General features: G+C 59.1%; 101 protein-coding genes, 3 tRNA genes, 2 pseudogenes and 3 riboswitches (1 of these 109 running past the window's edge). Of the genes and pseudogenes, 66 read left to right on the top strand and 40 right to left on the bottom strand.

The features are described 5' to 3' along the window. Positions 1-104, top strand: a riboswitch (cobalamin riboswitch); it begins 91 nt to the left of the window's first position. Positions 105-257: 153 nt separating this feature from the next. The 8 genes from B5F94_RS04680 to B5F94_RS04645 all read left to right on the top strand — a co-directional run bounded on the left by B5F94_RS04680 (position 258) and on the right by B5F94_RS04645 (position 7682). Continuing rightward, the gene (locus B5F94_RS04680; protein ID WP_087328233.1) at positions 258-911 is read left to right on the top strand and encodes a hypothetical protein; all 654 of its coding nucleotides are present in this window, start codon (positions 258-260) and stop codon (positions 909-911) included. A gap of 211 nt (positions 912-1122) precedes the next feature. Beyond that, a complete protein-coding gene (gene polA, locus B5F94_RS04675) occupies positions 1123-3783 on the top strand; it encodes a DNA polymerase I (protein ID WP_087328231.1) in 2661 nt (886 codons plus the stop codon). 11 nt (positions 3784-3794) lie between these two features. Continuing rightward, the gene (locus tag B5F94_RS04670; RefSeq protein ID WP_087328229.1) at positions 3795-4409 is read left to right on the top strand and encodes a GNAT family N-acetyltransferase; all 615 of its coding nucleotides are present in this window, start codon (positions 3795-3797) and stop codon (positions 4407-4409) included. Further along, positions 4394-4627: a DUF6199 family natural product biosynthesis protein gene (locus tag B5F94_RS04665; protein ID WP_087187422.1), complete on the top strand. Its 234-nt coding sequence runs from the start codon at positions 4394-4396 to the stop codon at positions 4625-4627. The genes B5F94_RS04670 and B5F94_RS04665 overlap by 16 nt, the downstream gene beginning before the upstream one ends. Positions 4628-4639: 12 nt before the next feature. Then, the gene (gene rimI, locus B5F94_RS04660) at positions 4640-5092 is read left to right on the top strand and encodes a ribosomal protein S18-alanine N-acetyltransferase (protein WP_087328225.1); all 453 of its coding nucleotides are present in this window, start codon (positions 4640-4642) and stop codon (positions 5090-5092) included. After that, complete coding sequence (locus B5F94_RS04655) at positions 5085-5678, top strand: GNAT family N-acetyltransferase (RefSeq protein WP_087328222.1); 594 nt, start codon at positions 5085-5087, stop codon at positions 5676-5678. Before rimI ends, B5F94_RS04655 begins: the two co-directional genes overlap by 8 nt. 3 nt (positions 5679-5681) lie before the next feature. Beyond that, a complete protein-coding gene (gene tsaD, locus B5F94_RS04650; RefSeq protein ID WP_087328220.1) occupies positions 5682-6692 on the top strand; it encodes a tRNA (adenosine(37)-N6)-threonylcarbamoyltransferase complex transferase subunit TsaD in 1011 nt (336 codons plus the stop codon). A gap of 240 nt (positions 6693-6932) precedes the next feature. Further along, positions 6933-7682 carry a PAQR family membrane homeostasis protein TrhA gene (locus B5F94_RS04645; RefSeq protein ID WP_087328217.1) on the top strand — a complete coding sequence of 250 codons (750 nt, stop codon included), beginning with the start codon at positions 6933-6935 and terminating at the stop codon, positions 7680-7682. A gap of 39 nt (positions 7683-7721) precedes the next feature. Here the strand turns inward: B5F94_RS04645 and B5F94_RS04640 are convergent, their stop codons facing one another. The 7 genes from B5F94_RS04640 to spoVAD form a co-directional block, all read right to left on the bottom strand. Then, a complete protein-coding gene (locus B5F94_RS04640; protein ID WP_087328213.1) occupies positions 7722-9179 on the bottom strand; it encodes a glutamate synthase subunit beta in 1458 nt (485 codons plus the stop codon). A gap of 2 nt (positions 9180-9181) precedes the next feature. Further along, entirely contained in the window at positions 9182-13720 is a 4539-nt protein-coding gene (gene gltB / locus B5F94_RS04635; RefSeq protein ID WP_087328209.1) for a glutamate synthase large subunit, read from the bottom strand. 114 nt (positions 13721-13834) lie between these two features. Further along, on the bottom strand, positions 13835-14371 hold the full coding sequence (locus tag B5F94_RS04630; protein ID WP_087328206.1) for an ANTAR domain-containing response regulator: 537 nt from the start codon (positions 14369-14371) through the stop codon (positions 13835-13837). Between the two features lie 41 nt (positions 14372-14412). After that, the gene (glnA, locus tag B5F94_RS04625) at positions 14413-15744 is read right to left on the bottom strand and encodes a type I glutamate--ammonia ligase (protein WP_087328204.1); all 1332 of its coding nucleotides are present in this window, start codon (positions 15742-15744) and stop codon (positions 14413-14415) included. A gap of 237 nt (positions 15745-15981) precedes the next feature. Then, positions 15982-17592: a CTP synthase gene (locus B5F94_RS04620; RefSeq protein WP_087328200.1), complete on the bottom strand. Its 1611-nt coding sequence runs from the start codon at positions 17590-17592 to the stop codon at positions 15982-15984. A gap of 116 nt (positions 17593-17708) precedes the next feature. Continuing rightward, positions 17709-18077 carry a stage V sporulation protein AE gene (spoVAE, locus tag B5F94_RS04615; protein ID WP_087187410.1) on the bottom strand — a complete coding sequence of 123 codons (369 nt, stop codon included), beginning with the start codon at positions 18075-18077 and terminating at the stop codon, positions 17709-17711. A gap of 9 nt (positions 18078-18086) precedes the next feature. Beyond that, positions 18087-19100: a stage V sporulation protein AD gene (gene spoVAD, locus B5F94_RS04610; RefSeq protein WP_087328196.1), complete on the bottom strand. Its 1014-nt coding sequence runs from the start codon at positions 19098-19100 to the stop codon at positions 18087-18089. Between the two features lie 192 nt (positions 19101-19292). Here spoVAD and B5F94_RS04605 point away from each other — a divergent pair, with 192 nt between their 5' ends. The 12 genes from B5F94_RS04605 to B5F94_RS04550 all read left to right on the top strand — a co-directional run bounded on the left by B5F94_RS04605 (position 19293) and on the right by B5F94_RS04550 (position 34512). After that, positions 19293-19910 carry a hypothetical protein gene (locus B5F94_RS04605; protein WP_087266333.1) on the top strand — a complete coding sequence of 206 codons (618 nt, stop codon included), beginning with the start codon at positions 19293-19295 and terminating at the stop codon, positions 19908-19910. Positions 19911-19913: 3 nt separating this feature from the next. Continuing rightward, entirely contained in the window at positions 19914-20666 is a 753-nt protein-coding gene (locus B5F94_RS04600) for an acyl-[acyl-carrier-protein] thioesterase (RefSeq protein WP_087328193.1), read from the top strand. A 39-nt stretch (positions 20667-20705) separates the two neighbouring features. Continuing rightward, positions 20706-22181, top strand: a complete 1476-nt coding sequence (gene guaB / locus B5F94_RS04595) for an IMP dehydrogenase (protein ID WP_087187407.1) — start codon at positions 20706-20708, stop codon at positions 22179-22181. 3 nt (positions 22182-22184) lie between these two features. Further along, positions 22185-22442, top strand: coding sequence for a hypothetical protein (locus B5F94_RS04590; protein ID WP_087328190.1), 258 nt, complete (start codon positions 22185-22187; stop codon positions 22440-22442). Positions 22443-22556: 114 nt separating this feature from the next. Further along, on the top strand, positions 22557-25874 hold the full coding sequence (locus B5F94_RS04585; protein ID WP_087328187.1) for a PD-(D/E)XK nuclease family protein: 3318 nt from the start codon (positions 22557-22559) through the stop codon (positions 25872-25874). A gap of 124 nt (positions 25875-25998) precedes the next feature. Next, positions 25999-27414 (top strand): alanine/glycine:cation symporter family protein, encoded by a 1416-nt coding sequence (locus B5F94_RS04580; protein ID WP_343212786.1) that lies wholly within the window; start codon positions 25999-26001, stop codon positions 27412-27414. A 44-nt stretch (positions 27415-27458) separates the two neighbouring features. Further along, positions 27459-31016: a helicase-exonuclease AddAB subunit AddA gene (addA, locus tag B5F94_RS04575; RefSeq protein WP_087328180.1), complete on the top strand. Its 3558-nt coding sequence runs from the start codon at positions 27459-27461 to the stop codon at positions 31014-31016. Positions 31017-31144: 128 nt separating this feature from the next. Then, the gene (rpmE, locus tag B5F94_RS04570; protein WP_087328273.1) at positions 31145-31348 is read left to right on the top strand and encodes a 50S ribosomal protein L31; all 204 of its coding nucleotides are present in this window, start codon (positions 31145-31147) and stop codon (positions 31346-31348) included. Between the two features lie 160 nt (positions 31349-31508). Beyond that, complete coding sequence (locus B5F94_RS04565) at positions 31509-32012, top strand: flavin reductase family protein (protein WP_087328176.1); 504 nt, start codon at positions 31509-31511, stop codon at positions 32010-32012. 34 nt (positions 32013-32046) lie between these two features. Continuing rightward, on the top strand, positions 32047-33339 hold the full coding sequence (hflX, locus tag B5F94_RS04560; protein WP_087328173.1) for a GTPase HflX: 1293 nt from the start codon (positions 32047-32049) through the stop codon (positions 33337-33339). Between the two features lie 13 nt (positions 33340-33352). Then, positions 33353-33886 carry a GNAT family N-acetyltransferase gene (locus tag B5F94_RS04555; RefSeq protein WP_087328170.1) on the top strand — a complete coding sequence of 178 codons (534 nt, stop codon included), beginning with the start codon at positions 33353-33355 and terminating at the stop codon, positions 33884-33886. After that, a complete protein-coding gene (locus B5F94_RS04550) occupies positions 33883-34512 on the top strand; it encodes a YigZ family protein (protein WP_087328168.1) in 630 nt (209 codons plus the stop codon). The genes B5F94_RS04555 and B5F94_RS04550 overlap by 4 nt, the downstream gene beginning before the upstream one ends. Positions 34513-34552: 40 nt before the next feature. On the opposite strand, the gene B5F94_RS04545 is transcribed toward B5F94_RS04550, so the two are convergent. The 10 genes from B5F94_RS04545 to B5F94_RS04500 form a co-directional block, all read right to left on the bottom strand. Further along, on the bottom strand, positions 34553-35608 hold the full coding sequence (locus B5F94_RS04545) for a sulfate/molybdate ABC transporter ATP-binding protein (protein WP_087328166.1): 1056 nt from the start codon (positions 35606-35608) through the stop codon (positions 34553-34555). After that, the gene (gene modB / locus B5F94_RS04540; RefSeq protein WP_087328271.1) at positions 35608-36306 is read right to left on the bottom strand and encodes a molybdate ABC transporter permease subunit; all 699 of its coding nucleotides are present in this window, start codon (positions 36304-36306) and stop codon (positions 35608-35610) included. Before modB ends, B5F94_RS04545 begins: the two co-directional genes overlap by 1 nt. 55 nt (positions 36307-36361) lie before the next feature. Next, positions 36362-37228, bottom strand: coding sequence for a molybdate ABC transporter substrate-binding protein (gene modA, locus B5F94_RS04535; protein WP_087328163.1), 867 nt, complete (start codon positions 37226-37228; stop codon positions 36362-36364). After that, positions 37221-37339, bottom strand: a riboswitch (molybdenum cofactor riboswitch). It overlaps the preceding gene by 8 nt. 3 nt (positions 37340-37342) lie before the next feature. After that, the gene (locus B5F94_RS04530) at positions 37343-37828 is read right to left on the bottom strand and encodes a MogA/MoaB family molybdenum cofactor biosynthesis protein (protein WP_087266307.1); all 486 of its coding nucleotides are present in this window, start codon (positions 37826-37828) and stop codon (positions 37343-37345) included. A 2-nt stretch (positions 37829-37830) separates the two neighbouring features. Further along, entirely contained in the window at positions 37831-38268 is a 438-nt protein-coding gene (locus B5F94_RS04525; protein WP_087328161.1) for an MOSC domain-containing protein, read from the bottom strand. Between the two features lie 4 nt (positions 38269-38272). Next, positions 38273-39247 (bottom strand): GTP 3',8-cyclase MoaA, encoded by a 975-nt coding sequence (gene moaA, locus B5F94_RS04520; protein WP_087328158.1) that lies wholly within the window; start codon positions 39245-39247, stop codon positions 38273-38275. Beyond that, positions 39240-39749 (bottom strand): molybdopterin-guanine dinucleotide biosynthesis protein B, encoded by a 510-nt coding sequence (mobB, locus tag B5F94_RS04515; RefSeq protein WP_087328155.1) that lies wholly within the window; start codon positions 39747-39749, stop codon positions 39240-39242. The genes moaA and mobB overlap by 8 nt, the downstream gene beginning before the upstream one ends. Next, positions 39736-40215 (bottom strand): cyclic pyranopterin monophosphate synthase MoaC, encoded by a 480-nt coding sequence (gene moaC, locus B5F94_RS04510; RefSeq protein ID WP_087328153.1) that lies wholly within the window; start codon positions 40213-40215, stop codon positions 39736-39738. The genes mobB and moaC overlap by 14 nt, the downstream gene beginning before the upstream one ends. A 32-nt stretch (positions 40216-40247) precedes the next feature. Next, positions 40248-41444, bottom strand: a complete 1197-nt coding sequence (glp, locus tag B5F94_RS04505; protein ID WP_087328150.1) for a molybdopterin molybdotransferase MoeA — start codon at positions 41442-41444, stop codon at positions 40248-40250. Positions 41445-41446: 2 nt separating this feature from the next. Continuing rightward, complete coding sequence (locus B5F94_RS04500) at positions 41447-42472, bottom strand: molybdopterin-binding protein (RefSeq protein ID WP_087328146.1); 1026 nt, start codon at positions 42470-42472, stop codon at positions 41447-41449. Between the two features lie 71 nt (positions 42473-42543). Further along, positions 42544-42660: riboswitch (molybdenum cofactor riboswitch) on the bottom strand. A gap of 86 nt (positions 42661-42746) precedes the next feature. Here B5F94_RS04500 and gluQRS point away from each other — a divergent pair. Beyond that, a complete protein-coding gene (gene gluQRS / locus B5F94_RS04495; RefSeq protein WP_087328143.1) occupies positions 42747-43691 on the top strand; it encodes a tRNA glutamyl-Q(34) synthetase GluQRS in 945 nt (314 codons plus the stop codon). Positions 43692-43732: 41 nt separating this feature from the next. On the opposite strand, the gene B5F94_RS04490 is transcribed toward gluQRS, so the two are convergent. Next, positions 43733-44827 carry a DUF3048 domain-containing protein gene (locus B5F94_RS04490; RefSeq protein ID WP_087328138.1) on the bottom strand — a complete coding sequence of 365 codons (1095 nt, stop codon included), beginning with the start codon at positions 44825-44827 and terminating at the stop codon, positions 43733-43735. Between the two features lie 190 nt (positions 44828-45017). Here B5F94_RS04490 and B5F94_RS04485 point away from each other — a divergent pair, with 190 nt between their 5' ends. The 5 genes from B5F94_RS04485 to B5F94_RS04465 all read left to right on the top strand — a co-directional run bounded on the left by B5F94_RS04485 (position 45018) and on the right by B5F94_RS04465 (position 47914). Then, positions 45018-45551: a DUF4364 family protein gene (locus tag B5F94_RS04485; RefSeq protein WP_087187386.1), complete on the top strand. Its 534-nt coding sequence runs from the start codon at positions 45018-45020 to the stop codon at positions 45549-45551. 86 nt (positions 45552-45637) lie between these two features. Further along, positions 45638-45723 (top strand) — tRNA-Leu (locus B5F94_RS04480). Positions 45724-45726: 3 nt separating this feature from the next. Continuing rightward, a tRNA-Leu gene (locus tag B5F94_RS04475) sits at positions 45727-45814 on the top strand. Positions 45815-46055: 241 nt separating this feature from the next. Then, positions 46056-47189 (top strand): DUF4317 domain-containing protein, encoded by a 1134-nt coding sequence (locus tag B5F94_RS04470; protein WP_087328135.1) that lies wholly within the window; start codon positions 46056-46058, stop codon positions 47187-47189. A gap of 74 nt (positions 47190-47263) precedes the next feature. After that, complete coding sequence (locus B5F94_RS04465) at positions 47264-47914, top strand: YesL family protein (RefSeq protein ID WP_242965583.1); 651 nt, start codon at positions 47264-47266, stop codon at positions 47912-47914. Between the two features lie 71 nt (positions 47915-47985). Here B5F94_RS04465 and B5F94_RS04460 read toward each other — a convergent pair whose 3' ends face one another. Then, complete coding sequence (locus B5F94_RS04460) at positions 47986-48177, bottom strand: FCD domain-containing protein (protein ID WP_158100254.1); 192 nt, start codon at positions 48175-48177, stop codon at positions 47986-47988. Between the two features lie 26 nt (positions 48178-48203). Between B5F94_RS04460 and B5F94_RS04455 the strand changes: the two are divergent. The 5 genes and pseudogenes from B5F94_RS04455 to galT all read left to right on the top strand — a co-directional run. After that, positions 48204-48659: pseudogene (locus B5F94_RS04455) on the top strand (ATP-binding cassette domain-containing protein); the annotation flags it as partial. A 131-nt stretch (positions 48660-48790) separates the two neighbouring features. After that, positions 48791-50446: pseudogene (locus B5F94_RS04450) on the top strand (galactoside ABC transporter permease). 189 nt (positions 50447-50635) lie between these two features. Next, entirely contained in the window at positions 50636-51922 is a 1287-nt protein-coding gene (locus B5F94_RS17020) for a galactokinase (protein WP_087328129.1), read from the top strand. A 40-nt stretch (positions 51923-51962) separates the two neighbouring features. Then, positions 51963-52955: a UDP-glucose 4-epimerase GalE gene (galE, locus tag B5F94_RS04440; RefSeq protein ID WP_087328126.1), complete on the top strand. Its 993-nt coding sequence runs from the start codon at positions 51963-51965 to the stop codon at positions 52953-52955. A gap of 2 nt (positions 52956-52957) precedes the next feature. Continuing rightward, complete coding sequence (galT, locus tag B5F94_RS04435; protein WP_087328123.1) at positions 52958-54448, top strand: UDP-glucose--hexose-1-phosphate uridylyltransferase; 1491 nt, start codon at positions 52958-52960, stop codon at positions 54446-54448. 140 nt (positions 54449-54588) lie between these two features. On the opposite strand, the gene B5F94_RS04430 is transcribed toward galT, so the two are convergent. From B5F94_RS04430 to B5F94_RS04425, 3 genes are all read right to left on the bottom strand, one after another. Further along, complete coding sequence (locus tag B5F94_RS04430) at positions 54589-55380, bottom strand: TraX family protein (RefSeq protein WP_087328121.1); 792 nt, start codon at positions 55378-55380, stop codon at positions 54589-54591. Beyond that, the gene (locus B5F94_RS16150) at positions 55377-55622 is read right to left on the bottom strand and encodes a hypothetical protein (protein ID WP_143383243.1); all 246 of its coding nucleotides are present in this window, start codon (positions 55620-55622) and stop codon (positions 55377-55379) included. The genes B5F94_RS04430 and B5F94_RS16150 overlap by 4 nt, the downstream gene beginning before the upstream one ends. Beyond that, positions 55595-55680, bottom strand: a tRNA-Leu gene (locus tag B5F94_RS04425). The genes B5F94_RS16150 and B5F94_RS04425 overlap by 28 nt, the downstream gene beginning before the upstream one ends. A gap of 151 nt (positions 55681-55831) precedes the next feature. Between B5F94_RS04425 and B5F94_RS04420 the strand changes: the two genes are divergently transcribed. From B5F94_RS04420 to cysS, 13 genes are all read left to right on the top strand, one after another. After that, entirely contained in the window at positions 55832-57223 is a 1392-nt protein-coding gene (locus tag B5F94_RS04420; protein ID WP_087328118.1) for a hypothetical protein, read from the top strand. A 29-nt stretch (positions 57224-57252) separates the two neighbouring features. Continuing rightward, the gene (locus tag B5F94_RS04415; RefSeq protein WP_087187359.1) at positions 57253-57939 is read left to right on the top strand and encodes a response regulator transcription factor; all 687 of its coding nucleotides are present in this window, start codon (positions 57253-57255) and stop codon (positions 57937-57939) included. 64 nt (positions 57940-58003) lie between these two features. Next, positions 58004-59422, top strand: a complete 1419-nt coding sequence (locus B5F94_RS04410; protein ID WP_242959421.1) for a sensor histidine kinase — start codon at positions 58004-58006, stop codon at positions 59420-59422. A gap of 122 nt (positions 59423-59544) precedes the next feature. Continuing rightward, the gene (locus tag B5F94_RS04405; RefSeq protein WP_087266268.1) at positions 59545-60525 is read left to right on the top strand and encodes a DUF1385 domain-containing protein; all 981 of its coding nucleotides are present in this window, start codon (positions 59545-59547) and stop codon (positions 60523-60525) included. A 56-nt stretch (positions 60526-60581) separates the two neighbouring features. Continuing rightward, the gene (prmC, locus tag B5F94_RS04400; RefSeq protein ID WP_087187357.1) at positions 60582-61445 is read left to right on the top strand and encodes a peptide chain release factor N(5)-glutamine methyltransferase; all 864 of its coding nucleotides are present in this window, start codon (positions 60582-60584) and stop codon (positions 61443-61445) included. A 41-nt stretch (positions 61446-61486) separates the two neighbouring features. After that, on the top strand, positions 61487-62599 hold the full coding sequence (recA, locus tag B5F94_RS04395) for a recombinase RecA (RefSeq protein WP_087187356.1): 1113 nt from the start codon (positions 61487-61489) through the stop codon (positions 62597-62599). Beyond that, positions 62586-63236, top strand: coding sequence for a regulatory protein RecX (locus B5F94_RS04390; RefSeq protein ID WP_087328117.1), 651 nt, complete (start codon positions 62586-62588; stop codon positions 63234-63236). The genes recA and B5F94_RS04390 overlap by 14 nt, the downstream gene beginning before the upstream one ends. Then, a complete protein-coding gene (locus B5F94_RS04385; RefSeq protein ID WP_087328114.1) occupies positions 63236-63811 on the top strand; it encodes a nitroreductase family protein in 576 nt (191 codons plus the stop codon). The genes B5F94_RS04390 and B5F94_RS04385 overlap by 1 nt, the downstream gene beginning before the upstream one ends. A gap of 12 nt (positions 63812-63823) precedes the next feature. Then, positions 63824-65143 carry a 30S ribosomal protein S12 methylthiotransferase RimO gene (gene rimO / locus B5F94_RS04380; protein WP_087328112.1) on the top strand — a complete coding sequence of 440 codons (1320 nt, stop codon included), beginning with the start codon at positions 63824-63826 and terminating at the stop codon, positions 65141-65143. 6 nt (positions 65144-65149) lie between these two features. Beyond that, positions 65150-65677, top strand: a complete 528-nt coding sequence (gene pgsA, locus B5F94_RS04375; protein ID WP_087266262.1) for a CDP-diacylglycerol--glycerol-3-phosphate 3-phosphatidyltransferase — start codon at positions 65150-65152, stop codon at positions 65675-65677. Continuing rightward, a complete protein-coding gene (locus B5F94_RS04370; protein WP_087187351.1) occupies positions 65677-66312 on the top strand; it encodes a DapH/DapD/GlmU-related protein in 636 nt (211 codons plus the stop codon). Before pgsA ends, B5F94_RS04370 begins: the two co-directional genes overlap by 1 nt. A gap of 242 nt (positions 66313-66554) precedes the next feature. Continuing rightward, positions 66555-67241, top strand: coding sequence for a serine O-acetyltransferase EpsC (gene epsC, locus B5F94_RS04365; protein ID WP_191433340.1), 687 nt, complete (start codon positions 66555-66557; stop codon positions 67239-67241). A gap of 13 nt (positions 67242-67254) precedes the next feature. After that, complete coding sequence (cysS, locus tag B5F94_RS04360; RefSeq protein WP_087328110.1) at positions 67255-68667, top strand: cysteine--tRNA ligase; 1413 nt, start codon at positions 67255-67257, stop codon at positions 68665-68667. Between the two features lie 40 nt (positions 68668-68707). Here the strand turns inward: cysS and bcp are convergent, their stop codons facing one another. From bcp to B5F94_RS04315, 9 genes are all read right to left on the bottom strand, one after another. Continuing rightward, positions 68708-69166: a thioredoxin-dependent thiol peroxidase gene (gene bcp, locus B5F94_RS04355; RefSeq protein WP_087187151.1), complete on the bottom strand. Its 459-nt coding sequence runs from the start codon at positions 69164-69166 to the stop codon at positions 68708-68710. 1 nt (position 69167) lies between these two features. Further along, positions 69168-69917, bottom strand: a complete 750-nt coding sequence (yaaA, locus tag B5F94_RS04350; RefSeq protein WP_087187150.1) for a peroxide stress protein YaaA — start codon at positions 69915-69917, stop codon at positions 69168-69170. Between the two features lie 14 nt (positions 69918-69931). Further along, on the bottom strand, positions 69932-71098 hold the full coding sequence (locus tag B5F94_RS04345) for a pyridoxal phosphate-dependent aminotransferase (protein ID WP_087328107.1): 1167 nt from the start codon (positions 71096-71098) through the stop codon (positions 69932-69934). A gap of 24 nt (positions 71099-71122) precedes the next feature. Continuing rightward, a complete protein-coding gene (locus B5F94_RS04340; protein WP_087187148.1) occupies positions 71123-71554 on the bottom strand; it encodes an ACT domain-containing protein in 432 nt (143 codons plus the stop codon). 15 nt (positions 71555-71569) lie between these two features. Further along, positions 71570-72871, bottom strand: coding sequence for a phenylacetate--CoA ligase family protein (locus tag B5F94_RS04335; RefSeq protein ID WP_087328105.1), 1302 nt, complete (start codon positions 72869-72871; stop codon positions 71570-71572). A gap of 19 nt (positions 72872-72890) precedes the next feature. Further along, on the bottom strand, positions 72891-73463 hold the full coding sequence (locus B5F94_RS04330) for an indolepyruvate oxidoreductase subunit beta (protein ID WP_087328100.1): 573 nt from the start codon (positions 73461-73463) through the stop codon (positions 72891-72893). Positions 73464-73465: 2 nt separating this feature from the next. After that, positions 73466-75208 carry an indolepyruvate ferredoxin oxidoreductase subunit alpha gene (gene iorA / locus B5F94_RS04325; RefSeq protein WP_087328097.1) on the bottom strand — a complete coding sequence of 581 codons (1743 nt, stop codon included), beginning with the start codon at positions 75206-75208 and terminating at the stop codon, positions 73466-73468. 153 nt (positions 75209-75361) lie between these two features. Further along, positions 75362-76939: a sodium:solute symporter family protein gene (locus B5F94_RS04320; protein WP_087328263.1), complete on the bottom strand. Its 1578-nt coding sequence runs from the start codon at positions 76937-76939 to the stop codon at positions 75362-75364. Between the two features lie 42 nt (positions 76940-76981). Then, the gene (locus tag B5F94_RS04315; RefSeq protein ID WP_087328094.1) at positions 76982-78619 is read right to left on the bottom strand and encodes a class I adenylate-forming enzyme family protein; all 1638 of its coding nucleotides are present in this window, start codon (positions 78617-78619) and stop codon (positions 76982-76984) included. 225 nt (positions 78620-78844) lie between these two features. On the opposite strand from B5F94_RS04315, the gene B5F94_RS04310 reads away from it, so the two are divergent. The 6 genes from B5F94_RS04310 (at position 78845) to B5F94_RS04285 (ending at position 88295) form a co-directional block, all read left to right on the top strand. Beyond that, positions 78845-79297, top strand: a complete 453-nt coding sequence (locus B5F94_RS04310; protein WP_158094642.1) for a zinc ribbon domain-containing protein — start codon at positions 78845-78847, stop codon at positions 79295-79297. A 38-nt stretch (positions 79298-79335) separates the two neighbouring features. Then, positions 79336-79896, top strand: coding sequence for a TetR/AcrR family transcriptional regulator (locus B5F94_RS04305; RefSeq protein ID WP_087328091.1), 561 nt, complete (start codon positions 79336-79338; stop codon positions 79894-79896). A 503-nt stretch (positions 79897-80399) separates the two neighbouring features. Continuing rightward, positions 80400-83978, top strand: a complete 3579-nt coding sequence (locus B5F94_RS04300; protein ID WP_087328088.1) for a helicase-related protein — start codon at positions 80400-80402, stop codon at positions 83976-83978. 3 nt (positions 83979-83981) lie between these two features. After that, positions 83982-87452, top strand: a complete 3471-nt coding sequence (locus tag B5F94_RS04295) for a sacsin N-terminal ATP-binding-like domain-containing protein (RefSeq protein WP_087328085.1) — start codon at positions 83982-83984, stop codon at positions 87450-87452. 62 nt (positions 87453-87514) lie between these two features. Continuing rightward, positions 87515-87835, top strand: a complete 321-nt coding sequence (locus B5F94_RS04290; RefSeq protein ID WP_087328083.1) for a DUF6809 family protein — start codon at positions 87515-87517, stop codon at positions 87833-87835. 151 nt (positions 87836-87986) lie between these two features. After that, entirely contained in the window at positions 87987-88295 is a 309-nt protein-coding gene (locus B5F94_RS04285) for a DUF6550 family protein (protein WP_087328080.1), read from the top strand. Between the two features lie 45 nt (positions 88296-88340). On the opposite strand, the gene B5F94_RS04280 is transcribed toward B5F94_RS04285, so the two are convergent. Together B5F94_RS04280 and B5F94_RS04275 are read right to left on the bottom strand one after the other, a co-directional pair. Next, positions 88341-89306, bottom strand: a complete 966-nt coding sequence (locus B5F94_RS04280; RefSeq protein WP_087328076.1) for a sigma-70 family RNA polymerase sigma factor — start codon at positions 89304-89306, stop codon at positions 88341-88343. Next, entirely contained in the window at positions 89303-90427 is a 1125-nt protein-coding gene (locus B5F94_RS04275) for a DUF6076 domain-containing protein (protein ID WP_087328074.1), read from the bottom strand. Before B5F94_RS04275 ends, B5F94_RS04280 begins: the two co-directional genes overlap by 4 nt. Before the next feature lie 149 nt (positions 90428-90576). On the opposite strand from B5F94_RS04275, the gene B5F94_RS04270 reads away from it, so the two are divergent. From B5F94_RS04270 to B5F94_RS04250, 6 genes are all read left to right on the top strand, one after another. Next, positions 90577-91647: an AAA family ATPase gene (locus B5F94_RS04270; protein WP_087328071.1), complete on the top strand. Its 1071-nt coding sequence runs from the start codon at positions 90577-90579 to the stop codon at positions 91645-91647. A gap of 310 nt (positions 91648-91957) precedes the next feature. Further along, complete coding sequence (locus B5F94_RS04265) at positions 91958-92269, top strand: plasmid mobilization protein (protein ID WP_087328068.1); 312 nt, start codon at positions 91958-91960, stop codon at positions 92267-92269. A 3-nt stretch (positions 92270-92272) separates the two neighbouring features. Beyond that, positions 92273-93619, top strand: coding sequence for a relaxase/mobilization nuclease domain-containing protein (locus B5F94_RS04260; protein ID WP_087328066.1), 1347 nt, complete (start codon positions 92273-92275; stop codon positions 93617-93619). A 49-nt stretch (positions 93620-93668) separates the two neighbouring features. Beyond that, on the top strand, positions 93669-93947 hold the full coding sequence (locus B5F94_RS04255) for a hypothetical protein (protein ID WP_087328063.1): 279 nt from the start codon (positions 93669-93671) through the stop codon (positions 93945-93947). A 70-nt stretch (positions 93948-94017) separates the two neighbouring features. Then, positions 94018-94428: a recombinase family protein gene (locus B5F94_RS16860; protein ID WP_242965581.1), complete on the top strand. Its 411-nt coding sequence runs from the start codon at positions 94018-94020 to the stop codon at positions 94426-94428. Continuing rightward, the gene (locus B5F94_RS04250; protein ID WP_242965579.1) at positions 94350-95699 is read left to right on the top strand and encodes a recombinase family protein; all 1350 of its coding nucleotides are present in this window, start codon (positions 94350-94352) and stop codon (positions 95697-95699) included. The genes B5F94_RS16860 and B5F94_RS04250 overlap by 79 nt, the downstream gene beginning before the upstream one ends. A 127-nt stretch (positions 95700-95826) precedes the next feature. Here the strand turns inward: B5F94_RS04250 and B5F94_RS04245 are convergent, their stop codons facing one another. After that, on the bottom strand, positions 95827-96510 hold the full coding sequence (locus B5F94_RS04245) for a zinc ribbon domain-containing protein (protein ID WP_087328060.1): 684 nt from the start codon (positions 96508-96510) through the stop codon (positions 95827-95829). A gap of 226 nt (positions 96511-96736) precedes the next feature. Between B5F94_RS04245 and B5F94_RS04240 the strand changes: the two genes are divergently transcribed. Further along, positions 96737-97564, top strand: coding sequence for a TrmH family RNA methyltransferase (locus tag B5F94_RS04240; protein ID WP_087328057.1), 828 nt, complete (start codon positions 96737-96739; stop codon positions 97562-97564). Positions 97565-97603: 39 nt separating this feature from the next. Here B5F94_RS04240 and B5F94_RS04235 read toward each other — a convergent pair whose 3' ends face one another. From B5F94_RS04235 to B5F94_RS04210, 6 genes are all read right to left on the bottom strand, one after another. Next, a complete protein-coding gene (locus tag B5F94_RS04235; RefSeq protein WP_087328054.1) occupies positions 97604-99001 on the bottom strand; it encodes an MATE family efflux transporter in 1398 nt (465 codons plus the stop codon). A gap of 71 nt (positions 99002-99072) precedes the next feature. Further along, positions 99073-99312 carry a hypothetical protein gene (locus tag B5F94_RS04230; protein ID WP_087187138.1) on the bottom strand — a complete coding sequence of 80 codons (240 nt, stop codon included), beginning with the start codon at positions 99310-99312 and terminating at the stop codon, positions 99073-99075. A 157-nt stretch (positions 99313-99469) separates the two neighbouring features. Beyond that, positions 99470-101611: an ATP-dependent helicase gene (locus tag B5F94_RS04225; RefSeq protein ID WP_087328050.1), complete on the bottom strand. Its 2142-nt coding sequence runs from the start codon at positions 101609-101611 to the stop codon at positions 99470-99472. A 91-nt stretch (positions 101612-101702) separates the two neighbouring features. After that, a complete protein-coding gene (locus tag B5F94_RS04220) occupies positions 101703-102086 on the bottom strand; it encodes a metal-dependent transcriptional regulator (RefSeq protein ID WP_087328046.1) in 384 nt (127 codons plus the stop codon). Between the two features lie 68 nt (positions 102087-102154). Beyond that, a complete protein-coding gene (locus tag B5F94_RS04215; RefSeq protein ID WP_164496872.1) occupies positions 102155-104533 on the bottom strand; it encodes a phosphoketolase family protein in 2379 nt (792 codons plus the stop codon). Between the two features lie 156 nt (positions 104534-104689). After that, a complete protein-coding gene (locus B5F94_RS04210) occupies positions 104690-105385 on the bottom strand; it encodes a hypothetical protein (protein ID WP_087328040.1) in 696 nt (231 codons plus the stop codon). A 139-nt stretch (positions 105386-105524) separates the two neighbouring features. Here B5F94_RS04210 and B5F94_RS04205 point away from each other — a divergent pair, with 139 nt between their 5' ends. The 9 genes from B5F94_RS04205 (at position 105525) to B5F94_RS04165 (ending at position 114941) form a co-directional block, all read left to right on the top strand. Beyond that, on the top strand, positions 105525-106388 hold the full coding sequence (locus tag B5F94_RS04205) for a class I SAM-dependent methyltransferase (protein ID WP_087328037.1): 864 nt from the start codon (positions 105525-105527) through the stop codon (positions 106386-106388). 12 nt (positions 106389-106400) lie between these two features. Then, complete coding sequence (locus tag B5F94_RS04200) at positions 106401-107261, top strand: energy-coupling factor transporter ATPase (protein ID WP_087328034.1); 861 nt, start codon at positions 106401-106403, stop codon at positions 107259-107261. Positions 107262-107297: 36 nt separating this feature from the next. Continuing rightward, on the top strand, positions 107298-108161 hold the full coding sequence (locus tag B5F94_RS04195; protein ID WP_087187130.1) for an energy-coupling factor transporter ATPase: 864 nt from the start codon (positions 107298-107300) through the stop codon (positions 108159-108161). After that, positions 108162-108974, top strand: a complete 813-nt coding sequence (locus tag B5F94_RS04190) for an energy-coupling factor transporter transmembrane component T family protein (protein WP_087187129.1) — start codon at positions 108162-108164, stop codon at positions 108972-108974. It begins immediately after the preceding gene. 44 nt (positions 108975-109018) lie between these two features. Then, a complete protein-coding gene (gene truA / locus B5F94_RS04185; protein ID WP_087328031.1) occupies positions 109019-109768 on the top strand; it encodes a tRNA pseudouridine(38-40) synthase TruA in 750 nt (249 codons plus the stop codon). Continuing rightward, positions 109768-110997: a DUF5711 family protein gene (locus B5F94_RS04180; protein ID WP_087328028.1), complete on the top strand. Its 1230-nt coding sequence runs from the start codon at positions 109768-109770 to the stop codon at positions 110995-110997. Before truA ends, B5F94_RS04180 begins: the two co-directional genes overlap by 1 nt. Before the next feature lie 15 nt (positions 110998-111012). After that, positions 111013-111720: a CvpA family protein gene (locus tag B5F94_RS04175; RefSeq protein ID WP_087266215.1), complete on the top strand. Its 708-nt coding sequence runs from the start codon at positions 111013-111015 to the stop codon at positions 111718-111720. A gap of 44 nt (positions 111721-111764) precedes the next feature. Further along, complete coding sequence (locus B5F94_RS04170; RefSeq protein WP_087266213.1) at positions 111765-112304, top strand: CDP-alcohol phosphatidyltransferase family protein; 540 nt, start codon at positions 111765-111767, stop codon at positions 112302-112304. A 90-nt stretch (positions 112305-112394) separates the two neighbouring features. Beyond that, positions 112395-114941, top strand: coding sequence for an ATP-dependent Clp protease ATP-binding subunit (locus B5F94_RS04165; RefSeq protein WP_087328025.1), 2547 nt, complete (start codon positions 112395-112397; stop codon positions 114939-114941). Positions 114942-115064: the final 123 nt, after the last annotated feature.

Raw genomic sequence — 115064 nt, 5'->3', positions numbered from 1 at the left:
TAAGGATGACGAGCGCTCATAAGGTCACTGTCCGGGTACGGATGGGAAGACGGGCGTAAGGTTGAATCCAAGCCAGGAGACCAGCCAGCCGCGACGGTAACGCGCATATTCGGCGGGGAAATGGCGCGTGACAGCACAGGCGTTTGAGCTGATGAAAAAAGAGTTTCCCGTCCGGGAAACTCTTTTCTTTTGCTATGGCCTGGGCCATAGATGTCCCCGCCGGAATCCATTTGCAGCGGCAGGGAGGTAGTAAAGCTATGGAACGGACCGGAAAGAACAGATTGTCCCAGCGGGAATTGAATGGATATCGTCAGTGGCTGGCGGAACTGGAGGAGGAAATGGCCGATACGCCCGGATTATCTCAGCAGCTGGATGGAGATCTTACCCTCTATTTTTCCCCGGAATGTCCCATTGGCAGACAGGTGTATACCAGCTTTTCCGACGAAGAACTATTGGAGTCACTGGTGGAGACCATGGAGGGGCGCAATGGTTCGCCCCGTCCGGAGCGGTTGCTGTGCGTCTACCGCTGGTATCTGGAAAAGCGCTTTGGTTCCCTCCATCATGCCTGTTGGCGGGCACGGGGCCGGAGCCGCCAGCAGGCGGCAGAGCGCATGTGGCCGGCGGACTGGCCCGAGCGGGTGGACACCCTGCCCTTCCTGAAGCGGTGCGCGTCCCGGGGTATATGCTTGGATGAGGATGCCCGACAAACACTGGGGGAGTACTGCGCGGCGGTCCGACGGACAGGTCAGCCTCCCTGCCGGGAGGAGCTGCCCGGGGAGCTGGATGTATTGTTCAGACAAGTGGGCTGCACCTGGCAGACCGGACTGGAACTGCTGGGCATTCCTGCGCTGAGCAAGTCTGTGCGCCGACATATGCGGCGCTATTGGGCGCGGAATGTTAGCCATGCCTGAAGCCGGAGGGGAAGGACCTTCCTGATACCGCCGTCTCAGAAGGATCTATATCCTGCTGGCTTCTGCCGAGGGGTATTTGACCTCGGCGCGCATAGCGGTCACCATTGTGAGGTGATCCGGCGGGCGTTTCTCTTGTACGGGGCGGAGAAAGCTGGTATACTATATCCTGAGATTTTATGTCCGGGAGTACCGGACAGCAGGAGGTCCTTTCATGAAGCTCATGGTCATTGACGGCAATTCCATCATCAACCGTGCCTTTTACGGCATCAAGCTGCTCACCACCAAGGACGGCACCCCCACCAACGCCGTCTATGGCTTCGTGAACATCCTGCTCAAGCTGATAGACGAGGAACAGCCCGACGCCCTGTGTGTCACCTTTGACCGGAAGGCCCCAACCTTCCGCCATCTGGCCTATGAGGGCTACAAAGCCCAGCGGAAGGGAATGCCGGAGGAACTGGCGGCTCAGCTGCCCATCCTGAAGCAGGTACTGGAGGCCATGAACATCCCTCGCTATGAGATGGATGGCTGGGAGGCCGACGACCTCATCGGTACCATCTCGGTGAAGGATACCGCTGCCGGGTGGAATACCGTCATCGTCACCGGCGACAAGGACTCCCTCCAGCTGGTCACCGATACCACCCGGGTGAAGCTGGTGTCCACCCGTATGGGCCAGACCACCACCAAGGAGATGACCCCCGAGGCCTTCCGGGAGGCCTACGGCTTTGATCCCATCCACATGGTGGACCTGAAGGCACTGATGGGGGATACCAGCGATAACATCCCCGGTGTCAAGGGGATCGGTGAAAAGACCGCCATGGACCTGATCCAGCGCTACCACAGCGTGGAAGCCATTTATCAGGATCTGGACAGCGTAGAGGCCAAGCCTGCCGTGCTTAAGAAACTGACCGAAGGGGCAGACCAGGCTAAAATGTCCTACGACCTGGCCCTCATCCACTGCGATGCCCCCATCGACTTCACCCCCGAGGCCAACCTGCGGAAGGAACCCAATGCCGCCGTCCTGTACGAGCTTTTCCTCAAGCTGGAGTTTAATAAGCTGATCGACAAGCTGGGCCTCAGCGCCCCCCAGGGGGAGGTGCAGCAGGAGGAACAGTTTACCGGCACCTGCACCAGTGAAGATGTCACCGATTTGAACCGGGCAGAGGAGCTGTTGTCCATCTGGCGGCAGAAGGACAGCGTGGATGTGCTGGCCCTGCCCTCTCTGGACGTGGTTGTGGTGGAGCACTGGGAGGGTGAGCAGGATAGCCACGCCGCCATTCTCCGGGCTGACCAGATGGAGGGATATAACGACGTTCTCAAGGCCCTCTTTGCCCCCGATATCAAGAAGAATACCCACGACGTCAAGACCCTGCTGTCCCGGCTGCTGGACGAGGGCATCGAGGGAGGCGGCTTTGTCTTTGATACGGCTCTGGCGGCCTATCTGCTGGCTCCCACCGACGGCAGCTACGAGCTGGAGACTTTGGGTATGCGGTGGTTCAACCATGAGTATGCCAAGGCCAAGGACACCTACCTGGCCAAGGATGCCTTTACCCCTCTGGCCGATCAGGCAACGGTGCTGGGTGCCTTGTTCTCCCACTGCGCCCTTATCGGCGCGTTGAAGGAGGCTATGGCCCCCCGGCTCACGGAGCTGGGTATGGATAAGCTGTACTATGAGGTGGAGCTCCCCCTGTGCCCGGTGCTGGCGGAGATGGAACACGCCGGGGTGCTGGTGGATCGGAACGCCCTCACCGCCTTCGGCCAGATGTTGGATGAGCGGATTCAGGCCGATGAGGCCCTGATCTACGAACTGGCGGGGGAGCAGTTCAACATCAATTCCACTCAGCAGTTCGGCAAGATCCTCTTTGACAAGCTGGGCCTGCCCCCGGTGAAAAAGACCAAGACGGGCTACTCCACCAATGCCGAGGTGCTGGAAAAGCTGCGGGACAAGCACCCCATTGTGGAGGCGGTGCTGGACTACCGTCAGCTGGCCAAACTGAAGTCCACCTATGTGGACGGGCTCACCAAGGTGATCGCCGCCGATGGGCGCATTCACACCTCCTTCCAGAACACCGTCACTGCCACCGGGCGTCTCAGTTCCACCGAGCCCAACCTGCAAAACATCCCCGTCCGCACCGAACTGGGGGCGGAACTGCGGAAGATGTTTGTGGCTCCGGCTGGGAAGATGCTGGTGGATGCCGACTACTCCCAGATCGAGCTGCGGCTGCTGGCCCACATCGCAGGAGACGAACATATGATATCCGCCTTCCGCTCCGGGGAGGACATCCACACCGTTACCGCCTCTCAGGTGTTCGGAGTGGCTCCTGAAGATGTGACCCACGAGATGCGCCGCCGGGCCAAGGCGGTGAACTTCGGTATCGTCTACGGCATCTCCGACTTCTCCCTGTCCCAGGACATCGGGGTCACCCGGGCGGAGGCCAAGGAGTATATGGAGAAGTACTTTGAGAAGTACTCCGGCGTCCACGCCTATATGACCCAGGTGGTGGAGCAGGCCAAGGCAGACGGCTATGTGTCTACCCTCATGGGCCGCCGCCGTTGGCTGCCCGAGCTGAAATCCTCCAACTTCAATATGCGCTCCTTCGGGGAGCGGGTGGCCCTGAATATGCCCATCCAGGGTACCGCCGCCGATATCATCAAGCTGGCCATGATCCGGGTGCGTGACAAGCTGCGGGTCGAGGGGTTGGAGGCAAAACTGATTCTTCAAGTCCACGATGAACTGATCGTTGAGTGCCCCGAGGGGGAGACCGAGCGGGTCAAGACCCTGCTGGAGACCGAGATGGAGCAGGTGGTACAGCTGGCTCTGCCTCTTATTGCCGAGGCCCACGCCGGCAGGAGCTGGGCGGAGGCCAAAGGCTGAAAGGAGCAGTTATGGAATTGCGTCCTGTGACCGGAGGCGCACTGCGAGACTGGTATGACCAGGAACTGACCCAGGCCTTTCCACCCAATGAGTGTAAGCCTTTGGCGGACATCAAGGCCCTGGTGGACCAGGGACGCTATGAGGTGTGGGGCCTCTTTGACGGTGACACCCTGCTGGGCTACGCCACCCTTTGGATGGAACCCGCCGACAAAAGCTGCATTCTGCTGGACTATCTGGGGGTGACCGCCGCCCGGCGGAATGGAGGCCTGGGCGGTCAGATTGTCCGGATGCTGGTGGAGCAGCTGGCGGGGAAGTCTCTGCTGCTCATTGAGGCGGAGCGGCCAGTGGAAGGGGACGATCTGGCGGAGAATGCGCTACGACAGCGGCGGCTTCGGTTTTATGAGCGGTGCGGTTTTGTGCCTGCCTACGATATGGCCACCTGTGGGATGAGGTTTACCACCTTTCTGCCGGAACTGCCCGCGGATCTGGCCCCGGTGATGGCCCTGCACAGGGCTATTTACGGCCCTGACCGCACCGATGTGAAGGTGCCTCTGGGGCCGGATGAGTTGCCGCCCGGCCCACCGGCGTGGATGGAGAAAGGAGAGACGGAATGGAGCGTTTGCTGATGTGCCTGGCTGCGTTGGCCTGCATTGCCCTGGGTATTTTTATGCTGGCCAAGCCGGAACTCTGCTGGAAGCTGGAACATTTTCTGGATACCATAGGCGGAGAGCCATCTGACTGGTATCTCACGGTGACACGACTGGCGGGCGTGCTGTTTCTCCTGCTGGGTGTTGGAATCCTGCTGTTTCTGCTGGTTGAACTGATCTGCAGTTTGGCGTTTTAAGGAGCGGATACTGTGAATTATAAACTGGTCCCTATGGACAAGTCCCACCTGAGCCAGGTGGCGGCCATCGAGCGGGAGTGCTTTTCCCACCCCTGGTCGGAGGCCCTGCTGGAGCAGGAGTTGTATAACGATATGATCTCCCTGGTGGTGGCCGAGGGGGAGGACGGCACCGTGCTGGGCTACGGAGAGGTGCGGGCCGTGCTGGACGAGGGTACCCTGGAGAAGATCGCGGTGGCTCCGGCTTACCGCCGCCAGGGGGTGGCAGAGGCCATCCTGGGTGCTTACATCCGGTTTGGGCAGGCCCACCTGGCCTTCCTCACTCTGGAGGTGCGGGAGAGCAACGTCCCCGCCATTGCCCTGTATGAAAAGCTGGGCTTTCAGACGGTGGGTCGCCGGAAGAACTACTACCGGGAGGAGCATGAGGACGCCCTGCTGATGACGGTGGAGTTTGGAGACCATGCCTGAGCTGCGGCTGCTCACCGACAGCCAGCTGCGGCAGGTTTACCGGATCCATGTGAAGCGGGATTTTCCCCGCAGCGAGCGGCGGCCTTTTACCTCCATCCGTAGCCTGCGCCGGGCTGGACGCTATGATACCTGGGGTGTCTTTGAGGGGGATGCGCTGCTGGCCTATGCCTTTTTATGGCGGACGGCGGAGGGTAACTGTGCCCTGCTGGATTATCTGGCTGTGTGTCCTGAGGGACGGGGCCAGGGATTGGGCACCCAGGCACTGGAACTGCTGAAAGCCCGGTATGGACCGGCGTGTACCCTGCTGGCAGAGGCGGAGGCGCCGGAGCCGGGGATTTCTCCAGAGGAGGACCGGGTGCGCCGCCGCCGATTGGCCTTTTACCAGCGGGCGGGGTTCCGGCTGATGACTTATCAGGCGGATATTTTCCACGTGCGCTATGCCATGCTGGTGTGGTCAGAGTCCTGTGTACTGGACGAAGAGACTCTTCAGAATACCCACCGGGGGCTGTATCAGAGTCAGATGCCCCCTGTTCTGTTTCGCCGGATGATCCATATTCCGGCGGCTCACTGCGGAAAGAAGGAATGAACCATGAATATTCTTGCCATTGAATCCTCCTGCGACGAGACTGCCGTGGCAGTGGTGCGGGACGGCCGCACCGTCCTGTCTGACGCCATCGCCTCCCAGGCGGATATGCACGCCATTTACGGCGGCGTGGTGCCTGAGATTGCCTCCCGCAAGCACATCGAGGCCATCGCCGGGCTGGCCGATCAGGCCCTCCAGCAGGCGGGGATCACCCGGAGCGACATCGACGCTGTGGCGGTGACCTACGCCCCCGGCCTCATCGGCGCCCTGCTGGTGGGCGTGAACTTTGCCAAGTCGGTGGCCTACGGCCTCAATGTGCCCATCATCCCGGTCCATCATGTCCGGGGCCATATCGCCGCCAACTACATCGCCCACCCCGACCTGGAGCCCCCCTTTGTGTGTCTCTGTGTCTCCGGCGGCAACACCATGATCGTGGACGTAAAGGGCTACACTGATATGGAGATCCTGGGTGCTACCCGGGACGACGCGGCGGGGGAGTGCTTTGACAAGGTGGCCCGGGTGCTGGGCATCGGGTATCCCGGCGGGGCCCCTATGGACAAGCTGGCCCAGGGCGGCGATGATACCCGCTACGAGCTGCCCCGGGCCCATGTGGCGGACGCCCCTCTGGATATGTCCTTTTCTGGGCTTAAGACAGCGGTGCTCAATCTGGCCCACAACACCGCGCAGAAGGGGGAAGAACTGGACATGAAGGGCCTGGCGGCCTCCTTTGTCGCCGCCGTCAGCGATACCCTGGTACCCCGTACCATGGAGGCGGCCAAGCGCTGCGGCTATGGCAAAATTGCTGTGGCGGGCGGCGTGGCGGCCAATTCCCGTATCCGGGCCGATCTGGAGACAGCCTGCCGTCAGTCCGGCGATCAGCTGTTCCTGCCTCCTCTGTCTCTGTGCGGGGACAACGGGGCCATGATTGGCTGCCAGGGCTACTATGAATATCTGGCGGGAAAGCGGGGCGGCATGGACTTGAACGCCTACGCCACCCGGGACATTAAAAAAGGTTAATTGGATTTGAATCAAAAGCGGCGGTTTTTTGTAAAAACCGCCGCTTTTTGCTGTCTTTTCTGAAAAGAGGATAGGATGGGGGAGAAAAGGGTATGCTACAGACATCATGTACAGAAACTGTAATATAATTTTAAAAATTATATTACCATTTGCTGTTGACAATATTATAAGATTAGAACTATACTATAAGAGAAGAAAAAATATCTCCTATCAGCTTTGACAGAATGGCAGGTGTATGGTATGAATCAGGAGAATATTTTAAGAGGCAACCCTTCTGCCCTCTATTATCATCCCAAGGCTCGTCCGGTCCGGAAGGTGAAACAAGCGCGGGACCCCTATGACGGTCTGCGGCCCTGGTCGGCCATTACCCACGGCATGGGCGCGGCGCTGGCCGCCGTGGGCACGGTGCTGTTGGTGGCCCGCTGCCTGCTGGAGGAGCTGAGCGTGTGGCATCTGGTCTCCTTCCTGATTTATGGGATCAGCATGGTGGGCCTGTATACCGCCAGCACCCTGTACCACTGCATCAATACCAGCGTGGCCGGTCGTATCGCCCTGCGGAAGTATGACCACGCCTCTATCTATTTTCTCATCGCCGGCAGCTACACCCCTGTGTGTCTGGTAGCCCTGCGGGAGATGGGCGGTTGGGGCTGGAGCCTCTTCGGCGTGATCTGGGGGCTGGCTCTGGCGGGACTGGTGCTCACCTTGGTATGGCTCTCCGCCCCCCGCTGGCTCACCTCCGGCATCTATATCGCCATGGGCTGGCTGGCCATCATTGCTTTGGTGCCCCTGATGCAGGTGCTGCCTGGGGCGGGAATGTTTTGGGTGCTGGGCGGCGGTGTGCTCTATACCATCGGCGGTGTACTCTACGCCGTCAAGTGGCCTGGCCGCAATAACCCCAAGTTCGGCTGCCATGAGATCTTCCATGTGTTTATACTGGCGGGCTCCCTGTTCCACTTCATGCTGATGTATCAGGTAATCGCCGCGCTGTAAATCAAGCAAAAGCCCCCCGGCTTGGCCGGGGGGCTTTCTTTATAGATTGGTGTATCCCATCAAATACTGATCTACGTCCCGGGCGGCCTCACGGCCCTCCCGGATGGCCCACACTACCAGAGACTGGCCCCGGCGCATATCGCCAGCGGCAAAGACGCCGGGTACGGTGGTGGCGTAACCGCCTTCCGCCGTTTTGACACAGGAGCGGGGAGTGCGTTCCAGTCCGAAAAGCTCGGGTACATAGTCCTGGGGTCCCAGGAACCCGGCGGCAATGAGGAGCAGGTCGCAGTCCAGCACCGCTTCGGTGTCGGCGATGGGCTGGTGGTCGGGACCCAGCTTGACGGTTTTCACCGCCTTCAGCTTGCCGTGCTCGTCACCCATCAATTCGGCCACAGTAGTCTCATAGACCCGGGGATCGTGGCCAAAGAGGGCGATGGCCTCCTCCTGTCCGTAATCGGTCTTGCACACCCTTGGCCACTCCGGCCAGGGGTTATTTTCTGCCCGTTGATCGGGGGCCTTGGGCATCATCTCCAGCTGGGTCACGCTGGCGCAGCCGTGGCGGATGCAGGTGCCAACGCAGTCGTTGCCGGTGTCGCCGCCACCTACGATGACAACGTGCTTGCCCTTGGCGGAGGGGTAGGTGCCCTCGGCCAGGTCGTGGGTCAGCAGGGAACGGGTGGTCTCCTTTAAAAAGTCCACCGCGAACCACACCCCGTCCAGCTCCCGGCCGGGAACGGCCAGATCCCGGGGCTGGGCAGCGCCGCAGCACAGCACAACTGCGTCAAAGTCCCGCCGCAGCTGCTCCGGGCTGAGGTCCTTGCCCACATCCACGCCGGTACGGAACGTGATTCCCTCAACGGCCATCTTGTCCAGCCGCCGCTGGACCACCGGCTTTTCCAGCTTCATGTTGGGAATGCCATACATCAAAAGGCCTCCGGGCCGGTCCTCCCGCTCAAAGACGGTAACGCTGTGGCCCCGATGGTTGAGCTGGTCGGCACAGGCCAGACCGGCAGGGCCAGAACCAACCACCGCGACCTTTTTGCCGGTGCGGGCTTTGGGAGGACGGGGGGACATGAGGCCCCGGTCCCAGGCGTCCTCGATGATACCCAACTCATTGTCCTTTACGGTAACCGGGTCTCCATGGAGACCGCAGGTGCAGGCTGCCTCGCACAGGGCGGGGCACACCCGACCGGTAAACTCAGGGAAGTTATTGGTCTTTAAAAGCCGCTCCAGTGCATGGGTAAAGTTGCCGGTGTACACCAGGTCGTTCCACTCGGGGATCAGGTTGTGGAGGGGACAGCCGGACACCATGCCGTTCAGTACCGCCCCCGACTGACAGAAGGGTACGCCGCACTCCATGCACCGGGCGCCCTGCCGCCGCCGGTCGTCCCGGCCCAGCCGGGGGTGAAACTCGTTGTAGTGCTTGATGCGCTCCAGAGGGGTCTCAGAGGGATTCCCCCTGCGCTGATATTCCATAAATCCTGTGGGTTTTCCCATGGTTATTCCCCCTTCTGGTGGGTATTGACATAGAAGGCCTCTACCTGGGCCTCCTCCCGGCTCATGCCCTTCTCCTCATACTGGGCGATGGTGCGCAGCATCCGGTCGTAGTCGTGGGGCAGGATCTTCTTGAACAGAGGCAGATAATCCTCAAAGTGAGTCAAAATACAGCTTGCCTTGGCCGAGCCGGTGGCGTCGGCGTGGGCCTGGATCAGTTCCCGCAGTTCGGCGGCGTCGTGCTTCTCCGTGACCGGCTCCATGGATACCAGAGCCTTGTTGAGCCGCAGGTACAGGTCCCGGTGCTCATCCAGCACATAGGCCACGCCGCCGCTCATACCGGCGGCAAAGTTCTTGCCGGTGGGGCCCAGGACCACCACCCGGCCGCCGGTCATATACTCGCAGCCGTGGTCGCCCACGCCCTCCACCACGGCGGTGGCGCCCGAGTTGCGGACACAGAAACGCTCGCCCGCCACGCCGTTCAGGTAGGCCTGGCCGCTGGTGGCGCCGTAGAGGGCTACGTTGCCTACCAGGATGTTTTTCGCGGGATCAAAGGTGCTGTCCTTGGGGGGATAGACCACCAGACGGCCGCCGGAGAGGCCCTTGCCCAGGTAGTCGTTGGCGTCGCCCTCCAGCTCCAGAGTCAGGCCCTTGGGCAGGAAAGCGCCGAAGGACTGGCCGCCGCCGCCGGTGCACTTGACCGTAAAGGTGCCGCCGGGCAGGCTGTCGCCGTGGAGACGGGTAATGTCGGAGCCCAGAATGGTGCCCACCGCCCGGTCGGTGGAGGAGACCGCCACCTCCAGGCGCTTGGGAGCGCCCTGGGCCAGTGCGCTGCCCAGCTTGCGCTCCAGCACCTTCAGGTCCACAGTATCCTCCAGATGGAAGTCGTAGACGTCGGCGGGATCGAAGTGGGTCTTTTCCGCGCCTACATAGGGGTTGTCCAGAATGGCGGACAGGTCCACCGTGGCGGCCCGGTCATTGACTGCCGGGGTGCGGACGGCCAGAAGGTCGGTGCGGCCCACCAGCTCCTCCACGGTGTGCACACCCAGCTTGGCCATATGCTCCCGCAGTTCCTGGGCGATGAAGCGCATAAAGTTGACCACATATTCCGGCTTGCCGGCAAAGCGCTTACGAAGCTCAGGGTTTTGGGTGGCAACGCCTACAGGGCAGGTGTCCAGATTGCACACCCGCATCATGACGCAGCCCATGGTCACCAGGGGAGCGGTGGCAAAGCCGAACTCCTCGGCGCCCAGCATACAGGCAATGGCCACATCCCGGCCACTCATCAGCTTGCCGTCGGTTTCCACCACCACCCGGGACCGCAGGCCGTTCTGGATCAGAGTCTGATGGGTTTCCGCCAGGCCCAGCTCCCAGGGCAGACCGGCGTTGTGAATGGAGGTGCGGGGGGCGGCGCCGGTGCCGCCGTCATAGCCGGACACCAGTACCACCTGAGCGCCGGCCTTGGCCACGCCGGCGGCGATGGTGCCCACGCCTGCCTCGCTGACCAGCTTCACCGAGATGCGGGCCTGACGGTTGGCGCACTTCAGGTCGTAGATCAGCTGGGCCAGGTCCTCAATGGAGTAGATGTCGTGGTGGGGCGGGGGAGAAATCAGGGTGACGCCGGGGGTGGAGTGACGGCACCGGGCAATCCAGGGATATACCTTACCTGCAGGCAGATGGCCGCCCTCACCGGGCTTGGCGCCCTGCGCCATCTTGATCTGGATCTCCTTGGCGGACACCAGATATTCACTGGTGACGCCGAATCGCCCGGAAGCCACCTGCTTGATGGCGGAGTTGCGGGCGGGATCTTTCAGACGGTCGGGTTCCTCGCCGCCCTCACCGGAATTGGATTTGCCGCCCAGCAGATTCATGGCCTGGGCCAGACACTCATGGGCCTCCCGGGAGATGGAGCCGTAGCTCATGGCGCCGGTCTTGAAGCGCTTGACAATGGAGTCCACACTCTCCACCTGGTCCAGGGGCAGGGGAGTGTCGGCGTACTTCATGTCCAGCAGGCCGCGGAGGGTGTGGGGACTGGTTTCGTCGTCCACCTGGGCGGTGTATTGCTTGAACAGATCGTAGTCCCCCCGGCGGGTGGCCTGCTGGAGCAGGTGGATGGTCTGGGGATTGTACATATGGTCCTCACCGCCGGACCGGGCCTTGTGGGCGCCCAGAGAGTCCAGGGTAGGATCGGCCCCCAGCCCCAGCGGGTCATAGGCCTTGGAGTGGTTGCGGTCCACCATGGCGGCGATCTCGGTCAGGCCGATGCCGCCCACCCGGGAGACGGTATTGGTGAAGTATTTGTCAATGACCGTCTTGTTGATGCCGATGGCCTCAAAGATCTGGGCGGATTGATAGGACTGGAGGGTGGAAATGCCCATCTTGGAGGCGATCTTTACGATGCCGTGGAGAATGGCGGCGTTGTAGTCGGCCACGGCGGTGTGGTAGTCCTTGTCCAGCAGACCCTCCTCGATGAGCTCCACGATGGTTTCCTCAGCCAGGTAGGGGTTGATGGCACGGGCGCCGTAACCCAGCAGGGTGGCGAAGTGGTGGACATCCCGGGGCTCGGCGGATTCCAGCAGGATGGAGACGGCGGTGCGCTTCTTGGTGCGGATCAGGTGCTGCTCCATGGCGGATACTGCCAGCAGGGAGGGGATGGCCACATGGTTCTCATCCACACCCCGGTCGGAGAGAATAATGATGTTGGCGCCCTTTCGCCAGGCGCGGTCCACTGCCAGCGCCAGATGGTCCAGGGCCCGGTCCAAGGGGGTGTTCTTATAGTAGAGAATGGACACCGTTTCCACCTGGAAGCCAGGCTGGTTCATGGCCTTGATTTTCATCATATCGGTGGAGGTGAGGATGGGGTTGTGGATCTGAAGTACCCGGCAGTTATCCGCCGTTTCAGAGAGCAGATTGCCGTCGTCGCCCACATAGACAGTGGTGTCGGTGACGATCTCCTCACGAATGGCGTCGATAGGCGGGTTGGTCACCTGGGCAAAGAGCTGCTTGAAGTAGCTGAACAGGGGCTGATCCTTGTGGTCCAGCACCGCCAGAGGAATGTCGGTGCCCATGGCGGCAGTAGGCTCGGCACCGGTGCGGGCCATGGGGAGGATGGTGTTGCGCACATCCTCATAGGTGTAGCCAAAGGCCTTCTGGAGGCGGTGAAGCCCTTCTCTGGTGTGGCGCTCTACTCGGCGGTTGGGAATGGGCAGATCCTTTAAATGAAGCAGGTTGCGGTCTAGCCACTCGCCGTAGGGCTGCCGGGCGGCATAGGATTCCTTCAGCTCGTCGTCGCCGATGATGCGGCCCTGGGTGGTGTCCACCAGCAGCATCCGCCCGGGCTGGAGCCGGGATTTCTCCACGATCTGCTCCGCCGGGATATCCAGTACGCCCACCTCGGAGGAGAGGATGAGCCGCCCGTCCCGGGTGACATAATACCGGGAAGGCCGCAGGCCGTTGCGGTCCAGCACCGCCCCTACCACGTCGCCGTCGGAGAAGAGGATGGAGGCCGGGCCGTCCCAGGGCTCCATCAGGGTGGCGTAATATTGGTACAGATCCCGCTTGGACCGGGAGATGGCCTTGTCCTCCATCCAGGGCTCCGGGATACAGGCCATAACGGCCAGAGGCAGGTCCATGCCCGCCATCATGAGGAATTCCAGGGTGTTGTCCAGCATGGCGGAGTCGGAGCCGTTTACATTGACTACCGGCAGCACCTTGTCCATCTGATCGTCCAGCAGGGGAGAGGACATAGTCTCCTCCCGGGCCAGCATCCGGTCCACGTTGCCGCGAATGGTGTTGATTTCACCGTTGTGGGCCATGAGCCGGTTGGGGTGGGCCCGCTCCCAGGAGGGATTGGTGTTGGTGGAGAATCGGGAGTGAACCAGGGCAATGGCGGACTGGTAGTCCTTGCTCTGCAGGTCGGGATAGAACTTCCGCAGCTGGTCCACCAGGAACATTCCTTTATAAACAATGGTGCGGCTGGACAGAGAGGGCACATAGGTGTTGTCGTTGGACTGCTCAAACACCCGGCGGGCGATATAGAGCTTCCGGTCGAAAGGCAGGCCCTGTTCAGTGTCTGTCGGGCGGGCCACAAAGGCCTGCTGGATGACAGGCATCTTGTCCCGGGCCTTTTGCCCCAGGATCTCGGGGCACACCGGTACGTCCCGCCAGCCCAGGAAGGTGAGGCCTTCCTTCTCGGCGATGACCTCGAACATCTTTCTGGCCTGTCCCCGCTTCAGGGTATCCTGGGGGAAGAAAAACATACCAACGCCGTAATCCCGGGGTCCGGGCAGCTGGATGCCTGCCGCCTGGGTAGCCTTGGAGAAAAAGCGGTGGGAGATCTGGACCAAAATACCCACGCCGTCGCCGGTCTTGCCTTCGGCGTCCTTGCCAGCACGGTGTTCCAGCTTCTCCACAATTTTCAGTGCGTCGTCCACTGTCTGGTGGCTGGGTTTGCCCTGGATGTCCACCACGGCCCCGATACCGCAGCTGTCGTGTTCAAAGGCGGGATGATAGAGTCCCCGGGGCGGATAGCCTTCTGTTTTCATGGTTCATTCCCCTTTCCGGGTGAGTTTGGGCAGTGGGACGGTAGTAAAAAACGGCGGCAGTACGTCCCCGACTGCCGCCGTGAGACTGCATTGTCTCGTCCTGTTTAGTTTGCCCTATTCTGCGCTGTCCAGTACCATTTGGGCGGTCTGGAGCAATTTTGTACCGTTGTCCATACTGGACTTCTGTAAAAAGCGGTGGGCCTGCTCCTCTGTCATGCCGTTGCGGTCCATCAGCAGGGCTTTGGCCTGCTGAATGACTTCCAGCTCCTCCGGGGAGCGGCGGGGCCGCAGGGCCCGCTCCAGCCGCCGCCCCATCTGGAGAAGCATCCGCACCGATGCGGTCAGGTCCCCTTTGGATACCGGGGCGGGCAGCTGGAAGAGATCGTCGTTCTGCAGCAGGTCCAGCAGGTTCTGGGAGGCCAGAACCAGGACGGCACAGGAGGAGGGCAGATCGCCTGCCAGAGCCTCCACGCTCTGATCAGCCAGCTTGAAGCCGCAGATCACTGCGGTGACGTGGAGCTTATTTGCCGTGCGGCGGACCTGGTCGGCAGTCTTGCAGAGAATACAGGAGGCCGTGCCTGAGGTCTCCAGGATCTCCTTGATGCGGCTTGCGCTTTTGGTATTTTCAAAGGCAACGATCACCTGTTCCATGGATCATCACTCCCAACTGTGAGGAGGGTGTTGCTGAGAAATCAATAGTTGATGATGTACTTCTCCCGCTCCCAGGAGGATACACGGGTGCGGTACTCATCCCATTCGGCTTCCTTGCCGGCCAGATAGTTGCTGGTAATGTGCTCGCCCAGAGTGTCCATAATGAGGGAGTCGGCCTTCATAGCCTGGATGGCCTCCTCCAGGGAGCTGGGCAGGGAGTCGATGCCGTGGGCCTCGCGGGTGGCCTGATCCATCACAAAGATGTTCTCGGTGACCTCCGCCGGGGGAACCATGCCCTTCTCGATGCCGTCCAGACCGGCGGCCAGGCAGACGGCCAGTTCCAGGTAGGGGTTGCAGGCCGGGTCGGGGGAGCGGAGCTCCACACGAGTGGACTGGCCGCGGGAGGCGGGGATGCGGATGAGGGCGGAGCGGTTGGAGGCGGACCAGGCCAGGTAGCAGGGGGCCTCATAGCCGGGCACCAGACGCTTGTAGGAGTTGACCAGAGGGTTGGTTACGGCGGCCATGCCCTTCACATGGGCCAGCAGACCGGCGATGAAGGAGTAGGCTTCCTTGGACAGGCCCCGCTCGTCACTGGGATCGTAGAATGCGTTCTTGCCGCCCCGGAACAGGGACATATTGGTGTGCATTCCCGAGCCGTTGATGCCGAAGATGGGCTTTGGCATAAAGGTGGCGTGAAGGCCGTTCTTCTGGGCCAGGGTCTTGACCGCCAGCTTGAAGGTCATGATGTTGTCGGCAGCGTGAAGGGCTTCCTCGTACTTGAAGTCGATCTCGTGCTGACCTGCGGCCACTTCGTGGTGGCTGGCCTCGATCTCGAAGCCCATCTGCTCCAGGGCCATACAGATCTCCCGGCGGGTGCCCTCGCCGTGGTCCAGGGGGCCCAGATCGAAGTAGCCCGCCTCGTCGTTGGTCTTGGTGGTAGGACGGCCCTCGTCGTCGGTCTGGAATAGGAAGAACTCGGCCTCGGGGCCTACGTTGAAGGCATCGTAGCCCATGTCCTTCGCCCGCTGGAGGACCCGCTTCAGGGTGCCTCGGGGGTCGCCCACAAAGGGGGTGCCGTCGGGGTTGTGGACGTCGCAGATCAGACGGGCCACCTTGCCGTGGCTGGGCCGCCAGGGGAAAACCACGAAGGAGTTCAGATCAGGATAGAGATACTGGTCAGACTCGTCGATACGGACAAAACCCTCGATGGAGGAACCGTCGAACATGATTTGATTGTTGACCGCCTTCTCAATCTGGGAGGCGGTGATGGCCACATTCTTCAGCTGACCAAAGATGTCGGTGAACTGGAGGCGGATAAACTCAATATCCTCCTCATGGACGATGCGGATGATATCTTCCTTGGTGTACGACATTGCAGGTATCTCCTTTCCTTCTTTCATATTGAAAGAAAAAGAAGAAGGCGCTCCCACCCTGGCCGGGTTGGAACGCCTTCGTTCTCAACTGATGGTGTAAGTATAGTGTGGACAGCTGTTTTTGTCAATAGGAAATTAACGGAATAGACGAATTTAGGAAAGATAACTGTAAAACAAATGCTTTTGTGAGCTAAATTTTATGCAACTAGTGACATAAGGACTTGCACAAATGGGGCGTTAAGCTTGCCGATGGCGATGAGCGGCAGCGGCCACAAAGCCGTGGAACAGGGGATGAGGACGATTGGGGCGGCTCTTAAACTCCGGATGGTACTGCACGCCCACATAGAAGGGGCTGTGGGGCAGTTCCACCGCCTCTACCAGCCGGCCGTCGGGGGAAAGACCGCTGAGTATCAGCCCGGCCTCAGTGAGGATCTCCCGGAACTGGTTATTGAATTCATAGCGGTGGCGGTGCCGTTCCTGGGTCAGGGGTGCGCCGTAGCAGCGGGCCAGCATGGTACCGGGCTGGACGGCGCAGGGATAGGCCCCAAGCCGCAGGGTGCCGCCCTTGTCAATCTCGTCGCTCTGGCCGGGCATAAAGTCAATGACCTTGTGGGGGCACTTAGGTTCAAACTCACCGGAGTGGGCGTCTGTCAGCCCGGCCACATGGCGGGCAAACTCGATGACCGCCACCTGCATCCCCAGACAGATACCCAGATAGGGGACCTGGTGTTCCCGGGCGTACCGGGCGGCCAGGATCATGCCCTCGATGCCCCGGGAGCCAAAGCCGCCGGGCACCAGAATGCCGTCCAGATCCTTCAGTACCTGGGTGTAATTTTCTTCGGTAACGGTCTCCGAGTCGATCCAGCGAATGTGGATCCTGGCTCCCAGGGGATATCCGGCGTGGCGGAGAGCCTCGGCTACTGACAGATAGGCATCGTGGAGCTGTACGTATTTGCCCACCAGACCAATGGTGACAGTGGAGCGCAGACCTTTGATCTGTTCCACCAGGGCGGTCCACTCGGCCAGGTCGGGTGCGGGGGCCTCCAGTCCCAGCTCCCGACACACCACAGAGGAAAAACCAGCGGCCTCCAGCATCAGCGGAGCCTCATAGAGGGTGGGGAGGGTAACATTTTCAATAACGCAGTCCGGCTTCACATTGCAGAACCCGGCAATCTTTTCAAAAATACTGCGGTCGGTAATCGGCTCGTCGCACCGCAGCACGATGAGGTCGGGAGAGATACCCATGCCCTGCAATTCTTTGACCGAGTGCTGGGTGGGCTTGGACTTGTGCTCACCGGAGGCCTTCAGATAGGGAACCAGGGTTACATGAATGTAGAGGGCGTTGCCCTGTCCCACCTCTCGGCCTACCTGACGGATGGCCTCCAAAAAGGGCTGGCTCTCCATATCGCCGGTGGTGCCGCCGATCTCAGTGATCACCACATCCGCGTTTGTTTTCCGGCCTACAGCGTAGATAAAGCGCTTGATTTCGTCGGTGATGTGGGGGATGACCTGCACCGTCTTGCCCAGATACTCTCCCCGGCGCTCTTTGGCGATGACGTTGGAGTATACCCGGCCGGTGGTCAGGTTGGAGAACTGATTCAGATCCTCGTCAATAAAGCGCTCATAGTGGCCCAGATCCAGGTCGGTCTCCGCCCCATCCTCGGTTACAAAGACCTCGCCGTGCTGATAGGGGCTCATGGTGCCCGGGTCCACGTTGATGTACGGGTCCAGTTTCTGAGCGGCCACCTTCAGGCCCCGGGCTTTCAGCAGCCGGCCCAAGGAAGCGGCCGTAATGCCCTTGCCTAAACCAGAAACCACGCCGCCGGTCACAAAAATATACTTTGTCATCCAATCCCCTCCTGACAATAAAAAAGCGAGGGCGTCCATCAAAGGAGGCAGTACGGCCTCATTTCATGGAACGCCCTCGTTCACGGCGGATACTTTACCACCACAGGGACGGTTTGTCAAGATTTTGGGCGGGATTTGAAGAGCAGCGCCCCCAGCAGGCCGAAAAGCACCGCCGCGGTGATCCCGCCTGCCGCGGCAGTAATGCCGCCGGTCAGAATGCCCAGTGCGCCTTTTTCTGCCACTGCCTCCGCCACACCCTTGGACAGCAGATAGCCGAAGCCGGTGAGGGGCACGGTGGCTCCTGCTCCGCCCCACTCTACCAGCCAGGGGTAGATCCCAAGTCCGCCCAGAATTACCCCGGCCACCACATAGGAGACCAGGATGCGGGCGGGGGTGAGGGAGGTCTTGTCAATGAGAATCTGCCCGATGAGGCAGAGGGTCCCGCCGCAGAGAAAGACCCGGGCATAGGTCCAGAAAATCTCCATGGATATACCTCACTTTCTGATGTCCAGCGCCACCGCATGGCAGATGGCGGGGATGCTCTCCCCCTGCTGGGAGGAGGTGGGAGAGAGGAGAGCGCCGGTGCCGCAGAACAGGATACGTTTCCAGCGGCCTCCTGCCATACCGTTAAGGAGCATCCCTGCCAGCACCACTGCCGAGCAGCCGCAGCCGGAGCCGCCGCAGTGGACGTCCTGCCCCTCCAGATCGTAGATCAGGGTGCCGCAGTCGTTGAAATTTTTCAGCTCCATGCCGTCCCGGTGGAACCAGTCGGCCACAATGTCACGGCCCAGCTGACCCAAATCGCCGGTGACAATCAGATCGTAGTCGGAGGGCTTGCGGCCCGTGTCCTGAAAATGGGCTGAGAGCGTGGAATAGGCGGCGGGCGCCATAGCGGCGCCCATATTGGCCGCGTCCTTGATGCCCTTGTCCACCACTTTGCCGGTGGTGACGTGGGTGATATAGGGCCCCGGCCCCTGGTCGGCCAGAATGACGCAGCCAGAACCGGTCACCGTCCACTGGGCGGTGGGGGTGCGCTGGCCTCCATATTCCAGGGGGGAGCGGTACTGCCGCTCGGCGGAGCAGAAGTGGGAGGAGGTCATGGCCGCGATCTTTGTGCCGTATCCCCCGTCCAGCAGCATGGAGGCCAGGGACAGACTCTCCGCCATGGTGGAGCAGGCCCCGTACAGCCCAAAGAAGGGCACGTCCTGTCCCCGGACGGCAAAGCCGGAGCCGATACACTGGTTGAGCAGATCTCCCGCCAGCAGGTAGTCCAGACCGGACACACTGAGGCCGGCCTTGCTGAGGGCGGCGGCCAGAGCCAGCTTCTGCATGGCGCTCTCCGCCTTTTCCCAGCTCCGTTCTCCAAAGGAATCGTCCTGGCTGATGTGATCGAAGGTGGCGGCCAGAGGACCCTCCCCTTCTTTCTTGCCCACCACGGCTGCGCTGCCGATGACCGAAGGCGGGTCCTGCAGGGCCACGGTCTGCCGGCCCAGTTTTTTGTTTGCCATATCCTCACCTCTGTTTGCTTGGGCGGCTGTCCGCCTGACAAATACTATTTTGAACGAAAAGTACGCAAAATATGACTCTGGATTTTGTAAGCGGACTGGCTGGTCAATCCGTCCTGTTTGCGTTATAATGTAACATATATATTGCCGGGTCACCGGCACAACCGGCCTTACGGGCCGAACGGGAGGTCCGCTATGGAAGAACAATCCAAACGTACCCTGGCCTATCTGTGCCCTTCCTGCCACCAGAGTGTAGCGGTGGAGCGTACGGTGTTTCAACTGGCGGCGTCCGCCAATGAACTGCCCTGTCCCTGCGGCAAGTCCGCCCTTCGGGTGGAGATGATGGGGGATCGGGTGAGATTGACGGTGCCCTGCCTGTCCTGCGGCCGGGACCACACCGTGACCTGCTCCACCCAGGCGTTCCTGCACCAGAAGGTGCTGGCCTTTTCCTGTGCCCAGTCCGGCCTGGACTGCTGCTATGTGGGTGAAGAAGGGCCGGTATTTGCTGCCCTCCAGCGGCTGGAGGCCGCCGCCGACAAGCTGGAGCGAGCGGAAGGGGAGGAGAAAGGCGCCTTTTTGGACGAGCTGGTGATGCACGAGGTGCTCTCCGAGCTGAAGGAGATTGCCCAGCGGGACGGTATTTCCTGCACCTGCGGGTCCCACCGCTGGAAGCTTCAGGTCAACTACAGCTCCATCGATCTCTTTTGCGCCGACTGCGGAGCTGCCATGCGTATCCCGGCGGCTACCGACAATGACATTGACGACATCTGCTGCAAGACAAAGCTGGTCATCCGTGGTAAAAAGGAGGGGTGAGCGGTGTATTTTGAGAGCGGCTACCCCATTGATTCCCGGGATGTAGACCCCTGGAACCACTGTAAGCCCTCCGGCCTGATGGGCATTTTGCAGGAGGCGGCGGTGGCCGCGGCCTGCGAGCTCCATGCCTCCCGGCCGGAGATGATGGAAAAGTACAATCTGTTTTGGATGTTGGCCCGGATGTGGTACCGACTGGACCGGCCACTGAAGTGGAATGAGACCCTCAGCATCCGCACCTGGCACCGGGGCGGCAGCGGCGCCTCCAGCTACCGGGATTTTGACCTGTTTGTGGACGGTAAGCCGGTAGGTGAAGCGGTGTCCGTATGGGTGCTGGCCGACGCGGATACCCACCGCCTGGCCCGTATGAGCAAGATAGAGGAGTTCCAGGGTACCGACGGGGGCGAGTTGTGTAAGGACAAGAGCCTCTCCCGGTTCAAATTGCCCCAGGAGATGGCGGCGGCGGATCATCGGGCTATGCACTACAGCGATACCGATATCAACGGTCATGTGAACAATGTTCGCTATGCCGACTTCATCTGCGATGCCATCCGAATGGATCAGCTGGGGCAGGATTTTTACGTCTCTGCCCTCCAGGTGGACTATCTGGCGGAGTGTATGGCGGGTGAGACCATCACTCTCTTTACCGGAGAGCAGGATGGTCTGCGCTATGTCCGGGGCGCTGATGCGGCTGGAAAAAGCCGTTTTGAAGGTGCGGTTACCCTGACGCCACTTGACAGAGCGTCTGCAATCAAGTAGAATAGGTAAAATTTTATAAAAAGAAAAAGGAGATGCACTATGGTCAACACTGACGAGCACCAGAAGTTTCTGAAGCAGGGCCTTACCTTTGACGACGTGCTGCTCATCCCCGCGGAGAGCGACGTTCTGCCTGCGGACATCGACCTGCACACCAGACTCACCCGCAAAATCAAACTGAATGTGCCCCTGATGAGCGCTGCCATGGACACGGTGACCGAGTACCGCATGGCCATCGCCATTGCCCGTGAAGGCGGCATCGGCATCATCCACAAGAATATGTCCATCGGCGCTCAGGCTGAGCAGGTGGACATGGTCAAGCGCAGTGAGAACGGCGTTATCACCAACCCCTTCTGGCTGGCTCCCGGCCATACGCTGGCCGAGGCCGACGCCCTGATGGCCAAGTACCGGATCTCCGGCGTGCCCATCTGTAAGGACGGCAAGCTCATCGGTATCATCACCAACCGGGACATGAAGTTTGAGACCGACATGAGCCAGCTGGTGGACAACGTCATGACCAAGGACAACCTGGTCACCGCCAAGGAGGGCGTCACCCTGGAGGAGGCCAAGGAAATCCTCCGCAAGCACAAGATTGAGAAGCTGCCCATCGTGGACGACGAGTACCGCCTGAAGGGCCTCATCACCATCAAGGACATTGAGAAGGCCACCGTGTATCCCAACTCCGCCCGCGACGACAAGGGCCGCCTGCTGGTGGGCGCCGCCATCGGCGTCACCTCCGACGTGCTGGATCGTGTGCGCGCTCTGGTGGATGCCGGCGCCGACGTGCTGTGCCTGGACTCCGCCCACGGCCACTCCCACAATATTCTGGACTGTGTCCGCCGCATCAAAGCCGTCTACCCCGACGTGCAGCTGATTGCCGGCAATGTGGCTACCGCCGAGGGTACCCGCGCCCTCATTGAGGCGGGTGCCGACTGCGTGAAGATCGGTATTGGCCCCGGCTCCATCTGTACCACCCGCGTGGTGGCCGGTATCGGCGTGCCCCAGATCACCGCTGTCTATGATGCCGCCCGTGTGGCTGCTGAGTACGACATTCCCATCATCGCTGACGGCGGCGTGAAGTACTCCGGCGATATCGCCAAGGCTCTGGCCGCCGGCGCCAACGTGGTCATGCTGGGCTCTCTGCTGGCCGGCTGTGAGGAGTCCCCCGGGGACACCGAGGTCTATCAGGGCCGTCAGTTCAAGGTCTACCGCGGCATGGGCTCTCTGGGCGCCATGGCCTGCGGCTCCAAGGACCGTTACTTCCAGCAGAACAACAAGAAGCTGGTGCCCGAAGGCGTGGAAGGCCGCGTACCCTACAAGGGACTGACCGGCGACACCATCTACCAGCTCACCGGCGGCCTGCGGGCCGGTATGGGCTACACCGGCTGCCACAACATTGAGGAGCTGCACACCAAGGCTCAGTTCATGCAGATCACCGCTGCCGGTCTGAAGGAGTCCCATCCCCACGATATCTATATCACCAAGGAAGCTCCCAACTATACCGTCAATCCCCAGTAAGGTATGGAGCGTATCACCGAAAAGGATTCTTCCGGTCGCTGGAGCATCCCGTCGGAGCAGAACGAAGCTGCCGCTGCCCGTCTGGCCGCCTTTGAAAATGCCTATGAGCGCCTGATCGCCCGCCAGGGTGAGATCGCTGCCAAAATGGAGGCGTTGAAGGCCCAGGGGAAGCAAAAGACGGCTCAGTTCCGGGAGCTGTTTGGGGAAAAGCTCATGAATCAGAATACCCTGGCGCTGTGGGAGACTTACGGCGTTCGGTAAAGTACCAAAAAGGGGACTGCCGCCTTTGCGGCAGTCCCCTTTTGTGCGCGGTGCATTGTGTGGGAGCGGTAAATATGCTATAATCTCACCACTGACCAAAAAGGAGGGAGTACCATGCTCAAGCTGCTGTTGGGCCGGGCGGGCACCGGCAAGACCTACGCCATGCTTACCGCTATGGGGGCGGCTACCCGGCCACAGGTTCTCATCGTGCCCGAGCAGCACTCCCACGACATGGAACGGCAGCTGTGTGCCATTGGCGGAAACGCGGTCTCTCTCCACGCTGAGGTGCTCTCCTTCACACGGCTTGCTAACCGGGTGTTCTCTGCCCACGGCGGTCTGGCGGCGCCCACTCTGGATCAGGGAGGCCGGCTGCTGCTGCTGTATACCGCACTCAAGTCGGTGGCCGATCAGCTCAAAGTGTACCAGCGACCCTCCCGCAAGCCCGCCTTTCTCAGCAGTCTGCTGGCCACGGTGGACGAATTGAAAAGCTGCTGCATCAGCCCCGAACAGCTGTGGGAGGCAGGCAGCGACACCGGAGGCGGGGAGGGGGACAAGCTCACCGACCTCTCCCTCATCTTTGGTGCCTATGAGGCCTTGACTGCCCAACGGTGGGCCGATCCCCGGGACAAACTGACCCGGCTGGCTGAGCAGCTGACCCGGACCAAGTGGGCGGCGGGCAAGGACTTCTATGTGGATGCTTTCACCGACTTCACCCCCCAGGAGCGGCAGGTGCTTTCCGCGCTGCTGGATAAGGGCGCCTCGGTGACGGTGGCCCTGACCTGCGATCAGCTGGAGGAGGACGAGGGGGGTACCGGTATCTTTTCCCCCGCCCGGCGTACTGCCCGGCAGCTGCTGCGGCTGGCCAAGGACCGAGGCGTGCCTGCTCAGGTGGAGGTGCTGACGGGGGACCGGACCGGCCGGACAGCTGCCCTGGCCCACTTGGAAGGCAATCTGTTTGCTCCCCGACCTGTCCCTCTGGAGGAAGGCGGGGAGGAGGTGACCCTTTTCACCGCCAACACCCCCTACTCCGAGGTGGAGTGGACGGCGGCGGAGATCCTGCGCCTGGTGCGGGAGGAGGGCTATCGCTTCCGGGACATCGCCGTGTGTGCCCGCAGCATGGAGGGGTATGGACCCACCATTGAAACGGTGTTTGCCCGCTACGGGGTACCGGTATTTCTCAGCCGCATGAGTGACATCCTGGAAAAGCCCATCCTAACCTTCATTACTGCGGCACTGGATACCGTATCCGGGGGCTACCGGTACGATGATCTCTTCCGATGCCTCAAAACCGGCCTCACTGATTTGAGTCAGGAGGATGTAGATCTGTTGGAAAACTATGCCCTGACCTGGGGTCTGGAGGGAAGTGCCTGGACCGGCAAAAAGGACTGGACCAACCACCCCAAGGGCTATGGGCGCAAATTCACCGAGGAGGATACCGCCCTGCTGGCCCGGCTCAACGGCCTGCGGCGGCAGGTGACCGCCCCTCTGGAGGAGCTGCGGAAGCAGCCGGACAAGACAGGAAAGGGCCAGGCCATGGCTCTCTACCGCCTGCTGGAGGCTATGGGGGTACCCGAGCGTCTGGCACAGCGGACCCAGGAACTGCAAGAGCGGGATCAGGCCGCCCTGGCGGAGGAGTACGCCCAGCTGTGGGACATTTTGTGCGGCGGTCTGGAACAGTGCGCCCAGATCCTGGGGGATACCCCCATGGAGCTGGAGGAGTTCTCCAGACTGTTCTCTCTGGTACTCTCTCAGTACGACGTGGGTTCCATCCCTGTGTCCCTGGACCGGGTGAACGCTGGCGAAATGCCCCGGCTGGCTCACAAGGGGTACCGTGCGGTGTTCCTGCTGGGGGCGGACGACGGGGCTATCCCGGCGGTGTCCCCCTCTCCCGGCCTGCTCAGCGACGATGACCGCAGCCTGCTGGCCTCCTATGGCCTGGAGCCTGCTCCACGGACAGGGGACAAGCTGTACCGGGAGATGACCATCGTCTATGAGACCTGCGCCCTGCCTCGGGAACGGTTTTATGTCAGCTGGTCTGCCGCAAGGGCCCAGGGAGAAGAGCACCGCCCTGCCTTCCTGGTGTCAAGGCTGAAAGCCCTGCTGCCCCATCTGCGCCGGGTGGAAGAGGGAAGGCTGGACGGTTCCTTCCGCCTGGCGGCCCCACGGCCTGCGCTGGAGCTGGCTGGACGGTTCCCCCAGGCGGCGGCAGCCCTCACGGCTCTGCCGGAGTATGCCCCCCTGGTGGAGCGGATGACCTCTGCTGCCTGCCGGGAACGGGGGCGGCTGTCAAGACCGGCGGTGGATGTACTCTACGGGCGGCGGGTGCCCATGTCGGCCTCCCGAATGGACAAGTACAAGGCCTGCCACTTCTCCTACTTCATGCAGTATGGACTGAAGGCGGAGCCCCGGCGGGCCGCCGGATTCCAGGCCCCTGAGTACGGCACCTTTATCCACTTTGTGCTGGAACACGTCCTCAAAGCCTGCCAGGAGCGAGGGGGCGTGAAGGAAGTGTCGCCCGAGGAACTGCGTGCCATTACCGATCAGGTGGTGGAGCAATATGTGCAGGAAGAGCTGGGGGGACTGGAGGGGGAGAGCCCCCGGTTCCAGTATCTGTTCCGCCGCCTTCGCAAGTCGGTGTACGCCGTGGTGGACAACGTGGCCCAGGAGCTGCGGGCCTCTCAGTTCCAGCCCATCTCTTTTGAATTGGGCTTCAGCAGCGGCAAAGATTTGCCTCCGGTGGAGCTGAATGTGGACGGGATCACCGTCAGTATCTCCGGCTTTGTGGACCGGGTGGACGGCTGGGTTCACGACGGACGGCTATACCTGCGAATTGTAGACTACAAGACGGGACGCAAGTCATTTGACTTGACAGATATTTGGCATGGAATGGGCCTTCAGATGCTGCTCTATCTTTTCACGCTGGAGCGTGAGGGAAAAGACCTTTACAATCAAGATGTGACAGGGGCTGGCGTCCTTTACCTGCCCGCCAGAGACGCAGTGGTGGCGGGCAGCCGGGCCATGAGCGATGAGGCACGGCAAAAGAAGGTGGACACGGAGCTGCGCCGCAAGGGCGTGGTGCTGGACGACCCCGCCGTGGTGGCCGCTATGGAGGACCCGGAGGAGGGGCCCATCCGTTTCCTGCCCATCCGGGTAAACAAGAGCGGCCAGATCACCGGCGAGGCCCTGGTGTCCGCCCAACGGTTGGGCAAGCTGGCCCGGCACACCGACCATATCCTGCGGGAGATCGGCCAGGAGCTGGCAGCAGGCAACATCAACGCCGACCCCTTTTGGCGAGGACCGGAGCACAATGCCTGCCAGTGGTGCGACTACGCTGCTGCCTGCCATTTTGAGGAGGGCAGGGGGAACGATAAAAAGCGGTGGCTGCCAACCGTCAAGAGCGAGGAGTTCTGGGCGGCTGTGGAGCAAGAGTAAAAGCGCCTCCTGTTTGGGGCAGGCTATAGAAGGCCTGACGTTTAAATCCAACCGAGCAAGCACAAAATCTCCTTAAGAGATAAGAGAAAGGAACTAAAACTCTATGGCGTTTTTTGGAAGCTTTTTGAGCAACACAAGCAACTTCCTCTACACCTATATTTTGATTGCCCTGCTTATCTTCGCGGGGCTCTACTTCACCATCCGTACCAAGGGCGTCCAGTTTCGCCTGTTCCCTGAGGCCATCCGTGTGCTGGGAGAGAAGAAAAAGGACGGCAAGGATATCTCGTCCTTCCAGGCCTTGATGATCTCCACCGCCTCCCGGGTGGGTACCGGCAACATCGCCGGTGTGGCCAACGCCATCATCGCCGCCACCCTCATCGGCGGCTACGGCGCGGTGTTCTGGATGTGGCTGCTGGCCCTCATCGGTGCGGCCTCCGCCTTTATTGAGAGCACCCTGGCCCAGTGCTACAAGGAGAAGCACGGGGAGAACTGGGTAGGCGGCCCAGCCTACTATATCCAGAAAGCCCTGGGCAGCCGCTTCTTCGGTGTGGTGTTTGCCGTGCTGCTCATCGCCTGCTTTGCTTACGGTTTCAACGCCCTCCAGGCCTATAACGCCGGTTCTGCCCTCCAGTATTATCTGCCCGACTACTCCAACAGCATCTGGCCCATGGTGGTGGGCGCGGTGCTGGCCATTCTCACCGGTGTGTGTATCTTTGGCGGCGTGCGCCGCATCAGTGCCATCACCTCCGGCATCGTGCCTGTGATGGCCGCCATCTATATCGCTTTGGGCCTCTTTATCACCATTAAGAACATCGGCCAGGTGCCCCACATGATCTCCCTGATCTTCTCCCAGGCCTTCGATCCCAAGGCCATGTTTGCCGGGATCGGAGCCTCCTGCATCATGCAGGGCATCAAGCGGGGCCTCTACTCCAACGAGGCCGGTATGGGCTCCGCCCCTAACGCCGCTGCTGCCGCCGATGTGTCCCATCCGGTGAAGCAGGGCCTGGTGCAGATGCTGTCCGTGTTCATCGACACCATTGTGATCTGCTCCACCACCGCCTTTATGCTGCTCCTGTCCGGGGTGCCCATTGACGCCTACAGCGAGGGCATGAACTTTGTCCAGGCGGCGGTCCACGCCCAGGTGAGTTCCTTTGGACCCTTCTTCATCACCGTTTCCATTTTCCTCTTTGCTTTCAGTTCCCTGGTGGGTAACTACTACTACACCGAGTCCAACTTTAAATTCATTCGTGACTCCAAGACCGGCCTGATTATCTTCCGGCTGACCTGCGTGGCGGCCATCTTCATCGGCGCCCAGATGAATTTCTCTATGGTGTGGGATCTGGCCGATGTGCTCATGGGTCTGATGGCACTGGTGAATCTGGTGGCCATTCTGCTGCTGGGCGGCAAGGCCCTGAAGGTGCTGAAAGATTATGTGAACCAGAAGAAGGCGGGCAAAAACCCGGTGTACCGCTACGAGGAGGTGGGCATCGGCGATCCCGAGATCTGGAACGAGGCCCATGCCCGCAAGTGGGAGAACTGATATTCCGTAGATAAAACCCAATCCCATAGGAAGGGGGAAACCAGATGGCCTTTTCTCTGACAGAAGAACAACAGGCGGCGGTAGATAACCGGGGAGGTGGCCTTCTGGTCTCCGCCGCGGCAGGCTCCGGTAAGACCCGGGTGCTGGTAGAGCGTCTGCTGGCCCGGGTGGAGGAGGGGGCCGACGTAGACCGCTTCCTGGTCATCACCTACACCAAGGCTGCCGCTGCCGAGCTGCGGAGCCGTATTGTGGAGGAGTTGTCCGACCGGCTGGCTCTGCGGCCCACCGACGGCCACCTGCGCCGCCAAGCCACACTGGTGTACAAGGCCGGCATCTCCACCATCCACGCCTTCTGTGCCCAACTGCTGCGGGAGTGCGGCCATCTGCTGGATCTGGACCCGGATTTCCGGCTGTGCGACGAGGGGGAGGCGGGCATCTTGATGCTCCGCGCCCTCAACGATGTGCTGGACAGGCGTTATGAGTCCATGGAGGCGGACTTTGCCCAGCTGGTGGACACCATGTCTGCCGGACGGGACGACGCCCGGCTGGTCCAGATCGTGCTGGATATCCGGGGCAGGGTCCAGGCCCACCCCAATCCCGCCGCCTGGCTGGAAGAACAGGAGCGCACCTTTGCTCTGGAGGGAATCTCCGATCCGGTGCAGACACCCTGGGGGAAGTTGCTGCTGGCTGATGCCGCCGGGCAGGCCGCCTATTGGCGGCAGCGGATGGAGGAGGCCCGGGATCTGTGTGAGCGGGACGCGAATCTGCTGGCCAATTACGGGGACAGTGTGGCCCAAACCGCCCAGGCCTTACAGCAGTTTGAGGAGGCGGCGAGCCAGGGGTGGGATGCTGCCCGTGCTCTGCTGCCTATTCCCTTCCCCACAGTGGGACGGAAGAAGATGGTGGATGACCCCGCCGCCGTGGAGCGGGTGAAGGTCATCCGCACCGCCTGCAAAAAGCGGCTGGAGAAGCTGGAGGACTGGTTTGCCGACAGCGGGGACGACCTGTTAGCCGACCTGCGGACGGTGTACCCCGCCATGCGGGGGCTGTTCGCCCTGGTGCGGGACTTTGAGGAGGCCTATGCCGCCGAGAAGGCCCGGCGTGGGCTGGTGGACTTCTCCGATCTGGAGCATATGGCGGTACGCCTGCTGGTAGGGGAGGACGGCCAGCCCACCGAGCTGGCCCGTCAGTGGAGCACCCGGTACGATGAGATCATGGTGGACGAGTACCAGGACACCAACGAGGTACAGAACGCCATTTTCTCCGCTCTGTCCAAAGATGGGACTAATCTGTTTATGGTGGGCGACGTGAAGCAGTCCATCTACCGCTTCCGTCTGGCCGACCCCACCATCTTCCTGGGCAAGTACCGCTCTTTCAAGCCCTACACCGAGGCAGGGGAGGGGGAAGAGCGGCGGGTCATCCTGTCCCGCAACTTCCGTTCCCGGCCCGAGGTGCTGGAGGGATGCAACGACCTGTTCCGGGCCGTCATGTCGGTGCCCTTTGGTGAGATGGAGTACTCCGACGACCAGGCCCTCTACCCCGGTGCCCCTTTCCAACCGGACTCCACCTACTGCGTGGAGCTGGACGCCCTGGACGGGGATATCGATGGAGAAGAGGGCGCGGAGAAGGTGAGCCGGGATCTGCTGGAGGCCCGATTTGCTGCCCGCCGGATCCGGGACCTGCTGGACCAAAACTTCCCTGTCTCTGACGGGGAGGGGGGCACCCGACCGGTGCGTCCCTCCGACATCGTGATTTTGCTCCGCTCTCCCAATACGGTCCTGCGCCACTATGCCCGGGCTCTGGGGGAGCGGGATATCCTGTGGGAGGCCGAGGGAGGTGGAGACTTCTTCGGCTCCACCGAGATCTCGGTGGCCCTGTCTCTGCTCCAGATCGTGGACAATCCCCGGCAGGATGTGCCCCTCATCTCGGTACTGCGCTCCCCGGTGTACGGCTTCTCGGCCGACCGGTTGGCCCAGATTCGGGCGGCCAGCCCGGATACCGACTTTTACGCGGCCTTGGCCGCTGACGACGGGGAGGACAGTAAGGCCTTCCTGGCCGAGCTGGACGACCTGCGGTTTGGGTCAGGGGACATGAGCAGTCACCAGCTGCTGTGGCACATCTATGACCGCACCAATTTGCTGGGCATCTTCGGCGCCATGGAGGAGGGAGAGACCCGGCAGGGCAACCTGCTGGCCCTGGCCGAGCTGGCCCGGCAGTTCGAGGGGGCGGGCCACAAGGGCCTGTTCCGGTTCCTCACCTACCTGACCCGGCTGCGGGAGAATGGAAACACCCTGACGCCCCCTACCCCAGGCCGCACCGGCGGCGGGGTGCGGATTATGAGCATCCACAAATCCAAGGGCCTGGAGTTCCCGGTGGTGCTGCTGTGCGGTCTGGCCCGGCGGCTCAACCGGGAGGATATGAGCCGCCCCATCCTGTTCCACCCCAAGCTGGGTGTGGGCCCCAAGGGCCTGGACGTGGAGCGGGGCATTGAATACCCCACTTTGGCCCGGATGGCGGTTGCCCGCCAGCTGGAGCGGGAGATGATGGCGGAGGAGCTGCGGCTTCTCTATGTGGCTATGACCCGTGCCAAAGAGAAGCTGATCCTGTCGGTGGCCCTCACCGGCGGGGGGAAGGATCTGGAGAAGCTGGCAGGGGACGCAGGTGATCCGGTGGACCCCCAGGTACTGCTGGCCTGCCAGAGTGTGGGCCAGTGGGTGCTGCTCCATGCTCTGTGCCGCCCTGAGGCGGGAGCCCTCCGCCGGGCGGCGGGACAGGACGTGGCGGTCTTGGATACCTCCTTTGGTCCGGCGTGGGACATTCGGTTTGTAGATGGAACGCCCTTGGCGCAGATGCCGCCTCACCGCTGGACAGCTCCGCAGCGGGAGCAGGAAGAGGAAGAAGGTGGGGAAGATCTGACCGACCTGCTGCGTTGGACCTATCCTCATGGGGCGGAGGTGGCCATTCCCTCCAAGCTTACCGCTACCCAGCTGAAGGGCCGGGCTTTGGACGAGGAAGCGGCGGAGGAAGCCCCGCGGCCTGCCAGATCCCTCAGCTTTGGACGGCCCCGGTTTGCCGCCGAGGAGATGGGCCTTACCGCCGCCCAGCGGGGCACCGCCCTTCATCAGGTGCTCCAGTACATTGATTTTGAGAAGGCTGAAACAGTAGAAGGGGTGCAGGCTGAGATCGCCCGGCTGGTGGAGGGGCAGTACATCACCCCCCAGCAGGGGGAAGTGGTGGACCCTGCTCCCATCGCCGCCTTCTTCCAATCGGAGCTGGGGCAGCAGCTGCTCTCGTCTGTCTCCCTGCGGCGGGAGTTCAAGTTCTCCATCCTGGAGCCTGCCAGCCGCTACTATCCCCATGCGGGGGAGGGGGAGCAGGTGCTTTTCCAGGGCGTGGTGGACTGCTACTATGAGACTCTGGAGGGCATCACGGTGGTGGACTTCAAGACCGACCGGGTGACCAAGCGCACTGTGGCGGAACGTGCAGAGCACTACCGCCCCCAGCTGGAGGCATACAGCCGGGCTCTGGCGGAAATCACTGGAAAACAGGTGATCCGCCGGGTGCTGTGGTTCTTTGCGTTGAACCAGAGTGTGGATCTGTAGCAATTTGAAAATTTCTGAAAAAAACTGTTGCAATCCACCAGGCTTTGTGCTATTATATTCTAGCGTTTATAAGGCGTGGAGGTTTGCTGCGCCGCTTCATCCGGAACGAGAAAGAGGTGAACACAACAATGAAGGAAGGCATCCATCCCAACTACGAGCAGACCACCATCAAGTGTGCCTGTGGTAATGTGATCGAGACCGGCTCTACCAAGAAGGACATCCGCGTGGAAGTTTGCTCCAAGTGTCACCCCTTCTTTACTGGCAAGCAGAAGATGGTGGATACTGGCGGACGTGTCAGCCGCTTCAACAAGAAGTTCGGCCTGGACAAGTAAGTTCGTATGTGAGGGCCCGTACCGGTTTCGGTACGGGCCTTTTTTCTATTGGTGCTGCACCTGTTGGCACCGGCGAATACCCGTCCCCGGCAAGAACAGCATCTTTCTTTTTTTCGAAAAGACACATATAATAGAGCAGAGACAACAGGAGGTGCGCGCCATGTTTGAAAAAATCGACCCCAAGGCGTTGAATCAAAACGTCTTTTCCCTGATCGGGGATCAGTGGATGCTCATTACCGCCGGCACCAAGGAAGCGTGCAACACCATGACCGCCAGCTGGGGCGGCCTGGGCGTGCTGTGGGGCAAGCCGGTGGCTACCGTATACATCCGGCCCCAGCGGTACACCCTGGAATTTGTGGAGCGGGAAGACACCTTCACCCTGTGCTTCTTTGGGGAAGCATACCGGAAGGCTCTGGCTCTGTGCGGCTCCAAGAGCGGCCGGGATGTGGATAAGGTGAAGGAGTGCGGCTTCACGGTTGCCACGGAAGAGGGCGCCCCTTACTTTGAGGAGGCCGACCTGGTGCTGGTGTGCAAGAAGGCCTACTGGCAGGATATGGACCCCACCCACTTCCTGGACGGGGAAATTGATAGCAAGTGGTATCCCGAAAAGGATTATCACCGCATCTTCATCGGCGAGATCCTGGAGGTCTTGCGGAAAGTATAATGTAGGGGCGCGTCCTGCGCCCATCGGAGGACACATGACAGAAAACCAAGAGAAAAAAGCCATCAACCGGGCAGTGCTGGTGGGCCTCAACGCCCACTGCCTGTCCCGGGAGGAAAATGCCGACGACTCCTCCATGGAGGAACTGGCCGACCTGCTGGAGACGGCGGGCGGCGTGTGTGTGGGCACCGTGTTTCAGAACAAGGACACCCCCGATCCCCGTACCTTCATCGGCGAGGGCAAGGTGGCGGAGGTGAAGGAGCTGGTGGACGCCATGGGGGCCGACATGGTCATCGTGGACAACCCCCTGTCCCCCTCCCAGCAGCGTGCCCTGTCCGAGGACCTGAAGGTCCAGGTGCTGGACCGTGCGGCCCTCATCCTGGACATCTTCGCCCAGCGGGCCCGCACCAAGGAGGGCCGACTCCAGGTGGAGCTGGCCCAGTATCAGTATCTGCTGCCCCGTCTGCTGGGTATGTGGACCCACCTGGAGCGGCAGGAGGGCGCCATCGGCACCCGCGGCCCCGGCGAGACCCAGCTGGAGACCGACCGGCGGCACATCCGCAGAAAGATCCAGAAGCTGCGGGAGGAGCTGGACCAGGTGCGGCGGGTGCGCTCCACCCAGCGCTCCCGCCGGGAGAAGAACGAGGTGCCGGTGGTGGCCATTGTGGGCTACACCAACGCGGGCAAGTCTACTTTGCTCAACAAGCTGACCGGCTCGGATATCCCCGCCAACAACCGGCTGTTCGACACCCTGGACACTACCACCCGCACTCTGGAGATTTCCGATACCTGTACGGTGCTTCTCAGCGACACAGTAGGCTTCATCCGCAAGCTGCCCCACCATCTGGTGGAGGCCTTCAAGGCCACCCTGGAGGAGCTGTCCTACGCCGATCTGCTGCTTCACGTCATCGACACCTCCAACCCGGAGTGGCGGGAGCAGGCCGAGGTGGTGGAGAAACTGATCTGTGAGCTGGGCGCCGAGCAGACTCCCCGTATCGACGTATTCAACAAGATCGACCGCTGCCCCAGCGAGATTTTGCCCCACGGGGAGGACATCGTGTCCATCTCTGCCAAAACCGGCCAGGGACTGGACGAGCTGCTCAGCAAGATCGGCGACCGGCTGGACACCGGCGCCCACCGGGTGGTGCTCCACATCCCCTATGACAAGGGCGGTATTGTGGATCTGCTTCACCGGGAGGCCAAGGTGGAGCGGGTGGACTACGGCGAGACCATCGAGGTAGAGGCCGTGTGCACACCCATTCAGCTGGGCCGTCTTAAGGATTATATCGTGTCCGGCTGGACGCCCCCCAAGGAGTTTTGGGAGGATTAAGGAGGGCAACACCATGAGACCACTGGAGACCGAGCGCCTGATTCTGCGTCCCTTTACCGAGGAGGACGCGGCCAATTTGTATGCCTATGCCAGCCACCCGGAGGTAGGGCCTTGGGCGGGGTGGAAGCCCCACGCCGACGAGGCGGAGAGCTTACGGGTAATCCGGGAGATCTTCCTGCCCTCTGACACTCTGGCGGTGATCCGGAAGTCCGATGGGCGGCTTATCGGCTCCGCCGGGTTTGTGGGCAAGCATCGCACTGAGCTGGGCACCCCCAGCGAAGAGGTGGGCTACTCTCTGGCCCGGGACTGCTGGGGCCAGGGGCTGATCCCTGAGGCGGTGGAGGCCATCCTCCGCCACTCCTTTGTGGACCTGGGCTATGCCGCCATCTGGGCCGCTTACTACGATGGCAACCGCAAATCCAAGCGGGTGATGCAGAAGTGCGGCATGACCTACCGCCTCAGCCGGGTGGAGCCGGTGGAGCAGCTGAATGAGACCCGGCTGGCTCACTATTTTGCCATTACCAGAAGGGAGTGGGAGGCCAGATGACCGAATACTACATTCCCACTGCCCCCTCAGAGACCGAATTTGTGGAGAAGCGCTCCCGGTTCATCGGCCATGTCTGGCCGGTGGAGAGCGAGGAGGAGGCCCGGGGTTACATCGAGGCCATGAAGAAGAAGTACTACGACGCTCGCCACAACTGCTGGTGCTACCGCATCAAGGAAGGCGGCGTGGAGCGGTACTCCGACGACGGAGAGCCCCAGGGCACCGCCGGACAGCCCATGCTCAACGTGTTTCAGCGGGAAGAGGTCACCAACGTGTGCTGCGTGGTGACCCGTTACTTCGGCGGGGTGCTGCTGGGGGCGGGCGGCCTGGTGCGGGCCTACACCCAGAGTGCCAAGGACGCTCTGGATGCCGCCGGGATCTCGGTGGTGCGCCGGTGGGTAGAGACGGCGGTGACCTGCCCCTACTCCTTCTTCGAGCGGGTGCGCCAGGAGGCGGAGGCCCAGAGCGGCGTATTGGGTGAGAGTGAGTACGCCGCCGACGTTACCGTCCATGTGCTGCTGCCCGAGGAGAACACCGAGGCTTTCGCCGCCCGGCTCACCGAGATGACTGCAGGAGGTGTGGCTCCCATGACTTTGGGAGAAGCCTTCCGGGCAGTACCCATCAAATAAAAGCAAAAGCGTCCCCACGGCAACGCCGTGGGGACGCTTTTTATTTGCTGGTCAGCAGCAGCAGGTCTTTGGAGGGCAGTTCCAGCCACAGAGGGTCGCGCCGGGCCAGAGCGGCCCAGCGCTCCTTCTCCAGTTCGATGCGCAGCCGGGAGAAGCCCTGGCTGCCGCCGGGAGTGGTCAGCATGACCACCGTGGAGAACACGTTTTCCACCACCCGCTCCACCCGGCAGGGGAGTGCGTTGGGGCCGGGGCCCTCCACCGGCCTGATGTAGTGGGCCCGGACGCCGATGTGGGTCAGTCCCTCCGGCAGCGGTTGGCCTGGGTTCAGAGTTACGCCCCAGTCCAGAGCCTCTACTTTGCCGTCCGCTGTGGCCTTGGCACGGGACACATTCTTGCAGCCGGACAGCAGACAGGCCGACAGGGTGCGGGGAGCCTCAAAGAGTTCATGTACCGGCATCATGGCCTGGGAGCGGCCATTGTCCAGTACACACACCTGCTGGCACAGCCGCTGTACCTCGTCCCGGTTGTGGGTGACGAAAAATACCGGCCCGGAGAAGGCGGCGAGAATGTCGGCCAGCTCCAGTTCCACCTGCCATTTCAGATAGCTGTCCAGGGCGGAGAAGGGCTCGTCCAACAGCAGTACCTCTGGTTGACTGGCCAGGATACGGGCCAGGGCCACCCGCTGCTGCTGGCCGCCGGACAGCTGACGGGGGTATTTGTGCTCCTGCCCCTCCAGGGAGAAGGAGGAGATCAGACGGTTTACCGTCTCTTTTCTGGAGGATTTGTCCTGTACCCCCACGGCAATGTTCTGTGCCACCGTCATGTTGGGGAAGAGGGCATAGTTTTGAAAGAGATAGCCTACCCGCCGCTTCTGGGGGGGCAGGTCGATGTGTTGCTCCGAGTCAAAGAGTACCTTGTCATCCAGCACAATGCGGCCCCGGTCGGGTTTTTTGATGCCAGCGATGCACTTGAGGGTGAGGCTCTTGCCGCAGCCGGAGGCTCCCAGCAGGCCGGTGACCTGGCCGCTTTCCGTTTCAAAGGAGCAGTCCAGCTGGAATTTACCGAAGTCTTTGTGAATGTTAACCTGTAACCGCATCACTCCACCTCCCCGGAGACAGGAGCGGCCCGGCGGCGGGGCCTGCGGTCCTTTTTCTCCAACATATTGACACACAGCAGCACCACGGCGGAGATGGCCAGGTTGATGAGCACCCACTGCATGGCTCCGGCGTCGTCGCCAGTGCGCCACAGCTGGTACACCGTGGTGGAGATGGTAGCCGTCTTACCGGGGGTGTACCCGGCAATCATGGCGGTGGCGCCGTATTCGCCCAGAGCACGGGCGAAGGACAGCACGGTGCCTGCGATGATGCCCTGCTTGCAGTAGGGCATCATGACCCGCCAGAAAATCCAGGTATTGGACTTGCCCAGGGTGCGGGCGGCGTGGGCCAGAGTCACGTCGAAGGACTCGAAGGCTCCCCGGGCAGTGCGGTACATCAGAGGAAAGGCCACCACTGCCGAGGCGAAGATGGCCGAGTACCATACCATGGTCAGCCGCAGGTCAAAGACCTCCAGGAACCACAGGCCGATGGTCCGCTTGGGGCCCAGCAGCCGCAGCAGGAAATAGCCCACCACGGTGGGGGGGAGGACCAGAGGGAGGGTGAGGACCACGTCCAGCACACCCTTCACCAGCCGGGGCAGCTTGGCCACATAGTAGGCCGCCAGAATGCCCAGGAAGAAGATAAGCACCGTGGAAATGGCGGCAATGCGCAGGGAATTCAAAAGGGGATAGAGATCCAGAACCAATCACCTGCCTGATCAAATAGGCCTGCCGCTGTGCGGCAGGCCCCTATTTTTACTGGATGACGGTAAAGCCCACACCCTCCAGCACGGCGATGGCGCCGGCATTGGTGTGCAGATAGTCCAGGAAAGCCTGGGCAGCGGCCTGGCTGGCCTCGCTGCCGCCGCATTTCGTGACGGCGGCGGGGTAGATGACCTGATCGCACATCTCGGCGGTGGCCTGATCCACTACGTTGAGCTCATAGGTAAAGGCGTCGGTGGCGTAGATGATGCCGCAGTCAACAGCGCCCTCCTTTACCTGATTGGCCACCTCGGATACGTTGGAGGCGTAGGTCACCTTGCCGGCGTCCTCCAGGGCGGCGATGTCGATGCCCAGGGTGTCCAGAATCTGGAGGGAGTAGGCCCCCACGGGCACGTCGTCGTTGCCCAGGCAGAGCAGGGACAGCTTGTCGGTGGCCAGATCGGAGAAGGACTGGATGTCCTTGGGGTTGTCGTCGGGTACCGCCAGCACCACCTTATTCTCCACAAAGTTGATGCGGGTGTCGGACTGCACGAAGTCCAGCCCCTCATTGGTGCCGGTGGTATCGGTGCTGTCCAGCTGGTTCATCTGCTTCTGAGCGGCGGAGATAAACAGGTCGCACACAGCGCCCTCTTCGATCTGGGTCTTGAGGGTGCCGGAGGAGTCAAAGGTGAAGGTGAGCTTCACGTTGGGAGCCACCTCTTTGTACAGGTCGGCGATCTGAGTGAGTGTGGCCTCCATGGAGGCGGCGGCGAACACCACCACTTCCACCTCTTCGGACTGAGCGGGGGTGGGAGTCTCGCTGTTCTGAGCGGGGCTCTGGGCGGCACCGGAATTGCCGCCGCAGGCGGCTAACGCCAGGATCAATGATAGGGACAGGACCAGGGATACGATTTTTTTCATACTGCATTCTCCTTTACAAAATGGTAGGCGATCCCGTTTCCAGGAGCGCCCCGGCCCGCCGCCATGACATCAAAGGTTTTAGGCGTTACGGGCTCGAAGAATTCAGGACTTATCTTAACGGGCGCAGTTACCCGTAGTCCCCCTTAAAATCTCCAGGCCGTGGGCCAGAGAGGGAAGAATGAACTCCAGGCACTCCCGCACCGCCTTGGGACTGCCGGGCAGGTTGACCATGAGGGTCTGTTTGCGGATGCCCGCCGCCGCCCTGCTCAGCATGGCCCGGGGGGTGATCTGGAGGGACTGCCACCGCATGGCCTCGGCAATGCCGGGGGCGGGGCGCTCGGTGACCGCTAGGGTGGCTTCCGGGGTGAGATCAGTGGGGGAGAAGCCGGTGCCGCCGGTGGTGAGGACCAGGTCGGCCAGATCGTTGTCGCACAACCGCTTTAGCTCGCCGCCCAGCGGCTCCAGCCCGTCGGGCAGCAGGGCGGTGTGGACCACCTCATAACCTGCCGCCTCCACCATTTCCCGGATCACGGGACCGCTCTTGTCCTCCCGCTGTCCGGCATAGCCGGAGTCGCTGAGGGTGATGATGGCTACCCGCATATTCAGCCCTCCTCCACGATGGTAAGGTCATCCCCCACCGAGATGGTGCCCCCATGGAGCACCTTGGTAAACACGCCCTCCCGGGGCATAATGCAGTCGCCCATGACCTTGTAGATCTCACAGTGGGCGTGGCACTGCTTGCCCACCTGGGTCAGCTCCAACACCACGTCGTTGCACTTGAATTTGGTACCGATGGGCAGGGCCTTGAAGTCGTAGCCCTCCACCACCAGGTTTTCCCCAAAAGCGCCGTCATCCACCACGGCGCCTCTGGCCCGGAAGGCCTCCACCTGCTCATGAGAGAGCAGGGACACCTGACGGTGCCACTTGCCGGCGTGGGCGTCTCCCTGGATGCCCCAGTCCTCCACGAACTGGGCGGAGCCCACATTCTTCTTCTGGGTGCCCTTCTGTTCACTGACACAGACAGCGATCACTTTGCCCATGGTATTATCCTCCAATTTGATTCATGTTGCGGCCCTCGTCGGCCGCCTCCCGCTGTCCGCCGAAGTGGTGGCTGGCGGGTTTGTGGTTGATAGCGTCTGCCATGGCAGTTTGCAGGGCCGTATCGTCGGCGCCAGCGTCCAGCAGAGCCTTCAGATCCACCCCGTGGTCGTATTGCAGACAGGTCTTGAGAAAACCGGTGGCAGTGAGCCGCACCCGGTTGCAGCTTTGACAGAACTGATGGGACACCGCACTAATAAAGCCCACCTTGCCCTGAAAGCCGGGAAAGGTCACATTCCGGCTGGGCCCGCCCAGAGCATCGGAGGGGCAAGGAAGGGCGAGGCCGAAGGCGGTCTCCAGCTGCCGTAGCACCTCCTCCTCGGTGCGGCGAGTGAGGGTGTCTCCCAGGCCAATGGGCATCAGCTCGATGAAGCGGACGGTCAGGTCCCGGTCCTTTGCCAGGGCAGCCAGAGGCACCAGTTGGGCGTCATTGCCGCCGGAGGGGACACAGTTGACCTTGACGGTGAGGTTCGGTGCAGCCAGAGCGGCTTCCAGCCCCTCCAGGGCCCGGGGCAGCTCGTCTCGCCGGGTGAGGGAGGCGAACTGGGCCCGATCCAGGGTGTCCAGGCTGAGGTTCACCCCATCCAAGCCGGCCTTCAAAAGTTCGGGTAGTTGGTCGGCCAGCAGTATTCCGTTGGTGGTGAGGCTGACGGTACGGATGCCGTCGATGGCCTTTAACTCCTGCACCAGATTGGCCAGACCCTTGCGTACCAGGGGCTCGCCGCCGGTGAGGCGCACCTTTTCCACCCCCAGAGAGGCGGACAGACGCACTAGGCGGATGATCTGCTCATAGGTAAGGATGGCGCTGTGGTCCACCCACTCCACACCCTCCTCGGGCATACAGTAGCGGCAGCGCAGATTGCACCGGTCGGTGACCGACACCCGTAGATAGCGGATGTTTCGTCCAAATTGGTCAAGCATGGCCGCCATCCTCCTTTACCAGACGGAGCAGAAAGCGAACCGCCTCATGGGGCTGGTCCAGGGGCAGCACCGGTACGTCGGGTACCTCCAGAGGCAGATCGGTGACCAGAGCCAGCAGGGTGGCCGGGTCGGACACCGGTTCCTCCGAGTTGCCCTTCCGTACCACCTCCAGCTTGGGCCAGCCGGTGTGCTTGAAGCCCTCCAGCAGGATCAGATCCGCTTCAGGGAATTGCGTGATGAGGAAGTCCTCTGTTACAGGCTGCTTCTTCACGATCTTAAACTTTTCCCCGTCAAAGATGGCGGTGCCTGCCGCACCAGCGGCCATAAAGCGGCCGGTATCGGTACCGGGCGGGTCTGCGTCAAAAGAGTGGCCATCGTGCTTGACCACTGCCACGGTGAGGCCCGACTCCTCCAGCAGGGGGAGCATGGCTTCTATGAGGGTGGTTTTGCCGGAGTTTTTCACTCCGGATACCGCCACCACCAGGGGCTTAGCCACGGTCATACACCCCCGACTTGCCGCCTTCCTTGTGGACCAGATGGATGTCGCCCAATTCCATCCCCTTGTCCAGGGCCTTACACATATCGTAGATGGTAAGCAGGGCTACAGAGACGCCGGTGAGGGCCTCCATTTCCACGCCGGTTTTGCCGGAGAGCTTGACGGTGCAGGTGGCCCGCACGGCGCAGGCCTCTTCCAGAATTTCGAAATCCACCGACAGGTGGCTGAGCAGCAGGGGATGGCACAGAGGGATCAGCTCCCAGGTGCGCTTGGCGGCCATAATGCCCGCTACCCGGGCCACACCCAGCACGTCGCCTTTGGCGGCGGTGCGTCCGGTGATAGCCGCCAGAATGGGCGGGGTGACTTTGATGGTGCCCTCGGCCACCGCTGTGCGATAGGTGGGCTCCTTGCCGGTCACATCCACCATAATGGCGTTGCCGGCCTCGTCAAAATGATTGAAAGCAGGTTCCATAATAACCTCCTTATAGAATCGATATCAGGTGCTCACAGCAGCCACACCTGGATGGCCTGTCCAGCCTCCACCGGTGGAGTGCCTGCCGGCAGCTCCACCAAACAGTTGCACCCCACCAGGGAGGCCAGCTGGCCGGAGGAGTGACCCACCGGCAGGGTTACCTGACCCTCCTCATATCTGCCCCGGAGAAAACGACGCCGGGGACTGGGCTTGTCATAGGGGGTGGTCAGGACGGCCTGCTGCCGCCGGGGGAGCAGGTGGGGCTCTCCTGCCAGCGCGGCCAGCAGGGGCTGAGCCAACAGTTCAAAGGTGGTGAAAGCGGCAAAGGGATTGCCCGACAGAGACAGGATCGGCTTGCCCTTATACCGGGAGAACATAGCCGGGGTGCCCGGCTTCAGGTCCACCTTCCAAAATACCCGCTCCGCCCCCAGCAGGGGGAGGGCTTGGTGAAAGATATCCTTGTCACCCACTGACACGCCGCCGGTGCTGATGAGCAGGTCGCAGTCCGCCAGCATTCCTTCCATAGCTTTCGCCACAGCGGCGGGGGAGTCGGCGGCATGGCGGCAAAGAGAAGGTATGCCAAGCTCCGTCAGCCGGGCGGTGAGAAGAGCCCCGTTGGAGCCGTAGATCTTCCCGGGAGGGAGGGGCTGCCCGGCCTCCACCACTTCGTCCCCGGTGGTGAGCAGCCCCACTTTGGGCCTGCGTCGCACGGCTACCTCTGTGATACCGGCGCTGGCCAGTACGCCAAGGGCGGCGGCATCCAGCCGGGTGCCTGCCGGGAGCAGCAGGCTGCCTGTCCGGTAGTCCTCACCCTGATAGACATAATTTTTATAAGGGGGGAGGGAGGCGTAGATTCTTACCGGGTTACCCAGATCAGTGTCCTCCTGGCGGAGTACGCAGTCACAGCCTTGGGGCAGCATGGCTCCCGTCATGATGCGGATGGCCTGTCCGGGCAGAAGAGGGGATTTTGCTTCATCTCCCGCATACAGGGTATCTACCACCGGCAGACAGATGGGGTGGTCCCGGTCCGCCCCGGCGATGTCAGCAGAGCGGAGAGCATAGCCGTCCAGAGGGGAGCGGTCAAAAGGTGGCTGGTCAACAGGGGCAGTTACGTCAGATGCCAGGGTACGGCCCAGAGCCTGAAGGGCGGGCAGTGTCTCCGATCCCAGCGGGGACAGCCCCCCGGTCATCAGCTCAACTGCCTGTTCCAGCGAAATGCCGGTGACCATGGTCAGCACCCCTTGCCGAAGGGGCAGATGGGGTAGTGGCACTCGGGACAGCCCAGACACAGCCCGCCGTGGCCCAGGGCTTTCAGATCGGCCCGGCTGACCCGTACCCCGGCGGCGATGCGGGGGAGTACCAGGTCAAACACGGTGGCCTTGGCGTACATGACGCAGCCGGGCAGGCCCATAATAGGGGTGCCGTCGGCAAAGTAGCCCAGCAGGAACATGGCGCCGGGCAGCACTGGGGCGCCGTAGGACACGATGTCCGCGCCGGTGTCCTTGATGGCCTTGGGGGTCTTGTCGTCCGGGTCCACGCTCATGCCGCCGGTGCACAGGATCAGGTCCACTCCCTTGGCCTTGTAGTCCAGGGCGGCGGCGGTGATGGCGGCCATGTCGTCGCCGGGGAGGCAGTGCTGGGTGACTTCAATGCCGTAGGCGGCCAGCTTGTCGATGATGACGGGGGTAAAGGTATCCTCAATGAGGCCCTTGGCCACCTCGCTGCCGGTGGTGATGAGGCCGCAGGTTTTCAGCTTCCAGGGCGTGAGGGAGAGGATGGGACCGGTGCCGGCTCGCTCCTCCACCTGCCGTAGCTTGTCCTCGGCGATGACCAGAGGGATAATGCGGGTGCCCGCCAGCTTGTCCCCCTTGTGAACGGCGGTGTTGGTGTGGCGGGTGGCGATCATGATCTCGTCCTCACCGTCGAGGGCGTTGAGCCGCTCTACATCCACCTGAAACAGGCCGTCGATGTCGGCGATGAGCTCGATCTTGCCCTCCTTCACGTCGGTGCCGTGCATATGCTCATTCTGGCACAGGGCCTGAAGGCGGAGGGCGGCCTCGTCCTCATGGAGCATCCCGGGCTGGCGCTCCCACACATAGAGGTGCTCCTTGCCCATGCTCAGCAGCACCGGGATATCCTCCTCGGTGACCACATGGCCCTTGCGGAACCGGGCGTCCTTGGTAACGCCACGAATGATCTGAGTCAGGTCGTGGCAGAGCACATGGCCCACCGCGTCGCGGGTATCGATCAGTTTCATCATCTGTTCCTCCTAGTAAACAAAAAGAGGTACCGTCCGATCCGGTACCTCTGGACAGAAGGGTACAATACCCCCCTGTGAAAGAGACTCCTTTTCAAAGACGGAAGGCCGTGCCGTTTCCAGAACGACCCTGGCGGTACGCCATAGGCCGGGCCCTTAGGCGGTTCCGCTCGGAGCACACTCAATTTTCATCAGCATACCACATTTTTTGTTAGATTGCAATGGCCAAGGTGGCGCGGGTGTGGTACACTACAGAAAGAAAGGGGAGAGGAGCATGAGAGAGCTGCGGGGACGGTTTGCCCCCAGTCCCAGCGGGCGGATGCACCTGGGCAATCTGTTTTCCGGGCTGCTGGCCTGGTTATCGGTGCGCTCCGCCGGGGGGACTATGGTGCTGCGGATGGAGGACCTGGATCCGGATCGGTGCCGGGCGGAATACGCCGATCAGCTGGCCGACGATCTGCGCTGGCTGGGTCTGGACTGGGACGAGGGTTATCAGACCGGAGGACCTCATGGACCCTATACCCAAAGTGACCGTACAGAATTGTATGCGGACGCCTTCCGAGATCTGGAGAAAAGAGGGCTGATCTACCCCTGCTTCTGCACTCGGGCGGAGCGGCTGGCTGCCTCAGCGCCCCACAGGAGCGACGGACAGGTGATCTATGGTGGCAAGTGTAGACGCTTGACAGAGAAAGAGCGGGCGGAATTGGGTGAAAAACGTTGTCCCGCCTGGCGTTTGATGGTGCCTGACAGGAATATTAGCTTTACAGATAAACTGCAAGGAGCCTATACCGAAAACCTGCTCAAAGACTGCGGAGACTTCATTGTGCGCCGGTCTGACGGGGTGTATGCCTACCAGCTGGCGGTGGTATACGACGACGGGGCCATGGAGATCAATCAGGTGGTGCGGGGGCGGGATCTGCTGGATTCCACCCCCCGGCAGATCTATCTCTACGAGCTGTTGGGACTGACCCCGCCGGAGTTCTGCCACGTGCCTCTGCTGCTGGCCCCCGACGGCAGACGGCTGTCCAAACGGGAGCGGGACCTGGATATGGGGGCCCTGCGGCAGCGGTTCACCCCGGAGGGGCTGACCGGCCTGCTGGCCTTCTGGGCCGGGCAGCTGGACAAGCCGGAGCCGGTGCGTCCGGCGGAGCTGGCCAAGGACTTTGACTGGGCGAAAGTCCCGGCGGAGGATATTGTGGTCCATCCCGACCAACTGTAAAAAGGACGCCGCGGCATATTGCCGCGGCGTCCTTTCTATCTTTAGGAGAAACTCACGTTGCAGTCGGTGGGGACCACGCACACATAGGTGTTGCCCACGCCGAAGGTGATGGGGTTGCCGTCGGCATCCTCATAATAGAACTGGCCGCTGGGGGCCTGCTTGCTCCAGGTCAGCTCGGTGATTTTGCCGCCGCAGGCAAAATAGCCCTTGCCGCCGCTGGACAGGTCCACGGTGATGTGGCCCAGATAGTCGCCGGTGTTGCGGCAGGCGGTCTTGATAATGACTACGTTGGTGACCTCTACCTGCTGCTGGGTGTTGCCGTCTATGTAGGCCGCGCCGTACTCCTCTACACCGTACTTACCGGTGTTCTCATTGTAGACAAAACGGCCGGTCTTGTAGCTGGAGACGGGAACGGTGATCTGGGTGGCGTCCACGCCGTCGGCGGGAGTACCGTCCTCAGCGAAGTTCATCTCATAGACGTAGCCGTCCTTATGGTCCAGACGGATGTTGTAGGTGGGCAGCCGGCCCATGATGGACTGGCCGGTGGTGACCACCGTGTGCTCCAGGCTGTAGCTTTGCTTGCGCACCGGGTCACGCCACATCAGGTTGCTGTTTTCGGTGTTGCCCAGATAGGGGCCTCGTACCGCGTCCAAGGCGGTGACGCCCCAGGTCTTGATTTTGCTGTAGGCGTCCTCGCTGCCGCCGGCATGGAGGAACACGGCGTCGTGGCCCAGGGCAACCTCCAGATAGTAGGGACGGGCGGAGCGGATAGAGCCGATGGTGCCCACTCCGTCCAGGGACTGATAGACGCCAACCATTCGGGTGATGCCGCCCTCGGCGGGAATCTCATAGATGATATCAGCCTGAGACTGGCCCAGCTGGGGGAGGGCCTGCTTCAGGTTGTTGAGCATGATGGCCACCGGCCGGCGGTTGACCCACTCTTCGCCCATGGGCAGGCCGGTGAGTGGGTTGAGGGGACCGTCATAAGGGGTCTCGGTGGGTGTGGGCGTAACACTTTCCACCACGGGGGCGGAGGAAGTGGGCGGCGCGGGGGAGTCCTCCGGTTCCGGAGACCCACCGCAGGCGGAGAGCAGCAGGGGCAGCGTAAGCAGCAGGGGCAGCAGTTTTTTTCCCATGACGGTATCCTCCGTTTTCTTGCCGGGCGCCCGCCGTGGGGGCCGGGGCTCCGCAGTGTGGTACCTTTATCATACTCTGTGGGACAGGTTCCCGTCAAGGTGGCCGCAGCCGGGAAATTGCACTTGTGATTTTACTCGGGCTTGGGTATAATGATTAGTAAGCGGCAAGCGCTTCGGAAAGGAGAACTCCATGGCACGTCACGGTTTTATCCACGACAAACTGGATATCAAGTTCCTGATCCTCTACATTATGGCACGGGTGGCATCTCCCATCGATTTTCACGCCCTTACTGACCTGACCATGTGCGATGATGGGGTGGACTACTTCGAGTTTGCCGAGGCGGTCTCCGAACTGGTGGAAACCGGGCACCTGACCCTGGAGAACGACCTGTACGCCATCACCGACAAGGGACGTTCCAACGGCGCCGCCTGTGAGAGCAGCCTGCCCTACACCGTCAAGCAGAAGTGCGGTGTCAATCTGGCCCGGATCAACGGCATCCTCCGGCGCAATGCACAGGTGCGCGCCCATGTGGAGGACCGGCCGGAGGGGGGCAGCACGGTGAAGATGGAGTTGGACGATGACAAGGGAAATCTGTTCACGCTGGAGCTGTTCTGCGGTACCCGGGAGCAGGCCCAGCGGATGGCCAAGGGCTTCAAGGAGGAGCCGGAGCGGGTGTACAACGATGTGATCACTGCCCTGCTGGAGTGGGAGAAAAATCGATAATTTCCCGGGAAAGAAAAAATAAGTGTTGACAAAGCCTGGTCGGGGCGCTATAATAACCGAGCAGTCTTTTGACGGGGCTGTGTTTTGCGGATGTGCTGGAACTGGTAGACTGGCTAGCTTGAGGTGCTAGTGGCCCACGGCCGTACGGGTTCGAGTCCCGTCATCCGCACCATATGCGCGAGTGGTGGAATTGGCAGACTCGCTAGATTCAGGTTCTAGTGTGCATTACGCACGTGCGGGTTCAAGTCCCGCCTCGCGCACCAAAAAAGAAGGACATCCGTAAAGGATGTCCTTCTTTTTTGGATACCTCAAGAAATCAAAATGCTCGGGGCAAGTGAATTGCCCCTGCGCCGAGTTTTTGGGCTGACAGCCCAAAACGCTCGTACGGCGCAAAAGCGCCGACGGCCCAAAGGGCCGGTTTTAAATACTGCAAGAAATGAAAGACATTGATACGGCCCGATGCAAGATGGGCCGCCATTATCCCGGAAATGGAGGACCAGGACCATGAATGAAAAGGAAGTAGGGGAGCTGCGCCGCCGGTTCAAGGCGGACAAGAGTGCCATCACCCATGTGCGGGGCTGCTACGTCAACGAAAAGAAGGAGATCGTCTCTCAGTTTAACCAGTCCCTGGCGCTGATGAGCGAGGAGGAGAGCGAAAAGCTGCTGGCCATTCTGCGCCGCACCCTTTCCGGCGGCATTGACCGCAACCTGATCGACATCAGCTTTGCCACCAAGCAGGTGGCGGAGGGGGAGGAGCACAAGCTGCTCATGGCCCTGCGGGATTCTGGTCTGGGGGATGAGGAAGCTGTCCAGGCCTTTTTCCAGAAGGCCATCGACAGCCTGGATCTGGAAGGCAGCTATCTGATCCTGCTGGCTCATGACCGGTACGACGTACCCTACCGGGCCAAGGACGGCGAGACCCAGAAGGACGCCTCCGAGGAGGTCTATTCCTACATTCTGTGCAGCATCTGCCCGGTGAAGCAGACCAAGCCCGCCCTCAGTTTCCAGGCCCGGGAGAGCCGCTTCTATAACCGCCAGGCTGACTGGCTGGTGTCCCCGCCGGAGGTGGGTTTCCTGTTTCCCGCCTTTGACGATCGTACCACCAACCTTTATGACGCGTTGTACTACAATCGAGACGTGGGGGAGAACCACGAGAATTTTGCCCAGGCGGTATTTGCCTCTCCCATCCCCATGCCCGCCCAGGCTCAGAAGGAGACCTTCCAGTCCATTCTGGGGGAGACTTTGGGGGAGGAGTGCAGCTACGACGTGGTCCAGGCGGTCCATGACCAGCTGCGGGAGCTGGTAGAGGAGCACAAGGAGAATAAGGAAGAGGAGCCTCTGATGGTGTCTAAGGGGGCGGTGAAGTGTGTGCTGCTGTCCTGCGGCGTGTCCGAGAGTCATGTAAACGCCTTTGACAGCCGCTACGACGACAGCTTTGGAGCGGAGACCCGGCTCAGTCCCCGGAACCTGGTGGATGCCAAGCAGGTCCAGGTCTCCATGCCCGACGTAACCATCAAGGTGTCCCCGGAGTACAGCGCCCTGGTGGAGACCCGCTCTATCAACGGGAAAAAGTACATCCTCATTCCGGCGGAAGGGGAAGTGGAGGTCAACGGGGTGCCCATCCACATCGACGGCTGACCACAAGCTGGGAATTGCATCTTTTTGAAAAATAGAGTAGAATCAGGTATCGACTTTTGCAGGGAGGCATTGCCATGGGAATCTTTAACCCGGAGCACGGTATCTACCGCCTGACGGAAAAGATAGCCGATCTGGTGATTTTGAGTGTGTTTTGGCTGGTGTGTTCCATTCCCCTGGTGACGCTGGGGCCAGCCACCACCGCGCTCTACAACACGGTGGTACGCTGTATCCTGGGCGATGAGCGCAACAGCTGGGTCCTGTTTTTCCGTACCTTCAAGCAAAATTTCAAGGTGGGTGCACTGACCAGCCTGGTGATAGTCCCGCTGATGGCGGTGCTGGTCATCCTCCACGAGGTGCTCTATCAGATGGCCCTGACGGACGATGTGGGCTATACGCTGTTTTTTGCCTACCGGGTCTTTCTGCTACTGCCCATCGGCTTTATCTGCTACCTCTTTCCGGTGCTCTCCCGGTTTACCTTTCAGGTCAGCGGGCTGCTGATCAACTGCGGCAAGCTGGCCATCGCACACTTGCCCAGCACCGTGCTGATGGCGGTGATCGCTTTTGTCGCCCTCATCGTATGCTCTAATGTGCCCATTCTGGTTATGTTGCTGCCCACTATCGTGACTTGTCTGCACGCCTTTCTGCTGGAGCGGATTTTCCGGCCCTATATCAAGGAGCAGCAGCCGGACGTGGACGATGAAGAGGACGACGAAGATGAAATGTAAATGAATATGTCAATTATCAATGAAAAAGCCGCGCCGGCTTCCACGAGGGAAGCCGGCGCGGCTTTTTTGCGTCAGAGGGAGGAGTGCATCATGGTATTGATGGCCTCCTGATAGGAGAGTTGGATGTGCTCGGTGAGCAGCTGGCAGGCAGTTTCCTGCTGCTGCTGAAGAATGGAGTCCAGAATGGCGATATGCTCCTGATTGCTCACCTGATAGCGCAGGGGGCGCCATGCGGTGATGCGGATCAGCTTCAGATAGTCCACCAGACTGCGCATCAGCTGGGAGGCATAAGTGTGACCTTACCTTTAACACCACCATTGCCAACCTGCAGCAGTACAAGTCCGGTGTGGCTCTGTCCACGCCCAAGATGGTGAAGGCCACCAACAAGGAGATCAAGGTCATGCACACCAAGTGCATGGGACCGGACGACATGATTACCAGCCTGTCCGGCGGTAACCAGCAGAAGGTCATCTTCGGCAAGTGGCTGGAGCGGGAGCCCCAGGTATTTATGATGGACGAGCCTACCCGCGGCATCGACGTGGGCGCCAAGTATGAGATCTATGAGCTGATCATTCAAATGGCCAAGCAGGGAAAGACCATCATCGTGGTCTCTTCCGAAATGCCCGAGATTCTGGGCATCACCAACCGGATCGGCGTGATGTCCAACGGACACCTGTCCGGTATCGTGAACACCAAGGAGACCAATCAGGAGGAGCTTTTGCGCTTGAGTGCAAAGTACCTGTAATGGTGGAGGGGACAAAGCATACGTGCTTTGTGTGTATTGCAACAAAGGCTGAACGCCATGATATGGTAAGGCCCCGCAGATCACCCGTACAGCGGATGATCTGAGCGACATTATAGTGGGAGAAATTGCTTATGGTAGCAAATAATTCGAAAATTCTGACGGCTGAGCAGGAGGAAAAACTGCGTCAGCCTATTGACGAGTATGTCGGTAAGATCCAGGCATAGATCGACGCCCTGCGGGCGGACGGCACAGACAAGGTTATCGACATTCAGAATAGCATTGACAGCCTGAAGCGGGATAAGATCTATACGGCCCAGGAGAAGGCTGCCAAGCTGAAGGAGTATCAGGCAGAGCTGGCAAAGGCCAAAGAGGTGGAGGCCAAGAACAAGGAGCAGGTTTCCAAGCTGATTGGCGATGCCGAGGCCTATCTGAAAGCACACTTTGACACCGACTATTATCAGGCGGTCACCGCCAGCTGCAAAGAAGAGAAGCAGCAGGCCCTGACCAATTACGCCGCAGCGGTGGATCAGCTCAACAAGGAGCATCAGGCGACCCTCTCCAAGCTGAGCGATCCCCACGAGATCAAGGACGAGAAATACGTCCACAAGAACCGCTTGTTTGACGCCAAGATGAAGCGGACCAAGGATCTGCAGGAGGTCAAGGACCGCCGCCATGCCGCCTTCGATCACAAGTTCCACCTGATCGATATGCTGCGGATGAGTAAGTTCACCTTCGGAGAGACCATGTCTCAGAAGTGGGAGAACTACAAGTACACCTTCAACCGCCGTGACTTCCTGCTGAGAAACGGCCTGTACATCGCCATCATCATCATCTTCATTGCTCTTTGTATCATCACCCCCATCGTCAAGAATGTCCAGCTGCTGACTGTGAACAACATCCTTAACATTCTGCAGCAGGCGTCCCCCAGAATGTTCCTGGCTCTGGGCGTGGCCGGCTTGATCCTGCTGGCCGGCACCGACCTGTCCATCGGCCGTATGGTTGGTATGGGCATGACGGCTGCAACCATCGTCATGCACCAGGGCATCAACACCGGCTCTGTGTTCGGTCATATCTTTGACTTCACCGGTATGCCGGTCATCGTCCGGGTGTTCCTGGCTCTGGTGGTCTGCATCGTGCTGTGCACCATCTTCACCACCATCGCCGGTTTCTTTACCGCAAAATTCAAAATGCACCCCTTCATTTCCACCATGGCCAATATGCTGGTCATCTTCGGCCTGGTGACTTATTCCACCAAGGGCGTTTCTTTCGGCGCCATTGATTCCAGCATTCCCAAGATGATCATCCCCCGGATCGGCAGCTTCCCCACCATCATCCTGTGGGCTGTTGCGGCGGTAGCCGTGGTGTGGTTCATCTGGAACAAGACCACCTTTGGTAAGAACCTGTACGCCGTGGGTGGCAACCCTGAGGCCGCCGCGGTTTCCGGTATCTCCGTGTTCAAGGTCACTGTGGGCGCCTTCGTCCTGGCCGGTGTGCTCTACGGCTTCGGTTCCTGGCTGGAGTGCCTGCGCATGACCGGTTCCGGCTCCGCCGCTTATGGCCAGGGCTGGGAAATGGATGCCATCGCGGCCTGCGTGGTGGGCGGCATCTCCTTCACCGGTGGTATCGGTAAGATCTCCGGCTGTGTGGTGGGCGTGTTCATCTTCACCGCCCTGACCTACTCTCTGACCACTCTGGGCATCGACACCAACCTGCAGTTCGTGTTCTCCGGCATCATCATCCTCGTGGCTGTTATGCTGGACTGCCTGAAGTACGTGCAGAAGAAGTAATTCCATCAAGCAAAAGCGCGAAGCCGCTGCAAGGCAGACGCGGGGGACCGCTCTGCTTTGCAGCGGTTTTTCTTTGTACACCGCTCTGTCAGGGATTGGATTTGAGGGCGGAATGTGCTATGATGAAAGAAACAGCCCGAGGAGTGGGGTCTGCCCGCTCTGTCCGGGACGCAAAAGGAGAGAAGAACCATGCAAGAACTGGGCGCTGTGCGTAACGCACTGAACGCAGGGGAGCTGGATGGCCCACTGAAGGGCCTGCTGTGTCATGACCTTACCGCCGGCCGGAAACGGGTGGCGGATCTGCTGGATGGGTTTCAAAAGACCTTTGGGGCGGGGGAGAACACACCTGTGACTCTGTGCTCCGCCCCGGGCCGCACCGAGATCTGCGGCAACCATACCGATCATCAGCACGGCCGGGTGCTGGCCGGCGCGGTGGACCTGGACTTTTTGGCTTGCGCCGCCCCCAACGGCACCAACACCATCCGGTTCCAGTCTGAGGGCTGGCCCCTGGTGGAGGTGAACCTGGACACCCTGGAGCCCAAGGAGGAGGAGAAAGAGTCCACTGCTTCTCTGGTCCGGGGTATGGCGGCGCAGGCTGCCCAGCGGGGCTATCCTGTATCCGGCTTTGATGTATATGCCACCTCTGAGGTGCTGCCCGGCTCCGGCCTGTCCTCCTCGGCGGCCTGCGAGGTGCTGCTGGGTGTCATCGAGAATCATCTGTTCTGCCGGGACGAGCTGGACCCGGTGACAATTGCCCAGATGGGCCAGAAGGCAGAGAACATTTACTTCGGTAAGCCCAGCGGCCTGATGGACCAGACAGCTTCCTCCGTGGGCGGCGCGGTGGCCATCGATTTTGCTGACCCTGCCGCCCCTGTGGTGCGGACGGTGGCGGTGGATTTGGCCGGCCTGGGCTATGCCCTGTGTATCATTGACTCGGGGGCCAGCCACGCCGACCTGACGGCTGAGTACGCTGCGGTGCCTCAGGAGATGGGGGCTGTGGCGGCCTACTTCGGTAAGCAGGTGCTGCGGGGAGTGGAGGAGGATCAGGTGATCCAGGCCCTGCCCCAGCTGCGGAAGGCGGTAGGGGACCGGGCGGTGCTCCGTGCCCTCCACTTCTTTGCCGACGACAAGCGGGTGAAGCTGGAGGCCGACGCCCTGGAGCAGGGAGATATGGATACCTTCCTGGAAGTGGTGAAACAGTCGGGCCGTTCCTCCTGGGATCTGCTCCAGAATATTACTCCCATGGGCGCGGTGAAGGAGCAGGCCATGGCGGTGGCGCTCACCGTGGCGGAGCGGGCTCTGTCCGGCCGGGGCGCTTGCCGGGTTCACGGCGGCGGCTTTGCCGGTACCATCCAGGCCTTTGTGCCGCTGGATCTGCTGGAGCGTTTCCGCAAGCAGGTGGAGGCCTGCCTGGGTGACGGCAGCTGTCATGTGCTGTCCATCCGCCCTGTAGGCGGCACCGTTCTCTGGCCCTGAGCAAGTGCATAAAGTGATGTGAAAGGAGCGCGTCTGAATAATGGCGATTTTGGTATTGGGCGGAGCCGGTTACATCGGCTCCCATACGGTATATGAACTGATTGACGCCGGCCGGGACGTGGTGGTGGCCGACAACCTGCAGACTGGTTTCAAGGCTGCAGTCCATCCCAAGGCAAGATTCTATCAGCTGGACATCCGGGACCGGGGGGCTCTGGATACCCTGTTCCAGGCAGAGGACATTGAGGGCGTCATCCACTTTGCCGCCTCCTCCCAGGTGGGCGAGTCCATGTCCGATCCTCTGAAGTACTATGACAATAATCTCTATGGCACCATGGTGCTGCTCCAGTCCATGGTGGCCCACGGCGTGGACAAGATCGTATTCTCTTCCACCGCCGCCACCTACGGTGAGCCGGAGCGGGTGCCCATCCTGGAGGACGACCGTACTGTGCCCACCAACTGCTACGGCGAGACCAAGCTGTCCATGGAGCACATGATGAGCTGGGTTTCCAAGGCCCACGGCCTGAAATACGTGGCCCTGCGCTACTTCAACGCCTGCGGTGCCCATATCTCCGGCCAGATCGGCGAGGCCCACAATCCTGAGACCCACCTGATCCCCATCATTCTCCAGGTGCCCCTGGGACAGCGAGAGGCGGTCAGCGTCTTTGGCGACGACTATCCCACCAAGGACGGCACCTGCATCCGGGATTATATCCATGTCACCGACCTGGCTCAGGCCCATATTCTGGCTCTGGATTACCTGCTCAAGGGCGGGGAGAACAACGTGTTCAACCTGGGCAACGGCGTGGGCTTTACCGTAAAGGAAGTAGTGGACGTGGCCCGGGCAGTTACCGGACACCCCATCCCCGCCAAAATGGCTCCTCGCCGGGCGGGCGATCCCGCTCAGCTCATCGCCTCTTCGGAGAAGGCCATCAAGGTGCTGGGCTGGAAGCCTCAGTACAACGACCTGAACACCATCGTGGCCTCTGCCTGGGCCTGGCATAAGAGCCATCCCAACGGCTTTGAGGAGGGCTGAGCATGGAGCGTGACCAGGCTATTGCCAAGCTGGTGTCCTACGCCGTGGAGAAGGGTCTTGTCCGGCCCGAGGAGCAGATCTGGGCAGTAAACACCCTGCTGGACATCCTGCGGGTAGACAGCTGCGCCCTGCCGGAAGTGGGACAGGTAGGGGAGGAGGAGTTGCCCGTCATTCTGGGCGCCCTTACCGACGACGCCTGTGCCCGGGGAATGCTGCCCGAGGACACCGTAACTTACCGGGACCTGTTTGACACCCGGCTTATGGGTGCCCTTACGCCTCGTCCCGCCCAGGTCATTGACACCTTCAACGACCTGTTCCGTCAGGACCCCAAGGCGGCTACCGATTGGTACTATAAATTCAGCCAGGACACCAACTATATCCGCCGGGACCGCATTGCCAAGGACGTGCAGTGGAAGGCCCAGACCGAGTATGGCGAGCTGGACATCACCATCAATCTGTCCAAGCCGGAGAAGGACCCCAAGGCCATTGCGGCGGCCCGCAACCTGCCTGCTTCCGCCTATCCCCGGTGCCAGCTGTGTGCCGAGAATGAGGGCTATGCCGGACGGGTAAACCATCCCGCCCGCCAGAACCACCGCATTGTGCCCATTACCATTAACGGTTCTCCCTGGTTTTTGCAGTATTCTCCCTATGTGTATTACAATGAGCACTGTATCTGCCTGAACAGTGTCCATACCCCCATGAAGATCGACAAGGCCTGCTTCGGCAAGCTGCTGGACTTCGTGGGTCAGTTCCCCCACTACTTCGTGGGGTCCAACGCCGACCTGCCCATTGTAGGCGGCTCCATCCTGGCCCACGACCATTTCCAGGGCGGCCGCTATACCTTCGCCATGGAGAAAGCACCGGTGGAGACCCCCTTCACCTTCCCGGGCTATGAGGATGTGCAGGCCGGCATTGTCAAGTGGCCCATGTCGGTGGTGCGCCTTACCTGTGCCGATCCCCAGCGGCTCATTGACCTGGCCGACCGCATCCTGACCAGCTGGCGGGGCTATACCGATGAGAGCGCTTTCATCTACGCCGAGACCGACGGTGAGCCTCACAACACCATTACCCCCATCGCCCGGCGGCGGGGGAGCGACTACGAGCTGGACCTGGTGCTGCGCAACAACATCACCACCGAGGAGCATCCCCTGGGCGTCTATCACCCCCATGCCGAGCTCCACCACATCAAGAAGGAGAACATCGGCCTCATCGAGGTCATGGGCCTGGCGGTACTGCCTGCCCGGCTCAAGACTGAACTGGCGGCGGTGGCGGACAAGCTGGCACAGGGCGGCGACCTGCGCTCCGACCCGCTGACCGCATCCCACGCAAGCTGGGCGGAGGGCTTTGCCGCCCGGGTCACCCCGGACAACGCCCTGGACGTGGTCTACCACGAGACCGGCCTGGTGTTTGCCAAGGTGCTGGAGCACGCCGGCGTCTATGCCCGTACCCCGGAGGGGAAGGAGGCCTTCCTCCGTTTCCTGAGCCAGGTGTAAGGCAGTTTAACTTCATATCACTGAGATCCCCCGGCGCGACCAGCGCCGGGGGATCAGTGCGTCGAAGGATTTTTCTGGTACAAATTTTATTTCTTTATAAACTGTGCGGGAACAGCATCTGCGCTGTTCCCGCATTTTTCTCAGAGTGTTTGCAGAAATCCCAGCACCAAAAGGTGAAGCGGGTAAAAGATGTAGAAAAACCATTTTGAGAAGCTGCTTTTTGACCCGTGCTGTCCTTTATAGAAAGAAAGCAGGATGATGGGAATGAATGCCCCGATATTTTGGAGCGAGTATAAGTAATATTCTGTATCAATATAAAAAGTGTGGTCATAAAACAGGGAGAAGAAGGGACTTGTAAGCATGGTAAGTATCTCCATATTGAGCAGAACTACCATACAGTATGCAAATGCCTGGTGTTTAAAGTTCGTATAGAAGTAATCCAAAACAAGGATGATTATAATGCCTGTACAGCCCCAATCCGCCGGAACACAGAGAATGATCAGAGCCAAAATTAAAAGTGTTTTGAGGACCGGATTTTTTAGATGTGCATTCCTGCGGATGTGTATGGCCAATACACCTAAAAGAATGGTGTAGATCACATTTGGACGCATAACTGGAGCACCCGACAGGTCGCCGCCGTACTTAAAATACAAAAACGGGAGCCAGCTGATGATTGCAAATACAGCCAAGCGAAGGATATATCTGCGGATATTGCTTGTATGATGGTACCCCTCCACGGCGGAAAAGAACATAATGGGGCCTGTTATTCTTCCAATGGTATGCATAAGAATGGCCAGAGGCGTGCCCAGGGGTACAAATGCAAAGGCGATATGGTCGATGGTCATTGCCAAAATTGCAATGTATTTCAGTGTGTTTAAGGATATCCCGTGATCTGCTGCGTCCCTGGAGCGCGTAAGCTGGTTGGCAATCATTTTCCTTCTCCTTGAATGAACTTTAATTTTTGCAAATGATACCACATATTGAAACAAAAATTATTAAAAATTTCTGATAAAGCGGTAAAAATCAAACCGCAGCCCAGCGGAGCGGGTTCGATTTGGAAAGGAGGAGCAAGGGAGCGGGCAGATGACTTCTTTTTTTGCCACGGGCATAAAAAGACGTCGGAGCAAAGCGAACTTTGCTCCGACGTGGTGCCGGTGGTGGGACTCGAACCCACACGGTGTTGCCACCAACGGATTTTGAATCCGTCACGTCTACCATTCCATCACACCGGCGTCCTATATGCGGTCTGGATGGTATTATACACGAATTGCGGACAGATGGCAAGCCCTGTAATCGGAATAAATTCAGAAAACGCCATACCATTTCACCGGAAGATGTGTTATGATAACACTATCGAAAATTCCCACGGAGGGCAGAAAATCCATGAAAAAACTCAGACTGATTTTGGCGGCAGGGCTGTTAATGCTGCTGACAGGCTGCTTTTCCCAGTCGGTGGACGACCTTTACGCCCCGCCCAGAGCGCCGGACGACTATCTGAAGCTGGATAATAAGATCAACGAAGTCCTTAACGCCGGCGGCGAGTACGCCGCCCCCCTCACCGGAGAACTGACCCAGAAGGTACAGCTTCAGGATCTGGATGGCGACGGTGTTCAGGAGGCCATCGCTTTTTTCCGGGTCAGTTCGTCGGAGCGCCCCCTGAAGATCTACATTTATCGTCAGACCGGAGACGACTATGAGGTGGCGGCCATTATTGAAGGCGAGGGTTCGGCCATCAACTATGTCTCCTATGAGAATTTGGACGACAGTCCCAGCAAGGAGATCATCGTCAGCTGGCAGATGATGAGCGATCAGAACCACTCCCTGGCTGCCTATTCCATTCATAACGGCCAGGTACTGGAGCTGATGCGTACCAATTATACCAATTTCCAGATCTGCGATATGGACCAGGATGGCCAGGACGAGGTCGTGGTGATCCAGACCGGCGCCACTGAGGAGAGCAACCGGGTGGAGCTGTACAACTACAAGAACGGTATCCTGGGATTGGACTCCTCGGCACCTCTGTCCCACAATGTTACCAGCCTGCCGGAGGGCGGAGTTAAGACTGGATATTTGCAGGATAACATCCCGGCGGTTTTTGTCAGCTCTGCCTATGGCCGCAGCGGCAGCGAGACCGATTACGATTCCAGCACCGCCTACAGCCAGACCGGGCAGATCACCGATATTTTCGCCTGGAAAAACGGACGGATCCAGAACATCACCCTGGATCCTGAGACAGGGGAGAGTGACAATACCATCCGTTGGTATACAGCGGTGACAGCAAAAGACATCAATAATGACGGCATTATGGAGCTGCCTGACCCCTATGCGCTGCCTGATCCCAGCAGCACCAGCATTGCGGTGAACTTCTGGGCCATCCGCTGGCGGCAGTACGATATCAACGGCAACTCCCATCCGGTCTTCTCCACCTACTACAACGATCAGGACGGCTGGTATTTTATCCTGCCGGATAGCTGGGACGGCAAGATCACATTGTCCCGCAGCGACGTGGCCGGCGGGGGAGAGCGGGCGGTCATCTTCTCCTACTGGGAGGGAGACGCCAGTGTGGACCCGGCCCCATTCCTGGTGATCTACACCCTGCGGGGTGACAACCGCTATATGCGGGCCAATATGTCGGGCCGCTTCCGGCTGCTGGAGGGGGATGACGACAGCGACACCATCTATGCCGCCCGCTTCATCCAGAACAGCTGGGATTGCGGACTGGACGAGAGCGGTGTGAAGGCACACTTTGCACTGATTACCAACGACTGGTCCTGACACGGACAGGAATATAAGGAGGGAATGGGATGAAAAAGGTACTCGTACTGGAAGACGAGGCCAACATCCGCAGCTTTGTGGTCATCAACCTGAAGCGGGCCGGTTATGAGGCCATCGAGGCCGAGACCGGCGAGGAGGCCCTGGCCCAGCTCAAGCGCAATCCGGATATCAAGGTGGCGTTGCTGGACATTATGCTGCCTGATATGGATGGCTTTGAGGTATGCCGCCGTATCCGGGCGGGGGACAATAACATCGGCATCATTATGCTCACCGCCCGCACTCAGGAGATGGATAAGGTCACCGGGCTGATGACCGGCGCCGACGACTATGTGACCAAGCCCTTTTCCCCGGCGGAGCTCACCGCCCGCATTGATGCCCTGTACCGCCGTACCGGCGGGGCGGAGGCGGTGGACACCGGCGAGATCAGTCAGCCGCCCTTCCTGCTGAATACCCGCAACCGCACTCTGGAGAAGAACGGACAGCGGGTCAAGTTGACCCAGGTGGAGTATTCCATTATGAAGCTGTTTATGGATAATCCGGGGAAGGCTCTGTCCCGGGAGGAGATTCTGGACTCCGTGTGGGGCCGGGACTATTTCGGCGAGCTGAAAATCGTGGACGTGAATATCCGCCGCCTGCGCATCAAAATCGAAGACGACCCGACGAATCCTACCTTTATAACAACGGTATGGGGCTACGGCTACAAGTGGGGCTTCTGACGGCGGCCGCCCAACCCTGTGACGCGCTATTTTTTATCAAACCCAGGTGGTGAAACATCGACCTATGAAGAAAATCAAAGGCATCCGCGGCATTCGGAAGCGGTGGATGGTCAACTCCATCAGCGTGGTGCTCTTCATCGTGCTGCTGGCGGTGACCGCCTTTTCCGCAGCCATGGGCAGCTACTACTATTCGACCCTCAGCGAATCTCTGTCCCAAAAGGCGGAAAGCGCGGTGCGCAGCTTCAACTACTACCGGGCCAGCGGCGACTCCTACTATGAGTATGCCCGGACGCTGGTGGGCAGCGACCAGTCCAGCGACCAGCTGGAGGTGGAGTTCCTGGACGCCAGCGGCCAGATCCGCTACTCCAGTTCGGACCTGACTGCTTTCCGTTCTCCGGGTACCCCTGATATCTCCAAGGCGCTGAGCCAGGGCAAGACCGAGGTGTGGACCGGCTCCGACCCCAGTACTGGGGAGCATATTATGGCTGCCACCAGCCCCCTCATCATCGACGGGGAAGTGGTGGGTGCCATGCGCTACGTTACCTCTCTGCGGAACGTGGACTGGCAGATCGTTATTGTGGTAGCCATCTCCCTGGGCATCGGTATGGTGATCCTGGCTATTGTTTACTTTTCCAACCTGTACTTTGTCCGCTCCATTGTGGAGCCGGTGGCGGGAATCACGGAGACCGCCAAGCGCATCGCCGCCGGGTCCTACGGCGTACAGATCGAAAAGCGCTTTGACGACGAGATCGGTGATTTGACCGACGCCATCAATGATATGTCTCTGAAGATCAACCAGAGCGAGAAGATGAAGAATGAATTTATCTCTTCAGTGTCCCACGAGCTGCGTACCCCTCTGACGGCCATCAACGGCTGGGCGGAGACCATCATGAACGGCGAGGTGCGGGACGGTGCCGATGTGAAGAAGGGCATGGGCATCATCGTCTCTGAGGCCCGGCGGCTGACCAACATGGTGGAGGAGCTGCTGGAGTTCTCCCGCATCCAGGACGGTCGTTTCACCCTGTCGGTGGAGCCCATGGACATCAAGGCGGAGCTGGAGGACGCGGTATACACCTACCGGGAGTTCTTCCGCCGGGAGGGCATCGAGCTCAACCATTTCGACTGCGACGAGGAGTTTCCGCCCATTGAAGGCGATCCGGAGCGGCTGCGGCAGGTGTTCTGCAACCTGCTGGACAACGCCGCCAAACATGGCGGCTCGGGTAAACGCATTGATACCGCCATCCGCAGGGAGGAGGATATGGTGGTCATCACCATCCGGGACTATGGTCCTGGCATTCCCGAGGAGGAGCTGCCCCACGTCAAGTACAAGTTCTACAAGGGTTCCTCCAAAGCCAGAGGTTCCGGCATCGGCCTGGCGGTGTGCGATGAGATTGTCAGCCGCCATGAGGGTGTACTGGAGATCGGCAACGCCGAGGGGGGCGGCTGTATCGTCACCGTCCGTCTGCCCATCCAGCCCCAGTGAGGAAATGTCAGGCAAATCGAACATCTGTTTTAAAAAAGAGACCCGCACCCCTTGCAATCGGGGTGCGGGTCTGATACAATATGTTAGATATGAATCCAAATAGCAAGGAGAACATGGAACGAATGTCAAAACAGACGAAACGTGCCTGCGACACGCCGTATAAGACCATGATCGGCGGTCAGGCCCTGATCGAAGGCATCATGATGCTGGGGCCGGAGAAAAAGGCCGTGGTGGTCCGCAAGCCGGACGGGGAACTGGCCGAGCAGGTAGAGGAGCGGGTGCTCATCAAGGACAAGCATCCGGTGCTGGGTGTGCCCTTCATCCGGGGCGTCTTTAATTTCTGTTCCTCCATGGCCAACGGCGTCAAGGCGCTGATGTACTCGGCGTCCTTCGTGCCTGAGGACGAGGAGGAGCCGGAGGAACCCTCTAAATTTGAGCAGTGGCTGGACAAGCACCTGGGCAGCGAAAAGGCGGCCTCCGCCCTGGTGACCCTGGCGGTGGTACTGGGTATCTGCTTCTCGGTGGGACTCTTTATTCTGCTGCCTACCGCCCTGGTGGGCCTGTTGGGCCACTTTACCCCCCTGGCCATGTGGCTGCGCAACGTGCTGGAGGGTGTGGTTCGTATTGTGATCTTTGTGGGCTATCTGATCCTGTGCTCCCACATGAAGGATATCCATCGGGTATTCCAATATCACGGGGCGGAGCATAAGACCATCTTCTGCTATGAACACGGTCTGCCCCTGACGGTGGAGAACGTCCGCAAGCAGCCCCGGCACCATCCCCGCTGCGGTACCAGCTTCCTCTTTGTGGTCATCGTGGTAAGCATTCTGCTGTCCAGCGTGGTGTTTTCCTTTGTGGAGGTGACCAATACCTTCCTGCGGATGGGCCTGCATCTGCTGATGCTGCCGGTGATCGTCAGCCTGACCTACGAGTTCAACCGCCTGGTAGGCCGGCATGACAACTGGTTTACCCGGATGATGTCTGCCCCCGGTATGTGGCTCCAGAACTGGACTACCTTTGAGCCGGACGATTCCATGATCGAGGTGGGAATCCGGGCCTTTACCCTGGTGTTGCCTCAGGAGCAGGGCAAAGATCGGTGGTAACACCCAATAAAGGTGTTTTGAGAAAGAGAACAAGAGAGACGAGGAGTGGTTACAGCATGGCAACCACCTACAACAACCTCTATCTGGACGTACGCCGCCGCCTGCGGGAAGCAGGGGTGGAGGGTGCCCAGCTGGAGGCCCGGGAGTTGGTGTGCGCTGCCGCCGGAAAGAACCGGGAGCAGTATTACCGGGATATGGCCCTTTATGCTTCTGACGCGGTGGAGGAGAAGCTGAAGGAGCTGGTGGAGCGGCGGCTGTCCGGAGAACCGGTGGCCTACATCATTGGAGAGTGGGAATTTTACGGCCTGTCTCTCACCGTCAACCGGGATGTACTCATCCCCCGCATGGATACTGAACTGCTGGCTGAGCGGGCCATTCTGCTGGCCCGGGCGGCAGGGGAGGGGGCACGGGTGCTGGATCTGTGCGCCGGCAGCGGCTGCGTGGGTCTGGCGGTGGCCTCCAACGTGCCCGACTGCCGGGTGGTGCTGGCTGACCTGAGCGAGGCGGCCCTGAAAACCTGCAAGCAGAATATCCGCCGGTGTGACCTGAATGCCCGGGTGACCTGCTTCCAGGCCGACGCCCTTCAGCCTCCGGACGGAGCGCTGTGGGACTTTGACGTCATTGCCTGCAACCCGCCATATATTCCCACCGGAGATATTGCCGGACTGGACCGCTCTGTCCGGGATTTTGAGCCTCGTACCGCTCTGGACGGCGGCGCCGACGGCCTGGATTTCTACCGGGCGGTGACTGCCCAGTGGGGCCCCGCTTTGCGGCTGGGCGGCTCCCTCCTTTTTGAGGTGGGGATTGGACAGGCTCCGGATGTGGAGCAGCTGCTGATTGAGCAGGGCTTCTCCAACGTGCAGTCCAGTCAGGACACCCAGGGCATCTGGCGTGTGGTGGAAGGTGTTTTGAATCGGTAAGGGCGGGCTTCTGGCCCGCCGTGAAAGGATGAAAAGGATACATGGCAGACAAGAAGAAATCTGTGGTGGAGAGCGCCGCTCCCGCCTCTGACAAGAAAAAGGCGCTGGAGACCGCCATGGCCCAGATCGAGAAGGCCTACGGCAAGGGCTCCATCATGCGCCTGGGCGACAACGCCGACATTGTGGTGGAGGCCATCCCCACCGGCTCTCTGTCTCTGGACCTGGCCCTGGGCATCGGCGGCGTCCCCAAGGGACGTATCATCGAGATCTATGGCCCCGAGTCCTCCGGTAAAACCACCCTGGCCCTCCACATTGTGGCCGAGGCCCAGAAGCGGGGCGGCGAGGTGGCCTTTATCGACGCCGAGCACGCCCTGGATCCCTACTATGCCCGGGCTCTGGGCGTGGACATCGACTCCATGCTCATCTCCCAGCCCGACACCGGTGAGCAGGGCCTGGAAATCTGTGAAGCCCTGGTCCGCTCCGGCGCCATCGACGTGGTGGTGGTGGACTCGGTGGCTGCCCTGACCCCCCGTGCCGAGATCGAAGGCGACATGGGCGACTCCCATGTGGGTCTGCTGGCCCGCCTCATGAGCCAGGCTCTGCGGAAGCTGGCCGGCTCCATTGCCAAGACCAACTGTGTGGTCATCTTTATCAACCAGCTTCGTGAGAAGGTGGGCGTTATGTACGGCAACCCGGAGGTCACCACCGGCGGCCGGGCTCTGAAGTTCTATGCCTCCGTCCGTATGGATGTGCGCCGGGTGGAGTCTTTGAAGAATGGCTCTGAGATCATTGGTAACCGTACCCGGGTCAAGGTGGTCAAGAACAAGGTTTCTCCTCCCTTCAAGGAGGCGGAGTTTGACATCATGTACGGCGAGGGCATCTCCAAGGTGGGCGAGATCCTGGATCTGGCCACCAAGCTGGACCTGGTTCAGAAGTCGGGTTCCTGGTTTGCCATGGGTGAGACCCGTCTGGGTCAGGGCCGGGATGCTGCCAAGCAGTACCTGAAGGACAACCCGGAGGTATGCGATCGGCTGGAGGCCGACATTCGGAAGAACTCCTACAAGCTGATGAGCAGCCAGGCCCGGGCCGCTGCCCGTGCTGCCGGCCGGGCGGTGGATGTATCCGCCGAGGACTTCGAGGATGCGGATCAGTAAGCTGGCCCCCTCGGAGCGCATTCAAGGCCGCTGGCTGTGCCACCTGGAGGATGGGACCATCCTCCGCATCACAGAAAATGAGATCGTCGCCTTTGGGCTGTGCTCAGGCCTGGAGCTGAGCCCGGAGCAGTTAGAGCAGGTGGAACGGGCTGCCAAAGCCGCCGCTGTGCGGGACAAGGCTCTGGACTTGCTGGCTGCCCGACCCCTGTCCCGGAAGGAACTGGTGGACAAGCTGACTGCCCGGCCCCGGAACCGTGAGAAGGAGCCGCTGGCTGACCGGGAGACCGCTGAAGCGGCGGCCGACCGGCTGGAGGAGCTGGGCTACCTGAACGATGAGGCCTATGCCCGTACGGTGGCCGACCACTATGCTGCCAAGGGCTGGGGCCCGGCCCGCATCCGGGACGAACTCTATCGCCGAGGTGTGCCCCGGGACTATTGGGACGAAGCCCTGGAGGATCTGGAGGCCCCTGACAACGCTATCGACGCTTTTTTGCAGAAAAAACTCCGTGGGGCGGATCTCACCGACCCCAAAAGTTATCAACGGGCGGCCAACGCCCTGGCCCGCCGGGGGTTCCGGTGGGAGGATATCAAAGAGGGCCTGCGCCGGTACGGCGGGGCACTGGAGGAGGAATTCTGATGGATACCCGCGAAGCCCTGATGACCCGCCGCAGCATCCGCCGCTATAAGGCCGACCCCATTCCGGAGGCCGATTTGAAGGACATCCTGGAGACCGGTCTGGCTGCCCCGTCCGCTATCAACCTGCAGCATTGGTACTTTGTAGCCGTTCAGAGCCCCGAAGCTCTGGAGGAGGTCAAGACCATTATGGGCGGGGTAGTGGAGAAGTTCACCCCGGTGCTGGAGCAGCGCTTTGCCCGTAATCCGGAGCAGGTGGGTATCACCAACAAGTTCCTGTCCACCCTGGGAGGTGCGCCGGTGTGCGTACTGGTGTTCTTCCTGAAACCTGACTATCCAGACCGGGACGGCGCCATGCAGAGCGTGTCAGCCGCCATTGAAAATATACTGCTGGCTGCCTGGGACAAAGGGATTGGCTCCTGCTGGCTGTCCGCGCCCCAGCGGATGGGCTTCGGCCCCGCCTTTCAGGAGCGGTTTGCTCCTGACAAGGGAGAATTCGTGGCGGCCATTACCCTGGGCTATCCTGATCAGCAGCCCCAAATGCCTCCCCGCCGGGAGGGCAGATATACCATCGTATAAGGAGGCAGTCTCTTGAAGATTGCATTTGTATCCCTTGGCTGTGCCAAGAATTTGGTGAATACCGAGCAGATGATGGCCCTGGTGAAGGCTGCCGGCCATACCGTTACCGGCGACCCCGAGGGGGCCGATGTGGCGGTGCTCAATACCTGCGGCTTTATCGATTCCGCCAAGAGCGAGGCCATCCAGAATATTTTGGAGCTGGCTGCCCTGAAGGACCAGGGTAAGCTGGGCAAGCTGCTGGTGGCGGGCTGTCTGACCCAGCGCTACCGGGACGAGATCCAGGAGGAACTGCCTGAGATCGACGGCATTCTGGGTACCGGCAGCTATACCGACATCGTGCCCGCTATCGAGTCTGTCATGGAAGGGGATACCCCCACCTACTTCGGGGATATCGACCATACCATCGAGGACGGGGCGCGTATCGTCTCCACGCCCCCCTATACCGCATTCCTGAAGATTGCCGAGGGGTGCGACAACCGGTGTGCCTACTGCGTGATTCCCTCCCTCCGGGGCCGGTACCGCAGCCGCACCATGGAGTCACTGCTGGCTGAGGCCAAGAAGCTGGCCGACGACGGGGTGAAGGAGCTCATCGTCATCGCTCAGGACATCACCCGGTACGGCACCGATCTGTACCATAAGCGGATGCTGCCGGAACTGCTGACCGAGCTGTGCAAGCTGCCCTTCCACTGGGTGCGGCTCCACTACCTGTACCCCGATGAGCTGGATGACGCCCTCATCGACGTCATTGCCCGGGAGCATAAGATCCTCAAGTATATTGATATCCCCCTTCAGCATATCAATGACCGTATCCTCAAGGCCATGAACCGGCGCTCCACCAAGGCGGAGATCATCGCCCTGCTGAAGAAGCTGCGGGAGCGGCTGCCCGGTCTGGTGCTGCGTACCTCCCTCATCTGCGGCCTGCCCGGCGAGACTGAGGAGGAGTTTGAGGAGCTGTGTGACTTCCTGCGGGAGAGCGGTATTGAGCGGGCGGGTATCTTCCAGTTCTCTCCTGAGGAGGGAACCCCCGCCGCCGTCATGCCTGATCAGGTGGACCCGGATACCGCCAAGCGGCGTGTGGAGCTGCTGGTGGAGCTCCAGAGCCGGGTGATGGACGCCTGGAACGAGAGTCGCCTGGGGGAGACCCTGGAGGTGCTGTGCGAGGGCTTTGACCCAGATATGGGCTGCTACGCTGGCCGCTCCTATGCCGATTCCCCCGACGTGGACGGCAAGGTGTTCTTTACCGCCGCCGGTCTGGTGCCTGCGGGGACCTTTGTCAACGTGCGTATTACCGGTACCAGCGATGGTGACCTGACCGGGGAAATAGAGGAGTGACGTGTTTTGAATACCGCCAATAAGCTGACTTTGCTTCGGGTACTGCTCATCCCCGTCTTTCTGGTGGTGCTCTACCTCCAGTTCCCCTTCCATATGTACTATGCCCTGGCTGTGTTCATCCTGGCCAGCGTCACTGATTTTGTGGACGGCTATATTGCCCGTCACTACAACATGATTACCGATTTCGGCAAGTTCATGGACCCTCTGGCGGACAAGATGCTGGTCATGGCCGCCCTGCTGTGGTTCGTGGAGATGAACCGTTTCCCCGCTTGGGCGCTGCTCATTGTGGTGGTGCGGGAGTTTGCCGTTACCGGCCTGCGGCTCATTGCCGTGGAGCGGGGAAGGGTCATTGCCGCTGCCTGGTCGGGCAAGATCAAGACCGCCTCCACCATGGTGTGCATCTGCATTATGCTGGTGTTCCACAACCTGACCCTGGATGTGGTATGCGTGGCCATTATTTTGGCTACCACCATCTATTCCGGTATCGAGTATTTTGTAAAAAATAAGGACGTTATCGACTGGAGTAAAGTATAATGCTGGACTTTACCAGAACTTTGGAGGAGGACCGGCCCCTCATCCATCCCACCTGTGTGGTGAAAAACTGCACTTTTGGCCGCTATGTGGAGTTGGGGGACCACTGTATCGTGGAGGAGACCCATGTGGGGGACTACACCTACCTCTTCGGGTCCAACGATGTGATCTACTCCCACATCGGTAAGTTCAACTCCATTGCCACAGGGGTACGCATCAACCCGGTACAGCACCCGGCCAAGACTCGGGCGGCAGCCCACCATTTCACCTACCGCTGCGCCCACTACGGCTTCGGGCCGGATGATCAGGCTCTGCTCCAATGGCGGCGGGACAACCACCATGTGACCACGGGCAACGACGTGTGGATCGGCCACAACGCCGTCATCATGGCGGGGGTCACCCTGGGCCATGGCGCGGTGGTGGGGGCAGGGGCTGTGGTCACCCACGATGTGGCCCCCTATGAGATCGTGGGGGGCGTGCCCGCCCGACACATCGGCTGGCGGTACGATGAGGATACCATCGCCGCCCTCCTGCGCATCCAGTGGTGGGACTGGAGCCATGAAGAGCTGCGGGAGCGGCTGCGGGACTTTGACGACGTGGCATCCTTCTGCGCCAAGTATGACCCGGGTGTTCGTTGACTTGACACCAAATAGAAAACGTGGTAGTATACTATGGTAACCAAATAGCGCGAGGAACGGAAATAGTATCCAGCGAGTACCCGCCAGAGAGGGAACGTCACCGGCTGAGAGCGGTCCCAGGGAGTAACTGGAGAATGTGCGTCCGGGAGCGCGGGGGATGTGGATGCCCCCCGGCTGGCCCCGTCATCGGCCTTCGAGTGAGAAATGAGAGTGGAACCGCGATTTTATCGCCTCTTATGCGTATGCGTAAGAGGCGTTTTTCTTTGGAGGTGTTTTCTCTGACCCGACTTGGCGAGACCCTGCGGGCCTATCAGGCCCGCGACCCGGCGGCACGGAGCCGTCTGGAAATCTTTTTGCTCTATCCTGGCGTACACGCCATCATCTACCACCGGCTGGCCCATTTCCTCTACCGGCACCACCTGAAGTTCCTGGCCCGGTTTGTCAGCCAGTGGAGCCGGTTCTGGACCGGCATTGAGATCCACCCCGGGGCCAAAATCGGCCGCCGGTTTGTCATTGACCACGGCATGGGCATCGTTATCGGCGAGACCGCCGAGATCGGCGACGACTGCCTCATCTACCACGGCGTCACCTTGGGCGGTACCGGCAAGGACCAGGGCAAGCGCCACCCCACCCTGGGCAACAACGTGCTGGTGTCCACCGGCGCTAAGGTGCTGGGCCCCTTTAAGGTGGGAGACAACTCCCGCATTGCCGCCAACGCGGTGGTGCTCAGCGAGATCCCGCCCAACGCCACCGCCGTGGGTGTGCCCGCCCGGGTGGTGCGTATTGCCGGGGAGAAGGTGGACTACGCCTCCTCCGTGGACCAGATCCACGTTACCGACCCGGTACAGAAAGAATTGCAGGCCATCAGTTCCCGGCTGGAGTGGCTGGAAAAGCTGATGGATGAACAGGCCAGAAGCCAAAATCAATAAGGAGCGAATTGCCATGAAACTGTATAACTCCGCAAGCCACAAAAAGGAAGAGTTTGTCCCCCACGAGCCGGGCAAGGTGACCATGTACACCTGCGGCCCCACGGTGTACCACTTCGCCCACATCGGCAACCTGCGCAGCTACCTGATGGAGGACGTGCTGGAGAAATTCCTCCGCTACGACGGCTATGACGTGAAGCGGATTATGAACATTACCGACGTGGGCCATTTGGCCTCCGATGCCGACACCGGCGAGGACAAGATGGTGAAGGGCGCCAAGCGGGAGCACAAGAGCGTCATGGAGATTGCCAAGTTCTACACCGACGCCTTCTTTGCCGACTGCAAGAAGCTGAACATCAAGTACCCCGACGTGGTGCAGCCCGCCACCGGCATGATCGACGACTATATCAAGGTTATCACCAAGCTGCTGGACACCGGCTACGCCTATGTGGCGGGGGGCAACGTGTATTTCGACACCTCCAAGCTGGAGAAATACTATGTGTTCAACGACCACGACGAGGAGGACCTGGCGGTGGGCGTCCGTGAGGGCGTGGAGGAGGATACCAACAAGCGCAACAAGAACGACTTTGTGCTGTGGTTCACCAAGTCCAAGTTTGAGGATCAGGCCCTGAAGTGGGACTCCCCCTGGGGCGTGGGCTATCCCGGCTGGCACATCGAGTGCTCCTGCATCTCCATGAAGTACGCCGGTGAGTATCTGGATATCCACTGCGGCGGCATCGACAACGCCTTCCCCCACCACACCAATGAGATCGCCCAGTCTGAGGCCTATCTGGGCCATCCCTGGTGCAAATACTGGATGCACGTCCACCATCTGAATACCAACGACGGCAAGATGAGCAAGTCCAAAGGCGAGTTCCTCACCGTCTCCCTGCTGGAGGAGAAGGGGTACGATCCTCTGGTCTACCGTTTCTTCTGCCTGCAGTCCCACTACCGCAAGGGCCTGGTGTTCTCCTGGGAGAACCTGGACAACGCCAAAGTGGCCTACGACAAGCTGGTGGCCCGGGTGGCCGCCCTGTCCGACGACCCCGCCCCGGTGGACGAGAAGGCCGCCGCCCGGTACAAAGCCGCTTTTATCGAGGCGGTGGGCAACGACCTGAATACCTCTCTGGGTGTCACCGCCCTGTATGACGTGCTCAAGGCCGACGTGAACGACGCCACCAAGCGGGCCCTCATCGGCAGCTTTGACACCGTGCTGGGCCTGAGCCTGCTGGAGAAGGCCGCTGCCCTCCGGGAGAAGGCCGCCGCCCCGGTGGAGGGGGCCGAGGAGATCGAGGCCCTCATCGCCAAGCGCCTGGAGGCCAAGAAAGCCAAGGACTGGGCCACCGCCGACGCCATCCGGGATCAGCTCAAGGAGATGGGTGTGGAGATCAAGGACAGCAAGGAAGGGACCACCTGGACCCGGGTATAATATGAAAAATGCCCTCCGGTTTATCACCGGAGGGCATTTCTTATCCCCGCAGGTAGGCCAGAATATCGGCGGCGTTGGTGTCCGGCTTCACCTTGGGCATCACCTTTTCGATGACGCCGTCGGGGCTGATAACGAAGGTGGAGCGGACCACCCCCATGGACACCTTGCCGTAGTTCTTCTTCTCCTGCCATACACCGTAGGCCTGAATGGCGGTCAGCTCCGGGTCGGACAGCAGGATGAAGGGCAGCTCGTGCTTCTGGGCGAATTTCTGGTGAGAGGCCACCGAGTCCTTGCTGATGCCGATGACTACCGTATCCAGAGTCTGGAACTCATCGTAGGCGGCAGCGTAGCCACAGGCCTGCCGGGTGCAGCCGGGGGTGTTGTCCCGGGGGTAGAAATAGACCACCACCCGCTTGCCTCTAAACTGAGACAGGGTGACAGGGTTGCCCTCCTTGTCGGGGAGGGTGAAGTCGGGGGCGACGGTACCCACTTCCAGCATATCAGGGTTCCTCCTTCAGGAAAACGTAGTGTTGGGGATCGGAATGGGCGGGGGAGAAGGTGTAGCCCAGCCGGTCAAAATCTCGCAGCTCCTCCGCCTGTTGGACATGATGCTCCGCCATCCAGCGGACCATCTCTCCCCGGGCCATCTTGCACATGGTGCCCTTCTCCACCACCTTGCCGTTCTTCTTCTCCCCGAAGGTGCAGGTGAGGAAGGCGACGGCGGGGGGCAGGTGGGGGGAGACAGCTTTGCTGTACTCCTTGGAGGCCAGATTGACCACCAGATCGGTCTGGGCGGCCAGGGTCTCTGCCAGCTTGCTCCCCCAGAAGGCGTACAGGTCCTTGTGTCCGTCCACCTTCAGGGGGGCGGCCATCTCCAGCCGGTAGGGGGTCACCCCATCGAAGGGGCGCAGTAGCCCGTAGAAGCCGGAGAGGATGCGCAGGTGTTCCTTCACATAGTCCAGCTGCTCCCGATCAAAGACGCCGGGGGCCATATACTGGTACTGGATGCCCTCGTAGGACAGCAGGGCGGGGGTGAGGCGGCCCTCCAGGTCCATATGGGCCAGCCGCTCCAGGTTGAGGGCGGCGATGGAGTCGTTGCACTTCCACAGCTTTTGCAGGGCGGGGCCGTCCATGGCCTTCAGCGCCGCCAGCAGCCGCCCGGTCTCGGGCAGAAAGGCGGGCAGGCCCTCGGGGGCAAAGCTGTCGGTGTCCACCCGCATTTTCTTGGCGGGGGAGATGATGATGCGCATGGATTCCTCCCGGCTCAGGCCATTTTCTCCTTGATGTGGGACAGACGGTCCAGGGCCTCCAGCAGGGTCTCATCCTTCTTGGCGAAGTGGAGGCGGACGATGTTGGGCACGTCCTCCATGAAGAAGGAGGTGCCGGGTACGGCGGCCACGCCCACCTTCTGAGTCAGCTCCTCGCAGAACTCCACATCGGTCTGGCCCTTTTTCAGGTAGGGACCGATGTCGGCCAGCACGAAGTAGGTGCCCTGGGGATCGGTGTAGGGGATGCCGATGTTGTCCAGCCCCTTGGTGAAGAGCTCCTTCATGTGGGCGTAGTGGGCCCCGAACTCCTCATAGTAGCTGTCGGGCATCTCCAGACCGGCGATGGCGGCCTCCATCAGGGGAGAGGGGGCACCCACGGCGTTGAAGTCGTGGTACTGCTTGATCTTGTCCATCAGGTGCTTGGGGGCGATGGCGTAGCCCAGCCGCCAGCCGGTGATGGAGTAGGTCTTGGACAGGGAGGAGCAGGACACAGTGCGTTCCCACATACCGGGGATGGAGTTCATATAGGTGTGCTTGTGGGGGGCGTAGACGATGTGCTCGTATACTTCATCCATAATGGCGTACACATCGTACTTGATGCACAGGTCCGCGATGAGCTTCAGCTCCTCCTCGGTAAACACCTTGCCGCTGGGGTTGGAGGGGTTGCAGATGAGGATGGCCTTGGGGTGCTGCTTGAAGGCGTCCTCCAGCACAGTGGCGTCGAAGCCGAAGGCGGGGGGCACCAGAGGCACATAGATAGGCTCACAGTCGGCAAAGAGGGCCTGGGCATGGTAGTTTTCAAAATAGGGGGAGAAGAGGATAATCTTATCCCCCGGGTTGGTGAGGGCAAAAATGGTATCCACCATGGCCTCGGTGGAGCCGATGGTCACCACCATCTCGGTCTCCGGGTCCAGGGTGCGGCCCATGAAGCGGCCGCACTTTTTGGCCAGAGCCTGGCGGAAGTTGGGGGCACCCATGGTGATGGGGTACTGGTGGGGGCCGGCATGGGCCACCTCAGCCAGCCGGTCCAGCAGCGCCTTGGGCGGGTCGAAGTCAGGGAAGCCCTGGGCCAGATTGATGGCGTTGTTGGCAATGGCGATGCGGGTCATCCGGCGAATGACGGAGTCGGTGAAATACTGGGTTTTCTTACTCAACGGCTGCATAACAGTTCAACCTCGCTTTTCTCGTTAATGGACGCCCAGCGCCTCGCCCCGGGCGGGGGGCATGGCGTTGGCCTGGAGCAGGCTGGCCAGCCCCACGGCGTCGGCCACACGGAAGATCATGCAGGCCTGGCCGTCCACCTGGCCAAAGACCGAGTAGACGTACTCCACATCAATGGATTCCTTGGCCAGCAGGGACAGAATACGGCCCAGGCCGCCGGGCTCGTCGGGTACCAACACTGCTACAACCGGGGTCATGGAGACGATGAAGCCGTGTTCCAGCAGCAGGGAGGCGGCCTGCTGGGGCTGATCCACGATCATGCGCAGCACGCCGTAATCGCTGGTTTCGGCGATGTGGAGGGCCCGCATATTGATCTGATGTTCGGACAGAATGGCGGTGATCTCCGCCAGCTGCCCCGCCCGGTTTTCCAGAAAGACAGAAATCTGTTGGATGGTCATAACCTTGCTCCTCTCTTAGATCTTCCGCTTGTCGATGACGCGGACCGCCTTGCCCTCGGAGCGCTGGATGGACTTGGGGGCCACCAGACGGACCTTGGCGTAGATGCCCAGCATGGCCTTGAGGGCGGCCACAACCTGCTTCTCCTTTTCGGCCACCTGGCTCAGCTGGTCGGAGAACATCTCCGGGGTCATCTCCACCAGCACCTCCATGGTGTCGGTGTTGTTCACCCGGTCCACGATGATCTGATAGTTGGGGGCGAAGCTCTGGCCCATGAGCACCGTCTCGATCTGGGACGGGAACACGTTGACGCCCTTGATGATGAGCATATCATCGCTGCGGCCCATGGGCTTGCTCATCTTGATGTGGGTGCGGCCGCAGGGGCAATCCTCATGGCGGAGCACGCAGATGTCCCGGGTGCGGTAGCGCAGCAGGGGGAAGGCCTCCTTGGTAATGGAGGTGAACACCAGCTCGCCCTTGGACCCCTCGGGAAGGACCTCCCCGGTCTCGGGATCGATGATCTCGGCGATGAAATGGTCCTCGTTGATGTGCATTCCGCTCTGGGCGGAGCACTCAAAGGCCACGCCGGGGCCGGACAGCTCGGTGAGGCCGTAGATGTCATAGGCCTTGATGCCCAGGGTTTCCTCGATGTTCTGCCGCATCTCCTGGCTCCAGGCCTCGGCGCCGAAGATACCTGCCTTCAGGGGGATCTGGTCGGGGGTGAGGCCCATCTCCTTCATGCTCTCAGCCAGATAGGCGGCATAGGAAGGGGTGCAGCACAGAATGGTGGCGTTCAGGTCCCGGATGAACATGATCTGCCGCTCGGTGTTGCCCGAGGAGGTGGGGATGGTAAGGCAGCCCACCTTGTGGGAGCCGCCGTTGAGGCCGGGACCGCCGGTGAACAGGCCATATCCGTAGCTCACCTGACACACGTCCTCGTTGGTGCCGCCGGCGGCCGTAATGGCGCGGGCGCAGCAGTCCTCCCACAGGTCGATGTCGTGCTGGGTGTAGAAAGCCACCACCCGCTTGCCGGTGGTGCCGGAAGTGGACTGGATGCGGACGCAGTCCTTCAAAGGCCGGGCCACCAGGCCGTAGGGATAGGCCTCCCGCAGGTCGGCCTTGGTGACGAAGGGCAGCTTGTGCAGATCGTCCACACCCTTGATGTCCTCGGGGGTCAGGCCCTTCTCCTCCATCTTCTTGCGGTAGTAGGGGACGTTGTCCCATACGTTGCGGACCTGCTTGACCAGACGCTCATCCTGCCAGGCGCGGATCTGCTCCCGGCTGGCGCACTCAATGTCTTTCTGATAGTAACGCTCCATGCTTCTCTCTCCTCGCGGCTCAGGAATTTCTGCCCAGGTGGAAGGCTTTGCGGTTGAGTTCCAGGAATTTTTCCGGTACGCTGCGGGTCAGAGCCTGCTGCCAGGCCTCCTCCGGCAGGTCAAAGTACCGGGACAGACGGCCCATGAGCACCAGGTTCACCGCCTTGGGAGAACCGGCCTCCTCGGCCAGAGCCAGGGCGTCCATGGCGTCCACCAGCACTCCGGCCTCCTTCATCTGGCCCACCAGGTCCTGGGGATAGGCGGCGGCGCCGGTGATAACAGGCATGGGGTTGATCTGCTGGGTGTTGGTGATGATACGCCCGCCGCTCTTGAGGAAGGCGGTGTAGCGGGCGGCCTCCAGCAGCTCAAAGGAGACGATAAAATCGGCCTCCCCCTGATCGATGATGGGGGAGTACACCTTGCTGCCGAAGCGGACATAGGTAACCACGCTGCCGCCCCGCTGGCTCATACCGTGGACTTCGGATACCTTCACGTCATAGCCCTGGTCCAGCAGCAGACGGCCCAGCAGCTTGCTGGCCAGCAGGGAACCCTGGCCGCCCACGCCTACGATCATAATATTTTTCGTATCCATGTTCACACCTCCTCACCCGTCTGGAGGGCGTCAAACTTACACAGCTGCTGGCACACGCCGCAGCCCACGCACAGGGTGGCGTCCACCCCGGCTTTGCCGTCCGTCACCGAGATGGCGGGGCAGCCGATCTTCATGCAGGCCTTGCAGCCCACGCATTTGCCAGTGTCTACCGTTAGGGGCGCCTTGTGCTTGACGTATTTCAGCAGGGCGCAGGGACGGCGGGAGATAACCACCGATGCCTCGGGGGCGGCCAGCTCCTCCTTGATGACCTGCTCGCACTGGCTCAGGTCGTAGGGGTCCACCACCCGCACCCGGCGGATACCCACGGCCTTGCACAGGGACTCCAAGTCGATCTTGGTGCAGGGGTCTCCCTTCAGGTTGAAGCCGGTGGTGGGGTTTTGCTGATGGCCGGTCATGCCGGTGATGGAGTTGTCCAGAATGATAACGGTGGCGTTGGACTCGTTGTAGGCGATGTTGACCAGGCCCGTAATGCCCGAGTGCATGAAGGTGGAGTCGCCGATGACTGCCACCGTCTTGCCGTCCATCTGGCCGCCGGAGGCCTTCAGGAAGCCGTGGATGCCGGACACCGAGGCCCCCATACAGATGGTGGAGTCGATGGCGGACAAGGGAGGTACCGCGCCCAGGGTATAGCAGCCGATGTCGCCCAGCACGGTGAGCTTCATCTTGTTGAGGGTGTAGAACAGACCACGGTGGGGGCAGCCGGCGCACATGACGGGGGGGCGGTTGGGGATGTCGGTCTCCAGGGTTTTGCCCGCCTCAGGTTCGGTACCCAGCTTGGCGGCCACCTTATTTTGGCTGAGCTCGTCGATGAGGGAGAAGGAGGCCTTGCCCTCCACCTCCAGGCCCAGCTCCCGGCACCAGGTCTCCAGGAAGCCGTCCAGCTCCTCCACCACCACCAGCTTCTCCACGCCGGCGGCGAAGTCCCGGATCAGCTTGGAGGGCAGGGGCCACACCATGCCCAGCTTGAGGACGGGATACTTGTCTCCCACCACTTCCTTTACATACTGGTAGCTGGTAGAGGAGGTGAGGATACCCATGCTGTGGTCGGCGCCTGCCTCGATCCGGTTTAGAGAGCAGCTCTCCGCCCAGTCGGCCAGGGCCTGGGTGCGCTGCTCCACCACCGGGTGGCGCAGCTTGGCATAGCCGGGCATCATGATGTACTTGGCGGGGTTCTTCTCGTAGGGCCGGGCGGGAGGCTCCACCCGCTCTCCGGTCTCTACCACGCTCTGGGAGTGGGACACACGGGTGCACATCTTGAGGAGCACCGGGGTGTCGAACTGCTCGGACAGCTCATAGGCCGCCTTGGTGAAGGCCAGAGCCTCGGCGGAGTCGGCGGGCTCCAGCATGGGCAGCTTGGCCGAGCGGGCGTAGTGGCGGGAATCCTGCTCGTTCTGAGAGGAGTGCATCCCGGCATCGTCGGCCACGGCGATGACCATGCCGGCGTTGACGCCGGTATAGGCGATGGTGAACAGAGGATCGGCGGCCACGTTGAGGCCAACGTGCTTCATGCCGCAGAAGGACCGCTTGCCCGCCAGACAGGCGCCGAAGGCGGTCTCCATGGCCACCTTCTCGTTGGGGGCCCATTCGGCGTACACCTCGGGGAACTTGGCTACTGCCTCGGTGATTTCGGTGCTGGGGGTGCCTGGGTAGCTGGAGACAACGGCGCAGCCTGCCTCATAGAGGCCCCGGGCCACGGCTTCGTTGCCGAGCATCAGGGTTTTCATGGTGCATTTCTCCTTTTCCAGAGGCTATCGGAAAATAAAAAACGTCCTCTGCATCGGATGCAGAGGACGACGATTTTCCGGCGAAACGGCCTCTACCTGGTTCCGTTCTCGCAAATTTGAACGGTATTACTTTATCACTTTTTGTTGGTAAAGTCAAATCTTTTTTACAGGACCTTCCTCTGCCAGATCGTCCCTGGGACCAATGGAGTCGGTGACTGCCACGGTGACGGTGCGCTCATAGCAGGAAAAGATCTCCTTCACCCGGCCGGAGCTGGGGGCGGGGGTAAACAGGCTGACCACCGGCACGATGATCAGGCCTGCCAGCATACAGAAGGCGCCGCAGTTGATGGGGGACTGGAGTACCGGAGGGAACCAGGCCCCGGCGAAGATGTTGGCCAGCATGACCACGGTGGAGAAGAGGAAGCATACGGTGCAGGCGGCCTTGGTGGTGCGCTTCCAGTACAGCCCGTAGAGGAAGGGAGCCAGGAAGGCTCCGGCCAGTGCGCCCCAGGACACCCCCATAAGCTGGGCAATGAAGGTCAGGTTGGATCGGTACTGAACAATGGCCAGTACCACGGAAATGGCGATGAACACCACCACCAGGGACCGCATCCAGCGGACCTGCCGCTTCTCATCCATGTCCTTGATCAGGTTGTCCTTAATAAAGTCCAGAGTGAGGGTGGAGCTGGAGGCCAGCACCAGGGAGGACAGGGTGGACATGGAGGCCGAGAGCACCAGAATGACCACCACCGCAATGAGGATGGAGGGCAGACCGGAGAGCATGGCGGGGATGATGGAGTCGTAGCCTTGAGCGGCCACCGTCTCCGGGGTGGAGAAGAGCCGCCCGAAGCCGCCCAGGAAGTAGCAGCCTCCCGCCACCACCAGGGCAAAGGCCGTAGAGATCACGGTGCCCTTGGTGATGGCCGACTCGCTTTTAATGGCGTAGAACTTCTGCACCATCTGGGGCAGACCCCAGGTGCCCAGGCTGGTGAGTACCACCACGCCTATGAGGCTGGGCAGGTCGGGGCCGAAGAAGGAGGCGAACACGCCGGGGGTATCGGATACGGCGGGGTCGCTGACCCGGGCCAGGGCGTCCAGGGCTCCGGTGAGACCGCCCTGGGTGTTGAGCACCGCGGCAATGACGGCGATGATACCGAAGATCATGATGATACCCTGGATGAAGTCGTTGATGGCGGTGGCCATATAGCCTCCGGCGATGACGTACACCCCGGTGAGCACCGCCATTACTACGACGCACACGGCGTAGTCGATGTCGAAGGCCATGGCGAAGAGCCGGGACAGGCCGTTGTACAGGCTGGCGGTGTAGGGGATGAGAAAGATGAAGATGATGACGGAGGCGGTGATCTTCAGCCTGCTGCTGTCAAAGCGGCGGCCGAAGAACTCGGGCATGGTGGCGCTGTCCAGGTGCTGGGTCATGATGCGGGTGCGGCGGCCCAGCACCACCCAGGCCAGCAGGGAGCCCAGAAAGGCGTTGCCCAAGCCTGCCCAGGTGGCGGCGATGCCGAAGCGCCAGCCGAACTGGCCGGCGTAGCCCACAAAAACCACGGCGGAGAAGTAGCTGGTGCCATAGGCGAAGGCGGTGAGCCAGGGACCCACCGACCGGCCCCCCAGCACGAAGCCGTTGACGTTGGTGGTGTGGCGGCGGCAGTACAGCCCGATGCCCACCATGACGGCGAAAAACAGGACAAGTAGAGATACTTTGATGAGCATATCGGTCACAGGGGAACACTCCTTGCTGCCCGGCAGGCTGGATCAGTTGGAGATCTGAGCCTCCACCAGACGGCCGTGGCAGTATTTCTCACGCAGCACCGGCTTTTCGATCTTGCCGGTGGGGTTGCGGGGCACATGGTCGAAGATGATCTTCCGGGGCCGCTTGTACCGGGGCAGCTCCTGACAGAAAGCGTTGATCTCCTCTTCGGTGCAGGAGACACCCTCCTTCACCTCCACAATGGCGGCGGCGATCTCGCCCAGCCGGGGATCGGGCAGGCCGATGACCGCCACGTCCTTCAGCTTGTCGAACTTCCGCAGGAAGTCCTCGATCTGCACCGGGTACAGGTTCTCGCCGCCGGAGATGACCACGTCTTTCTTCCGGTCCACCAGATAGATAAAGCCGTCCTCATCCACCTCGGCCATGTCGCCGGTGTACAGCCAGTCCCCCTTGAGGACCTCAGCGGTAGCCTCCGGGTTCTTGTAGTAGCACTGCATCACGCCGGGGCCGCAGACGATGAGTTCGCCCACCTGGCCCTGGGGCACCTCCACACCGTGCTCGTCCACCACCTTGGCGGCCCACAGATAGCCCGGCTTGCCGATGGCGCCCACCTTGCCGATGTTCTCCACCCCCAGATGGACGCAGCCGGGACCGATGGACTCGGACAGACCGTAGTTGGTGTCGTACTGGTGGTGGGGGAAGAACTTCTTCCACCGGTGGATCAGGCTGGGCGGTACCGGCTGAGCGCCGATGTGCATGAGTCGCCACTGGTCCAGCAGGTAGTCGTCCAGATTGACCCGGCCGCTGTCGATGGCATCCAGGATGTCCTGGGCCCAGGGTACCAGCAGCCACACGATGGTACACTTTTCCTCGGTGACCGTTCGGAGGATCCACTCCGGGGACACCCCTCGCAGCAATACCGCCTTGCCGCCGCTGGCCAGGGAGCCGAACCAGTGCATCTTGGCGCCGGTGTGGTACAGGGGCGGAATGCATAGGAATACGTCCTCATGGGTCTGGCCGTGGTGGTGCTGCTCGGTGAGGCAGGAGGAGAGCAGGGCCTTGTGATTATGTAGAATGGCCTTGGGGAAGCCGGTGGTACCCGAGGAGAAGTAGATGGCCGCCAGATCGCTCAGCTCCAGATGGACCGGAGGGGGCTCAATGGTGCAGTACATGACAAGCTCCCGATAACTCTCAGCGAAGGCGGGGGTGTGGTTGCCCACATAGAACCACTGGCGCACCCGGCCCAGGTCGGGAAGGATGGGCTCCAGCCGGTCGATGAACTCAGGGCCGAACACCAGCGCCTCCACATCGGCCAGATCCAGACAGTAGCGGATCTCGTCGGAGGAATAGCGGAAGTTCATAGGAACGGCCAGACAGCCCGCCTTCAGGATGCCGAAATACACCGGCAGCCACTCTAGGCAGTTCATCAGCAGGATGCCCACTTTGGTGCCCCGCTTCAGTCCCCGGCTGAGCAGCAGGTTGGCAAAACGGTTGGCCTTCTTGTCAAACTGGCCCCAGGTGATCTCCCGGCGGTAGGGCTCGTCGGGACGGTTGCGCTCGATGAGGCTGAACTCCCGCCAGGTGGTGGCCTTGTCCCGCTCCTCCGAGGGGTTGATCTCCACCAGGGCGGGCTCGTCCCGGTACAGCCGGGCGTTGCGCTCCAGAAAGTCTGTGATAACCATGACAGCTGACTCCTTTGCGCCTCCCGGTTCCGCACAGCGGGGGAGGGGAGGCGGATGTTTTTCCAACTGGAAATTGTATCGTTGTGTATTTTACTGCTTTAAAGCGAAAAAGTCAAGAGGGAACAGGACAGTTTGCTCCGGTTGAAAAAGAGGGGCGGCTATGTTATATTGTGAGGGAAATCAAATCCAGGCCCCACCTGGAGGTGGGGAGAAAGGAGCATGAGTATGTCTCAGTTTTTGGATGGGATCGGCAAGCGGCTGTCCGATGCAGGGCAGGGAGTGGCCAAGCACACCAAGAACTTTACGGAGGTGACCCGGCTCAACGGAGCCATTGCCGAGCAGGAGCGGCAGGCAGCAGCCCTGCTGCGGGAGCTGGGGCAGGCCTGCTATGACCGGCACCAGAACGACCCGGACTATGAATATGCCGCTCAAATTGAAGGAATCCGGGCCGCCTATGCCCAGATTGCCCAGTATCAGGCCCAGATCCGTCAGATCAAGGGCATCCGCATCTGCCCGGAGTGCGGGGCAGAGGTGGGACCGGATTCTGCCTTCTGCGGCGGCTGCGGTGCCAAGATGGAGCCGCCTGCCGCCGAAAGCGGACGGGTATGTCCCAAGTGCGGCAGCCCGGTAGATGGGGACAGCCTGTTCTGCGCCACCTGTGGGACACGGCTGGAGTAATGCCGCCGGACCGGTGATCAAAGAGAGAGGTGAGTCTGATGCGGAATGCGGTGATTTCCCGGGACGAGATCCTGGAGGCCAGCCGCCTGATGCTTCAGGAGAAGGGGTGGTCCGCCATCCATATGCGCTCGGTAGCGGTACGCTGTGGTGTGTCCGTGGGATCGCTGTACAACTATTTTCCCTCCAAGACAGAGCTGGTGGCGGCCACGGTGGAGAGCGTATGGCAGGAACTTTTCCATGTACCGGAGGATCTGACGGGGGAGGAGCGTTTTTGCAAGGTAATCCAGTGGCTGCATGACAGTATACAGGAGGGAAACCGCCGTTATCAGGGATTTCTTACCCTCCATGCCATGGGCTTTACCACCGGGGAAGGCAAGGTGGAAGGCCGGCGGATGATGGAACGGATCCAGGGCCAGCTGCGGGATGCACTGTGCCAGGTACTCCGGGAGGACGGACAGGTCAACCAGTCGGTGTTTGACAGCCGCCTGACCCCGGAGGGATTTGTGGAACTGGTGTTTTCCATGCTGATTACTGCCCTGCTGCGGGGGGAGGAGGATTGCGAACCCCTGCTGGCGGTGGTCCGCCGGGTACTCTATTAAAGAAAAAAGCCGGATGGCCAGTGCTCCATCTCATAGGGAAACGAACTGAACCCCCAGGGGCACTACCGGTACGGAACAAATCAACTAAAACAGCCGCAAGTCATCGATTTTGATGACTTGCGGCTGTTTCAGCATCTCCTCTTTCACTAAAGTGTGTGGGTTACTTATAACGACAGTAATAATTTTCCAGCCGTATGTATCTCCCCATGTGTTCCGTTATTGATAGGAGAGGATATAGTTTTTAGCTTGGCTTATTCGCCTTGTTGAAATTCGTCTCATTTTGTAGTAATCTTATAAACAACATAGCATCCCAAGATGTTTTATTATCCGTTTTATGGTACAGCTCTTGCGATATGGTGGTTTTAGGTCAATAGTCAGAAAGTTACCGAATCGCACATAGATAGGAAATGATCCGACAAGGAAAATCAACATAAGAAATTTTGTAAAATACAGAGCCTACTTTCCACAACAGGTAAAGTTTAACTACTTAATTGAGGTGCACAATGGACGATAGATACATAGTAAGTTCAATGAATGAATACCTGCATCAAGCTACTGGAGCACTTGCCGAGTGGCTTAACGATATGTTGCCTAAAGTAACTGAAAACTGGTGGGATGAGTGCGTTCTGCAGAAGCTCAGTTATAACCAGCGGACTTTTGCTGCCCAAAAGGGCTTTACTAAACTGACAGATTTTGATTTAGCTGCGCTTCTCAGGATTGCCGATAAGGCATGGTATGAGATGCGCAGTTTTGCGTATCTCCCTACGAAGGAACGAGAATGCATCCGTGATATGCAGGGCGTCCGCAACAATTGGGCACATGTCGGTAGCGAGTTACCCGGCAAGGATTCCATCATTCGTGACCTTGATATTTTGCAACGCTTTTTCGAACAACTCAATATGGCACATGATATTTTGTCGGATGTTGCGGAGCTTCGGAAAGCAGTAGAAAGTCCCGGATACATTAATAAAACATCAAGAGCAGTTGACTTTGTGCCTGCTGTTGAAACGACATCAGCCAGATCTCAGAACATTTCGGAAAAAAGTTTGGTGTACCTGGTTGGTAATCCTTCTGCACGCGGCTTGGTCTTTTCTGTTGAAGATTTGGGAGAAATTAAGCGCTATCAGGTATTCATTGATGGCGAGATCAAGACTTACTATTCGGATCAGATAGCACTTGTCAACGATACACCGTCGTATCATTGGGTAAGTATTGAAACCTTCCAAAGCTATCTCTCTGCATATCAGATCAATCATCCTTCTGCCGGGAATCTATATTCCTTGAATTCTGCCAGAATTGATTTTGTCCCATACCAGTTCCGTCCCGCATTGAAGTTGATTAAATCCGATGAACCCAGAATATTGATCGCAGATAGCGTCGGCGTAGGTAAAACAATTGAAGCAGGACTTATCATTAAGGAACTTGAGGCCAGAAATGAACTCGAAAACATCATGATCATCTGCCCTAAACCGCTTGTTACAGAGCGAAAATGGGAGCTTGAAATGAAACGCTTTGACGAAGATTTTATTCCACTTGATGGTGCTACACTTCGTCAAATTCTCTCCGATACAGATCGCGATGGAGAGTGGCCAAGTCGATACAATAAAACCATAGTTCCATATTCTATTCTGGATAACCGTGTTTACAGCGGCGAAAGTGGAATGAAAAGTAAAAACTATGGTCTAACGGATTTAGATCCTGCTCCACATTTTGATTTAGTCATCATTGATGAGGCCCATCATATTCGCAACGGTAGCATGGAAAAAGAAAAAGCTTTCGCGTATAAGTGTGTAAAATACATCTGTGATCATGCAGATGCTGTTGTCATGCTTACGGCCACCCCACTACAAACCGGCGACGATGATTTGTTTACTCTCCTTAACCTTCTCCGGCCTGATGTAGTATTGGACAAGGCGACTTTTAATTTGATGTCAAAGCCCAATGCCTATATTTCGCAATGTGCCCATGTTGTACGCAGGGCGGATGATGATTGGCAGGCAAATGCGCTTGAACTGTTACAGGGCATTTTAACAACACAATGGGGTGAAAATGTCACTGCAAAAAACCCTCTGTATGAATTGATTCTTGAAAAACTTCGCCAGCCGGAAGTCTCCAGAGAAGAACGTATCAAGCTAATTACGGATATTGAGTCTTTGCATAGTTTCAACACGATGCTTAATCGAACAAGGCGTAAAGACATTCAGGATTTCTGCATTCGCCGTACTCATACCTTGGAAACTGAGTTTACAACGGAACAACAGGCATTGCATGACGAACTCCTGGCCTTTGAGCGAACTGCTCTCTCTACTCTGCACAACGTTCGCAGTGTCCCGTTTATGATGAGTACAATTCGCCGCCAGGCGGCAAGTTGTATTTTTGGCCTGGCACCCCACATTAGGGATCTCATTGATAGACGTTTTGCGCAAATAAACGATGACCCAGAAATTGATATTGATAATTTTGAATTCAGTGGACAAGCTGCGACTTCTCTTGAAAGTCTTGCTACCCATGTTTTAGAACTGGCCGATAATCTTCCAGAAGAAGACCCAAAGTTTGATAGCATCCTTTCTATCATCCAGCAAAAGCAGGAACTGGAGAACAATAAAATTATCCTGTTCAGCACATTCCGCTATACACTTTCCTATGTAAAGAAAAAACTGGCGGCGGCTGGTTTACGCGTGGAACAAGTTGATGGCAGTGTTAAAGATGATGTCAGATGCGAATACAGGAATCGATTCGAGCTTCCCAAGAGCGATCCTTCTGCTTTGGACATTCTGCTGTTCACCGAAGTTGGCTCTGAAGGCCTCGACTATCAGTTCTGTGATATGATGATCAACTATGATCTTCCTTGGAACCCTATGCGCATTGAACAGCGTATTGGCCGCATCGACCGTAGAGGACAGGCCAGTGAGGTTGTGAATATTTATAATGTGATCACTGCAGGAACTGTTGATGCAGATATTTACAACCGTTGCCTGCTCCGTATCGGCGTTTTTGAACAAAGCATTGGTGAATGTGAAGAGATCCTCGGTGAAATTGGGCGACAGGTCGAGCAAATCGCCGCAGATGGCAAACTGACAGATCAGGAACGCCGCTATAAACTGGAGCAGATGGCAGACAATGAAATTCGTAAGATGCAGGAAATGAGTAAACTCGAGGACGAGGAAAAAGCCCTGTTTGGCTTTGATCTGTCAAATTACACTATGGCTAAAGAGATTCAGGAAGCTGAAAATCCTTGGATATCCCCTCGAAGCCTGCAATATTTAGTGGAGCATTATTTAAAGGAGCGCCTTGGAAAGGTAAATTATATTTTTGGCGAAAGCGATACTAAAACCCTCCGTCTCTCCGTAGTTGACAGAGGTATCCTTTTGGAAGATTTCAGAAAGCTGTCAGGTATCCGATCTGCGCTGAAGCGCAAATGGGAACTTTATCTAAAGGGCAAAAATCCGAATCACAGTATAACTTTTGAGCCAGAAGCAGCGGAGAAGGATCGTAATGCATTTTTCATTACGGCAGTACATCCGTTGGTTAAACAGGCTGCAATGTATTATGCGACGAATGAGGTATCGTATATCAGTCTCAAATATTATTCAGACCACATCCCAACTGGCACTTATGTATTTTCTATTTACGCATGGAATTATACTGGTCTTAATCCCCATTTCCATATTGCCACAGTCTGCGATAGTGAAGAAATAACTGCGGAGATGACAGATATTCTTCAGACTGCTCAAGGGGTAAATTTCGAAGGAAAGGTATCTTCTGATATGTGGTCTGGGCTTGAGACCAAGCAAGCTCTCATGCTTCGTTCAGCCCGGGCAGATCACTCAGCGGATGCAAAAATGACTGCGCAATATAAGCTCGAAAGCATTGAGAGCAACTATCGTAGCCGCAAAAGGATCCTGGAACAGCAAATCGGAGATGCATTCGAGGATAATATTCGAAGGATGCGTCAAACTCAACTGGATAGCGCAACCGAATGGTTTGAGAAAAAATATAACGATATCATGCAACAAGCCGAGCGTGCTGATATTTACAGCACATTGATTGCTAATGGTATCGTAGTAATCAAACAGGAGTAAACCATGGAAATAGCAGAGAAAATTCTTGAAAAACAGAATAAGGATGGAATGCTGCGACGGGCGCTTGAACGCATTATTCAGTTATATACAGATAAATCCCATTTTGTATATGAGCTATTGCAAAACGCGGAAGATGCAGGTGCCCATAGCATTAAGTTTATTCAATATCCGAAGCAACTTGTTGTTTTACACGACGGGAAACCGTTTACGGAGAAAAATCTTCAGGGCTTATGTGATATTGGAAAGTCTGACAAGGTAGATGACCTAAATCAAATTGGTGAATTTGGTGTTGGCTTTAAATCAGTATTTGGAATCTGCGAGAAGGTGCGTTTGTATAGTTCCCCCGAAAACTATACTGGCTCCAACAAATCAATATATATACCATTTGCTGTGGAAATTCAGGACTTTACCAGGCCGGTAGATATTCCTAATAAGGTCATAGAGTCAGCTTATACTACCATGTTTGAGTTTCCTTATGAAATAGGATTTACATTTTCAGGGTTTGATACACTCGATGCATTAAATGCCGCACTATCAAAACGACTGCAAGCTTTGGGAATTACCACCTTGCTTTTTATGAAGAACCTTGAAACCATCGAGTATCAGATTAAAACTGGTGAAAACACCATAAGTGGCTGCTATTTGCTTGATAAGCAAACAATTAATGACCACTGTTCACTTGTTTCAGCACTTGGTGAAAAAGATAAGTCAGAAGAAAGCATATCGTATTTGAAATTCTCACGTCCTATTGAATCAGAACTGCCAAATAGAACGGTAGACATAGCTTTTCCTGTAATGGTAGAAGAGGACGGCAAATATTCATTTACAAAAACCAGGCATCCCTTTATTTCAGTATATTTCCCAACTGAAACAGAAAGCAAACTGGACTTTATCGCGCAAGGACCATACCGGACAACCCCAAATCGAAGCAGCGTCCCCAGTGACAACAAGGATAACATTGAATTGGCAGAATTGACTGCTAAACTGTTGTACGATAGTATCCTCGAGTTGAAAGAAGCTGGGAAACTCTCTTTTAGCTTGTTAAGACTCCTTCCTATCGATAAAGACAGGTTTGAAAACTACCCCCTATTTTCTTCACTCTACAGGTCGACAAAAGCTCTGTTAACAAATAAGGCGGTACTTCCTTGCAAAAGCGGTGGATTTACCACAGCGGAACACGCCAAAATTGCTCGAAGTCAGGAATTAGCAGATCTACTCGATGACTACCTTCTTACAGAACTTATTAACGATGATAAAGCCTACTATTGGCTGCCGACGATACTTACAGAAACTAATAAGCCTTATAAAAAGCTTTATGAATTTCTAACAAGTGACTTGGACATTGATGTTATACGTCCTGAAAATCTTAGGAGTTATTTTAATGAAAATACCGAGTTTCTCAAGCGGCGAGATAACCAATGGCTCATCCGAATGTATAGTCTGTACGAATCCATCCCGGCAGCATTCGTAAAGAATCGTCAGGGATCCAACATGCTGACTGCAGCGTTTATCAAAACTGCAACGGGAGATTTTGTGCCGGCTTACCGTAAAAGTGCAGGATTTGGTATTGGATATTTGCCGAATATATTCTTACCCACTGGTAAAGACTCGGATGATATCGAAGTGCATTTTGTTGATAGCGAGATTTATAAGCAGTGCAAAAGTTTCTTTGATGACACGCTCCATCTCGAAAAGCCTAATGAGTATGAATACTTCTTAAAAAGCATTAGAAAGCGATATGTTGATGGCTGCAGCATTACGGATTCGAAACACATTGATGATATAAAAACTCTCATTAGTTATCGAAATGTTCCGGGCTATCAGGAAGAGATTTCAAACATTATCCAAAATACGATTCTTCTACATTGTTATTTAGGCGGGAAACCAAGTTTTGTAAACCCAAGAAAAACTAAAATGTTACTTCCCAAGGCATCTGGTATTAGTATAGAAGGGTATTATAAGAATATTGCTGAACGGTATTTTGTTGATGTGGATTACTATACACAAAATGGTATAACCATCGAAAATCTGGAATTGCTTGGTGTTTCGAATACTATCGTCACAGGTACTGGGAGGGTCGGAGGAACCTATTATACCGGAAATCCAGGACGTCAACCTGAATGGCATACCTACGGCGATTTCAAGTGGAAGCTCAATCTGGACATGGTTAGCGAAGTGTTAATGTATATTTCGACGCATCCAGCAGAAAGCGATTCACTATTGAAGTCTCATGCAATTTTCAAAACACTTCAGGATCAAGAAAAAAGTCTGACTGGAACAGTTTATATTGGTGGTACTACCTCCAATATTAGTCCCGCTTTCTCTGACATTATTACACTATTGACCGGCGGCTGTAACTGTTCCACAAGTTCTACTTGGTTCCCCGCTTACCATGCCGCTTCAAAGTTGGGATTATCTAAATGGGATGGGCGATGGTTATATGCTGCATCTGGCGAACTTGTTGCACAGAAAGATATTTCTAAACACGACTTGAATGCGAATATTTATGGCCAGTTAAAATATGATTCCAAATTATACGAATACTTAGGTTTTAAAAAGAATGCCAAAGACCGTCTTGAAGACTTTGCCAAAGAATACGATAATCTTTCTGATGAAAAGAAGGAAGCGTACTTTGAACTTGAATTGCGGCAAAGATTCGGTATATCGATTTCTGATTTGGAAGAAAACTATGGTGCAAATGCGAGTGGCGCTTTTTCAGATGAAACGGACGAATATGATTTTCCGTCATCCAATGTTAAGAACTGGGATGCACTTAAAAAGCACGCCGCCGAGATGCTCTGCTTTGCGGATCCTGTGAACTACGAGTATAAAGTACGTCGTATTCGTGTAAGTAAAAAAGAGCAGGAAGTCCGCGCATATTTAATGAATATGTATAGGATTGAAGGCACTTATACATATGCATGCCAAATGTGTCACCGCATCACTGGTGACTTTAAGTCCACACAAATCATAAATAATCCAACGCTTGAGTTGGATCCCATGAATCTCTGCTTATGTCCTAATTGTGCCGCCAAGTATACTGCGCTGAGAAACGATGGATGCGAGGTTCAATTGTTTATTGATAAAATCGATGGGCTTTCAGATAGAGAAATTGGCTCATCTAATCCGGTCTCCATTGGAGTTGGCTGTGAAGAAATATGGTTTACACAAACGCATATTGCTGAAATTAGAGAACTTCGCACATTAAAAGCACAGGCTGAGAGTAGCAAAACCAATAATCTGAGTGGTTGCATGATGAAACTATCAGATGAAAACGAACGAGCTACGAGAGTGTATGATCAATATGTCGGGAAAAGAGTTAAACATAAATCCATCCCATATATCGGAACGGTCAACAGTTGTGACGGCACTTACATTTCTATCATATTTGATGATGGTCCTAAAGCTGGTGTGCCAGTCAAATATTTGTTAGAGTCCTGCTTGAAACAAAAACTATTGGAGGTGATTGAGTAAACTCTCAGTAGCTATTTCCCTTCTTCTGTGGTATTGTGTGTTGCTACCAGGAGGTGCAACACATGAAAACACGACTCAAGGACTTGTACGACTGCTTCTATACCCCACCCGAGTTTTCGGAGCAAAAGCAGGAAGTGGAAGAGTGCCACCAAGCACTGATCAAAGTACTGGAGAAGCCGGAACGGCGGCTGGTGCTGCGAATTATGGATGCACAGAGTCTGATGGCGGAGGAACGCTCCATGGACAGCTTTATCTCTGGATTTGAGCTGGCGTGGCAGCTCTTCATGGAACTGAATCAATTTGAAAAAGAGCGCTCAGTCTCTCGCTGTACGGCGAAGAGATCGGGCGCTCTTTCCATGTCTGGCGAGGAGGAAGCAACATGAAGAAACAAATCATCACTGCCGCAGTGTTCGCCGCCTGTCTGCCCTGTGTGCCGCTGTGTGGCAACAGAACCAACCAGCTGGGGAAACACCTGCATTGCCCACGCCAGCCGCTGTAATCGCCACACAGCCCGAAGTTCCGGAGATAGCAGAGATGGAAGAAGTTATATCACCAGAGGATGAAAAGGCGGAAGAAACACTGCCGGAACTGGTCGAGGAAGCTGACATTGTCCCGGAGCCATCGCCTGCTCAAACGCCCCCAGCGAGTGAAGTACCAGTCCCACCTGAACAGGATGCCACACCCCCACAAGAACCAGAACCTGCCCTGGCTTCACCTGACAGCGTACCGGACAACATGGTCTATGTGCCGGGCTTCGGCTGGATAGAAAGTCAAGGCCCCAACCATGCGGAATACGCCGAGGATATGTACGAGAACGGTAATAAAATTGGGATTATGGGATAAATGAAAAGCAGTGCGGTATCAAGACAAAGCCTGGTGCCGCACTGCTTATTCTGTTTCCTTCTCCAATGCGTCGCTGAAGATCTCATGGACGTGGATCAGCGAAACAACTTCACAGAGAAACCGCTCTGCCAGTTCTTTTTCGCCCAGCCAGGTGGTCTGCGGCGGCACATAGTAACCGGAATCAGCCTCTGCCTCCGCTCTGGCCCTGTGAATGGCTTTCTGGATGAAGAGCCACTGGCCGTAAGTGCCGCCGTTCAACTGCTTCCTCAGTTTCCGAATGGCACTCTTATACGCCTTCTCCGCACCACTGGGGCCGTTGTAGTTGAGCCGGATGGCCAGTTCCTGAAAAGTCATGCCCTGCTCATTAGGCTGGCCAATCCCCAGATAACAGCGCACCAGATTTAGCTCTCTGGGGCTCAGAACCTCCTCCATGCGCTGGAGGAGCAGCGTCTGGCGCATGAAGCGGTCATAGGCTTTGGCTGGGTCGCCGCCATACCCCAGGTCAAAGACGCCCTCGCCCAAACACTCGACCTGAAACACGGTACGGTATTCTTCCAGCAGACGCCTGGCGACTTTGGCGGAGACCGTCAGCTTCTCTTGAATGGCCGGCAGAAGATCTGTTTCTATGTCCCACTCATGCGTGGCATAGAGAAACGCCACCTGGCGCAGCTGGCGGTAACGGTCCAGCGGGAGCGACAGAGAAAAAGAACCTTGGGCGGCGCAGTCCCGCATGGCTGTCTCAATGGCGGGGGTTGCATAGGTCAGCAGCTTTGTTCCATAGGAGGGATCAAACCGCGTCGATGCATCCAGCAGTGCCAGCGCCCCCTCCTGCTTGAGGTCGTCCACCAGAAAATCCTGAGAAAATTGCTCGCAGTAGCTTGCGGCCAGCATGGTCAGATATCCCTCGTTCTGGGAGAGCAGGAGCGGCGCGGCCTGCGGATCACCGTCCTGTATCCGCAGGGCAAGCTCCTCGTTGCTTGGGCAGAGATCGTCGCAGCGGTACATACTCATGGCCCATCCTCCCGGGCAAGGCGCGCTCTCGCCTGGGCGTAAATCGCTTTCTGCTCCATGTCGTGTGCATAGTCGCTGGCGGCATAGTCGTTGTCCATGAGTGCCTTATCCCGCAGGCTCTCCGCCACATACAACGCTTCATTGCGCAGCTCGTCGGAGATCTTTCCTCTCTGGTGGTGCTTGCGGATGGTGTTGGTGCGGGTGGTGAACAGACGGTAGACAGGGTGCTGTTTATTTTGCTCCTTCTGCCGCATCATGGCGCCGTACTGCCGGCAGGTCATGCGGGGATCCTGGGGGGCAATGCCATCACAGTATTTCGGCATGTGGCCGTTGGTGGTGAGAAAGTATGTTCCGCAGCCACAGCACTGGCTGGGCGCATGTCCGTGCTGCAGTCCGTTCATAAGGTCAAAGATGTAGAAGCTGATGGCATGGTCAAAGAAATACCGATTCACAAATACGGTTTCCTTTTCCTGTTTCGGGTGTCGGGTAAAGACATAGGAGGATCTCAGATCCGGCGTGATGGTGAATGGCTCAACATCCGGTACCGGCAAATCACGCATCATATCCCAGAACCATTCACTGTTGAAACAGTCGTGGGCGGCCATGGCAAAGAAGGTCTCTGTCCGTTTCTTCAGCCGCCGCAGATAGCCCTCCTCAAAATATCGAGCCGCCACGGTAAAGTGCTGGATGCCCAGGGGGATGCTGAAAGCAGCGACCAGATAACGGAAGAAAAATTCCCGAGCAGGCGAAGCCGGCTTCAGCAGGTCGTTGTGGGATGCCGGGGAAAACATCACCTCCAATGTGTGCTGCTCCTGCCCTTTGTCCATGAGGTTGTACGGTGGACAATGCCACAGGGCATCCAGCAGCTTCTCCAGAGAGGCGCGGGTCCCGTCCAGCAGGTTGATAAATTCATCTCGCCCGGCCAAAGCCAGGGCCTCTACCTGATGGCTAATGGCACCGCCGTGGGTGACCAGTTCCCGTATGGTCTCCTCGGGAACATTCAACAGTTCGGAGGCAAAGTGGCCGGCCGGGTAGAGGGTCTCGTTGAAAAAGATCTGATCCTGCCAGACATCCATTGTCAGGTGCAGGAAATTGTTGTTCTGCCTGATCCCCAGTGGCATAGGGCCACCTCCTCTGTCCTATATCTGTTTTCGGCCTGTCTTGCGATATTCTCATTTTATCAAAATCCCCCCAATAATCAAGTGAAAGGACAAGAGCCACGGTGTGAGCGTGGTCTCTGTCCTTATCTTTTTACAAGGAGATGATCCTGATGAGTAAAACAAAACGACTGCAAACCATCGACGGCGAGAGCCTGATGAGCCTGCCGCTGACGCCGCTCAACTTCGTGGTGGATACGCTGCTGTCACAGGGACTGCACATCCTTGCCGGCTCTCCCAAGGTGGGAAAATCCTGGCTGGCCCTGTGGCTGTCCGTCATGGTGGCCAAGGGCGAACCCGTCTGGGGGATGTCCGTGAAGCAAGGCACCACCCTCTATCTCTGCCTGGAGGACTCCACCCTCCGCATTCAGAACCGGCTGTTCGAAATCACGGAGGATGCCCCCGCCAATGTTCACTTCACCACCCAGAGCGACATTCTGGGCAAAGGGTTGGAGGAGCAGCTCCGCACCTTCCTTGACGAACACCCTGACACGGTACTGGTCATCATCGACACGCTGCAGATGGTACGCCCAGTACGCGACGCTACCTACGCCAACGACTACCGTGACCTCTCTGCTCTGAAACAGATCGCGGATGCCCACGGCATCGCCATCCTGCTGATCCATCATCTGCGCAAGGAATCCGCCGACGATGTATTCAACCGCATCTCCGGTACCACCGCCATCAGCGGTGCGGTGGATTCCAGCTTCACGCTGGTGGAGGAACGTCGGGGCAGCGGTAGAGCGAAGCTCTCCTGCGTCGGCCGCGACATTGAATACCGGGAGCTGATGCTGGAGCGCAACGGTGAAAATGTGTGGGAGCTGGTTGCAGACAGTCAGACACAGCCGGAGCTGCTGGGCGACCGCATCGTTTATCTCCTCTCCGAACTGATGCGTGACCGAACCGAATTTATCGGCACTCCCACGGAGCTGTCTGAACGGATCGACCCTGTGGGGGTGGAGCGCATGTCACCCAAGAAAGTATCCCGACAGATCCTGCAAAACCTTGACGCACTAAGGAAAATCGGCATTTCCGCTGTGGTGCGCCGCAGCAACGGAAGGCGGCTCATTGAGCTGCACCGTGCCGAAAGTGACGATGCCCAGGGTGTCCCGGCGGTCGACCCTGTTGACCCTGCCGGGGCGCTGTGCGGCGATTTGCGGGCGGTTTACAGGTGCGGCGAGTAAACTCCCGCAAGACAAAAGAAACGCCGTGTTGGGCCGTTTGTGGACAAAGGAGGAGTACGGGTGTTCGGCGCGGGAGAATCACCTCCAAAGGGGCCCCCGGCGAAACTCAGCAAAGCGGTTTCGCTGGGGAGAGGAGGAAGCACGGAGCGAGGGAGCTTTTGACCTCGGTCGGAAGCGACAGATGCGCAGTCGCTTCCGACGAGGGCCAGCATCGCGTTTGTCTGGTCGTCGGCAAAGCCGCCGCCCGCCTTCCGCATTATTTCCGGGCAGAAGCCCGGACCCACTTTATCTGCAATATGGAGGAAACGACATGAAAAAAGATATTAAATTCAGCACCCGGATGGCATCCGCAGACCGGGAGGCCATCAAAGAGTTGGCGAAACGCTCCGGGATGTCCATGAGCGATTATGTGACGGCCTGCTGTCTGGGAAAGCAGGTAGTGGTCGTCAATGGACTGAAAGAAGTGCTGAAGGAGCTGAAGTCTATCGGCAGAAATCTGAATCAGCTTGTCACCCTGGCGCATATGGGGCGCGTCACGGTGATTCATCTGGACAGCGTACGCCAGGCATTCTCTGAACTCTGCGCCGCTGTTCGGTTGATCCTGGAACGAAAGCGGTGGTGAGGGATGGCTATTATCAGCTTCACCAACTACAAGCGGGGCCAGACCACCGGATGTATGGGAGCCGTAATGCGGTACACCATGCAGGATAAGAAAACTGAGTTTGAGGGGCAGAAGTTAATTACAGGCATCAACTGCCAGCCGGAATCTGTCTATGCGGACTTTATGACCACCAAGCGGCTGCATCACAAAACCGACGGCGTGCTGTTCTACCACATGGTGCAGAGCTTCCCGAAAGGCGAAGCAGTCGATCCGGTCACCGCTCATGCGGCGGCATTGAAGCTGGCTGAGTACTATGAGGGGTATGAAGTTCTGGTCTGCACCCACACAGACCGGGAACACATTCATTCCCACTTTCTCATCAACTCCGTCAACTTCGATACGGGAAAGAAACTGCACATCGCAAAGGAGCAACTCCAAGAACTGCGGCAGCGCAACGATCAAGTCTGCATGGAGTTTTCTCTCCCTGTGTTCAACCCCACGAACAGGAAAGAGAAGAGCAAGACGATGTCCATCGGCGAGTATCACACGGCCGCCCGTGGCCAGAGTAAAAAACTGCAACTCATGAACATCATCAACGACTGTATGCGCCACGCCTCTAACCGTGAGGAGTTTATTGCGCTGATGGAGAGCGAGGGCTACAAGGTACGCTGGGAAACCTCCCGGCGGAATATTACCTACACCACACCCAGCGGCTGGCAGTGCCGTGACCGCCTGCTGTTCGGGGATAAGTATCTAAAGGAGAATATGGAATATGAATTCAGGATCAGAGAAGGAATTATCTATGGACGAGTTGTTGGAAAGGAACCGACCTGCACAGGCGCTATACTGTCCTCCAGCGCAGGAACAGACGCCTCCTCCCAAAGTACATCCCACAAAAGAGGAATGGGAGAATCTGCAGAGCGACCTCTATACGCTGGGGTATCTCACCGAGAGACAGACTGCCTATCTGAAGGGAATCAACGAACTGCTGGTACAGTTCCCGACCAGGATGCAGATGGAGGAGCTGCTGAAAGCGTTGAAGCATCTGGAGCAGATGAGCGAACAGGCTGGGAAGCAGAAAGAGAAGCGTTTTTCTCTGCCCAACATCAGTCTGCCCAGACTACGACTGCCGCTCCTGGATGGGCCTACATGGGCAGTGTTGCTGATGGTAACGGCAACGTTGCTTCTGCTGTGGTGGGGCTTGGATACCGTCTGGAGCAGTCTCAGTCTGTTGCTCCAGTGATGGACAGTACCACAATGCACCCGCATACAGACAGGAAAACGCTACGCAAGAAGCAGCAAAAGAAAATCGCCCAAGGCCATGCCAAGGACGATTGCGAAGAAGACCAAACTTGGCAGCAGACCATGTGACGGTCTGCTATTTTTGTTGCCCGAATCAGATTCGGGGGAAAGGAACTCAATGAAAAGTGAATTTGAAGTGTATATGGAGACGGGTATTCTGGGTGGTTATGTGCCGGAGCGAGCAATTGGTCTCCGGAACGAAAACATGATCACACCAATCTACCGGGATACATCTTATCACGAAACAGAACATGGTATGGAACTTCGCCGGGAGATGATCGTGGGCGGACGAACATTCTTCGTCCGTTCCATCTTCTCTACCGCAGAGGAAGCGAAAACACCTACGGAGCAGATGCTCCAAATCATCGACAGTGATTTAGAAAAAGGTTCGCTTTGAGGATAGACATTGGGCAGGAGATACGGTATGTTTGTTGTTACCGTATCGGCTTGCCCGGAAAGGAGTAGCAATGGCAAGCAACGAAAAATATACCGTCCTCTATGGCCGACTGAGTCAAGAGGATACGCAGAAAACAAATAAGACGGATGACTCGAACAGTATTCAGAATCAAAAACTTCTGCTGGAGAAGTATGCAGCCGAGAAAGGATTCACCAACACCCTCTTCCTGTATGACGACGGTTACTCTGGAACGAACTTCAACCGCCCAGGCTGGCAGCAGGTCATGGAGCTGATGGAAAACGGTCAGGTAGAAACACTGATCGTCAAGGACATGTCCCGACTGGGCCGTGAGTACCTTCAGGTAGGTCAGTACACGGAACTCATCTTCCCACAAGCTATGGTGTGCGCTTTATCGCCGTCAACGATGGCGTGGACAGCCTGTACGAGTCCACCAATGACTTCACGCCCTTTCGGAATCTGATGAACGAGTTCTATGCCAAAGACTGCAGCAAGAAGGGACGTTCTGTGGTTCGTCTCAAGGCTGAAACTGGCGCCAGAGTTTCCTCCCGACCCCGCTATGGGTATATGAAGGACCCGGCAGATCCCAAACGGCACATGGTGCCTGATCCCGAGAACGCTCCGGTGGTGCGGTACATCTTTGACCTCTGCGTTTCTGGAAAAGGTCCTGCCCAGATTGCAAAGCAGCTCAAGAAAGACAAAATTCCCACGCCTGGATATTCCTACTATCAGAAGCACGGAGTAGAGCTGACCGGAGTGGACATCACCCAGCCATACAACTGGTCCACCAACACCGTCGCTGGCATTCTGGAGGATGAGACTTACCTGGGTCACACCATCAACCTGAAATCCACCACTCTGTCCTTCAAGAACAAAAAGCGCATTGAGCGTCCCGAGTCTGAGCAACTGCGCTTTGAGAATACGCACGAAGCACTCGTTACGCAACAGACCTGGGAGATCGTACAGGATATCCGCAAGCATAAGAGGCGTCCGGCAAAGATGGAGGAGCAGAATATCTTCTCCGGGCTGGTCTACTGTCTGGACTGTGGGGGCACCATGGTACTGCACCGAGCACACACCATGGATGCGGTGAAAAACAACTTCATGTGTTCTACCTACAAGAAGAAAGGCAAAGATGTTTGCTCTGGGCATTACATCAGAGAACAGGAACTCAGCGCCATCCTGCTGGATGACATCCGGCGTGTCACACACTTCGCTCGTCAGAACGAGCTGCGGTTTGCGGAGCATATCCGCAAGAAGCAGGGCAAGGAGGCGCAGCAAGAGATCACGGTGCTTCAAAAGAAGATCGACACCATGCAGAAGCGCCAGGCCGAGCTGACGAAGCTGTTCAAACGGCTCTACGAGGACAGTGTACTTGGACGCATCCCGGACGAGCAGTATCGCATCCTATCTCAGGAGTACACCGCCGAGCAGAAAGAGATCCAGGAACAGCTCCCTGCCATGGAAGGAAGACTTCAGGAACTGAAAGACTCCAGCTCCAATATTGCCCGGTTCATTGAGAATGCCAAGCGATACAGCGAGATCCCGGAGCTGACTGCTGAGATCCTGCGCATCTTCATCAAGCGAGTGGAGGTCAGTGAGCGTGCGGAGAAATACTCCCGCACAGCACCGCAGGAGGTACGCATCTACTATCGTGACATCGGCCTGGTGGACGAACTGCCTAAGAGTATGGCGGATTCTGTGTCAGAAGAAATCCCGAATGAGGTCGCATGAGCAGAAAAGGGAGGCTGTGCCGAAACACAGCCTCCCTCCACAGGAACAAATATTAAGTTATACGGGTAGGTTCATAAATTGTCCCTATGGAACGGTTCCCCATGCCATCCGGCTTTTTTTGTGCAAATCAGTTGACGAACAGGGAAGCGCGCTTTTTGAAGTAGACGTTGTTAAGTGCAATCATCAATACGGAGAGTACAAGTACCAATACATACGAACCTGCAAGCGAAGAGGAAAAGAAGAGGTCGCCAGCCAACGCGGCTGTCAAAATCAGACGGGCAGCTGAATGTGCGGTGCTAATACTTAAAAATATAAGCAAGTAGGAAGGGGCATCTTTCCGAAACTGAACCAATTTTTGCCGGACAAAAATGGCCATTACACCCAGCGCGATCATAACAATTCCGCTAAGCAAATCAACGATCCGCAACTCACTGGAGAAGAAGTACCATATCTCCGACATTTCTCCATAAGCTTTTCCGGCCATAAAAAGGATACCGGAAATCACACCACCCACACAGGATGCAAACAGCGCAAAATAAATTAAAAATTTATACCATTTCATGGGATAACCATTGAAAGTGGAGACGCTGTTGGGACTCTGGTAGCCGCCGTTGGGACGGTAGCCGCCGACAGGCGGGGGCGTAGTGGGAGTGTAGTTGGGATAACTGCCGGGCTGGCTGGGGGGAGTCTGCTGGTAGGAGGAAGCCCCAGCCTGGGGCGGTGTTTCCTGCGCGGAATTCAACTGGTTTCCACAGCCAGGGCAAAACAGACTGCCGTCTGCGATCTGACGACCGCAATACTTACAGAACATGATATGACCTCCTGTTCTCTCTCTTAGTCCTCCCAATGGGAGTATCCTTATTTTAAACACTTTGACGAATTTTGTAAATAGCTAGAAGAAGATTTGCAGAAAGACCGTGCCGGAAGAATGTGCGTTGCCACAGGCGAGCGGGTGCGGTATAATAAAAAATAACTCTGTATCAAGAGAGAACAACCTTCTGAATGAAGGGTGAAGAGAAAGCAGGAGAAGAGACACCATGGCCAACATTATTGAGATCACCGACTATTCCGATCCTCAGCTGGACTGCTACGCCCGGCTTACCGAGGCCCAGCTGCGCAACCGGCTGGAGCCGGAGAAGGGCATCTTTATTGCCGAGAGCCCCAAGGTGATCCTGCGGGCCCTGGACGCCGGGTATGAGCCCCTGTCTCTGCTGATGGAGCGCAAGAAGATCGACGGGCCCGCCAAAGAGGTGGTGGCCCGGTGCGGTGACCTGCCCCTCTACACCGCCGACCGGGAAGTGTTGGAGGGTCTCACCGGCTATGAGGTGACCCGGGGTGTGCTGTGCGCCATGCGGCGGCCGGTGCTGCCCACAGTGGAGGAGCTGTGCGCAGGTGCCCGGCGGGTGGCGGTGCTGGAGGGTATTGTGGATTCCACCAACGTGGGGGCCATCTTCCGTTCCGCTGCCGCCCTCCACATGGACGCGGTGCTGGTTACCCCTACCTGCTGCGACCCCCTGTACCGCCGGGCGGCCCGTGTGAGTATGGGCACCGTATTCCAGATCCCCTGGACCCGCATCGGGGACGACCCCTCCCAGTGGCCCCAGCCGGGGCTGAGCCGCCTCAATGCTCTGGGCTTTAAGACAGTGGCCATGGCCCTCAGCGATACCGCCATCAGCATTGAGGATCCTCGCCTGCGGCAGGAGGACAAGCTGGCCATTGTGCTGGGTACCGAGGGGGACGGCCTGTCGGATCACACAATCGCCGCCTGCGACTACACCGTGTGTATCCCCATGTCCCACGGGGTGGACTCCCTCAACGTGGCGGCGGCCAGTGCCGTAGCGTTCTGGGAGCTGCGGGCCCGGTAAGAATCAAAAACGCCTGTGACGCTTGTCACAGGCGTTTTTTCAGGCCCTGAGGGTCCGGTAGGTGGACCGGATGAGTACGACTGCAATGAGAAAAGTCAGCAGGTCAGATACCGGCATGGAGTAGAGCACACCGTCCAGGCCGAAAAAGCGGGGAAGCAGCAGGGCGAAGCCCACGCCGAATACCACCTCACGGATCATGGAGAGGGCAGTGGAGGCCAGGGCCTTGCCCAGGGACTGGAGGTAGATGAAGGTGCCCTTGTTGACGCAGGCCAGGATCATCATGCACAGGTAGATGCGGAAGGACTTAACGGCAAATTCGGTGTAATAGCTGCTCTCATTGGCGGCACCGAAGATGGCGATGAGCTGGGTGGGGAGGAGCTCCACAATGAGCAGGGCTACCGCGCCTACTGCCGCCTCGGCCAGCAGCAGGTGGGTAAAGAGGTTCCTGGCCCGGTCCTTCCGCCCGGCGCCGATGTTGTAGCCCACAATGGGGATGCACCCGGCGGCAAGCCCCACGGCGATGGAGATGACGATCTGGAAGAACTTCATGACGATACCAACCACTGCCATGGGGATCTGGGCGTACTGGGTCTGGCCGAAGATGGGGTCCAGGGCACCGTATTGCCGGATCATGTTGTTAATAGCAGCCATGGCTGCCACCAGAGAGATCTGGGACAGCAGGCTGCATACCCCCAGGGAGAGAAACTTTGCGATGACGTTCCACTGGAGGGCGAAGCAGCTTCGGTTCAGGGATACCGCCTTCATATGGCACAGATACCACACGGACAGAGCGGCGGTGAGGATCTGGCCCAGTACGGTAGCCACGGCGGCTCCCATCATGCCCCACTGAAAGCCGAAGATGAACACCGGGTCCAGGATCAGGTTGACCACCGCTCCCGCCAGGGTGGAGGCCATGGCAAACCGGGGGCTGCCGTCGGAGCGGATGATGGGGTTCATGGCCTGACCGAACAGATAGAAGGGTACGCCCAGGGTGATGTAGAAGAAATACTCCCTGGAGTGGAGGAAGGTCTCCTCGTTGACCCGCCCGCCGAACATGGTGAGGATAGGGTCCTGGAAGAGGAGGTAGAGGGCGGTGAGGATCAGACCGGCGGCCAGGCTGAGTACCACGGCGTTGCCGACGCTGCTGCCCGCCCGCTTGTGCTCGCCGGCCCCCAGACAGATGCTAACCAGAGCACAGCAGCCGTCGCCGATGAGCACGGCGATGGCCAGGGCTACCACCGTCAGGGGAAACACCACCGTGTTGGCGGCGTTACCGTAGGAGCCCAGATAGGACGCGTTGGCGATGAAGATCTGGTCCACGATGTTGTACAGGGCCGCTACCAGCAAGGATATGACGCAGGGCACGGCGTACCGGGCCATCAAAGACCTGATGGAGTCGGTGACCAGGAAGGAATTGGAGCGCTGTTCCTGTTCCATTTCAAATGACCTCCCAACAAAAGAAAGTGTGTGGCCAGTGCTGGATTTACGCCGTTGGCCACACGCTTTTCTTAATTCAGATAATCGCCCACCGGGCTTTGATTGTACTGCTTTATAATCTTCAGCAGGATGGAGCCGTCGGGCAGCGTATTCTCCTCCAAAATCTTATATTGGGTGCCGTTCCGCTCCAACTGCCTTTTGTAGTAGGCTACTTCCTGACGGACCGACTCTACCGCAAAGTTGTGTTCTACGCCTTCTTTCAGCTGAAAGTGCAGGGTCTGGCAAACACACGCCGCTTTGATCCGTTTCATATAAGTTCCTCCCATTCAGTGTATAAAAGAAACAACGTGCAGATATCAACCGGATTTACGCCGATGATAGCTACACGTTGTATTTTTATTATAACTTATGGGATGGGGACATTCAAAGGTGGTTTTCCACAAAAATAGCGCCCTGAATTTTGGACGGTCAATCATCAATCTGACCATAGTCTCCCGACGGCAGCCGGTGGCCCTCCAGGGTGAACTGGCCCATGCCCAGGGCGGTTGGGAGAGAGAAGGGCTTTACCGTGCCGTCGTCAAAGCGGACGGTGATCCGGTCCCCGTCCCGGGTGGTGAGCAGGCCGGGACCATAGCGGGCGTGGCGCACCCGGGTGCCGGGGATGTAGTCCTTGGCGGCGGCGGCAAGCTGGGCGGACAGGACCGCCGGATCGGGACTTTTACGGACAGGAGCCTTTCTTTTTGGGGGTTCTTTCTGCGGAAAGAGAAAGGAAGAAAAAGTGGAGGCCAGCTCGGGACGGCGGAAGGTCATGACCCACAACTCCTGGCGGGCGCGGGTCATGCCTACGTAAAAGAGCCGCCGCTCCTCCTCCCGCTGGTTAATCTCCTCCTCGGTTTCGTCCTCCTTGGGGGTGGGAGGCAGCTTGGGCAGCAGTCCATCGGCCACGTCCATTAAAATCACCCGGTCGTACTCCAGGCCTTTGCTGGAGTGGATGGTGGACAGAATGAAGGGACAGTCCGGGTGGGCTGAGCCCCGGCGTACCACCTCCTCCAATTCATCCAGCCGCTGAAGTAGTCCGGCGGGGGTGGGCTCGTTGGCCCCCAGAGCCTCCAGAATGGGCAGCTTGCTGTTGTCTGCCCCCCGGTCTTCCAGGTAGGCCCCGTAACCCATGAAGTGGACGATGCGGTATACCGCCTTGTCTGCCCGCTCCTCCAGCAGGTTATTCATGTGAGTCTGAAGAGCTTTACACTGCTTGCGGCTCCAGGGAGAGAGGGTGGAGCAGCCCGCCAGATATTCCAGCAGGGTCTCCCCGGTGGGAGAACACTGGCTGACTGCCTCCTGGGCGGCGGCACGGCTGATGCCCGCCCCCAGCTTGTAATATAGGTCCAGGAACAGCTCTCCGTTCCAGGGGTCCTGGGCCAGTCGGATGATGTTGGTCACATCCCGCACCACCCGGTGGGTGAAAAAGCCGCTGTCCACCTGGCGGCAGCGATAGGGGGTACCGGAGCGCTCCAGCAGATCCATGAGGGGGAGGGCGCTGTCGTTGTCCCGGTAGAGCACCGCCGTCTCCTGATCGCAGTTCTCCGCCACCTTGGCCAGATACTGATACTGCCGCTGCCGGTCGTACACCTCTACCTGCCGGATGGCCGGGCCGTCCCCTCCGGCGGCGTGCATGGTCTTGGGGCGGCGCTGGGTGTTGAGCCGGATGAATTTGTCCGCCGCCGCCACGATCTCGCGGGTGGAGCGGTAATTCTGCTCCAGCAGCAGCACCTGAGCACCTGGATAGGTGTTCTCAAAGGCGTGGAGAGCCTGGGGACAGGCGGCTCGGAAGCCATAGATGCTCTGGTCCTCATCCCCCACCATGAAGAGCTGGACCTGATTCCCCGCCAGCAGGCGGATGATGGCGTGCTGGATTTGGGAGGTATCCTGTGCCTCATCCACACACAGGTAGGGGTAGCGGCGCTGCCACTCCTGAAGGATTTGAGGGTAGCGGCGCAGAATTTGATACGCATAGCCCAGCTGATCGTCGTAGTCCATGAGCCGCCGCTGCCGCAGAGCTTGGTTGTAGGCCTTATAGACAGCGGGAAATTCCACCCCCTCCACCTCAACGTCGTTCAGATCGATCTGGCCGGGAAGATGGTTTTTTACATAGGTGATGGCAGTTTGAATGGCCTTGATGGTGGCCTCCGGGGCGTATTCCTGGGTGAGATTACGGCAGATCTCCCCGATGAGGGCGGCCTGCCGCCCGGTGTCCTCCAGCAGATCGAAGGCCTTCTGGTCCACCAGCTGTTCGCACCGGCGGATGATGGAGGAACATACCCCGTTGATGGTGCGGAAGGACAGCCGTTCCGCCAGCTCGGGGCCAAAGAAGGAGGCGAAGCGCTGGCGCATATCCCGGGCGGCGGAGACGGTGTAAGTCATGGTGAGGATGGACCGAGGGTCCATACCCAGGCCCAGCACCAGATAGCCGATGCGGCTCACCAGTACGGTGGTTTTGCCGCTGCCGGGCACCGCCAGCAGCAGCACCGGGCCGTCCACAGCCTGAACGGCGGCCTCCTGCTGCTTATCCAGGCACAGGCCGTAGGTTTTTTTGAATTGGGCAAAGGTCATACTTGTTTCTCCTGTGGCAGATGAAGGATTCCCACGAAAAATGGCCGCCATTGGCGGCCATTTTTTCAGAATGACAGGGGATAGGGGGCACTCAGGGCTGGGAGAGCCCGCCGTTGCCCAGAGCGTGCTCCTTGATCTTCTGGAAGGTCTCCTCGCTGAGGTCGTGCTCGATCTTGCAGGCGTCGGCGGCGGCTACCTCAGGGCTGACACCCAGGAAGGTAAAAAACTGGGTAAGCAGCTGGTGCCGCTCGTAGATGCGCTTGGCGATCTCCTCTCCGGCGGGGAGGAGGGAGATGAGTCCGTCCTTGTCCATCTCGATATAGCCGCTCTCCCGCAGCTTCTTCATAGCCACGCTGACGCTGGGCTTGGAGAAGTGAAGTTCATTGGCGATGTCGATGGAGCGAACCGTACCGTGCCGCTGGCGGAGACTGAGGATGGCTTCCAGGTAGTTTTCGGAGGATTCATAGATATTCATGACAGATTCCTTCCCATCCATACTATTTCTATAAGATTAGCACAGAACGGGCCCTTTGGCAAGGCGGATCAGATCCCTGCGCCGCCGTTCCATCTCCAGTCCCGAATCTCGGGCATATCCTGGCCGTGGGCGGTAATGTACTGCCGGTGTTCCACCAGCTTGTCTTTCATCAGCTGGATGAGGAAGGCGCCACGGTTACCCAGCTGGGGCAGCCGCTTGACGGTGTCGATAACCAGGTCGAAGCGGTCGATGTTGTTCTGCACCCGCATATCGAAGGGGGTAGTGAGGCCGCCCTCTTCCTTATAACCCCGGACGTGAAGGTTCTTGTTGTGCCGCCGGTAGGTCAGCTCATGGACCAGGGAAGCATAACCGTGGAAGGCAAAGATAATGGGCTTATCGGTGGTGAAGAGCACATCGTAGTCCTCATCGGTGAGACCGTGGGGGTGCTCGGTGTGGGGCTGCAGCTTCATCAGATCCACCACGTTGACCACCCGCACCTTCAGCTCGGGCAGATAGCGCCGCAGGATGGTGACGGCGGCCAGGGTCTCCAGGGTGGGCGTCTCGCCGCAGCAGGCCAGCACCGCGTCAGGCTCGGCCCCCTGGTCGTTGGAGGCCCACTGCCAGATACCGATGCCGTGGGTGCAGTGCTTGATGGCCTCATCCATGGTGAGCCACTGGGGCCGGGGGTGCTTGGAGGTCACCAGCACATTGATATAGTTGCGGCTCTTGATACAGTGGTCGAAGCAGGACAGCAGGCAGTTGGCATCGGGGGGCAGGTAGAGCCGCACCACGTCCGCCTTCTTGTTGGCCACATGGTCCAGGAAACCGGGGTCCTGGTGGGTGAAGCCGTTCTGATCCTGCTGCCACACGTTGGAGGACAGCACATAGTTGAGGGAGGCGATGTCCTGCCGCCAGGGCAGGGGACCGGCCACCTTGAGCCACTTGGCATACTGGCTCACCATGGAGTCCACGATGCGGATAAAGGCCTCATAGCTGTTGAGGAAACCGTGACGGCCGGTGAGCAGATAGCCCTCCAGCCAGCCCTGGCACATATGCTCGGACAGCATCCCGTCCAGGATGCGCCCGCTGGGGGACAGTCCCTCATCGGAGGGCAGCCGGTCGGCATTCCACCGGCGGTCGCTGGCCTCCAGGGCAGCCCACAGCTTGTTGCTCATGGTTTCGTCCGGGGAGAAGATACGGAAGTTTTTGGCCTTCTGGTTCAGCTTGAGCACGTCCTTGACGTACTTGCCCAACTCGGCCATGTCCTCGGCCTCCGCCTCGCCGGGGGCGGGGACCTCCACCGCGTATTTGGAGAAATCGGGGGTGCGCAGGTCCCGCAGCAGCAGACCGCCGTTAGCGTGGGGGTTGGAGCCCATCCGCCGTTCTCCCTGGGGAGCCATAGCCCGTAGAGCAGGGATGGGTGCCCCTGCTTCATCGAAGAGTTCCTCCGGATGATAGGAGCGCAGCCACTCCTCCAGAATCGGCAAGCGCTCCGGGTGGGCATCGTCCACCGCCAGAGGCAGCTGGTGGACCCGGCTGGTGCCCTCCAGGGCTACCCCATCCGCCTCTTTGGGACAGGTCCAGCCCTTGGGAGAACGAAACACCACCATGGGCCAACGGGGACGCTCGGTTTCCCCGAAGGAACGGGCGCTCTCCTGGATGCGCTGGATCTCACGCACTGCCCAGTCCAGGGCGGCCGCCATCTTCTGGTGCATTTGGGCCGGGTCGTCCCCCTCCACGAAACGGGGGGTCCAGCCGCAGCCCTTGAAGAAGTCCTCCACCTCCTCGGCGGAGATACGGGCGAAGAGGGAGGGGGTGGCGTTCTTGTAGCCGTTGAGGTGGAGAATGGGGAGCACCGCTCCGTCTCCCACCGGGTCCAGGAACTTGTTGCCGTGCCAGGCGGCAGCCAGAGGGGCGGTCTCGGCCTCCCCGTCGCCCACGACACAGGCGGCGATCAGGTCCGGATTGTCCATGACAGCTCCGAAGGCGTGGGCCAGGGAGTAACCCAGCTCGCCGCCTTCGTTGATAGAGCCGGGGGTGTCGGGGGCGCAGTGGCTGCCCACGCCGCCGGGGAAGGAGAACTGCTGAAAGAGCTTGCGCATTCCTTCCTCATCCTGGCTTACGTTGGGGTAGACTTCGCTGTAGGTGCCCTCCAGATAGGTCTGGGCCAGTACGGCGGAACCACCGTGGCCGGGGCCGCAGACGTAGATCATATTCAGGTCGTACTTGGTGATGACCCGGTTGAGGTGAGTATAGATAAAGTTCTGGCCTGGTACCGTGCCCCAGTGTCCCACCGGGGTGTGCTTCAGATGCTCCGGCTTCAGAGGAGTACGAAGCAGGGGATTGTCCCGCAGATAGAGCTGGCCGGCGGCCAGGTAATTGGAGGCCCGCCACCAGGCGTCCAGTTTCCGCAGAGCCTCAGGGCTGAGAGGACCTTTTTTGGACATACGGGCCGAGGTTTTGACCGTAACTTTGGTGCGGGGTCCGGAGGATTTTGCCAAAGGGATGCACTCCTTCCACAAAAAGCAGACTGACGCCGCCGGACAACAGAAGGGGCTGTTGCAGCCTGCTGCAACAGCCCCCATGCCCGCGCGGCGGGGTTCTTATTTCTCATCCAGGGGCAGGGGCGCGGGGGGCGCGAATTGGTCCGCACAGTCCTGAGCCAGCTTGCGCAGGTGCTCGTCCTGACTGCTGAAGTTGGAGGACAGCTGCTCCAGCGTCTGGCGCAGCTTGTCCAGCTCCTGACCGGTGCGGGAGATGGCCCCGTCCATGTCCGAGCGCAGCAGGTCATAGCCCGCCTGCACCTTGTGGAGCCACTGGGTCACCTCGGTGTGAGCCCGGCGGACTTTCTCCTCCGCTTCCTGCTGTACCTCCTGAGCACGGCAGTGGGCCTCAAGCTCGATGCCGGCGGTGCGGTCCTTTACCTGCTGGTAGGCGGCGGCGTCACGCTCGGCCTGGGCCAGGCGGGCATTGGCGCCGGTCAGCTGGGCGGCGGTCTGCTCTGCCTCTCCGCGGACCTGCTCCAGCTGGGCCCGCAGCGCTTCCACCTCTTTGCGCGCCTCATCCAGCTGGGCGGTCAGGGCTTCGTTTTCCTTGGCCAGCGTCTCAGCCTGCTCTTTGGCCTGACCGGCCTGCGCCGCCAGCTTCTCCTTTTCAGCCGCCAGCTCATCCCGCTCCCGCTGGAGCTGGGCCAGTTTTTCCATGTGGGTCTGGTTGGAGGATTCAATATAACTCAGCACATCCTGCTTCTGAAAACCGCCGAAGGTGGCGGTACGAAACTGAAGCTCTGTGGCGCTCATAGGGGACACCTCATTTCCACAAATTCATGCCTATTTTAACACAGTTTTCTCCATAACACAATCCGCTCTTTTCGTTGACTCGACAGGGGTAGAATGATATAATAGGATGATTATGACAACAATGACCGGGAGGATGACTATGTGGGTCTCTGACGGATGGAAAGATTATCAGCTGCTGGACTGCGGCGGTGGAGAGCGTCTGGAGCGCTGGGGCAAGTTTACTCTGGTGCGCCCGGATCCCCAGGCTATTTGGCGCCCCGAAGGGCGGCAGCCCGGCTGGAACCGGTACGACGCCCGGTACCAGCGGTCCTCCACCGGCGGCGGGCGCTGGGTGAAAAAGGCCCTGCCCGAGCGGTGGACGCTGGGCTATAAGGAGCTTACCTTTAATATTAAGCCCATGAACTTCAAGCACACCGGCCTGTTCCCCGAGCAGGCTGCTAACTGGGACTTTGCCATGGAGCGCATCCGCTCCGCAGGCCGGCCGGTGAATGTGCTCAACCTATTTGCCTACACCGGTGGGGCCACCGTGGCCTGCGCCGCGGCGGGGGCCAGCGTGTGCCATGTGGACGCTGCAAAGGGTATGGTGAGCTGGGCCCGGGAGAACGCTGCCTCTTCCGGTCTCACCGGCGCTCCCATCCGCTGGATCGTGGATGACTGCGGCAAATTTGTGGAGCGGGAGATCCGCCGGGGACGGAAGTACGATGCCGTCATTATGGACCCGCCCTCCTATGGACGGGGTCCCTCCGGCGAGATCTGGAAGCTGGAGGAGAACCTGTTCCCCTTTGTGGAACTGGTGACCGGGGTACTGTCGGACAACCCCCTGTTCTTCCTCATCAACTCTTACACCACCGGCCTTGCCCCCTCGGTACTCACCTACCTGCTGGAGACACTGGTGGCCCGGAAGCACGGCGGCCATACTGAGAGCCAGGAGCTGGGTCTGCCGGTAACCGCTACCGGCCTGGCGCTGCCCTGCGGTGCCACCGGAAGATGGATCTGCGACTAAGAAGGAGACGCTATGGGACAAGCCATTCTTGAAACAAAGGACCTGCACTTCCGCTATGACGAGGAGGAGGGACCATCCCCGGTGGTGCTGGACGGGGTGGACCTCCAGATCCAGGCGGGCACCTTCGTGGCGGTGCTGGGCCACAACGGCTCGGGGAAATCCACCCTGGCCAAGCATATGAATGCCATTTTGCTGCCCACCGGCGGCAAGGTTTATGTGGACGGTATGGATACCGCCGACGAGGAAAAACTGATGGATATCCGGCGTACCGTGGGCATGGTGTTCCAGAACCCGGACAACCAGATCGTTGCCAACGTGGTGGAGGAGGACGTGGCCTTCGCTCCGGAGAATCTTGGAGTCCCCCCGGAGGAGATCCGCCGCCGGGTGGACGACGCCCTGAAGGCGGTGGGGATGTATGAGTACCGGGAGCACGCCCCCCATCTGCTCTCCGGCGGTCAGAAGCAGCGGGTGGCCATTGCCGGCGTCATCGCCATGCAGCCCCGGTGCATCGTGCTGGACGAGCCCACCGCCATGCTGGACCCCATCGGCCGTTCCGAGGTGCTGAAAACCATCAAGGAACTCAACCGCACTTCCGGGGTGACGGTGGTACTCATCACCCACCACATGGACGAGGCTGCCCAGGCCGACCGTCTGGTGGTTATGTCCAAGGGCAAGGTCATTGCCGACGGTGCCCCTCGGGAGGTATTCAGGCAGGTAGAGGCGCTGAAGGAAGTGGGCCTCACCGTCCCCGAGACCACCGAGCTTCTGTGGGAGCTGCAAAAGGCGGGGGTAAATGTGTCCATGGACGCCCTCAATGACGAGGAGTGCGCCCGGGAATTGTATCAGCTGCTGAACCAGGGCGTTACCCCGTAAGGGGAATGCACCATTGTGATAAAGGACTGAAGCAAATTGGAACCGATTATTCAGACGGAGCGCCTGAGTCATATCTATTCCGCCGGCACCCCCTTTGAGCACGGGGCCCTGGTGGATGTGGACTTCACCGCCTACCGCGGGGAGTACCTGGGCATCATCGGCCACACCGGCTCGGGCAAATCTACCCTGATCCAGCACCTCAACGGCCTGCTGAAGCCCACCTCGGGCAGAGTGCTCTTTGAGGGCAAGGACATCTGGGAGAGCAAGGAGCGTACCCGCCAGACCCGCTTCCAGGTGGGCCTGGTGTTCCAGTACCCCGAGTATCAGCTCTTTGAGGAAACCGTTTATAAGGATATCGCCTTCGGCCCCGGCAACATGGGGCTGGAGCCCGACGAGATCGACCGCCGGGTGCGGCAGGCCGCCCAGTTCGTGGGCCTGAAGGAGGAGACTCTGGAGAAGTCCCCCTTTGAGCTCTCCGGCGGCCAGAAGCGCCGGGTTGCCATTGCCGGCGTTATCGCCATGGAGCCCTCGGTGCTCATTCTGGACGAGCCCACCGCCGGCCTGGACCCGGTGGGTGTGGAGTCCATTCTGGGCAACATCCACGACTACCATGTGGCCAAGAATGCCACCATCATCATCGTCTCCCACTCTATGGAGGAGATGGCCCGGACGGTGGACCGCATCGTGGTGGTCAACGACGGCAAGATTCCCTTCTCCGGCGCTCCCCGGGAGGTATTCGCCCACGGGGACGAACTGGAGCGTATGGGACTGGGTGTGCCCGCCATGACCCGGGTGTTCCACCGGCTGCGTGCCATGGGGGTGGACATCGACCCCTCGGTGTACACCATCCAGCAGGCCAGAGACGCGATTCTGGCCAAACTGGGAAAGGCGGTGGTGTAAATGGCGCTGAAAGACATTACCCTGGGCCAGTATTTCCCGGGCAAGACCATCATCCACCGGCTGGATCCCCGCACCAAGCTGATTGGCACCATTGCCTATATCGTAGCCCTGTTTCTGGCCGCAAATGTGGTGACCTACGCCATTTTGCTGGTGCTGCTGGCCGCCCTTATCGCCATTTCCAAGGTGGGGCTCAAGAGTATTCTTCGGGGCATGAAGCCCATCTTCATCATCATCCTCATCACCGCCATTCTGAACCTGTTCTTTACCCCCGGTGAGGGGGAACCGCTGGTGTCCTGGTGGGTGTTTACCATCTACGCGGAGGGCATCCGGGCAGCTGTGTTCATGATCCTGCGGATTATGATGCTCATCACCTGCACCTTCCTGCTGACCTACACCACCTCGCCCATTATGCTCACCGACGGCCTGGAGAAACTGCTCAGCCCCCTGAAGGTGATCCGGGTGCCCATCCACGAGCTGGCCATGATGATGTCCATTGCCCTGCGGTTCATCCCCACCCTCATTGAGGAGACCGACAAGATCATGTCCGCTCAGAAGGCCAGAGGCGCCGATTTCGACAGCGGCAACCTGATCCGCAAGGCCCGCGCCCTGGTGCCCCTGCTGGTGCCCCTGTTTATTTCTGCTTTCCGCCGGGCCGACGAGCTGGCGGTAGCCATGGAGTGCCGGTGCTACCACGGCGGCAGCGGACGCACCCGCCTGCGCCAGCTGAAGATGAAGGGTGTGGACATTCTCTCCCTGCTGCTGTCGGTGGCTCTGTGCGTGGGTATCGGCGTGCTGGCTCACTACGGTTGGTAAGGAACCACAATTTTTACCAAAATTTAAGGTTTACTGAAGGACTTATGAGAAATATTGCGTTAAGATTGATGTATGTGGGCACGGCCTACCACGGCTGGCAGGTCCAGAAGAACGCCGCTACCGTGGCTGAAACTCTGGAAAAGGCCCTGGCCACGGTGGTAGGCCATCCGGTGAAGTGTACCGGCGCAGGCCGTACCGACGCCGGGGTCCACGCCGAGACCTATGTGGCCAACTTCCGCACCACCTCCCGCATCCCCTGCGACCGGCTGCCCCTGGCGGTGAATACCCGGCTGCCCGATGACATCGTAGTGGTGAAGGCCACCGAGGTGCCGGACGAGTTCAACGCCATCGGCTCCTGCCTGAAGAAGGAGTATACCTACCGGATCTACAACTCCCACATCCGCAACGCCTTCTATGTAGACCGGGCCTGGTTTTATCCCAAGCACCTGGACGAGGGGATTATGCAGCGGGCGGCCTCCCACTTTGTGGGTACCCATGACTTCGCCGCTGTCCGCAGCGTAGGTACCGAGACCCGCACCACCGTGCGGACGGTCCACTACTTCAATATCACCCGCAGCGGGCTGATGATCGAATGTAAGGTGTGTGCCGACGGTTTCCTGTACAACATGGTGCGGGCCATGGTGGGCACCTGCGTTTATGCCGCCGAGGGCAAGTTCTCTCCCGATGACGTGCCCGCTATCCTGGAGGGCAGGAACCGCACCGCCGCAGGCCCCACGGTGCCCGCCGGCGGCCTGTACATGACAAAGCTATGGTACCATGAGGATGTGTTGTAATGCCTCGCCACATAATTTCCAAGAAGGCGCATAGACTGAACGAGGACAAGGACGCCAATCCATCCCGCAAGAAGGAGAAGCGGCCCAATCCAGTGCTGCGGCTGCTGGCCTTTCTGCTGACCGTAGTCATGGTGCTGGGCGCCATCTTCCTCATCGTCAACTATGATAAATTGAATTTTGACTCCATCAAGCGGTGGTTTGCCTACCGGGATCTGGAGCGGGGAGACAGCGGACAGGCTGAATCTTTCCCCTTCGACGGGGACAGCAGCAGCACCTTTGCCAGCCTGGACGGCGATCTGCTGGTGTGTTCCACTACCGGTGTGCGGCTCTATTCAGCCAGCGGTCAGGTGTATGTGGACCGCACGGTCACCATGGAGAACCCGGTTGCGGTAGCCGCCGGGTCCACCGCTCTGGCCTACGATGCCGGCGGCCAGACTCTGCTGGTCTGCCGGAACCGGGAGGAGGCCTTTACCCTGGAGCTGGCGGAGGACGAAGAGGTGCTCTCCGCCGATGTAAACGGGAAGGGCTGGATGGTGACGGTGACCCAGGAGAGCGGTTATAAGGGCGTGGTCACGGTGTACGACAGTCAGTTCCAGCCCCAGATGCAGGTGAGCCTGTCCAGCCGCTTCATTATGGACGCCGCCCTGTCGCCGGATAACAGTACGGTGGCGGTGCTCACCATGGGCCTCGCCGACGGCACCTTCACCAGTCAGGTGGAGCTCTATCCCACCGCCGGCGCCGCTTCCGATGCCTCTCCCCAGACTACCTGCACGGTGGGCGGCCAGGTGATCCTGGACATGACCTGGGACGACAGCGGAATCTGGGCCCTGGGTGAGGATGAGATCTATCATCTGGATGATTCCGCCGCCCTGACGGGCAGCTATTCCTATTCCGATCGCTATCTGAAGGGCTTTTCCCTGGCAGGAGACGGTACCGCCGTTCTGCTGCTGGGCAAGTACCGGGCAGGCAGTACCGCTGAGCTAGTGGTGGTGGACACCCAGGGCGAGGCCCGGGCCACCATGGCTCTGGACGAGCAGGTGCTGTCCATCTCGGCGGCCGGGCGGTATATCAGCCTGCTGACCGCCGATCAGCTGAACATCTATGACCAGGATCTGTCGGTCTATCATTCCCTGGAAGAGACCCAGAGCGCACGCAAGGTGCTCCAGCGCTCCGACGGCAGTGTGCTGCTCATCGGCAACGACACCGCACGGGTCTATTTGCCCCAGTAATCACGGAGGAACCCTATGGCAATCGTATTTGAACTGATCGTTGTGGCCATCCTGGCGGCCTTTGTGCTGCTGGGTATCAAGCGGGGACTGGTTTTGTCCCTGTGCGGCCTGGTGGGCGTGCTCATCGCCTTTGGCGGCGCCGGCGTGCTGGCCCGTACCCTGTCTCCCATGGTGGCAGACGCCCTGGAGCCCAAGTTTGCTGCCGCCATTGAGGAGCAGCTGGACCAGCAGATCCAGGCCAGCCTGGAGGAGAACGGCCAGACAGGGGAGGAGGCCCCCACACCGGATACCCTGCCTCTTCAGGACGTGCTCAACGCCCTGCGGGACATGGGTTTCTATGAGCCTCTGATCAACAGCGTCAACCAGGCGGTAGAGAACGGTATGACCGAGGTGGCCGCCAGTGCCGCAGCCAAGGTGGCAGCGGCCATCGCTCAGTCGGCGGCCTATCTCATCCTGTTCCTGGTGGGTTTTGTGGTCATTCTCATTCTGTGGAAGCTTGTAAGCCGGGCTTTGGATTTGGTGGCCCGCCTGCCGGTGCTCCACTTCCTCAATAAGACTCTGGGCGGCGTGTTTGGCCTGCTTCAGGGCTGCCTGATCCTGTTTATCGCCGCCTGGGCCATCCAGTTCATGGGTAATCTGATCCCGGCGGAGACGGTGGAGCACACGGTACTGCTGAAATTCTTCATGACTACCAATCCTATGAGCCTGCTTTCCGGCGTGTAACCGGCAGCGATCTGAGAAAAAGAGAGAAATTCAGGTGAATCGACATGACAGTCCCCAATATTCTGTCCCTGTTCCGGCTGTTTCTGGTGCCGGTGTTCGCAGTGGTGTTTTTCCAGCCCATGCCGGACGCCCATACCTGGGCGGCCCTCATCTATCTGGTGGCCTTCCTCACCGATATTGCCGATGGCTGGATCGCACGCCACTTCAATCAGGTCAGCAAGCTGGGCCGCATTCTGGATCCTGCGGCTGACAAGTGGATGACCTTTACGGTTATTATTTGTATTACAGTGGATGGCATTATCCCCCTGTGGGCAGTGATCGTGTTCTTCTGCAAGGAGCTGTGCATGGCCATCGGCGGTTATCTCATGTATCGCCGTCTGGGGGATGTGATCCCCTCTAACTGGCTGGGTAAGCTGTCTACCGGCGTGTTCTTTGTGGTGTGTGTGGCCCTGATGCTGTTCCCCGCCATCCCCAGAGTGGGGCGTACCGCCATGATCGGCGGAGCTCTGGCACTGACGCTGCTGGCGCTGGCAGGGTATGTGTACCAGTATTGCAAGACCATGCGGGAAAGAAAGCCGGCCTGATTCATACCCAGTTCATAATTTCGGATTAGAATCATCTCTCCGGGGAGAGGGCCCGTACGGGGCCGTCCCCGTCAAAGGAGCTGAACATATATGCAACCCACACTTTGTTCCAGATGTCATAAGAATGTAGCCGTCATCTTCATTCAGAAGATGGAGGGCGGCACCACCAAGAGTGAGGGGCTGTGCCTCAAGTGCGCCAAGGAAATGGGCATCAAGCCCGTGGAAGATATGATGCAGAAGATGGGCATCACCGACGAGGACCTGGAGGGACTGACCAACGAAATGATGTCCGCCTTCGGCGGTGCCGAGGGCATGGAAGGCCTGGTGCCCAGCGACGACGGCGACCAGGATGAGGAGGACGAGGGCAAGACCGCCACCTTCCCCTTCCTGAATAAGCTGTTCGGCGGCGGAGCCCAGAATCCCCAGAACCAGCCTCCCGAGCGGGAGAATAACCGCTCTGAACGTACAGAAAAGGACAAGAAGGGCGATAAGCCCCCCAAGCGGAAGTTTTTGGAGAACTACTGCATCTCCCTGACCCAGAAGGCCGCCGACGGCAAGCTGGACAGGATTATCGGCCGGGACGAGGAGATCCAGCGCACCATCCAGATCCTCAACCGCCGGCAGAAGAACAACCCCTGCCTCATCGGCGAGCCCGGCGTGGGCAAGACCGCCATTGCCGAGGGCCTGGCTCAGAAGATTTACCAGCGGGATGTACCCTACAAGCTGCTGGACAAGGAGGTCTACCTGCTGGACCTGACCGCCCTGGTGGCAGGCACCCAGTTCCGCGGCCAGTTTGAAAGCCGCATGAAGGGCCTCATTGAGGAGATCAAGAAGCTGGGCAACATCATCCTGGTCATCGACGAGGTCCACAACATCGTGGGCGCCGGTGACGCCGAGGGTTCCATGAACGCCGCCAACATCCTCAAGCCCGCCCTCAGCCGGGGGGAGATCCAGGTCATCGGCGCCACCACCCTCACCGAGTACCGCAAGTACATCGAGAAGGACTCCGCCCTGGAGCGGCGGTTCCAGCCGGTGATGGTGGAGGAGCCCTCCATTGAGGACAGCATTAAGATCATCAAGGGTATCGCCCCCTACTACGAGAAGTATCACTTCGTCTCCATCTCTCCCGAGATGTGCCGCCTGGCGGTAACTATGAGCGAGCGGTACATCACCGACCGGTTCCTGCCTGACAAGGCCATCGACCTGATCGACGAGGCCTGCTCCGACGTGAACCTCCACAACAAGGCTCTGGCCCGTGAGGTGGAGGTAAAGAAGGAGCTGGAGGCCCTGGGTCAGGAGCGGGAGAACCTGATGGTAGAGGCCAACGACCGGGACTACAAGCGCCAGACCGCCCTGAAGAACAACGAGAGCCGTCAGGGCGAGATCCGCCGGGAGCTGAACAAGCTCACCGCCGAGCACGACGCCCTCATGGGGAACCCCGCCACCACCGAGGCCCTGGGGGCCAACGAGCGCCGTCAGGCCAATTTCCGCAAGGAACTGGACAACCTGGCTGCCGAACGGGAGAAGCTGATGGCTGACCAGGGCAGCAGCAAGGACTACGAGCGGCTGGCCTCTATCAAGAGCCGGGAGATCCAGCTCCAGGACGAGCTGAGCAAGCTGGATGCCCAGAGCGCCCCGCCCCTGACGGTGGAGCACCTGGCCCGGGTCATTGAGCTGTGGACCAAGATCCCTGCCAGCCAGATCCAGGAGGCCGAGTATGAGCGCCTGGCCAAGCTGGAAGACCGGCTGAAAGAGCACCTCATCGGCCAAGACGAGGCGGTCCACGCTGTGGCCGCCGCCGTCCGCAGGGGCCGGGTGGGCATCGCCTCCAAGCGCAAGCCCGTGTCCTTCATCTTTGTGGGCTCCACCGGCGTGGGCAAGACCGAGCTGGTCAAGCGGCTGGCCATGGATATGTTCCACTCTCCCGAGTCCCTCATCCGGCTGGATATGAGCGAGTTCATGGAGAAGTTTGCCGTCAGCCGCATCATCGGCTCCCCCCCGGGCTATGTGGGCTATGACGAGGCGGGCCAGCTCACCGAGAAGGTGCGCCGCAAGCCCTACTGCGTCATCCTCTTCGACGAGATTGAGAAGGCCCACCCCGATGTGCTCAACATTCTGCTCCAGATCCTGGACGACGGACACATCACCGACGCTCAGGGCCGCAACGTGAACTTTGAGAACACCGTTATCGTCATGACCTCCAACGCGGGCAGCGACGCCCGCACCTCCGCCGGCAGCGTGGGCTTTGGTCGCACCGCAGACCAGCAGGGGAGGGAGCGGGCCATGAAGGCGCTGGAGTCCTTCCTGCGGCCTGAGTTCATCAACCGGGTGGACGAGATTGTCTACTTCAACAAGCTCACCGAGGACAACTTTAAGTCTATCGCTGCCATCATGCTGGGCGAACTGCGGGATACCCTCAAGGAGAAGGGCATCACCTTTACCTGGGACGATGCTCTGCTGGACCACCTGGTCCGCAAGTCCTACTCCCAGACCTACGGCGCCCGCAACCTGCGCCGCCAGATCCAGAAGGACCTGGAGGACGACATCGCTACCAAGCTCATCGACAGCTATCTCCATCCCATCTCTGCCATCCACGCCACGTCGGACGGGGAGAAGACCGTTATTACGGCGGAATAAGCATAGTGAATTGTCAAACTAAGTGCAACAGGAATTGAGTTCGAAGTCCCATAATTCCTGGGCAGAATGGAAATTCAAAACTTTGCGAGGCCTGGCGTTAATTAACGCCAGGTTTCGTTTTAG

The sequence above is a fragment of the Flavonifractor sp. An4 genome (assembly GCF_002161755.1).
Classification (GTDB): Bacteria; Bacillota; Clostridia; order Oscillospirales; family Oscillospiraceae; genus Flavonifractor; species Flavonifractor avicola.
Note: the sequence above shows the minus strand (reverse complement) of the source record. Positions and strands in the feature narration are given on the sequence as shown.

What these genes read in the sequence shown, in the direction of transcription:
- B5F94_RS04680 (WP_087328233.1), top strand. Translation starts at nt 258, where the DNA reads ATGGAACGGACCGGAAAGAACAGATTGTCCCAGCGGGAATTGAATGGA.
- polA (WP_087328231.1), top strand. Translation starts at nt 1,123, where the DNA reads ATGAAGCTCATGGTCATTGACGGCAATTCCATCATCAACCGTGCCTTT.
- B5F94_RS04670 (WP_087328229.1), top strand. Translation starts at nt 3,795, where the DNA reads ATGGAATTGCGTCCTGTGACCGGAGGCGCACTGCGAGACTGGTATGAC.
- B5F94_RS04665 (WP_087187422.1), top strand. Translation starts at nt 4,394, where the DNA reads ATGGAGCGTTTGCTGATGTGCCTGGCTGCGTTGGCCTGCATTGCCCTG.
- B5F94_RS04655 (WP_087328222.1), top strand. Translation starts at nt 5,085, where the DNA reads ATGCCTGAGCTGCGGCTGCTCACCGACAGCCAGCTGCGGCAGGTTTAC.
- tsaD (WP_087328220.1), top strand. Translation starts at nt 5,682, where the DNA reads ATGAATATTCTTGCCATTGAATCCTCCTGCGACGAGACTGCCGTGGCA.
- B5F94_RS04645 (WP_087328217.1), top strand. Translation starts at nt 6,933, where the DNA reads ATGAATCAGGAGAATATTTTAAGAGGCAACCCTTCTGCCCTCTATTAT.
- B5F94_RS04640 (WP_087328213.1), bottom strand. Translation starts at nt 9,179, where the DNA reads ATGGGAAAACCCACAGGATTTATGGAATATCAGCGCAGGGGGAATCCC.
- gltB (WP_087328209.1), bottom strand. Translation starts at nt 13,720, where the DNA reads ATGAAAACAGAAGGCTATCCGCCCCGGGGACTCTATCATCCCGCCTTT.
- B5F94_RS04630 (WP_087328206.1), bottom strand. Translation starts at nt 14,371, where the DNA reads ATGGAACAGGTGATCGTTGCCTTTGAAAATACCAAAAGCGCAAGCCGC.
- glnA (WP_087328204.1), bottom strand. Translation starts at nt 15,744, where the DNA reads ATGTCGTACACCAAGGAAGATATCATCCGCATCGTCCATGAGGAGGAT.
- B5F94_RS04620 (WP_087328200.1), bottom strand. Translation starts at nt 17,592, where the DNA reads ATGACAAAGTATATTTTTGTGACCGGCGGCGTGGTTTCTGGTTTAGGC.
- spoVAE (WP_087187410.1), bottom strand. Translation starts at nt 18,077, where the DNA reads ATGGAGATTTTCTGGACCTATGCCCGGGTCTTTCTCTGCGGCGGGACC.
- spoVAD (WP_087328196.1), bottom strand. Translation starts at nt 19,100, where the DNA reads ATGGCAAACAAAAAACTGGGCCGGCAGACCGTGGCCCTGCAGGACCCG.
- B5F94_RS04605 (WP_087266333.1), top strand. Translation starts at nt 19,293, where the DNA reads ATGGAAGAACAATCCAAACGTACCCTGGCCTATCTGTGCCCTTCCTGC.
- guaB (WP_087187407.1), top strand. Translation starts at nt 20,706, where the DNA reads ATGGTCAACACTGACGAGCACCAGAAGTTTCTGAAGCAGGGCCTTACC.
- B5F94_RS04590 (WP_087328190.1), top strand. Translation starts at nt 22,185, where the DNA reads ATGGAGCGTATCACCGAAAAGGATTCTTCCGGTCGCTGGAGCATCCCG.
- B5F94_RS04585 (WP_087328187.1), top strand. Translation starts at nt 22,557, where the DNA reads ATGCTCAAGCTGCTGTTGGGCCGGGCGGGCACCGGCAAGACCTACGCC.
- addA (WP_087328180.1), top strand. Translation starts at nt 27,459, where the DNA reads ATGGCCTTTTCTCTGACAGAAGAACAACAGGCGGCGGTAGATAACCGG.
- rpmE (WP_087328273.1), top strand. Translation starts at nt 31,145, where the DNA reads ATGAAGGAAGGCATCCATCCCAACTACGAGCAGACCACCATCAAGTGT.
- B5F94_RS04565 (WP_087328176.1), top strand. Translation starts at nt 31,509, where the DNA reads ATGTTTGAAAAAATCGACCCCAAGGCGTTGAATCAAAACGTCTTTTCC.
- hflX (WP_087328173.1), top strand. Translation starts at nt 32,047, where the DNA reads ATGACAGAAAACCAAGAGAAAAAAGCCATCAACCGGGCAGTGCTGGTG.
- B5F94_RS04555 (WP_087328170.1), top strand. Translation starts at nt 33,353, where the DNA reads ATGAGACCACTGGAGACCGAGCGCCTGATTCTGCGTCCCTTTACCGAG.
- B5F94_RS04550 (WP_087328168.1), top strand. Translation starts at nt 33,883, where the DNA reads ATGACCGAATACTACATTCCCACTGCCCCCTCAGAGACCGAATTTGTG.
- B5F94_RS04545 (WP_087328166.1), bottom strand. Translation starts at nt 35,608, where the DNA reads ATGCGGTTACAGGTTAACATTCACAAAGACTTCGGTAAATTCCAGCTG.
- modA (WP_087328163.1), bottom strand. Translation starts at nt 37,228, where the DNA reads ATGAAAAAAATCGTATCCCTGGTCCTGTCCCTATCATTGATCCTGGCG.
- B5F94_RS04530 (WP_087266307.1), bottom strand. Translation starts at nt 37,828, where the DNA reads ATGCGGGTAGCCATCATCACCCTCAGCGACTCCGGCTATGCCGGACAG.
- B5F94_RS04525 (WP_087328161.1), bottom strand. Translation starts at nt 38,268, where the DNA reads ATGGGCAAAGTGATCGCTGTCTGTGTCAGTGAACAGAAGGGCACCCAG.
- moaA (WP_087328158.1), bottom strand. Translation starts at nt 39,247, where the DNA reads ATGCTTGACCAATTTGGACGAAACATCCGCTATCTACGGGTGTCGGTC.
- mobB (WP_087328155.1), bottom strand. Translation starts at nt 39,749, where the DNA reads ATGACCGTGGCTAAGCCCCTGGTGGTGGCGGTATCCGGAGTGAAAAAC.
- moaC (WP_087328153.1), bottom strand. Translation starts at nt 40,215, where the DNA reads ATGGAACCTGCTTTCAATCATTTTGACGAGGCCGGCAACGCCATTATG.
- glp (WP_087328150.1), bottom strand. Translation starts at nt 41,444, where the DNA reads ATGGTCACCGGCATTTCGCTGGAACAGGCAGTTGAGCTGATGACCGGG.
- B5F94_RS04500 (WP_087328146.1), bottom strand. Translation starts at nt 42,472, where the DNA reads ATGAAACTGATCGATACCCGCGACGCGGTGGGCCATGTGCTCTGCCAC.
- gluQRS (WP_087328143.1), top strand. Translation starts at nt 42,747, where the DNA reads ATGAGAGAGCTGCGGGGACGGTTTGCCCCCAGTCCCAGCGGGCGGATG.
- B5F94_RS04490 (WP_087328138.1), bottom strand. Translation starts at nt 44,827, where the DNA reads ATGGGAAAAAAACTGCTGCCCCTGCTGCTTACGCTGCCCCTGCTGCTC.
- B5F94_RS04485 (WP_087187386.1), top strand. Translation starts at nt 45,018, where the DNA reads ATGGCACGTCACGGTTTTATCCACGACAAACTGGATATCAAGTTCCTG.
- B5F94_RS04470 (WP_087328135.1), top strand. Translation starts at nt 46,056, where the DNA reads ATGAATGAAAAGGAAGTAGGGGAGCTGCGCCGCCGGTTCAAGGCGGAC.
- B5F94_RS04465 (WP_242965583.1), top strand. Translation starts at nt 47,264, where the DNA reads ATGGGAATCTTTAACCCGGAGCACGGTATCTACCGCCTGACGGAAAAG.
- B5F94_RS17020 (WP_087328129.1), top strand. Translation starts at nt 50,636, where the DNA reads ATGCAAGAACTGGGCGCTGTGCGTAACGCACTGAACGCAGGGGAGCTG.
- galE (WP_087328126.1), top strand. Translation starts at nt 51,963, where the DNA reads ATGGCGATTTTGGTATTGGGCGGAGCCGGTTACATCGGCTCCCATACG.
- galT (WP_087328123.1), top strand. Translation starts at nt 52,958, where the DNA reads ATGGAGCGTGACCAGGCTATTGCCAAGCTGGTGTCCTACGCCGTGGAG.
- B5F94_RS04430 (WP_087328121.1), bottom strand. Translation starts at nt 55,380, where the DNA reads ATGATTGCCAACCAGCTTACGCGCTCCAGGGACGCAGCAGATCACGGG.
- B5F94_RS04420 (WP_087328118.1), top strand. Translation starts at nt 55,832, where the DNA reads ATGAAAAAACTCAGACTGATTTTGGCGGCAGGGCTGTTAATGCTGCTG.
- B5F94_RS04415 (WP_087187359.1), top strand. Translation starts at nt 57,253, where the DNA reads ATGAAAAAGGTACTCGTACTGGAAGACGAGGCCAACATCCGCAGCTTT.
- B5F94_RS04410 (WP_242959421.1), top strand. Translation starts at nt 58,004, where the DNA reads ATGAAGAAAATCAAAGGCATCCGCGGCATTCGGAAGCGGTGGATGGTC.
- B5F94_RS04405 (WP_087266268.1), top strand. Translation starts at nt 59,545, where the DNA reads ATGTCAAAACAGACGAAACGTGCCTGCGACACGCCGTATAAGACCATG.
- prmC (WP_087187357.1), top strand. Translation starts at nt 60,582, where the DNA reads ATGGCAACCACCTACAACAACCTCTATCTGGACGTACGCCGCCGCCTG.
- recA (WP_087187356.1), top strand. Translation starts at nt 61,487, where the DNA reads ATGGCAGACAAGAAGAAATCTGTGGTGGAGAGCGCCGCTCCCGCCTCT.
- B5F94_RS04390 (WP_087328117.1), top strand. Translation starts at nt 62,586, where the DNA reads ATGCGGATCAGTAAGCTGGCCCCCTCGGAGCGCATTCAAGGCCGCTGG.
- B5F94_RS04385 (WP_087328114.1), top strand. Translation starts at nt 63,236, where the DNA reads ATGGATACCCGCGAAGCCCTGATGACCCGCCGCAGCATCCGCCGCTAT.
- B5F94_RS04370 (WP_087187351.1), top strand. Translation starts at nt 65,677, where the DNA reads ATGCTGGACTTTACCAGAACTTTGGAGGAGGACCGGCCCCTCATCCAT.
- epsC (WP_191433340.1), top strand. Translation starts at nt 66,555, where the DNA reads ATGCGTAAGAGGCGTTTTTCTTTGGAGGTGTTTTCTCTGACCCGACTT.
- cysS (WP_087328110.1), top strand. Translation starts at nt 67,255, where the DNA reads ATGAAACTGTATAACTCCGCAAGCCACAAAAAGGAAGAGTTTGTCCCC.
- bcp (WP_087187151.1), bottom strand. Translation starts at nt 69,166, where the DNA reads ATGCTGGAAGTGGGTACCGTCGCCCCCGACTTCACCCTCCCCGACAAG.
- yaaA (WP_087187150.1), bottom strand. Translation starts at nt 69,917, where the DNA reads ATGCGCATCATCATCTCCCCCGCCAAGAAAATGCGGGTGGACACCGAC.
- B5F94_RS04345 (WP_087328107.1), bottom strand. Translation starts at nt 71,098, where the DNA reads ATGCAGCCGTTGAGTAAGAAAACCCAGTATTTCACCGACTCCGTCATT.
- B5F94_RS04340 (WP_087187148.1), bottom strand. Translation starts at nt 71,554, where the DNA reads ATGACCATCCAACAGATTTCTGTCTTTCTGGAAAACCGGGCGGGGCAG.
- B5F94_RS04335 (WP_087328105.1), bottom strand. Translation starts at nt 72,871, where the DNA reads ATGGAGCGTTACTATCAGAAAGACATTGAGTGCGCCAGCCGGGAGCAG.
- B5F94_RS04330 (WP_087328100.1), bottom strand. Translation starts at nt 73,463, where the DNA reads ATGGATACGAAAAATATTATGATCGTAGGCGTGGGCGGCCAGGGTTCC.
- iorA (WP_087328097.1), bottom strand. Translation starts at nt 75,208, where the DNA reads ATGAAAACCCTGATGCTCGGCAACGAAGCCGTGGCCCGGGGCCTCTAT.
- B5F94_RS04320 (WP_087328263.1), bottom strand. Translation starts at nt 76,939, where the DNA reads ATGCTCATCAAAGTATCTCTACTTGTCCTGTTTTTCGCCGTCATGGTG.
- B5F94_RS04315 (WP_087328094.1), bottom strand. Translation starts at nt 78,619, where the DNA reads ATGGTTATCACAGACTTTCTGGAGCGCAACGCCCGGCTGTACCGGGAC.
- B5F94_RS04310 (WP_158094642.1), top strand. Translation starts at nt 78,845, where the DNA reads ATGTCTCAGTTTTTGGATGGGATCGGCAAGCGGCTGTCCGATGCAGGG.
- B5F94_RS04305 (WP_087328091.1), top strand. Translation starts at nt 79,336, where the DNA reads ATGCGGAATGCGGTGATTTCCCGGGACGAGATCCTGGAGGCCAGCCGC.
- B5F94_RS04300 (WP_087328088.1), top strand. Translation starts at nt 80,400, where the DNA reads ATGGACGATAGATACATAGTAAGTTCAATGAATGAATACCTGCATCAA.
- B5F94_RS04295 (WP_087328085.1), top strand. Translation starts at nt 83,982, where the DNA reads ATGGAAATAGCAGAGAAAATTCTTGAAAAACAGAATAAGGATGGAATG.
- B5F94_RS04290 (WP_087328083.1), top strand. Translation starts at nt 87,515, where the DNA reads ATGAAAACACGACTCAAGGACTTGTACGACTGCTTCTATACCCCACCC.
- B5F94_RS04285 (WP_087328080.1), top strand. Translation starts at nt 87,987, where the DNA reads ATGGAAGAAGTTATATCACCAGAGGATGAAAAGGCGGAAGAAACACTG.
- B5F94_RS04280 (WP_087328076.1), bottom strand. Translation starts at nt 89,306, where the DNA reads ATGAGTATGTACCGCTGCGACGATCTCTGCCCAAGCAACGAGGAGCTT.
- B5F94_RS04275 (WP_087328074.1), bottom strand. Translation starts at nt 90,427, where the DNA reads ATGCCACTGGGGATCAGGCAGAACAACAATTTCCTGCACCTGACAATG.
- B5F94_RS04270 (WP_087328071.1), top strand. Translation starts at nt 90,577, where the DNA reads ATGAGTAAAACAAAACGACTGCAAACCATCGACGGCGAGAGCCTGATG.
- B5F94_RS04265 (WP_087328068.1), top strand. Translation starts at nt 91,958, where the DNA reads ATGAAAAAAGATATTAAATTCAGCACCCGGATGGCATCCGCAGACCGG.
- B5F94_RS04260 (WP_087328066.1), top strand. Translation starts at nt 92,273, where the DNA reads ATGGCTATTATCAGCTTCACCAACTACAAGCGGGGCCAGACCACCGGA.
- B5F94_RS04255 (WP_087328063.1), top strand. Translation starts at nt 93,669, where the DNA reads ATGAAAAGTGAATTTGAAGTGTATATGGAGACGGGTATTCTGGGTGGT.
- B5F94_RS16860 (WP_242965581.1), top strand. Translation starts at nt 94,018, where the DNA reads ATGGCAAGCAACGAAAAATATACCGTCCTCTATGGCCGACTGAGTCAA.
- B5F94_RS04245 (WP_087328060.1), bottom strand. Translation starts at nt 96,510, where the DNA reads ATGTTCTGTAAGTATTGCGGTCGTCAGATCGCAGACGGCAGTCTGTTT.
- B5F94_RS04240 (WP_087328057.1), top strand. Translation starts at nt 96,737, where the DNA reads ATGGCCAACATTATTGAGATCACCGACTATTCCGATCCTCAGCTGGAC.
- B5F94_RS04235 (WP_087328054.1), bottom strand. Translation starts at nt 99,001, where the DNA reads ATGGAACAGGAACAGCGCTCCAATTCCTTCCTGGTCACCGACTCCATC.
- B5F94_RS04230 (WP_087187138.1), bottom strand. Translation starts at nt 99,312, where the DNA reads ATGAAACGGATCAAAGCGGCGTGTGTTTGCCAGACCCTGCACTTTCAG.
- B5F94_RS04225 (WP_087328050.1), bottom strand. Translation starts at nt 101,611, where the DNA reads ATGACCTTTGCCCAATTCAAAAAAACCTACGGCCTGTGCCTGGATAAG.
- B5F94_RS04220 (WP_087328046.1), bottom strand. Translation starts at nt 102,086, where the DNA reads ATGAATATCTATGAATCCTCCGAAAACTACCTGGAAGCCATCCTCAGT.
- B5F94_RS04215 (WP_164496872.1), bottom strand. Translation starts at nt 104,533, where the DNA reads ATGTCCAAAAAAGGTCCTCTCAGCCCTGAGGCTCTGCGGAAACTGGAC.
- B5F94_RS04210 (WP_087328040.1), bottom strand. Translation starts at nt 105,385, where the DNA reads ATGAGCGCCACAGAGCTTCAGTTTCGTACCGCCACCTTCGGCGGTTTT.
- B5F94_RS04205 (WP_087328037.1), top strand. Translation starts at nt 105,525, where the DNA reads ATGTGGGTCTCTGACGGATGGAAAGATTATCAGCTGCTGGACTGCGGC.
- B5F94_RS04200 (WP_087328034.1), top strand. Translation starts at nt 106,401, where the DNA reads ATGGGACAAGCCATTCTTGAAACAAAGGACCTGCACTTCCGCTATGAC.
- B5F94_RS04190 (WP_087187129.1), top strand. Translation starts at nt 108,162, where the DNA reads ATGGCGCTGAAAGACATTACCCTGGGCCAGTATTTCCCGGGCAAGACC.
- truA (WP_087328031.1), top strand. Translation starts at nt 109,019, where the DNA reads ATGAGAAATATTGCGTTAAGATTGATGTATGTGGGCACGGCCTACCAC.
- B5F94_RS04180 (WP_087328028.1), top strand. Translation starts at nt 109,768, where the DNA reads ATGCCTCGCCACATAATTTCCAAGAAGGCGCATAGACTGAACGAGGAC.
- B5F94_RS04175 (WP_087266215.1), top strand. Translation starts at nt 111,013, where the DNA reads ATGGCAATCGTATTTGAACTGATCGTTGTGGCCATCCTGGCGGCCTTT.
- B5F94_RS04170 (WP_087266213.1), top strand. Translation starts at nt 111,765, where the DNA reads ATGACAGTCCCCAATATTCTGTCCCTGTTCCGGCTGTTTCTGGTGCCG.
- B5F94_RS04165 (WP_087328025.1), top strand. Translation starts at nt 112,395, where the DNA reads ATGCAACCCACACTTTGTTCCAGATGTCATAAGAATGTAGCCGTCATC.